Source organism: Chryseobacterium sp. X308, assembly GCF_020733145.1.
In the GTDB taxonomy this organism is placed as follows: domain Bacteria; phylum Bacteroidota; class Bacteroidia; order Flavobacteriales; family Weeksellaceae; genus Chryseobacterium; species Chryseobacterium cupriresistens.
Window position 1 is genome coordinate 173,015 of the sequence record NZ_JAJFZH010000006.1, and the last position, 82,030, is coordinate 255,044.

The window sequence follows — 82,030 nt, forward strand, 5'->3', positions numbered from 1 at the left end:
AATGGTTCAGAACGGGCAGGTTAATCTTGCAGATGAGAAGTTCCTTACTTTCGAACATACAGACGGGCTTAATTATGAAAACTTAGGTCTTGAGAAATACAAAAATCTTGTTCATAAGAAAAATATAGATTTAGTATGGTCTTATGGAGCCGGAATAGGATTTATGTTTCCGAAAAGTAATGTAAAACTTTTTGGTAATGAAAGAAGTGACCGCTTCCACGTTGCTGGTATGGGAACCGATATCAGATCCAGTCTTAACCTTGTATTCTGGAAAAACTGGATGCTGAGATTAGAAGGAAAAGCCGGTTATATCAATATGTGGGATATTAAAACTACATTAAATAATAAACCGGACAAAGCACGCCAGGATTTTGTTTTCGGACAGGTCCTTGGAGGAATTGGATATACATTTAATACAAAGAAATATAAATAACAAAGCCTATTGCTTAACGCATAAAGCTTAAAGCATATCATATGAGCGAAGAAGTTAAAAAATTCAAAATAACTATAGACGGACAAACTACCGAAGTTTTGCCTGGTACTTCTATTCTGGAAGCTGCAAGACAAATTGGTGGTAAATCTGTACCTCCTGCAATGTGCTACTACAGCAAGTTGGAAACCAGTGGAGGGAGATGTAGAACTTGTCTTGTAGAAGTTTCTAAAGGATCTGAAGCAGATCCTCGTCCTATGCCAAAATTAGTAGCAAGCTGCAGAACTAATGTAATGGACGGTATGGAAGTAAAAAATCTTACTTCTGAGAAAGCTCAGGAAGGAAGAAAAGCCGTTACCGAATTCCTACTGGTAAATCACCCGCTGGACTGCCCTATCTGTGACCAGGCAGGAGAATGTCATCTTCAGGACTTAGGATATGAGCATGGTGTTGAAAATACAAGAACAGAATTCGAAAGAAATACTTACGAAGCTGATGATCTTGGACCACACATCAAATTAAATATGAACCGTTGTATTCTTTGCGCAAGATGCGTACTGACAGCCAACCAGCTGACAGAAACAAGAGAACACGGTATCCTTTTCAGAGGAGATCACGCTGAAATTTCAACGTATTTAAATAAAGCTTTAGACAATGACTTCATCGGAAACGTTATCGATGTTTGTCCTGTAGGGGCATTAACAGACAGAACAGCCCGTTTTGCCAGCAGAGTTTGGTTTACAAAACCAATGAACGCTTCCTGTAAATGTGATAAGTGTTCAGGAAAAGCTGTAGTATGGATGAAAGGTGACGAAATTGTAAGAGTTACTGCCAGAAAAGACCAGTGGGGTGAAGTAGAAGAATTCATCTGCGATACATGCCGTTTCGAAAGAAAATCTTTATCAGACTGGAATATAGAAGGTCCTAGACATATCGACAGACATTCTGTAATTTCATTGAACCACTACGAAAAGCCAAAAGACGAACTAAGAGTTTTAGACAATCCGATGGCTAAAGAAATCAGTGAAAAAGACGAAAAATAATTAATAAGACATCAGATTTCAGATACCAGACTTCAGATAGCAAATTAAATCTGACAACTAGCATCTGACATCTTAATATCTAAATAAAAATGGATTTACTTACATTTAAACTTATACTTGTACTAGCACTTTTTCTGCTGTCACTTACGATTGCAGCCTACTCTACCTGGGCAGAAAGAAAAGTTGCCTCTATTATGCAGGATAGAATTGGTCCCAACAGAGCCGGACCTTTCGGATTGCTGCAGCCTCTTGCTGACGGTGGAAAGTTTTTCTTCAAAGAAGACTTTACGCCTGCTAATGCAGAAAAATTCCTTTTCGTATTAGGACCAGCGCTGGTAATGTTTATTTCATTGATTACAGGAGCTGTTATTCCTTGGGGTAAAAGTTTAAATATTGCAGGTACTTCTTTTGATCTTCAGGTAGCAAACATCGATGTTGGTGTGCTTTTCATCATCGGTATGGCTTCCATTGGGGTTTACGGAATTATGATCGGAGGTTGGGCTTCGAACAACAAATATTCATTACTAGGTGCTATCCGTGCTTCTTCTCAGATGATTTCTTATGAATTGGCGATGGGATTAGCACTTCTTTCTATCATTATGATGTCTGGAAGTTTGGATTTAAAAGAAATCACTGAAAGTCAGACTACCGGAAAATTATGGGGTGTTATTCCATGGGTTTCAGGATTGAACTGGAACATTTTCTACCAGCCGATTGCATTCCTTGTTTTCTTTGTAGCTGCTTTGGCAGAGACCAACAGACACCCGTTCGATTTACCTGAGTGTGAATCTGAATTGGTAACAGGATACTCTACAGAATACTCTTCCATGAAGTTGGGATTATATATGTTCGGAGAATACGTGAACATGTTTATTTCCAATGCATTCATGGTAGTTCTTTTCTTCGGAGGTTATAACTATCCGGGGATTGAATGGGTAACTCAGAACTGGGGTGAAAACACTGCAGGAATTTTGAGTATCGTAGCATTCCTTACAAAAACAGTAATCGGAATTCTGATCTTCATGTGGATCAGATGGACACTTCCAAGATTCAGATATGACCAGTTAATGCACTTGGGATGGAAAACATTAATCCCGATGGCATTGGTAAACCTATTAATTACAGGTGCTGTAATTTTAGCGTTCCAGTAAATTTGAGATTTGATGTTTGAAATTTGAGATTCAACGAATTGACTTTAAATTAGTAATTTTAAGAGTAATAATTTCAAATATCAAATACATGGCAACGATAAATAATTTTGAAGATTTAGAAATATGGCAGCAGTCAAGAAGTCTTTGCCAATTGATTCAAAAAGAATGTTTGTTGAATCCAAAATTTCTAAACCACGATAAAAACCAGATTGACAGGTCATCTGCATCAATTATGGATAATATAGCTGAAGGTTTTGAAAGAGAGAAGGTAATAAAGAATTTATAAACTTTCTTACCATGTCTAAAGGTTCTGCTGGAGAAGTTCGTTCTCAATTAATCAGAGCTTTTGACCGAAATTATTTAGATAAAGAAGTTTTTAATTTTTTAAAAAGCCAAACAATATCTTTGTCTAAACAGCTGTCAGGATTTATAAATTATTTGAAGATGACAGACCACAACGGAAATAAATTTAAAAGAAATAATAATTAATAATTAAAGGTTTGAGAGATAAAATCTTACTACTAAATTTCAAATCTCAAACTTCAAATTTCAAATTATATAATGAAATTAACTAACAGATCAAAAGTTGTTTCCAATAAGGAAATGACCCTTGCTGAAAAAATCTACCTTCCTGCCATCTTTACAGGGATGGGGATTACATTTAAGCATGCTGTAAGAACCGTGATAAAGGGTGCTCCCGCAGTATATTCGTATCCGGAAGTACAGAAGCCAAGAACCACCATCTGGAGAGGCCAGCACGTTCTGAAAAGAGACGAGGAAGGCAGAGAAAGATGTACAGCTTGCGGACTTTGTGCGGTAGCTTGTCCTGCAGAAGCCATTACGATGACTGCTGCTGAAAGAACTAAAGAGGAAAAACATCTTTACAGAGAAGAAAAATACGCTTCAGTATATGAAATCAATATGCTGAGATGTATTTTCTGTGGTATGTGTGAAGAAGCTTGTCCTAAATCTGCCATCTATCTTACTGACAGATTGGTAGACGTAGAAACCAACAGAGGTTCTTTCATTTACGGAAAAGATAAATTAGTTGAAAAAATAAATGAAAGGATTGATATCACGACAAGACAATCCGAGAAACAAAAAAATGCGGTAAAATAATGGATCAGTTTTTATTTTTCTTGGTGGCGTTTTTAGCTGTGGCAAGTGCAGTTTATTTTGTATTTGCAAGAAATCCTCTATATGCTATTTTGTCATTAATTGTTACGATGTTTTCAATTGCCGGAATGTACATTCTTCTCAATGCACAGTTCCTTGCAATTATCCAGATTATTGTTTACGCAGGTGCCATCATGGTGCTTTTCCTTTACATCTTAATGATGCTTAACCTTAATAAACAAGACGAAAGTAAGAAGAACAATACTTTAAAATTTGTTGGAGTTTTTACAGCATGTCTTTTATTAATTGGAGTTTTAGGGGTATTCAGAGGAATTCAGGACCACCACATTGTTGTTGAAAATGTAGACAGAGGAGTTGGTCTTACCAAAAATCTGGGTAGACTTTTGTTTAATGAATATGTTTTACCGTTTGAGCTTGCTTCCATCCTAATTCTGGCAGGTATTGTAGGCGCGGTATTAATCGGTAAAAAAGATTTATAAAATTATGGGAGAAGTAAATACATTTATACAAAGCATCCCTTTGGACTACTTCATCATTCTTTCATCAGTATTATTCTGTCTGGGAGTAATGGGAGTATTGCTTAGAAAAAATGCTATTGTGATTCTGGGCTGTGTAGAGCTTATGCTGAATTCTGTAAACCTTTTATTGGCAGCTTTTTCAGCGTATAAAGGCAACGGCGACGGACAACTTTTAGTTTTCTTCATTATGGTGGTAGCAGCGGCTGAAGTAGCAGTAGGTCTGGCAATTATTGCGATGCTATATAGAAACACCCGTTCTGTAGATGTGAGTATATTTAATAAATTAAGAGGATAAGAATGGAGAATCTAGTATATGCAATAGTACTTTTACCACTTTTAGGGTTTCTTATTAACGGGCTGTTCGGAAAAAATCTTCCAAAAATATTGGTAGGATCTCTGGCTACTGCTGTAGTTTTCGGATCTTTCTGTATTGCAGTAAGCCTTTTCATGAATTTTAATTCTGAAAGCCAGCCTGTCATTGTAAAAGCTTTTGAATGGTTTAGAGTAAACGGAGTTCAGATTAATTTTGGATTCCAGATCGATCAGCTTTCTTTAATGATGGTAATGATCATCACGGGTATCGGTTCACTGATCCACTTATACTCTATCGGATATATGAGTCATGATAAAGGATTCTACAAGTTCTTTACTTACCTGAATCTTTTCATCTTCTCGATGTTACTTTTAGTAATGGGAAGCAACTACCTTATCCTGTTTATCGGATGGGAAGGTGTAGGTCTTTGTTCTTACCTGTTGATCGGATTCTGGTATACCAACGAAGAATATGGTAAAGCAGCAAGAAAAGCTTTCATCATGAACAGAATTGGTGACCTTGCGTTATTGATCGGTATCTTCATGATCGCTTCTCAAACGAATGCTGTAGATTATCTTTCTGTAGCAGAAAACGCTTCAAAATTTGAATTAGACGGAACAGTGATCATCTTTATCACAGCGAGTTTATTCATCGGTGCTACCGGTAAATCGGCTCAGGTTCCATTATATACATGGTTACCGGATGCGATGGCCGGACCAACTCCGGTTTCTGCGTTAATTCACGCAGCAACGATGGTAACAGCGGGTATCTATTTAGTAGTAAGATCCAACTTCTTATTTACTTTAGCACCAACTGTACAGGGAGGAATTTTATTCATCGGATTCTTAACCGCTGCTTTGGCAGGGTTCTATGCACTACGTCAAAACGATATCAAAAAAGTGTTGGCTTATTCTACAGTTTCACAGCTTGGATTTATGTTCATCGCTTTAGGTCTTGGTGCCTATACAACAGCAATGTTCCACGTAATGACACACGCATTCTTTAAAGCGTTGTTATTCTTAGGTGCAGGTTCTGTAATCCACGCGATGAGCAACGAACAGGATATGCGTTTCATGGGAGGTCTTAAAAAATATATTCCTCTTACGCACGCTACATTCCTTATCGGAACATTAGCCATCTCAGGTTTCCCTTTATTATCGGGGATGATCTCTAAAGACGAAATTTTAGTAGCAGCTTTCGCTAAAAACCCTGTTTACTGGGTAATCTTATTTGTTTTAGCGGCAATGACTGCAACGTATATGTTCAGATTATACTACCTGACATTCCACGGAGAATTCAGAGGTACAGAAGAACAAAAACACCACTTACATGAAAGCCCGTCTAATATGACATTACCATTGATCGTATTGGCTATTCTTTCTGTAATCGGAGGTTTTATCAACCTGCCACACTTTATCGGTCACGGGCATTATGCCAAACTGATGGAATGGTTAAAGCCGGTTCTTACGGAACAAAGCTACAGCCAGATGGAAGCTACTCTTTCAGGAGTACCTTTCAATACTGAAATGATCTTATTAGCAGCTACAGTCTTGATGTTCTTCACTGTATGGTTCATCGTTAGAAATACTTATGTAAGTAAGAAAAAGATGGCTGTTGCAGAAGAAAGTTACACTGGATGGGAAAAGCTTTCTGCTAAGAAATTATACGTTGACGAACTTTACAACGCATTGATTGTAAAAACTGTTGAAGGATTAGGACGCGGAGGAAAAATGTTTGATAAGGGTATCTTAGACCGTTTTGTAAACTTTGTAGGTGATGGTGCTGAAGACAGCGGAAAAGCTATGAAGCGTGTACAGAACGGAAATGTAGAGACATATATCCTTATCATGTCTTTAGCGGTGGGAATTATATTAATTGTTAACTTTTTATTACAATAATAATGTCTTGTTTGTTATTAACATTATTACTATTACCTCTAGTAGGTTCGGGATTAGTTTTTGCCTGGAAGAATAATTCCAGCAAATATTTGGCGCTTGGAATTGCATTGGTACAAATGCTCCTTACGTTCTACGTACTTTCGGATTTTGATTTTACTCCGACAGTAGACAGCGTATTGCAGCACGAGATCAATTATCCATGGTCACAATTTATGAAGAGCTCTCTTCACTTCGGTATCGATGGAATGAGCATGCTTCTTTTATTACTGACCAATATTCTGGCTCCAATCATTATTTTATCATCTTTCAATGAAAATGTAAACTACAGAAATACATTCTACGGACTGATTCTGTTGATGCAGTTTGGTCTTGTAGGAGTGTTCACTTCTTTAGACGGATTGTTATTCTACATTTTCTGGGAAGTAACTTTGATTCCAATTTGGTTCATTGCCGGACTTTGGGGACAAGAGAATAAAAGGTTTGAATTCACTACGAAATTCTTCGTATATACATTCGTTGGATCATTATTTATGTTAGCCGGATTGATCTATGTGTACAACCACTCTGCATCATTCGCTTTAACAGATCTATATAATGCACAGCTTAACGAAGTACAGCAGACTGTGGTATTCTGGTTTATTTTCTTTGCTTTTGCAGTGAAATTACCGGTATTCCCTTTCCATACATGGCAACCTGATACCTATACCTACTCTCCTACTCAGGGATCCATGTTATTATCAGGGATCATGCTGAAGATGGCAGTATACGGTGTAATGCGTTACTTACTTCCAATCACTCCGCTTCCGATTGCCGGAATTTCAGGACAAATCGTAATTATTCTTGCTATTGTGGGAATTGTTCACGGAGCTTTGATCGCTATTATCCAGACGGATATGAAGAGAATCATAGCGTATTCATCTTTCTCTCACGTAGGATTGATGGTAGCAGGGATCTTCGCTTCTGCAGTAGTTACTTTAAGAGGAACTTTCAATGTAGAAGGAGCTGAAGGAGCTTTGGTACAGACATTTGCTCACGGTATCAACGTAGTAGGATTATTCTACTGTTGTGATATTTTATATAAGAGATTTAAATCAAGAGACATCAGACAAATGGGAGGTTTAGCTAAAGTAGCACCTAAGTTTGCGGTATTGTTCCTGATCATTATACTAGGTTCAATGGGAGTTCCATTGACCAATGGATTCATCGGGGAATTTATTTTGTTGAAATCAGTTTATGATTTTAACGGAACGGCAGCAGTAATTGCTGGTCTTACGGTAATTCTTTGTGCGGTGTATTTATTAAGATTCTACGGAAAAGCAATGTTTGGAGAAGGAGATGAAGCCGTTTTAAGTACAGCAAAAGATTTATCAGGCGTAGAATTTTCTGTATTGGCAAGTTTAGCGGTTTTTGTGATTTTACTAGGTATTTTCCCACAACCGGTAATCGACATGGTGAGTAGTTCGGTGAAGTTTATCTACCAATCAATGGTAAGTTAATTTGATATTTTAAGAAATGAGTGTTTTAATTATTGTTTTCCTAACGGCAGTTATTGCGTTATTTTCAGGAGTTTTTGAACAAGGAAAATTCGCAAGATACATTGGGATTTTGGGATTAATCATCGCATTGTACGTAAGTTTTATGCCGGAATGTTCGTTCTTCGACCATTACAAGCATATGTATGAGTACAGTGACAATACCGCATTATTCACTAAAATATCAATCGTAACAACTTTATTGTTATTCTTCCTGGGCGGTTTTGCTTTCAGCAACCACAGAAGCCACCAGTCAGAATTATATGCATTGATGCTATTCGCATTATGTGGAGGGATCATCCTTTTCGGATACCAGAACCTGGTGACGATGTTCTTAGGAGTTGAGATCCTTTCTATTCCATTATATGTAATGGCTGGAGCTAATAAAACTGATCTGAGATCCAACGAAGCTTCTATTAAATATTTCCTTATGGGTGCATTCGCAACAGGTTTCTTACTGTTCGGGATTGCGTTCATCTATGGAAGTACAGGAAGTTTTGATCTGTACAAAATCCACGACTTTGGAGTAGCAAATGCAGGAAATGTAATGTTCATCTTAGGAGTATTACTGATTCTTTGTGCATTGGCATTCAAAGTAGCTTTAGCACCTTTCCACATGTGGAGCCCTGATGTATATGCAGGTTCTCCTTCATTAATCACAGCTTTCATGGCGAGCGTGGTAAAAATCTCAGGATTCTTTGCCCTGTTCAGATTGATGACGCTTGGTTTCGCTGGGGTAACTCACGAGTGGATTAATGTTTTAGGAGTATTCTTAATCATTACATTACTTTTGGCAAACGTTATGGGTCTTGCTCAAACGAACGCAAAAAGAATGCTGGCATACTCTTCAGTATCTCACGCAGGATATATCGGATTGGTATTCTTCGGAATGACAAGCCTTTCTACTTATAACCTTGCCTTCTATCTGTTTGCTTATTCTTTATCTACAGTAGGAGTTTTCATGTGTCTGATCTGGGTAGAGAAATTAAAAAGAGAAACTTCTTTCGGAGCTTTCAAAGGATTGGCAAAAACTGAACCTTTATTGGCAACAGCCGCAACGATCTCTATGCTTTCAATGGCAGGAGTTCCGTTAACAGCTGGTTTCATGGGGAAATTTGCTTTATTCTCCCAGGCTATGAACGGTGCAGCTTTCTTAGTATTGGTAGCTGTGTTAGGTTCTGCCCTATCCATTGCTTACTATCTAAGACTGATCATTGCAATGTTCTTCTTTAAAGAATCAACATTCAAATCATCAGAAAAAGTAACTCTTACATACAATATCATTGCAGTAATTGTTATTGCTCTGATCATCATCCTAGGAGTTTTCCCGGATTTATTTGCAAGAATGTTCGGATTGTAAAATCTGAATTTTAAAATATAAAAAGCACAACTCGTTGGTTGTGCTTTTTTATTATCCTTCAAATAATGAACATCTCATCCCAAAAACTTTAATTTTTATTTATCAATAAATCTATATTCTGTCTATATAAAAAACAGTAAGGAATTATAAAATACCTTGCAGAATTTCCCAAAGCACCTGCAAATTATGTACAATAAAATAAAAATTCCACACGATCAATATTCTCCTTTTTTCATAACTTTACTTTAAATTTTTCAGCTCTTGGCTAATCTCTATAAAAAAGACTCTCCCTTTCAGGTTTATATATCATTCAAAAAATATTTGGATGTTCTGGAACATATCCGGTATAATGACAGACTGGAATACAGGGTCAATTATGCAGAGTCCCTACTAGAGAGCACCCGAAATTTTAAAGACCTTAGAGAAGGCTTCCAGGATACAGCCCTTCTTGAAAAATACGAAGACCTCATCAGACTGCTTCTTGCAGACCTTTTCCCGACAGGCCTCACCAGAAACGAAATAAAAGCGGCAAGCATTCCGCTTTCCAATATTACCTTCAACTATACCGAAAGGTTTAAAGATATTCTGAAAGATGCCGGAAAAGACTTTGAAATAGAACTCAGGAATATTTCAGATAACGAATTCTATGTATTTTGCTGCTGTTTGATTCTTCAGAGCTATTTCAAAAAAGATATTAAAAGTACACTTCCGTTTTATTATGACATCCCGAATAAGCAGGGAATCATGAAGCATTATAAAATTACGGTCAATTCAGATTTTACGGAAATTACTCCTACAGAAGATGCTAAAATTCCATCTGATGATATTCTGGATATGCTTTTGGAAAATCTTGATGATTTTAAACTCTGGAAAAAGTATTTCCCTTCACAATCGTGGATACTGAAAGGATTTACCATTATTTCACTGGTAGACTGTACCTCTGAAGTGGCCCTTTCCGATCTGAAATCAAGCATGATTGAAATTGATCCGGAAAATATGAATCCCAACGAAAATCTGACTGAAATTTTTAAATCCTATTTTGATGTTTCGGAACTCAACTTCGGGTTGATGACGTTCAACAAAAAGGAACAGAAACTGGATAAACTTCCGATTTACGAAAGTCTTCTCACCAATCACATTCTTGATTTCTGGATCAATGCATTTGATGAAGAAACCCGTAAGAGTACCTTCAATAATTTAAATCATAATTCAAAGCCTGTAGTTGTTTCCAATGTAAACAATCTGGACGAGAATGTCAAGCTGCTTCCTTCCTTCAGTATTTTAAAGGATAATAATGTGAACAGCTTCATGGTAATTCCTATCATGAAAGACGGCGAACTCCTTGCGATCATGGAATTCACCTCTCCGATTGCCGGAAGTTTCAATGGCTTAAAACTTAAAAAACTGGAATTTTTTACCGATATGGTTCTCTTCTCTCTGAACAGGTTTTACTTTGAGAAAAACTATCAGATAGAAGCCATTATTCAGCGTGAGTATACCACGATCCACGACAGTGTGGTCTGGAAGTTCAGAAATGAAGCTGAGAAATATTTTACGGCATCACTCGGAAAAAAAATATATACTTTAAAACAGATTGCATTCAAAAATCTTACCCCGTTGTTTGGGGTTTCGGATATCCGTTCTTCTTCTGAAAAGCGTTTTAATCTGATGCTGCAGGATCTCAACCAGCAGATTGAATGGCTGAATGAAATTCTGACACTCACCAACTCGGATTCCGAAAAATTTATACTGGCACTGGATGTTTTTGAAAATGAGATCAACAATGAGATCAAAGCGGATACGGAACAGCGTTTTCAGAGATTGTTAAGAGAAGAAATTCATCCTTTTTTACAAGGAAAACTGGAAATTAAAACGTCCAGGGAAATAAAGGCAAAGATCAAAGACTATTTCTCCCACATCTTTACTTCTACGGATCTGTTTTATCATCACAGAAAAAACCTTGATGATTCTATCACGCTTGTTAACCGGAAACTGGCAGATATGCTGGATGAAAGCCAGGTAAAAGCACAGGAAATTTTTCCACATTATTATGAAAGGTTTAAATCTGACGGTGTGGAACATAATCTGTATATTGGTTCTACCATCGCTCCCGAGCTGCATTATACCTCAAAAGTAGTCCACAAACTGAGATACTGGCAGCTGAAAACCATCTGTAAAATGGAACTTGAATTTCAGTCGTTCAAAAAATATCTTCCGGTACCACTTGATATTGCTTCACTGATTTTCGTCTATAATGAAAAAATAGACATCCGTTTCAGAATGGATGAAAAACGTTTTGATGTAGACGGAGCCTATAATTCCTATTACGAGATTATTAAAAAGCGTCTGGATAAGGCCCATGTGAAAGATTCTTCCGAACGTATCACCGCTCCCGGAAAAATCACCATTGTCTATTTCGGAATGGAAAATCAGAAGGAATATTTAGATTATATTTCCAAACTCCAGAAAAAAGGGGTTTTGCAGCATGACGTAGAATTTTTAAGAGTAGAAGATCTGCAAGGAATCACGGGATTGCTGGCGTTAAGGGTTTCCTTTACACTTCCACAAGAATAAAATGATGCTTCTTTAATCCACAAAATAAGTATCCGGCTTCTTCAGTTCGCCCTGAGGAATTCCTGCCTGTTCAAAAATTGAAAACTCAATAGTACGGCAGATGCTGTTTAAAGCAAGATCATTTTCCTCTTCACCAAAAGGCTCTCCAATCTCCTGAATAATAGCATCAAGAGCAATAAAGGTATAGCTGATCAGCAGAACGATCAAAGGCATCATCCATCCCAAAGAATCTACCAGTCCGAAAGGAAGCCAGAAACAATATAAATAAACAGTACGATGCAGCAAAACACTGTAAGCAAAGGGTAATGGTGTATTGTAAATCCTCTCACATCCGCCGGAAATATTAGAAAACTGGTTCAGCTGATGATCCATGGAAGTCATAACAATGGTATCAATGTTTCCTTTTTTATTCTGTTCGCTAAGCCAGTCTGCAATAAAACCAAGAATACTGTTGGGAATGAATTTTTTGTTCTTTACTTTTTCCAATTGTTCTGATGAAAGCAGTCTCTCAAGATGTTCTGTACCAGATTTATCTCTCAGCTGAAAGTTCAGTGACCATGCAAATGCAGAGATCAGCTTGATGATTTTCTCTTTTTCCTCTTTAGCTTCAGGCGAAGAATCGTTTACCAGCGATAGGATCTGTCTTGTAAGGGATCTGGTTTCAATGACCAGTAATCCCCAGAGTTTCCGGCCTTCCCAGAAACGGTCATAGCTTGCAGAATTACAGAATCCCATAAAAATGGCAAGAGCCAGTCCTATTAATGTAAAAATAGTAGGATTGAGATGTACTTTATAATCAAAAATTTTTCCTTTGAAAAAATAGATAGCCAATGAAAACAGCGTGATAATGGTAAGCTGAATAACAATTTTCTTCAATACGGATCCTCTCCATATAAATAACATTTTCAGCCAGTTCGTACGCTGTCGGACTATCATTTGGATATGTTTATTAATTAAAGACTAAGAAAAGCCGCCCCGAAAGATAAAACGGAAATAATAATTCCAGCCATAAAAATCTTGTAGGTAATGGATAAAAGCCTGTACTTCCTGTTAAGAACTTTCCCAAGATAATACAGATCCTTCACCATAGAATCATAGATATAATCTCGGTCTTTAATAAGGTCTTTCATCGCATTATTATAATCGTCAAACAACATCTGCTGAAAGTTTCCAAAGAACAGCAGGTTTACTTTTCTGTTGGCAATATCCTGAGAAGTAAATGTTGATTTTGTTACATTCGGTTTCGTAGACAAAATCGCAAATATGATCGTCAGTACACTTGACAGCAGTAATATGAAACTTGGAAGAATCAGATGTGAATTTTTAGGAGCATCAAGCTTCGGAACCAGTACGGAAAGACATACTGAAATAATAATGGCATTTACAGATAAAAGAATATTGGCTTTACTATCTGCAATGTCACTTAATCTTGTATGATTGTTCAGTGTAACTCTGAATAAGGTATCGACACTTCTGTCAGATTTTTCCTTTTCTTTTTTACCTTCTGAAACCTCCTTTTTACTTTCTTTCTTCTCTTCTTCTTTTTCCAGCTTCTTTTCGATTTTTTTGATATTTTTCTTTTTCAGAGGCTCCCAGTTTTCTTTGGCATAATCCGTGTAAAAAGTATGCTTGTTCTTCAGCATATCCAGATTTCCGGCATTCCATTCTTCATTGGAAAAACATCTTACATTCGTCAGCTCCCATTCTTTTCTCAAGGCATCAGAAATATCACTGTAATCATGACCTGCAAAATGGCTGAAATCGGCATCCTTTACGATTTTTTCCAGTAAATTCTGAGGTTCATAATGAATTTTCGTAGCCAGAATCAGTTTTTCAACGTCTGCAATATAGTTTTCAGGATAATTTTCCTGACGTAAAAAGGCTTTCATCACCTCCACACTCCTTTCCTCATGGTTGAGGGCACATTCTATATACCCTGTATCATGAAACCATAATGCAACAAGTACCTTCTCCTGATCTTCCTCAGAAACAGGGGTATTTTTCATGATTTCCTCAGCCTTATTCACTGTATAGGCAGTATGGATAAAATTATGATAAAAATATACTGAAGATAACTTATCTTTGAATAAGATTTCAACATAATTTTTAGCTTTTTGTAGAATGCTCATTCCTGAATTTTTGTTAATGTAAATTTATGAATTTATCCTTTAAAACTCATCTAAAAAATACTTCTATTGTTCTTCGAACGGTAATGTCCGCAGGAGCTCTTTATTCCTGTGCTACCTATAACGTACAAAAGGGCAAAAACTTATTTGAAGTAAAAGATTCCGAAATAAAATCTGAAAGTGATTTTAAACTTTTTCTGATTGGAGATGCAGGAAATGCAGATGAACCACAGGCACAAAAAACACTGAATTTACTGAAAAGTAAGCTGGATTCTGCCGACAGCAATTCTATGCTGATCTTTTTGGGCGATAATATCTACCCTAATGGTATGCCCAAAGAAACAGATAAAGATTATGCCCTGGCAAAACAAAAACTGGAAAATCAGCTAGCTATCACCAAAAATTTCAAGGGAAAAACATTAGTAATTCCCGGGAATCATGATTGGTACAATGGACTGGAAGGATTGAATACCCAGGAAGCACTGGTTAAAAAATATCTTGATGATAAAAAAGCTTTTCTTCCCAAAAACGGCTGCCCAATTGATGATATCAATGTTTCTAAAGATATCAAGCTCATTGCCATCGATACAGAATGGGTGATATCGAACTGGGATAATTATCCTGGAATCAACAAAAACTGCAACATCAAAACCCGTGAAGATTTTTTCACCGAGTTTAAAGATCTTATCATTAAAAACCAGGGTAAAAAAATAATTGTTGCTTTACACCATCCTGTCATCAGCAGCGGAACACATGCAGGTTTTAATTCTGCAAGATCCCATCTTTTTCCTTTAAAGAGTAAAGTTCCTGTTCCTGTAGTAGCAAGTGTCATCAATATCTTAAGAAGTTCCTCAGGAGCCAGTCCTGAAGATATTAATAATCAACATTATGCAGACTTATCCAACAGACTTAAAAGTATTGTTCAGGATAAGGAAAATATTATTTTCGTGTCCGGACATGATCATAACCTGCAATATCACGAAGATGGAAACCTGAGACAGATTATCAGTGGAGCAGGCTCTAAAACAGATCCGTCTACCATTGTAGAAAAAACAGACTTTTCTTACGGAGGAAGTGGTTTTGCGGTTTTAAATTTCAGAAAAGATGAAAGTACAGATGTTGAGTATTTTTCAACCAAAGATGCCCGGCTTCAAAAGCTTACTCATATTTCCGTGATTTCCAAACCGGATGTATTCGTTAATAATTTCCCTAATTCTTTTCCTGCCACATTTTCTTCCACCATTTACCCGGTAGCGCTTACTGAAAAAAGAAAGTTTTACCGCTGGCTTTGGGGAGATCATTACAGAAGATATTATGGAATTCCTATTGAGGCTCCAACCGCTAATCTTTCAGAATTGAACGGAGGATATATTCCTTTCCGGGAAGGTGGAGGAAACCAATCCAACAGTTTACGACTGAAGTCTGCAGACGGACAGGAATTTGTAATGCGTGGAGTGAAGAAAAGTGCCATCCGCTTTCTTAACAATATGGCTTTCCAGAAAAGCACATTAGGGGAAGAACTTGCAGATACATTTCCTGAAAAATTTTTACTTGATTTTTATACGACCAATCATCCGTTTACTCCATTTACAATTGGAAACATGTCAGAAAAACTGGGTATTTTCCACAGTAATCCGAAACTGTATTACATTCCCAAGCAGCAGGCATTGGGAAGATATAACGAAAACTACGGGGATGAAATGTATATGATTGAAGAGCGTTTTTCTTCCGATCCTAAAACATTGGCTTATCTGGATCATGCCAAAGATATCGTTTCTACAGATGATGTACTGAAAAACCTTAACAAAAGCGATAAATATTCTGTTGACAGAGAATCTTATATCAGAGCAAGGTTGTTTGATATGCTTATCGGTGACTGGGACAGACATTCCGACCAGTGGAAATGGGCAGAATATGAAGCAGGTGATAAAGTAATCTATAAACCTATTCCTAAAGACAGAGACCAGGCATTCAGCAAATATGACGGGGCAGCCTTTAAAATTATTATGAATGTTCCTGCCATCCGCCATATGAAAACCTTTACAGAAGATATCAGCAGTGTAAAATGGCTTGCCATGGAACCTTATCCGATGGATCTTGTATTCTTAAAAGGTGCAGACCAGAAGGAATGGGAAACCCAGGCAAAATATATTCAGGAGCATCTTACGGATGCGGATATTGATGAAGCTTTCCACAATCTTCCGAAAGAAGTGCAGGATGATACCATTGCTGAAATTCAGAGAAAACTTAAAATAAGAAAGACGAAACTTCAGAGCTATGCCACTCAGTATTATGATGTACTGCAGAAAAAAGTTCCTTTGGCAGGAACCGTAAACCCTGATAAGTTTGTTATCACCAAAAATGGACATTCAGTCCTTGTACAGCAATATAAGCTGGGTAAGAATAAAGACCAGAATGAGCTGGTTTTTGAAAAAACCTATCATGATTCAAAAACAAAGGAATTATGGATCTACGGACTGGAAGATGATGATACCTATATAGTAACCGGAAGCGGAAATCCTAAAATGACGATCCGGCTGATTGGTGGATATAATCATGATACCTATAACGTTGCTGATGGAAGAAAAGTGAAGATTTATGATTTTAAATCTCAGAAAAACACTTACAATTCAGGAAATGCAACGAGGAATATTACAGATGATTATGATATCAACAGCTATAATTATAAGCATCCTAAATATAATTCCGTTGCAGGATATCCAAACCTGGATTACAACCCGGATGACGGTGTGATCGTAGGCGTTCTGGCCAATTATACCGTGAATAATTTTATCCGCGATCCATTTACTCAGAGGCACAGTTTAAAAGCTAATTTTTATACGGCTACAGCAGGATTTAGCCTTACCTACAAAGGAGTATTTAAAAAAGCCATCTCAGGCTGGGATATTAACCTTGATGCATTTTATACGACTCCAAGGTTCTCTCAAAATTTCTTTGGACTTTCCAATGAAAGTGAGTATGATAAGGAAGAAACAGAAAGAGAATATAACAGAGCCAGAATTTCCAAGTTCAACTTTGCTCCATCCATCTCTCAAAAGAGCTGGATGAATCTCAGCCACCAGTTTCAATTGACTTTTGAAGATAATAAAGTACAAAGAAAAGCCGGCCGTTTCATCAACCAGTCTCCGGATGTGAGACCTGGAGTATTCAACAGCCAGCAGTTTGTTGGAGCCAATTATACCTTTGGTTATAAAAATGCTGATAATGCGGCCTTCCCTACTCTTGGACTGGAATTTATGCTGAATGCAGACTGGAAAGCAACTCTTTCTGATTTCAATAAGAATTTCGTAACGGTAAAAGGAAAACTGGCCATTGACCACAGGATTGATAAAAAGGGGAAATTTGTATTCGCCAATTCCAGCAATGTAATGTGGATCAATAACAATAATTTTGAATTTTATCAGGCAGCGGCTATCGGAGGTAATAATGGAATGAGAGCCTTCAGAAACGAAAGATTCTCAGGAAGATCCTATTTTACCAATAACTCAGAAATCCGATGGGATTTTGGAAGGGTAAGAAATAATATTGCTCCTGCCAACATGGGGATTCTTATCGGATATGATATCGGCCGTGTATGGAATGACCATGAAAATTCCAGAAAATGGCATCAGTCTGCCGGAGCTGGAGTATGGCTGAGTATTGTAGAAATGATGTCTGCCAGATTAAATTATTTCTATGGTTCAGATGGTGGAAGAATTTCTGCCGGGGTGGGAATGAAATTTTAAGTTTTCCACATGAAATAATTAATGATGAGCTTTATAATCTCAAATCAATTTTAATAAAATTTAATAATTCAAATTTTCAATTCATATTCTTTACCGATAAAAACAAATATGGCTTTTCAATAAAAGCCATATTTTCATTTATATAAGTACTATTTACATTTCTTATTATCCTAAAAACTTCATACTGATACATTAAATAATAAGAGTTTCTAGGTAATACAATTTGATGATTTTAACATTGATTAAAAAAAGGAATAGACAGCAATCTGTTCATAATTACAAATCGGGTAGATAAATATCTACAAAAAAACATAAAAATCACAAAATAGTGATATTTAAAAAAAATAATTAAGCTGCATAATTATTTCAAGCCTTTTTGATACATGTGAATCATCCTATCACTCAATTCTATTCACTTTTTTACAAATCACGGATTATAAAAAAAAAAATAATTTTGTTATCTATAATCACAAAATATACATCCGATGATCAAAAGATTATTTCTTACATTGTTTCTAATCGTAGCATTTTCAGCCGATGCACAGATCGGGATATTGACCTCTACTCCACAGAGAACACTGCATGTCAACGGTTCGTTACAACTGGTAAAAGAATTAAATGTAGGAGGTTCTGAAAACGTACAGGGTACTGCAGGAAAGGAGGGAGAGTTTTTAAGTTCCAACGGAGCTGGTACATCACCTACCTGGCGAACGATAGAATCTCAAAGTTTTTTAAAGATTGTTTTTACGGGGCAAAAAACAAATGTCTCACCCGGTACCGGAAGTTATACAGGAAGCAGCAGTGCACCAGACTATGAGACACCTTCTAAGAACTATATCTATAATATCGTCAATAAAATAGATAATAATTATATATCGTATGATGCCAATACAGGGATATTTACTGTTAGCAGAGCCGGATATTATAACATTTCAACTTATATATCATATAACCTAAGTTTAAACGGAACCAATCAGACAGAAGGAACAGCAATATCCGCACTTGTGAGAAGTTCAGATACGAGTGATTATATTTCAGCAATGTCGACAGGACACGGAGAAAGAACAGAAAGTATATATCATCAGCTGACAGGTATAAAGTTTCTTAATTCCGGAGAAACCTTTTCCCTGAAATGTGTTTATACCCAGAACTTCAGATTAACATCAGGAAATATCAGCATTTCTTATCTGCTGCCTTAAAATTGAAAATACAAATATTTCGCACCATCAACAACAAATACTCAATCCAATGAAAAAAAATTTATTACTGACATTGTTTTTAGTCATGTCATTTTTAGCCAACGCACAAGTTGGGATATTAACACCAACTCCCCAGAGAACACTGCATGTCAATGGCTCACTGCAGCTTGTAAAAGAATTGAACGTAGGAGGCTCTGAAAATATACAGGGTACCGCAGGTAGAGAAGGCGAATTTTTAAGTTCCAATGGGGCAGGAACAGCTCCTACCTGGCGAACTATAGAATCTCAAAATTTTTTAAAAGTAGTCTTTGTAGCCAATAAGGACAATATATCACCAAATACCGGCAGCTATACAGGAAGCCATTTAACCGGAACTTTTGAAAACTTGGCTCAAAATTTTATTTATAATATTGTTAACAAAATAGATAATAATTTTATTTCCTACGATGCAAACACCGGGATATTTACTGTCAATAAAGCAGGTTTCTATAATGTAGCAACCTATTTTACCTATGATTTAAACCTCAACGGAACTAATCAGACAGCAGGAACTGCAACGTCACAACTTCAGAGAGAAGCTGATACCCAAAACTTACTTTCAGCGGTATCAACAGGACATGGAGAGAGGACAACACAAGTATTTCATCAGCTTACGGGCATACAGCCTTTTGCTGCCGGAGAAACTTTCAGGCTAAGATGTATTTATACCCAGGATTTCAGATTATCAAAAGGTAATATCAGTATCTCCTATCTTACTCAGTAAACAATAGAACATCAATTACTTCCATAACATTCATTTATTTTAAAAACCCTACGGATTTCTCTGTAGGGTTTTACTTGGTATGTTATGGAAACGGAAAGTATAGTAATACCTGGCCATTCTGATCATAATTGTAAGTCCATTTTGATTTGGATATTCCCGACTGCGGAGGTATACCGTTACCAGAATAATCAGCGTATTCTGTCACTGATTCCTTAGCTCTAAAATTATTTTTTGATAAACTCTTTTCATAAAAATCATCATTGATCAGAAATAATTTCTTAAATGGATTTTTAGCATTGTCAAAATCTGAATACACAGTAGTTGTGAACTGTTTATCCTTACCAGTGGCCTTTTCTAATGTTTCACTTTTAGAAAGATTACTATTTCCATCAAAATAATAGGTTGTAAAAAACTCCTGATAACCACGCTTAGTATATACACTTATTGTATTGGATCCATACGTATAGGTCCTTGTCATCTCCAGTTCGGAAAAAGTTCCATTCTTATAATACTTTTCAGCCTTAACAGGTCTGTTATTTTCCATCACATAAGAAGTTGTTCTATATCCGGAAGTCGTTTCCGATTCAAGATAATCTACCTGTATCTTATTGTTTGTATAAGTTAACAGAGTAACTACATCGGGATAAAAAACTTGGGTATTTGCTGTTACAAAATAGTTCCTTCCGCGCATTTCCTGTAAACGTCCGTTTTCATAGAAAAACTGATAATATTTTTCCGGACTGCGTAGTGTTGTGTGCTGATCCATCTCAAAAATGTATCCTTTATCAGGCTGTAAATCTTCAGTTTGATTTTCATTTACAGTTATAGATTCATCATTAGTATTACTGCAAGAGGAAAAACCAAGTACCAATAGGATATACAATATTTTTTTCATAGTTATTTAATCGGCTGTAAAGATAAGGCTTATAATGAAAAACTGTACACATTTCCTCCTTCATCTTTGCCTTTCTCATCTGCGATCATTAATGTTTTATCATCAAAGAATACAATAGCTTCCTTCTGGGAATTATGGTTCAAAGGAATTTTTTGAATTTTAGCAGAATTAAAATCGTTAGCAGTAAATCCGGTAAGAACGTGAACATTTTTATGGGTAAGCAAAACAATTTTATCTTTTGTACTGTTGATACTCGCAGAGGTAATAGCTGCATCATTATATCCTCCATCAAGCTTTAATTTTCCTATTAGCTTTGCTTCAAAATCACCCTCTTTGTTAGGAACCTGGAATACAAGAAAGGTTCCGTCAAAACCTTTGCTTCTGTTTTTGGTGAATAAGTAAAAATTCCCGTCCATTTCAACAAAACCTTCACAGTCGTACAACAGGTTCGACTTTTTCGGAGGAAATTCTGTCTGTCCCTGATAATGAAATTTTGTAGTCTGAACAACTTTGGTAACAATTTGTTTGCTGTCTTTCAAATCTGTTTTTAAGATCGCCAGATCCTGCCTGTTATTATCATTATTACCAAAATCTCCGATATAAATATTTCCCTGAGAATCGGATATGATGTCTTCCCAGTCTGTATTTTCAGCATTTTCCACCGGTATTTTTGCCAGCATGTCACCTTTATCACTCAGACCATATATTGCATTTTTATTTCCTTTGTCTTCTATTGCCCAGATGGTTTTCTTATCTTTTGACAAAGTAATTCCGGAAACTTCCTTCAACTTTTTAGGTAAGGTAAACTGGACTTTCAGTTCATCCTCCTTAGTAGGGGAATTCTGAGCTTTTGGATTGCAGCTCAATAAAAGCAAAGCAGGTAAAATAAGAAAACGTAACATATTTATTTTTTATTTTTTAATTGAATGTAAGAAGCATTAATTGTTTCAATCGGGGACTATGAAAGTTTTTTTGCTTTTTCCCAGAGAACATCCATTTCTTCCAGCGACATGTCTGCCAGTTTCAGTTCCTGTTCTTCGGCAAGCCCTTCCATCTTTTGAAATCTTGAAATAAACTTCAGATTGGTTCTTTCCAACGCAGAATCCGGATTGATTCCTGAAATTCTGGCATAGTTGATCAGAGAGAAGAAAACATCACCCAACTCTTGTTCTTTCTTATCCAAATCCGTTTCAGCATGGAACTCCTGAATCTCCTCATCTACTTTTTTCCATGCATCTTCTGCATCATGAAATTCAAAACCGATTCCTTTTACCTTATCCTGAATTCTGTAGGCTTTTACCAAACTCGGCAGACTTTTCGGAACTCCACCCAGGATAGATTTATTTCCTTCTTTTAATTTTAATTTTTCCCAGTTCTGCTTCACCTCTTCTTCATCCTTCACTTCAGTATCTCCATAAATATGAGGATGACGGAAGATCAACTTTTCATTCAGGGAATTGATAACATCTGCAATGTCAAAACTTCCTTTTTCAGAACCTATTTTAGCATAAAAAACAAGGTGAAGCAGGACATCGCCCAGCTCTTTCTTTATTTCCTGTAAATCATTTTGCAAAATAGCATCTGAAAGTTCATACGTCTCTTCAAGGGTAAGATGACGAAGGGATTCTAACGTCTGTTTCTGATCCCATGGACATTTTTCACGCAAATCATCCATAATATCCAGTAATCTTCCGAAGGCCTCCAGTTTCTCTTGTTTCGTATTCATAAATAATGGGAAATTCAATCTTATACAAATGTAAGGGTTATTCGGGCATCATTACAAACGTTGGGAACAAAAGTTGCAGAGTGCAGAATTCCGGATAGATTTGATATGTAAACCTAACAGGTTTCGAAAACCTGTTAGGTTTGGAATATTACCCCCCAATTATTTACTGCCAGAAAACAAAAAACCTTGTCCGGAATTTCCAGACAAGGTTTTATATTTTAATTCAAATGAATTATCCTTGTTTTCTGTGGGTGCTCTTTGGAGCTGATTTTGCTGCTGAAGTCGCTTTAACTTTCGGAGCAGCAGGTTTCTCTGCTTTTGGAGCTTTTTTAGCTTCTTTTTCAATGCTTACTTCTTCAGCAGGTTCTCCGTCTAAAGTTTCAGGTTCTGCTTTTACAAAGCTCTCAGGCGTAATATATCCTGCTTTTTGAAGGATGTTGTACCACTGAGCCAATTTCTTGATATCAGAAGAATATACTCTTTCTGTGTCATAGTTTGGAAGAGAAGCCAGCATAAAATCTTTCAGATCTGCATCAGAAGATTTGTGAGAGATAGTTTCCTTATAGTCGTTGTTTTTAGCAATATTTTCAAATACTTCAAACAAAGGAACTTCTTTCTCAAATGTAAACATGGCGATATTGTCCAATAAACTTACCTGGCTTGAGTTTCCAATGCTTACTTTTTTCTTTGAGGTAACATCTTCAATGATAAATCCGTTTCTTAATTGAGAAACTAATTTGAAAAGTCCTGGTTTTCCAGAAATTGAAATTATTTTTTCTAACAGCATAATTTTATTTTTTGTAAATTCTGCAATCAGCACTAGCTTTTTGCTTTTTATTATTTCTTTTTAATCCTTGTTTAATTATTTTGGAAATCTCATTTTGTAACCGATGTTTACGTCACCCTGAGAGATTTTCGTCAGCTTACCTTTTACCAGTTTCTTCTTCAGAGCACTCAGGTGGTCGGTAAATAAAATCCCTTCAATGTGGTCATATTCATGCTGAATTACGCGGGCTCTAATATCGGAAAAAGTTTCTGTATGTTTCACAAAATTTTCGTCATAATATTCAATAACGATTGTCCCTTTTCTTTTCACATCTTCTCTTACATCCGGAATAGAAAGGCAGCCCTCATTGAACTTCCATTCTTCACCTGATTCTTCAAGAATCTGAGCATTGATAAATACTTTTTTGAACTCTGCCAACTCATCTTTAATATCTTCATAATCCTCATCTTCTGCAAGAGGCGTCACATCTATTACAAACAGACGGATGTCCAAACCAATCTGTGGCGCTGCAAGACCTATGCCATTTGCGCTGTACATGGTTTCGAACATGTTATCTATCAGTTCCTGTAATTCGGGATAGTCTTTGTCTATATCTTTTCCTACTTTTCTCAAAACAGGATCCCCAAAAGCTCTTATCGGTAATATCATCTTAATCTTTGTTCTAAAAAATTCTGCAATATAATTGTTGCGCTTACTTTATCTATTAATCCTTTTTCCTGCCTCTTTTTCTTGTTTTTTCCACTTTGGGAAATAAAAAAAGAAGCCATTTTGGATGTAAATCTTTCATCGAAACGGTGAACTGCAATATCCGAAAATTCTTTTTTAAACTCTTCTATAAATTTTAAAATATCGGTTTCCACTTCCGAAACATTTCCTTTCAAATCTATGGGAAGTCCAATCACTACTTCATCTACCTTATTTTCACTGAAATATTTTTTCAAAAATTCCATTAAAAAGCGGTTCTCCACAGTCTCCAGCCCACTGGCTATAATCTGCATATCATCGGTTGCAGCGATACCACAACGAGCCTTTCCGTAGTCTATTGCAAGGATTTGTCCCATAAGTCTGCAAATTTAGTAAAATTTACTGATTTTATTCATAACGCAGTTTTTTTATATAAATCATGTTTTATTCCATTATTTTTTTTATAATTTTAATCTTCCAAAAAACAATTATATGAAGAAACTCATCCTCGTAAGACATGCGAAAAGCGACTGGCCGGAGGAAACGGAGGACTTTGACAGACCTTTGGCAGACAAAGGTTTGGAGGATGCTATGCACATGTCCAGATTCCTGAAAAGCAATAACATTTCTATTGATCATTTTGTGTCCAGCCCTGCGGTACGTGCACTGAATACCTGTAAAATTTTCAATCAGGCCTATCAACTGAACTGTGCTACTGATGAAAAATTGTATAATCCTTCTGAAAGAAGCTTTGAATCTGTAATTTATGATCTGGATGACAACCTTAATTCGGTTGCATTCTTCTCTCACAATAATGGAATTTCCAATTTTGCCAATTCTATTTCTGAGGATATTTTCCATTTTCCCACCTGCGGAGTGGCGGGTTTTGAGGTAGACTGTGATTCCTGGTCAGAGTTCGACGGTGCCAAAAAGAAACTGCTATTCTTTTATGAGCCCGGGAAAATATAACTTTACTTCTTTACTTTTTTATGTCTCAATATTGATCCTTCTTTTCTCATGTCAGAAACAGAAGAAAACCTACTATGAATCTATTGCACTGAATGATATAAAACTTTCCTCTTCTCCAAAACCCGGAAGCTGGCGGTATAATCATGAGGAACATTTCCAGACATTTGCAGATTTTCAGAAATTAAAAAAGATAAAACCTGCACCTGGAAAGAACACCATTTATCTTCAGCCCATCGGGAAGTTTGATGAACTTCAGAAAAAAGAAATAGCACTTACCCAACACTATTTAAAAACCTATTTTCAGCTGGAAACAAAGGTTCTTCCTGTTTTGCCCAATACTATTTTCCCTGAAAAAGTTAAAAGAATTTCAAAGGAAGGACAGGAACAGGTTCTTGCAGGATATGTACTGGATAGTATTCTGATCAAAAGAAAACCTAAAGATGCTATTGTATTAATGGGTATTACGGAGAAAGACCTTTTTCCATTACCGGAATGGAATTATGTATTCGGACTGGCTTCATATGAGGATGGCGTGGGAGTAACCTCTATATACCGATTTGCAGACGGACAATTAACAGATTCTAATTTTAACAAAAGTCTTTTAAGATTAATAAAAATCAGTTCGCACGAGATCGGGCATATGTTTGGGATCAGCCATTGTCTGAATGCCAACTGTGTGATGAACGGAACCAATTCATTATCGGAAACGGATTATCATCTTGCCAGAGCATGCTCACTCTGCCAGAGAAAACTCAATTCAAGTATCCATTATGACAATAAGAAAAGACTTTTTGAGCTGAAAGATTTCTTTGAAAAGCAACATCTTAACACAGAACTTACGTTAGCAAATCAGGATCTGAATCTTGTACAATAAACCAACATTCCTATTACCGACTGCCTATTCCCATCCTCCAGAGGGGTGGCGAAAATTCAAAGAATTTTTGACGGGGTGGTCTTTCGGCTAAAGCCATTATCGTTGTATGAAAAAACGGGCTTGCTTCTTGAACTGGTGTTCGTAACCTTTCAGCTTATGCTCAGGATGATAGCCCGTTCCTATTGAACCATTTCAGTTCTCATTTTCAATAATCATTAAAATGAGTGCTATCTGTGAATAAATTAGTGGCATTCGTGGTTAACAAACAAAAAGAGAACGGACCCAGGCCCGTTCTCCATAGAATATTTTATAATCTCTATTTTATTTCTTCTTCAAATCCAGATCATCAAAGTCAAAACTGAAATCTGTTACATCAGAAATCGCCTTCAATTTTGCAGATTCTGCTTTTCCGTTTTCGTCATAGCTGAAAATGATATAGGCATCTGCATCATAGCTTCTGTCGTCCCATTTGATGATAAAAGAATTATTGGAATAAGGAAGCAGCTCTCCTTTTAACCTTGGAGAGTTTTTGCACGAAATTCTGTAGGTATTTCCCTGTTGTGTAATTTCTACATCACCAAACCATATATCATTGTAAGTTCCTGTAAACTGTTCTGCTTTTGGCTGTAGAGATTTTTCTTTTTTGAAGGCTTCGGATTTTGCAAAAGCGTCTTTCTTTTGTTTGCTGAATTCGGCTTCCATTTTAGACATTCTTTCGCTATAGGTTTTCAGCCAGTTTCTGTCTGCTACCCCAAGATAAGAATCTTTCACGGTATTGGTAATTGTGTTGAAAGCTGCTCCGGACTGTTGGTTCGTCAATACTACAATTCCCAGTTTCATATCCGGAATTAATGTAAACTGTGTTACCGTTCCGATCAATCCACCTGTATGCTGTACCTGTTTATGTCCTTTCACATCACTCAGAAACCATCCTAAACCGTATCCGTAGAAACTTGTATCATAAGGATTTTTCGCAGCCACCCTATCTGGAATCTGCAAGCTCCATAACTGTTGTACATTCTTATCAGAAACCAGTTTTTTTCCGTCTTTTGTGGTGAAATTATTTAGGAGACATTCCGCCCACGTGGTCATGTCTTTAATGTTACTCATAATTCCGCCTGCAGCATTGCCCGTTTCGTTCCAGTCGTGGGGAACAGCAATTGCTTTTCCGTCTACCGGAGCGTGTGCATCAATTTTATTGGCAACAGCTTTTGCTCTGCTGTAGCTTCCGAAACTTGAAGTCATTCCTACAGGTTTCATAATTCGCTGTTCAATAAATTCTGCCCAGCTTAATCCGGAAATTCTGTGGATAACTTCTCCGGCTACAATAAACATGATATTGTTATAATCCAGTTTTGTTCTGAAAGGATTTTCCGGTTTCAGATATCTCACATTATGCACAATATCATTAACGGTTAAATTTCCTCCTTCCGGAAAAAACATAAGATCTCCCTGTCCAAGTCCTAATCCGGCTCTATGGGTAACAAGATCCTTGATCGTAACATTTTGAGAAACATAAGGATCATACATTTGAAATTCAGGAATATACTTTGAAACTTTATCATCCCAGTTCAGTTTTCCTTCATCTGCTAAGATGGCTAATGCTGTACAGGTAAAGCCTTTTGAGTTGGAAGCAATCCCTACCAGCGTATTGTCATCCATTGGCTGCTTTGTTGTAAGAGAACGTACTCCAAAGCCTTTGGAATAGATCATTTTACCATCTTTCACAATTCCTACCGACATTCCCGGTACATCAAAGGTTTTCAGGGTATTTTGGATCAGTTCATCCAGTTTTTTTTCTTCAACCTGCGCATTGGCTAATCCTACGGTTAAAAGAAAAATGAAAAAAGAAAGTTTCTGTTTCATTGTTTATTTTAATTTTCCCAAATTTACTAAATATTAAACGATGCTCATTTTAGCCCATGCTAAAACTTTACGATAAATCAGTTGTATTCATGAAAAAGCCTATTTGTATCTGTATTTTCTTTCTTTTCGCAGTCAGCGGTATCAAAGCCCAGGACAGAACTGCCAATCCTTTGCTTTTGCAGACCTGGAATCTCAGTAAAATGGACACTTATATTTATACTTATGAAAAACAGGATGGTTTTGAATCGAGAAGAGAAGGAATCAGATTTCAGAAGAACGGAAAAATTACCGGGAATCTGATTAAATCAACCTTAAGATATGATACCCTGGAAGAGCCTGTTACCAAAAAAAATGAAAAGCCGGACCGTTATATCGGGAGCTGGAAAAAAGCTTCAGACTCTACAGTAACGTTAGTATTTCCTTCCAATACCAATATGACCGGCACTTTTGTTATTTCAAAGCTTACAGAGAATCAACTGAAACTGAAAAAGGTTTTCAGCGCAGATATTGAAAAGAAACTGGATTCTATCAGAAAAACAAAAAATATCACTGACTAAGATCCGAATAAGTTGATGGAGCTTCTTTATATTTGCAGTCTTAAAAAATAATAAAATGGTACCAAACAGGTTATTGGCTTTCTTCTTACTGATGATAAGCTGTAATTTATATTTTTCTCAGGATATAACCATCAAAGATGATAAAGTTTTATTGGATGGAAAGCAGATTTTGAAAGCTGAAAAGATCAATGCAGCACAGTATTCGTTTTTCTCCATGAAAGATGATGAGGAAGTTCTTCTTTACCGCTATATGGATAATGAAACCCCAAGATATGTAAATGATGATTATTTTATTCTGAATTTTCTGACCGAAAAAACAAAAATCGAATCGACTGATATGACCAAAATATCCAATTTTATGAATTCAAAAAAAGGAATGGAAAAACTGGTAAAATGGCTGTTGAAAGAAAGAGTAATCAATCATGACGGCGAGCTTAATCCTGACCGCGTGGCTGTTTTTAAAGATAAATATCACGAAAATATCACTGAAAGAACCCTTAGATAATGACAAAAGTTCTTCTTCTTTCCGATTCCCATTCTTATATTGATGACCGTATCCTGGAATATGCTTCTCAGGCTGACGAAGTATGGCATTGCGGAGATTTCGGAAGTCTGGATGTCATTGAACAGCTGGAAAAAATAAAACCTCTGAAGGGCGTTTACGGAAACATTGATAATGCCAAAATCCAGGCTGAATTTCCGGAAGTGAACCGTTTCTTTTGTGAAAAACTGGAAGTTCTGATGATTCACATCGGAGGGTATCCGGGAAAATATACACCACTTACTAAAAAAGAAATGGCAGAAAAGGCTCCGAAATTGTTTATTTCAGGCCACTCTCATATTTTAAAAGCGATGTATGATGAGAAAAACAATCTCCTCCATCTGAATCCCGGAGCCTGTGGTAAACAGGGCTGGCATAAAGTGAGAACAATGATGCGCTTTGTGGTGGATGGTGAAGAAATCAGAGATCTTGAAGTAATTGAACTGGGACCTAGAGTCTGAAGAGTGAGAGGGTTGGAGAGTTTTAGGGTTGGAGAGTGTGAGCGTTTTGAGAATTTAGGGGGATTGGGAGTAAGGAGTTTGTGTTCATCCATTTTACTTTCTACCTTTGCACAAATATTGGTTCATACAAACCTTTAAAAATTATGAAGATCGGCGATAAGGTTTCGGTAGTAGATGAGGATTTAAGCGGGGTAATTACTTCCGTGAAGGGAAATATTGTTGTTTTTAAAGATGAATATGGATTTACCCATCAATATCCCAAAGAAAAACTGGTTCCAAAAGATGCTGATCTCTATGAAAATATCAGAGTTGTAAGAAAAGCAGAACCTAAAAAAATCATTTCCAAGAAACATCAGAAAAATCATTTGGTTTTAGACCTGCATTTTCATAATTTGGTAAAGAATCCCAATGACTATGACAGCTTTGAAAGATTGTTTATACAAAAGGAAAAACTGATTGAAGTGATTGAGTTTTGCAGAAAAAACAACCTGAAGAGACTGGAAATTGTTCACGGTATTGGTGACGGTACTTTACAGAGGATGGTTCGGGACGTATTGGAAAGCCAGGTCAATATTGATTTTTATAATAAGGAAATACTTCACCATCAATCGGGTGCGGTAATGGTAGAATTTCACTAAATTTGCAGGAATTGAAATATGAACGTACTTAATTTACTTTTTACCAAAGACGGATTGATCTGCCAGATTGTTAAAAACAAAAACATTCTGGAGGAAAAGTCTTATTTCGTTACTGAAGAGACACCAGCCAATCTTATTGACCAAAAGCTGGACGAAGTTCTTATTAAGCAGCGCTACGACGAGATCCATGTGATTTCAGCATTGAATCATTTTACCCTGATGCCGGAAGGTTTTTCTGAGCATGAAGCAGGATTTGATCTGATTGCTTTCAACGCTCCGACTGACAGAGAAAAAGAAGAGCTGATGCTTTCGATCAACAAAAAATTCAATATTCAGTTTTATTATACTTTCCCGAAAAACTATTATAAGAAAATAAAAGAGCTGGCCTTACCGGTTCATTTTAACTTCTCCGGGGAAAAGTTTCTAAGTTCGATCAATAATAAAACCAGTAAGGAAATTCATATTAATCTGTACCATAACCAGTGTGAATTTTTTGCGATCGATAATAAGAAAATCATTCTTTATAATAACCTGGATGTCAACTCAGAAGTTGATTTTCTTTACTTTATTATGTTTACATTAAGCAAGATCGGTTTCGGAATCAATGAAACCAGCTTTTATGCTTATGGAGAAACTACGGAAAATGAAACGTTCATTTCCGAACTTCAGAAATTTGTTAAAAACCTGAAAATTGTTTTTGACAATATTCCTAACAAAAATTTTATACTTAATTAGGTTGCAGGCTGCAGGTAACAGCCATTAAAACACATTCACCTGCCTCCTATAATCTACTACCTAAACCCTAACAACAATATGTTCAGAATCATATCAGGCAAATGGAAAGCCAAGAAAATTGCCGCTCCGAAAAACTTTGAAGTAAGACCCACTACCGATTTTGCGAAAGAGGCTTTATTCAGCATTCTGGAAAACAAATACGATATGCAGTCGATTTCCGTGCTTGATCTTTTTGCAGGAATTGGCTCTATTACCCTGGAATTTGCTTCCAGAGGATGCCAGAATATAACTTCCGTGGAAATGAACCCAAAGCATACGGCATTTATCAACAGTACGGCTTCTGAGCTTGATATGGCACTTCAGATCAATGTACAGAGAGGAGATGTCTTCGACTGGCTTAAGAAATTCAGAAATAAAAAATCATTTGAGATTGTTTTTTCTGATGCTCCTTTTGAAATGGAAGAAAAAAAGTATCACGAACTGATTTCTTTAGTTTTAAACAATAAATACCTGAAAGAAAACGGAGTCCTTATTGTAGAACACCAAAGCCGTATGAAATTTGACCATCCGAATTTAACAGATACCCGAAAATACGGAAACGTAAGTTTCAGTTTTTTTGAACCGAATAAAGAAGATAATCAGGAACTTTAATTCCTGATTATTTTTTTTGAGATGACAGGAGACTCTTCACCCCATTTTGTTATCGCTTCCAGAACAGGCAATAAAGTTCTTCCAAAGTCTGTTAATTCATATTCCACCACTAAAGGAGGTTTTTCCGTAAAAACTTTCCTGTCCACAATTCCGTCTTCTTCAAGCTGTTTTAGCTGCAAACTCAATGTTCTTTCCGTAATGGTAGGAATAGACTTTCTTATCTCGTTATAACGCTTAGCACCGCCAATAAGGTGATGTAAAATTACTGCTTTCCATTTCCCTCCTATAAATTTCATTGTGACGCTGGTACAGCAGGGATACGATTTATTATCTATTGTATACATTTTTATACTATCATTTTTTACCGTTATTGCAAAGTTAGGAAACTTAAATTAATTTTGTAACTATAAAAATGATAGTATAAAATTATGAACTTTTTAGACCAAATGAAAAACAGGTATACTGTAAAAAAGTATAACCCACAGGGAAAAATCAGTGAAGAGCAAATTGCAGCACTTCAGGAGATTTTAAATTTAAGCCCGTCATCTATTAACAGCCAGCCATGGAATTTTATTTTCGTAAATGATCCTGAACTGAAGAAGCAATTGGGGGACAAATCTTATTTTAATAAAGAAAAAGTGTTGGACAGCAGCCACATCATTGTATTTCAGGTGATAAAAAATATAGAAAACTTTGAAAAACAAATAGAGGAAAACCTTCCGGAAGGCCCTGTTAATTATTACCGAACGATGGTAAAACCTAAAGGAGAAGAGGCTATAAAATCATGGCTTGGACATCAGGTATATTTATCATTAGGAGTTCTTTTATCTGCCTGTGCAGCGATGGGAATAGATTCCACTCCGATGGAAGGAATTGAAACTGAAGGTTATGATGCGATCCTGAACAATGAAAAATACGAAACTCTATTTGCTGTAGCCATCGGGGAAAGAGATGAAGCAGATGCAAACCAGCCTAAATTTAATCCTAAGAAAAGACTGACCGCTGAAAAAGTAATTGTGGAAGCGTAATTTTAAACACAAATTTCACTAATTATTCCACAAAGAATACAAATTAAAAAGTCTGCTTCAATATGAGGCAGACTTTTTAATTATAATACTTTCAATTCTAAGTCAATGGATTTTCCGAAGAACTTCTTTGAAATTTTCTCAAAATTCTTGGTAATATCCGAAAGATAGAAATGATAATTAGGCTTTGAGTTATGATCATGTAAAAGATTATACTTATCAAGAATGATCTTCAGATGATTGGCTACAATATTCGGAGAGTCAATGACACGGACTCTGTTTCCATAATACTGTTTAATCTCATCAATTAAAAGAGGATAATGCGTACAGCCAAGAATCAGAGTTTCAATATTTTTTAATTTATTATTACTTAAATAATTATAAATAATAGCATGGGTGATGGGATGGTTTTTAAACCCTTCTTCAATAGCAGGAACCAATAATGGTGTTGCCAGTTCGTCTACTTTGATCCATTTATTATGCTTTCGGATACTCTTTTTGTAGAGTCCTGAATTTACGGTTGCTTTGGTAGCAATTACGCCTACATTATTATGGATTTCGTATGACACTTTTTCGGCCACAGGATTAATAACGTCTATGACAGGAACTTTTCCTGCAACGGACTGCATCACTTCATTCAAAGCATTAGCCGTTGCCGTATTACAGGCAATTACAATCGCTTTACAGTTCTGCTCAAGCAGGAAATTGGTGATCTTTGTAGAATATTCAATAATCGCATCTTTGGATTTTTCTCCGTAAGGAAGGTGCTTTGTATCTCCAAAATAGATCAGATCTTCATTAGGAAGAAGTCTTTTGATTTCTTTGGCAACGGTAAGACCTCCTACTCCGCTGTCGAAAATTCCGATAGGCTGGTTGGGTGAAAGATGTGAATAATCTTGTTTTTTCGTTTTCAAATGAGTTGAAATTTTATACAAAAATAGTGAATTTTATGGCATGCTGTATACATACAAACATTATACAATAAACAAATCTGAAGCAATTCCGTCTGCCATAAACCAATGTTTTTCAGGAATTTTTAAATGTTCATTCTCAATGATTAAAATACCTTCCTCCATTTTAGCTTTGATTTCTCTATGAAAATGTTCCAATAATCTCTCTGAAAATTTATTTTTTAAACTTTCAAGATCTACTCCCCAGATAGTTCGTAAACCAATCATAATCATTTCATTAAACTGATCTTCCTGGGAAAGAATTTCTTCTTCTTTGGCAAGAAGTTTATCATTCAGTTTTTTAATGTACTGCTGATTATTAGCCACATTCCAGCTTCGGACATCGAATCCGTTATACGAATGTGCTGAAGGTCCTATTCCAAGATATTCATTGTATTTCCAGTAAGCAGAATTGTGCCGTGAGTAAAAACCAGGTTTGGCAAAATTGGAAACTTCATAATGTTCAAAACCATGATCTTTTAAAAAGTCAGATAGATAATAGAATTCCCTGTTTTGCTCTTCTTCCCGGGGACTTTTTACTTTCCCTTTGGAGATCCAGTTTTCTAAAGCTGTTTTGGGCTCAACAGTTAATGCATAAGATGAAATATGAGGAACTTCTAAAGCAATTGTCTTATTCAGGTTTTCTTTCCAGATTTCAAGATTGGATGTGGGCGAACCATAGATCAGATCAATACTCAGATTTTCAAAACCGGAATCCTGAGCCCGTTTGATAGAGCTTTCTGCTTCTGAAGCACTGTGAGCCCTGTTCATCAGTTTCAGATCTTCTTCAAAAAAGCTTTGTGTGCCAATGGACAATCTGTTTACAGGCGTTCCGGCAAGCTGTTTTAAAAAATTTTTATCTAAATCATCGGGATTGGATTCCAGAGTAACTTCTATATCTTTTTCAAAACTGAAATACCGTAATACTTCGTCTATTAAAGAATTAATTTCATCCACAGAAAGAATAGAAGGAGTCCCTCCTCCGAAATACAGGGATTTCAGGTTTTTGTTCTGCAATTCATCTTTTCTCAGCAGTATTTCAGTTTTCATGGCACGAAGCATTTCATCCTTGAAATTCAGGGATGTTGAAAAGTGAAAGTTGCAGTAACTGCATTTTTGTTTACAGAACGGGATGTGAATATATATCATAAAAAAAAGCTCTGAAAAATTTCAGAGCTCAAATTTATTTAAATTAAATTAATTAGTATCTAAATCCTCTAGCATTAATAAAGTTGTCGAAGTTATATCCAAGACCGATCATGAAGCTGTTTCCACCATAGCTCTGGATATCAGATAATCCAAGGTTATAAGTAGCTCCGATCATGAATTTGTTGAATCTTACTTTTACAATTGGAGAGATACTCAGGTCCTGATTGTCAAATCTGTTCTGAACCGTTCTGTAGCTTACCCCGAAAGAGAATGCGTTGATATCGTTAGAGAATGTCGCCATCAGGTTCCAGTCGATCATTCTTGTTGAATTTGTGTTAAGGTTGATCAATGCTGACGGTGCAATGGTAATATTATCAGCAATGTTCCAGTTGTATCCTAAATTTAAGAAGAATTTAATTGGAGAAGGCTCGTAGTTGTTTACGATAGAGGCATCATTACTCAATGCGATATCATTTACGGAAACACCCCCGAATAATCCTCTGTAGGTAGCGGCCAAACCGAAGTTGGCATACACCATAAAGATGTTGCTTTCTTCACCTCTCAATAATGGGTCTCCTCCTTCTTCAGTATTGATTTTTGAATAATCAAAATTCATGTTATAGAAGTTAACACTTGTACCGAAAGAGAACTGGTCTTTTCTGTCTCCTTCACTACTTAGCGGAATAAAATATGAAGCACCAGCCGTGATACCACCTGCAGAGATCGGTCCGTTACTGTCTCTGAACACGGAAATACCAGCACCTACTCTATCAAAGATATTCGCATTGATCCCGATTGACTGTACATTCGGAGAATTACTGAATTTTGAAAATTGTTGTTGATAATTGGCGTTGAGCTGTACGTAATCTGTTTTTCCGTATTGAGCTGGGTTGAACAGGAACTCACCATCCAAAAGATATTGCTGATAGTATGGTAGTGATTCTTGTGCTTTGTATGCATTTGACAAAAGAGCTAAACATACGATAGCATATAGTTTTCTCATAACAAATCTTGATTTCAATTCAACAAATATAAAAAAAATCTCAATATATTTTTAGTTTTCCAAATAATTTCTCCATTTTTTTACAGCATCCGCCATATCTTTGGGCATTGGGCTCTCAAAATATAATTCCTTCTTTGTCGTTGGGTGTATAAATCCAAGGGTATGGGCATGAAGGGCATGTCTTGGCAAAATTTCAAAAACATTTTTAATAAATTGCTTGTATTTGGGAAGATTTACCCCTCTCAAAGGTGTATGTCCTTCATATCTTTCATCATTAAACAAAGTATGGCCAATATGTCTGAAATGCGCTCTGATCTGATGGGTTCTACCCGTTTCCAGCTTACATTCTACCCAGGTCATATATTTGAATCTCTCAAGGACTTTATAATGGGTCACAGCGTGTTTCCCCTGACTGCCGTCTTCATAAACGGACATCTGCATTCTGTTTTTAGGATGTCTTCCGATGTGGCCTCTGATGGTTCCCTCATCATCCTGCATATTTCCCCACACAAAAGCCCAGTACAGTCTCTTTGTAGTTCTGTTAAAGAACTGTTTGGCAAGGAAACTCAATGCATATTCATTCTTGGCAATCACCAACAGTCCTGAGGTATCTTTATCAATCCTGTGTACAAGCCCTACTCTGTCAAGATCGGATTTTTCTCCGTTCTTTTCAAAATGGAAAGCAAGCGCATTCACCAATGTTCCGTCCCAGTTTCCGAATCCGGGGTGCACTACCATTCCTGCTTCTTTATCTACTACTACAAGATCATCATCTTCATAAACAATATTCACCGGAATATCCTGTGGAATAATGACATTTTCTCTTGGAGGGTGCGTAAGCAAAACTGAAATCTGATCTCCCGGTTTCACACGGTAATTCTGTTTCACCGCAGTTCCGTTCACGATAACATTTCCGGCTCTGCAGGTCTGTGAAATTTTATTCCTTGAAGAATTCTGTCTGTATATTAAAAGGAACTTATCAATTCTTAATGGTTCCTGTTTACTGTCAACAGTGATATTAAGATGTTCATATAAACCTTTATTTTCCTCATCAATATCGATGTTTTCGATACTGTTGGAATCTAATAATTCTTCATCTAAAAAATCTTCGTTATCTGACATTGTTTTATATTTTTTACACAAAAGGCCTCAACATTTTGCAGTTGAAGCCTGTATTTTTGATATTAATCTGATTTTATTCTACGACAACCTTCTTAGCTTTCGGCTTTTGTGAAGGCTGCTGAGTGGTTGTTGCAGCCGGCTTGGCTGTACTTCCTGCTGTGGAAGTAGTAGTAGAAGTCTTAGGCTTCTCTGTACTTTGGGCTGCAGGTTTAGAAGCGGTAGTCTGAGGTTTTGGAGTCTCAGTTTTCGGTACTTCAGCTTTTGGAGTTTCTCTTCTAGGAGCTGGTACTACCGGAGCTTCATAACTTGGCTCACTATGTACTTCTTCATATCGTACCGGAGGAAGTGAAGTATCTACTTTCATACGATAGATAGAATTCAGCTGCTCTACCTTAGCTCTTAATTCGGCAGGAGTCCTCTTACTTGCCCAAAGATCGATCTGCATTCCCTGATCACGAACATCACCGGAAGCAGGATCCTGATAATAGATAATATCAGACTCATCTTTACCTCCATCTTCATGCTCTACCAATCCTACTTCAAACATACTTTTGGTAATGACAGCTCTTGCTTCTTTTACTGTAAGTCCTACAACATTAGGAATCGAGATATTTCTCATCGGCCCGGATCCTACTACCACATCAATCGTAGAGAATCTTGGTAAACGGGTACCCGGATTTACCGCATTTCCTTTATATAATATTCTTAAAAGAGCATCTTTCTGAATACTAGGCTCATAAATCGTATCTCCGATTTTAAGGCCTACCTGATCCAATCTCTGGAATGCCAGTCCTGAATATTTATTGATCACATTCGGCACCGCAATAGGAGCCCATGTTCTCGGATTTACTTTTAGCGTTACCGTTCTTCCGTCTTTTACACGGGAACCTGGCGCAGGATATACCTGCAATACCTGGAATGGTCTGTATTTAGGATCATAATTGGCACTGTCTACTTCATATTCCAGCCCTGTATCATCTAATATTTTAACGGCATCATGCACCGATTTATTTACAATATTGGGAACAGGAATTTCCTGACCGTGATTAGTATGGTACTCCAACCAGCGAAATGTAAGCCATACAAGCCCCACGAAAACACCGATGGCTACTACTAAATTCAGTAAAACTTTCCAATTGAAAAGTGATTTAAGCATACTTAAAAATACTTTAATTATAACCGCAAATATAGCTAATAATTTTAGAATGGACTTTTTATTTAACACAATTCATTTTTGATTTTAAAATTTGCCGATTTCCCATATTGCATTGCATAAAATGATTAAATTTGCCTTAATTGATACTATATGGTTATGAATAAAAAAAGTGTTGCCGTAGTAATGGGAGGCTATTCCGATGAATATGTTGTTTCCTTAAAAAGCGGACAATTGATTTATGATTCTCTGGACAGAAATCTCTATGATGTATATAAGGTAGTAGTCCTTAAAGATGAATGGTATTTTTTAGGGGAAAATGACACAAAATATGCCATCAACAAAGGAGATTTTTCTGTGACTTTAGATAATGGTGAAAACTTAAAATTTGATGTTTGTTTCAATATCATCCACGGAACCCCGGGAGAAAACGGAATTCTTCAGGCATACTGGGATGCCATTGGGCAAAAATATACAGGCTGCGATTTTTATCAGAGTGCTCTTACTTTCAATAAAAAAGACACTCTTGCCGTATTATCAAAATACGGAATTCCTTCTGCTAAAAGTATTTATTTAAGAAAAGGGGAAGACATCAATGTGGATAAAATTGTAGCAGAATTGAATCTCCCACTATTCGTAAAACCTAACCAGTCAGGTTCTTCTCTGGGAATTTCAAAAGTAAAAGAAAAATCAGAACTTATTGCTGCCACTGAAATTGCATTCAAGGAAGATGACGAAATCCTGATCGAAAGTTTCCTGGATGGAATGGAAGTTTCCGTAGGCGTTATTGATTTTAAAGGAGAAACCATTGTTCTGGGAATCACAGAAATTGTTCCTACCAATGAATTCTTCGATTACGAGGCAAAATATGAAGGTGCTTCTGAAGAAATTACACCGGCAAGAATTGATGAGGAAACCACAAAAAGAGTGGAAGAAATTGCTAAAAAAGCTTATAATTCATTAGGAATGAGTGGTTTTTCGAGAAGTGAATACATTCTGATGAACGGAATTCCTTATATGCTTGAAATGAATACCAACCCAGGATTCTCTCCTGCAAGTATTCTTCCTCAACAGGCAAGGCATTATGGAATTTCCATCATGGATCTTTGTGGAAATGAAGTTGAAAAAGCACTTAATAAATAAATAGAAGTTAGAAATTAGAGGTTAGAAGTAGAGATTGAATACACTTTTAACAAATAATTCACTACTCAAAATCATAACTCGTACAACATGAAAATTGCTGTTTTCCCTGGGTCTTTTGACCCGATTACACTAGGACATTACGACATTATAGAAAGAGCGGCACCGCTATTTGATAAATTAATCATTGCTATAGGGCAAAATTCTCAGAAAAAATATATGTTCCCTCTTGAAAAAAGAATGGAATTTATCCAGAACTCTGTAGCAGAATTCCCCAATGTGGAAGTAGATTATTTTGAAGGACTTACCGTTGATTACTGTTTTGAAAAAAACGCACAATACATCATCAGAGGCCTGAGAAACCCGGCTGATTTCGAGTTTGAAAAAGCAATTGCCCATACCAACAGAACTTTAGCCCACAAAAAACTGGAAACCGTATTCTTACTAACTTCTTCAGGAAAATCTTTCATCAGCAGCAGTATAGTAAGAGAGATCCTTAACCATGGAGGGGAATACGAACTATTGGTTCCTGAATCCGTGAGAGTGGAGCGATAAAAAAATATAATTGATGAGCGATAAATGATAATTGATATAATGGCCAAGAATTTGCTTAAGCAGAAATCATTCATCAATTATCATTTATCAACAATCATTTATAATTATATATGCACGAACAGTTCAATTTTGCAATAGAAGTCCTGGGGACCATTGCCTTTTCCATGTCCGGAAGTTTTGCAGCAATGCAGAAACGGCTTGATCCGTTCGGGGTGCTTATTATTGCATTTGTAACCTCCGTAGGAGGAGGAACTGTAAGAGACCTGTTACTGGATATCCCTGTATTCTGGATGCATGATATTCTGATGTGTACCCTGATTCTGGTGACGAGTATTTTTTCAATGGTCTTCAAATCTCTTGAGAAAAACTTTAAAGTAACCTTATTTATTTTCGACAGCTTCGGACTTGGATTATTTACGATCATCGGAGTTCAGAAAGGACTGAATGCAGGAATTCATCCCATGATCTGTATTGCATTAGGAACCATCACCGGCTGTTTTGGAGGGATTATACGGGATATATTGCTCAACAGGATTCCATTGATTTTCAGAAAGGAAATTTATGCTACGGCATGTATCGTGGGAGGAGCAGCATTTTTACTGATGACCAGATACACTACACTTTCTTATACTTTCATACAGATCTTCACTATTTTACTGATCGTTGCCATTCGAACATTTGCTGTAAAATACCACTGGCAGATACCTAAATTTTACGGCTATGATCATAATAATTCAGAAATGTAATTTAAAGATCATTACTGTCCAATAAAAGTTTAAATATATTGACAATATCAATATTGATGGTATGAATTAACAGACCACCCCACCGGAGCTTTATTTTACGGAGGCTTCATTTTTTTCTGCTAACAGTAGATCGACAGAATCAAATCCAGCTCCAGTGGGAGCTAGCTGTTAATAGAACGTAATTATTTTAAAGTCATAGCTCCGGAGGAGCGACCTGTTAATTATTTTTAAATAAATCGGACAACAAGAAGGATAAAAACAAAAAGTCCTGAAAAACTCAGGACTTTTATAGTATATGTTAGGAGACTAGAAGAATTTTCCTCTGTTTCTCATATTCGGGTTATGCATATGCTTCTGCATGGTTGGCATTTTCAGCTGCTCTTTCATCATTTTAATCTGATCCGTCATCATTCCCGCGCTGTCCAGTCTTTTTGCTTCCTCAAGTAACTTCTGCCCTTCCTGCTTTCTTCCTTTAGAAATAGCTGCAGCAGCAAGATTTAAAGTAGCCATTGCTCTGTCGTGTTTCATATTCAAACCATATTCCAATGCTTTTTTCATGAAAGGCTCTACTTTCGCAGGGTGATCCTGAGCTTGTGTCAATCCTGATAAATAGTGGAAATATCCGTATTGAGTCTTATGAAGCTGAGTTTTATAATCTGTAATTTTAGATAACCATTCTCCGGCTTTCTCCATATTCTGCTTTCTTAATTGCCAGAATGCCAAAAGGATATATTCATTTTTAAAGAATAGCAAGATGGGAAATGCAGCCAAAAGAAAAACAACAATACCCCATCCCAGATTTCTTGTGAAAATCATCATATAAAGTCCTAACAGGATAAGAAGTGCTGCTACTGCAATTTTTATGTATTTATTCATTATTAAATTTTAGAAGTGCAAAGATAAATAAATTAGAGATTAGAAGCTAGAAGTTAGAGGTTAGAATTCCTATAACTATTCGCTCTTAATTTTTTCAAACGTCTGGAAACAGAAATCATAACCGTTCTTTTCATCTTTCTCATGGCAGATTTCGTTGGTCATTTTCCAGATTTTCGGATCTATTTTCGGAAAGAATGTATCAGCCTGAAGATCTGCTTTCACCAAAGTCACTTCTAGTCTGTCTACAACATTCATGGTCTGTTCGTAGATATTTCCGCCACCAATAACAAAAACTTCTTCATCAATCTTCTTAGCAAATTTCAATGCTTCTTTGATGCTTCCTACAATAAGAATTCCTTCTTCAAACCAGTCTTTCTTTCTTGACACAACAATGTTGGTACGGTTTGGAAGGGCTTTCCCAATACTTTCGTATGTTTTTCTTCCCATAATAACCGGATGCCCTGAAGTAATCTCTTTAAAATGTTTCAAATCTTTGGGAAGATGCCAAAGCAACTGGTTTTCAAAACCAATTTCATTTTTCTCTCCCATTGCCACCACTATTGTTGTCATTCAAATAATTTTTTACAAAATTAGCACATAATTTGTATATTTGGTTAGCACAAAAAATTTAAAAAAATAAACTATGAAAAATAAAGGATGTCTGGGCGCAGGAACCATTGGTATTGCCCTTCTTATTATTGTTGCAATTCTATTCTTCTGGGGAAAAAGCGGATATAACAGTTTTGTCAACAAAGAACAGACAGTAAATGCAAAATGGTCTAATGTAGAGACTGTCTATCAGAAAAGAGCCAACCTTATTCCTAACCTGGAAAGAACCGTAAAATCGTATTCAAAATTTGAGCAGGAAACTTTAACTCAAGTTGTGGAAGCCCGTTCCAAAGCGACTTCTATCAATATTGATCCTACGAATATGACCGAAGCTGATCTGGCTAAATTCCAGGCAGCACAAGGAGAATTATCGGGTGCATTAAGCAGATTGATGGCCGTGGTGGAATCTTATCCTAACCTGAAAGCAGACCAGCAGTATATCAACTTCCAGAGAGAATACACTGCTATTGAAAACAGTATCAGAACTGAAACGGTTTACTATAATGATGCTGCAAAGGATTATAATACTTCCATCAAGACTTTCCCGAATAATATTCTGGCGAATTTCACCAACTTCAAAGAAAAACCTTATTTCAAAGCTGACGCAGGCGCTCAGAAAGCCCCTGAAGTATTCAAATAATAATGGGTAATTTCCTTACAAATCAACAGATCGCTTCCCTTGTGGAAGCGATTCAGTCTGCGGAAGATCATTCTACGGGAGAGATCAGAGTGCATATTGATTCCAATACGGAAAACCGTGATGCCAAGACTGCATTTGAAGTTTTTAAAAAACTGGCTATGGATAAGACAGCCGACAGAAATGCGGTGCTTTTTCATGTCAACTTCGAACAAAAATATCTTACCATCATTGGAGATACCGGGATTCATGAAAAAGTAAAACAGTCTTACTGGGATCATCTTCACGATTATATCACTGCTGAATTTGCCAAAGGAAATTATTATCAGGCTCTGAAAAGTGCTATCCTGGAAACAGGACTTGAACTCAAAAAACATTTTCCTGTGGAAGGAGAAAACCCAAACCAACTTCCAAATGAAATTACGTTCTCTTAAAATAGTATTTTCATTTTTACTGCTCTGCTTTTACACTTTTGTATCAGCACAATACACCATTCCTGAAAAACCTGCGGTGCTGTATCCTGTTTTTGATGAAGCCGGATTGCTTTCCCAGCAGGAAAAAGATGCACTTAATCATAAACTGATCAAGTTTGCAGATTCTACCTCAACGGAAATTGAAGTGGTGATCATCCGCTCTACCAAAGGAGAAGATGTAAATTTTCTCGCCACCATGTTTGGTGAAAAATGGAAAATCGGAAAAAAAGGGGTAGACAACGGAGTGGTTTTCCTTATCGCAACAGAAGACAGAACGATGTCTATCCAACAGGGGCGTGCCGTAGAGCAATACCTTACCGCTTCTGTAGCTGGACAGATCTTAGATTACATCGTCACCCCAAATTTCAAAAAAGGACTTTGGTATGAAGGGATCAATGGTGGAACCTCAGCGATTATGGAGGCTGTTGAGGGAAAATTCAAACCTGTAGCCACAACAGCTCCTTCCGGTAATGGAAGTGCCTTTAAAGTTCTTATCATTGCTTTTATTATTTTCATCATCATTGCTATCCTGTTTGGTAACAGAGGTGGCGGACGTGGTGGAAATAATGACGACGATGATGATGTGATTATTACCAGAAGAGGACGCAGAAATTATCCCGGCGGATTCTTCCCGTTCCCGGGCAGCTTCGGAGGAGGTGGCTTTGGCGGTGGAAGTTCCGGCGGCGGAGGTGGATTCGGAGGCTTCGGTGGTGGCGGAAGCTTTGGTGGCGGAGGCGCATCCGGAGGTTGGTAAATATTTGTTTAAATGAAAAACAATAAAAACAATCATCCAAATGAAGCCTTAGGAGCATTTATATTCTTATTTCTAATTGTGTTTGTCATTAGAATTTTATTTGAATTTATATCTTCATTATTCTAATCTAAATAAAATATCTGGAATAAATTTCCACAAGGTTTGTCATTCCGTAGAATCTCGGCTTAAATATAATAGTTTAGATTCCTATGGAATGACAAACTTTATGCATATTAATCAATGGATAAAATCACAGCAGTACAATATCTTTGCTAAGTGAAACGCCTTTGCGAACGAAAAATATTCTCTATTATCTTAGAAAATCTTTGCGAAGTTTGCGTTTTAAATAATTCCAAAATTAGCGATATCAAATATTAAAGAAAACAAAATAAACCTCTTTTTTTAACTTTTATTAATGTTAAATTGATATTTAGCTGTTAAAAAGTTAATAAAACCTCATAAAAACCACCTTTTATTCAATATTTTTTCACTATATTTACTGAAAACAGGATTATGAAGAAGACGCTGGTAGTATTTGCACACCCTTATCTGGAGCACTCCAATTCGAATGTAGAGCTCATCAATTTCTACGTTCGCCACCAGCATTATACCCTGAGAGATCTTTACGAAGAATATCCTGACTTTCATATCGCAGCTTTCCGGGAAAGAAAACGCCTTAAAAACTATGAACGTTTTATCTTCCAGTTTCCCCTGATATGGTTCGGAATGCCTCCTCTTCTCAGATTATGGATTGATGAAGTTTTCGACAGAGACTGGCTGAAAGAGGGTGAACATAATCCACTCGAAGGAAAAGAAGTCTATATTCTGGTAACCACCGGTGGAAAAGAAAGATCTTTCAGCAAAACCGGAACTTATCAATATACCATAGATGAACTCATCAGCGGACTTATTGTTTCATTAAAAGTTTTCAAAGCAGATATCAAACATATCAAAATTGTATACGAAGCCAACAAGCTCTCTAAAAAAGAAATTATTTTACATAAAAAAGAATTTACAGAACTACTCAATCAATAGCATATGGAATCCAGCTTAGCGATGAACACATTAATTTTCCTGGGTGTAGCCATTATCATGGTTCCATTGGCAAGGAAATTAGGGTTGAGTTCTGTTATCGGTTATATTTTAGGAGGAATTATCATAGGCCCTTATGTTCTTAAACTTACAGGAAACAATGTCAACGATATTATGCATGCCAGCGAGTTTGGAGTGATCATGCTTTTATTTTTGGTAGGTCTGGAACTGGAGCCCCGGAAGTTCTGGGAAATGCGAAAGAAAATAATGGGTCTTGGACTTTCTCAGATGGCCCTTACCATTCTTCTGCTTTTCCTGGTATTCACAAGCGTAGGCTGGAGAGTAGACAAAGCGATTGCCATTGCTATGTGCTTTGCGCTGTCTTCTACAGCTATTGTTCTGCAGACTTTACAGGAAAAAAATAATCTCAAAACCACCGCGGGAGAGGCTTCATTTTCCACGCTTCTGTTTCAGGATATTTCAGTAATTCCTATTTTGGCGATATTACCTATTCTGGCTAATTATAAAGCCAAACATCATGACAATGAAATTCAGATTCTGATTCAAAAACTACCCGAATGGCTTCAGGCCGGAACGGTTATTTTCGGGGTAGCATTATTGATTTTACTCGGCAGATATGTATTTGTTCCTTTTCTGCGCTATGTTTCAAAATCGGGAATGTCAGAACTATTGACTGCTTCTTCGTTATTTCTGGTTATTGGAGTTTCGGAGCTGATGGTTGTGATTGGTCTTTCTCCGGCATTAGGAGCTTTCCTTGCAGGGGTAATGCTTGCCAACAGTGAATTCCGTCATGAGCTGGAAGCACAGATTGATCCGTTCAAAGGCTTGCTTTTAGCTGTTTTCTTTGTGAGTGTAGGGTCTACCATTAATTTTAATATTATCCAGCAAGATCCCTTATTTATCTTCAGTACTGTTTTTGCCGTGCTGGCTGTAAAATTCGTTGTTTTATACACCATTGGAAAATTCTTCAGGATAGATACTCCCCAAAGTCTTTTTTATGCATTTGCCCTTTCTCAGGTTGGAGAATTTGCATTTGTACTGCTTAATTATGCATCGGATCTTTATCTTTTAGGACCGGAGATGAATGCACAGATGATGGCTGTTACGGCAATTACCATGTGTATCACTCCTATTCTTCTCATCATCAATGATAAATTTATCACTCCGAAATTCATTAAAGAAATTCCCGAGGAAGAACATGATTATAATATTCTCGACAGCGATGTTGCTCAAAAGAAAATCATTATCGTAGGTTTCGGGCATTTTGGAAGTACCGTGGGACGTCTTTTAAAAGCCAATAAAATACCCGCTACCGTTCTGGATCGTGATTCTGACCGTGTGAAACTGCTTAGAAGCTATGGTTTTAAAGTGTATTATGGTGATGCAACGAGGATTCCTATTTTAAGAGCGGCAGGAATTGAAGATGCTGAGATTCTGGTTTTATGCCTTGATGATCCGGACGATAATAAGTTCATAGCAGAACTTGTCCGTGAACATTATCCTAACGTCAAAATTTTTGTAAGAGCTAAAAACAGGATTGATGCTTATGATTATCTGAACAGCGGAGTCAATCACATTTATCGTGAAACATTAGGAACGGCTGTGGATATGGCTGTGGATGTACTTCATGAAACGGGAATGAGAAAATATGCTGCAAGACGTCTTGGCCAAAGGTTTATGGCCATTGATAAAGCGTCAATCCGGAAGCTGGCAAAAATGAAGGAGAATAATGAAGATATCACTCTGTTTACCACAAAAGAAATCCTCCAGCGTGAGGAGGATTTATTGGCTTATGATAATCTTAATTTCGATAATAAAAACTGGGAAGGATCCTCATCCGCAGATGAAGAAGATGAGGAAGAGTCTCAGGATTAATTTACTGGATGTTTACGCTTCCACCGCTGCTTTCGTCTTTTATCACACTCTTAAGCTCTCCTTTTTTCGAGATATCCACACTTCCACCAGATGATGCCCCGGCATTTACACTGGAAACAGCACTTATATGAATACTTGCTCCACTGGAAGCATCTGCTTCAACGTCATCAGCAATAACATTTTTAGCAGAAACGCTGCTCCCTGAAGAAGCACTCACGTCTACTTTTTTTGCTTTACCGGAGAGATCAAGAGTTGATCCTGATGAGGATTCGATATCAAGGTTTACCGCCCATATTTTACCATCGAAACTGCTGCTGCTGCTTACATTGATATCCATATCATTAGCTTCAAGGTCTCCGGAAATACTTCCTGCACTTGATGCTTCAATATCTGTTTTCTCCTGGGTAAATTTATCTTTTACAATAATTCTTGCTGCTGAATCGGCAAGGAGTTTCTTAAAGTCTTTGGCATAAATCTTCGCTGTCACTTTGCTGATATTCATCACTCTGATCCCCGGCTTATAATGAATATGCAGTTTCCCGCCGTCATTTTCCACCAGAATTTCATCAATGATACTTTGAGGGGCTGAGATTTCAACTTTCTCAGTTTCAGATTTTATAATTTCTGCTTCAATGGCCTGTGAAACCTGAATTTCATCAAAATCACCATTAAATTCCTTATGCTGTATCGGGCCGCTTTCTTTGCTCACTACTTTCTCTACCCAATTACTTTTGTCTCCTTCCCTGTCTCTGTTTCTGTTCTCATGTTTATCATTACATGAGGCTAAAGCCACTAAGGCTGAAAAAATAAATAAAGTACTTGTTTTCATGCTTATTCCTTTTGTTAATTTTTTTATTGATTTCTTTATTTAAATAACAACTAATTTATAAAAAATATTACATTACATTTGAAAATACTGCAAATACCACAAAGGGCTTAAAGAAATACATCCGCCGAAATATGTTCTATGATACAAGTTTTTAATATCTTTATGCTTTAATAACAACTATATTTATGAAGAATATTTCATCGGTATTATTAATTTCTGCCTTGGCGTTCAATCAATCTTGTACTACAATGAAACAGACCGATATTCAACAGGAGCTTCCTGCACCTGATCCCTCTTTAGCTTCCAATCCTTTTATGAAGAAGAGCAAGCTTCAATACGAAGCTCCGGAGTTTGACAAAATCAAAAACGAACACTTCAAACCTGCTTTTAACTATGGTTTAAAGCAACATGAAGCTGAAATTATAAAAATTGCCAACAATCCGGCTGCCCCTACTTTTGAAAATACCATCGTTGCATTGGAAAAAAGTGGTGAAGTACTGAGAAGAGCACAAATTGTGTTTTCAAATCTTACCAGTGCTAATACCAACCCTACTTTACAGGCTTTGGATGAAGAATATGCCCCTATTTTTGCTGCACATTCCGATAAACTGTACCTGAATGAAAATCTTTTCAAAAGAATACAATCCATCAAAGAAGATGGTCTGGATTCTGAAAGCAAAAGACTTTTACAATATTATAAGCAGAATTTTGAAATCGCGGGAGCTAACCTTTCTGCAGCGGATAAAGAAAAATTAAAGCAGCTCAATCAGGAACTGGCTTCTCTTTCTACACAATATGCCAACAAATTACTGGAAGCAAGAAAGCAGGGTGGAGTTTTCTTCTCAGACGCCAAAGAACTGGACGGACTTTCTGCTGATGAAATTGCAGCGGCAGCAGCTGATGCCAAAACAGCAGGACAACCGGGAAAATATCTTCTGGCTCTACAAAATACAACACAGCAACCTCTTTTACAAAATTTAAAAAACAGAGCGACCAGAGAAAAGCTATTTAAAGCTTCATGGACAAGAGCTGAGAAAGGAGATGCTAATGATACAAGATCAACGATAGAGCAGCTTGCCAAACTAAGATTGAAGAAAGCACAGATCTTAGGAAAGAAAAACTTCGCTGAATGGAAACTTCAGGATCAGATGGCAAAAACACCTGAAGCAGCTACTAAACTGATGAACCAGATTGCTACTCCGGCAGTAGAAACGGCAAGACGTGAAGCAAAAGATATCCAGGATCTTATTGATCAGCAAAAAGGAGGTTTCAAAGTAGAACCCTGGGACTGGAATTTCTATGCTGAACAGGTAAGAAAAGCCAAATTTGATCTTGATGAAAGTGAAATTAAACCTTATTTTGAGATTACAACCGTTCTTGAAAAAGGAGTTTTCTTCGCTGCTGAAAAATTCTACGGGCTGACTTTCAAAAAGAGAACAGATCTTCCTGTTTATCATCCGGACGTAGTAACGTATGAAGTTTTCGATCATGATGGAAAATCTATTGCCATTTACTATCTGGATTTCTATACAAGGGATTCTAAAAACGGTGGTGCATGGATGAGTAATTTTGTTGAGCAGTCTTATTTGCTGGGAACAAAACCTGTAATCGTTAACTGCTACAATTATCAGAAACCGGCTCCGGGGAAACCTTCATTAATCAGTTATGATGATGTGTCAACCATCTTCCATGAATTTGGTCACTCTATTCACGGAATGTTTGCCAGTCAGAAATATCCTTCACTTTCAGGAACGAATGTACCGAGAGACTTCGTGGAATTCCCATCCCAGATTAATGAGCACTGGGCTTTAGATCCGGTTGTTCTGAAGAATTATGCTGTACATTATGAAACAAAGCAGCCTATTCCGCAGGCTTTGGTAGATAAAATCAAAAAGGCAGCTACATTCAATCAGGGTTATATGACTACAGAATTGGTTTCGGCTGCTGAACTTGATATGGATTGGCATACGGTAAGCAATGAAAATCAGTTCATTCCTGTTTTAGACTTTGAAAAGCAGTCTCTAGCCAGCCATGGATTTAATTTGGCAACGGTTCCGCCAAGATATCACACGCCTTATTTTGCACACATCTGGGGAGGTGGATATTCTGCAGGATACTATGCGTATTTGTGGTCTGAAACATTGGATAACGATGCTTGGGAATGGATCAGTAAGAACGGTGGTTTAACCAGAGAAAACGGTGACCGTTTCAGAAAATATATTCTTTCCGTAGGAAATTCTGTAGATCTGAATCAGGCATTCAGAGATTTCACAGGACACGATCCGGATATCAAACCTTTATTGAGAAACAGAGGGTTTATTAAATAAATCAAGGGAAGCATTCTTTAATTAGAGTGCTTCTTTTTTATACCTATCTGTGATAAATAAATTTTCTATGTTTCGGCTAAAGCCGGTGGATTTTTGTTTATTTATTTTGAACGGGCTAAAGCCCGTTTCTATTGAATATATAACAATTCAACATATTAATTCCATTATAAAATTCAAATAGGCAGAACTCCTTTCTAACGAGATTCATTACTTTTACATTCAAAATTTAAAATACAATATATGAACTGTCCATGCTGTTCAGGAAAATCATACGGAGAATGCTGCAAGCCTTATCATACCGGAGAAAAACATGCTCCTACCGCTGAAGCTCTGATGCGCTCAAGATTTTCTGCTTTTGCCATTCCGAATGGTGAATACCTGATGGAAACTACTCTTCCGGGAAAAAGAAAATACCACAATAAAAAAGATCTGCAGGAATGGGGAGAGATCAACCAATGGACGAAACTGGAAATCATCAGAACTCCGGCTTTAAACCATGTAGAATTTAAGGCTTATTATACCGATCAGGACGGGCATCCGCAAGTTCATCATGAGTTTTCTGTTTTTCAGAAGATGCACGAACGCTGGTATTATGTTTCCGGGGAGTTTTTGGATGAGGAAACGGATTGAGAAAATATAATGTAGTGATGCTTTGCGTATAGAACCACCCCGTTAAAAATTCTTTGAATTTTCGCCACCACTCCGATGGAGGGGAATGCCAAGCAACCAATACCTATTATAATCTTATCAATAAAAATGAGCCCCAGGATTATCTGTGGCTCATTTTCTTATCTGAAACATGTCCGAAAAAATCGGGCATTTATATTTTTAGTGAGCTTCGTTTCCGTCAATTCCGTGAGCATGACCATGCGCCAACTCTTCTTCTGTTGCAGGGCGAGTGCTTAAAACTTCCACGTCGAAATCTAATACTTTTCCAGCCATCGGGTGGTTAAGGTCTGCTACTACAACTTCCGGAGTAATTTCTACTACAAAAGCCTGGAAGTTATTCCCCTGATTATCTGATAAAGGTAAAATAGCTCCTACAGGCGGAAGTCCTGATTCTTTAAACATTTCCACTGGTAACTGTGCAATAGCATCCGGCTGTCTTTCACCGTAAGCTTCTTCAGGCTGAATTACAAAAGCCGCTTTATCTCCAGCTTTTAAACCTAAGATATTTTGTTCAAATTTTGGAATCATCATTCCCACACCATACAAAAATGTAAGTGGATTTTCTGTTGTTGTTTCTTCTACAAGAATCTTACTTCCATCTGGTTCGATCGTATGAAGTATATACTTTACAGCTACAACGTGATTGTTTTCGATTGTCATATTTTTTCTTTTTTTCGTGATTTTCTTTCACGATTAATCATACAAATATACTCTTTTTGAAATGATTCAGTGAGCCTGGAGGCTGGAGGTTGGAAGAAGGAAGCTATGAAAGGCATAAAGAAATGGAGATCTTCTTTTTACAGCCTTTATTTTTTTCTACTTTTCGTCTCTCTTTTTTTGTCTTAGCATAAAGAGATACAGGCTCTCGACTTTTGTTCTAGCCCACGGTGTTTTCCGCAGAAATTTAAGGGAAGAACTTATGCTGGGGTTATCTGTAAAACATTTAATATTGATCTGCTCGCCCAACCTTTCAAAACCTTGATAATATTCTACCAGTTCTTCCAGGATAGCATCAAGTCTTTTTCCGTGTAGAGGATCTTTGGACTGTTCCATCTTTTTTTTGCAAAATTAATTGATTATAAGTTTATATGGAAATCTACACCTCTTCTTCCCTTTTTGTTTCTTATTTTTGAAGAAGCTATTTCTTACCCATAAAAAAACATGAGCAAAAACAACGAAGCGAACAGGAAGAAAAATAAAAAGAAAATTGATCAGAAAAAACGTAAAATACAAAATGCAGAAGCTGAAAGAAAAGCAAGGTTAAAACAAATCCGGGAAGATTTCAAAGCAAGAGAAGCTGACAATAAGCTATAATTGTCTTGATCCGAAGTAAGGGAAACCTTAATTTTTAAAATGAAGTATTCTCTATCTTTACATTGTAATAACATCAAAATAATTCTCTGCGAAACAACTTGAAAATTACGCTGCATATATTCTTTTTAATTCTCAAATTTACATTATGAAAATCCTCCACACTGCCGACTGGCATTTGGGTAAGCGCCTCGACCGTTTTTCAAGACTTGAAGAACAGGTTTTGGTTATGAATGAAATTGTTAAGATGGCCGATGAGCAAAATGTTGATTTAGTTCTCATTGCCGGTGATCTTTTCGATAATTTTAATCCAGGTGTTGAGGCTGCTGAACTTTTTTATAAAACATTAAAACGTTTATCCCTGAACGGAAAACGTCCTGTAATTGCTATTTCCGGTAATCATGATTCTCCCAGCTTAATCAATGCTCCTGATCCTTTGGCAAAAGAATGCGGAATTATTTTAATCGGCCATCCCAAAGCGGAGATTGTGCCTTTCGGTACAGAATATTTCAACATTACCAACTCGAAAGAAGGTTTTATCGAGCTGAAAATTGATAGAATAGATTTTCCTGTAAGAATTCTTCATACTCCTTTTGCTAATGAGGTCCGGTTAAAGGAATACTTTGGAGAAAATAAAGAGGAAGAAATCAACAAAGTGCTTTCCCAGACCTGGAAAAACCTTGCTGATCAGTTTTGTGATGATTCCGGAGTGAACCTTCTGACAGCTCATTTATACATGAATAAAAGAGGTGCGGCAATTCTCGAGGAACCGGAAGGAGAAAAACCAATTAAGATAGGAAATGCAGATCTGATTTTTTCGGACAGTATTCCTGAGCAGATTCAATATACGGCATTGGGCCACCTTCATGGTTTTCAGAATATCGGAACGAAGGAAAAGCCTGTGATTTATTCATCCTCTCCTCTGTGCTACAGTTTCAGTGAAGCCGGACAAACGAAGTATGTTTCTATTATTGACGCAGAACCTGGAAAAACAGTTTCCTACGAGAAGAAACTCTTGAAGAGCGGGAGAGCTTTAGTCCGAAAAACATTTACCGCCATTGATGATGCTGTTCAGTGGCTGGGTGAAAATCCCAATACATTTATTGAACTTACACTGGAAAGTGAGACTTTTTTAACGGCAGACGAAAGAAGATTAATCTACCAGTCTCACAACGGAATTGTACACCTTATCCCCAAAATAAAAAATCTGGAATTGGCAGAAAATCAAAACCAGGAGATCAATTTAAGTCAGGATATTGATATTTTATTCAAGGATTATTTTAAATCCAAAAACGGCGGGCAGGAAGCCAATGAAGAACTGATGAATTTGTTTAACGAAATTTTAAATGCATAAGCCATGATCCCTGTTCAATTAACTATCGAAGGACTTTACTCGTACCGGGAACGCCAGACCATTGATTTCAGAAATCTCACTGAGGCGGGGCTGTTTGGGATTTTCGGGGCTGTAGGTTCCGGAAAATCATCAGTTCTTGAGGCCATTTCGTTTGCTTTATATGGTGAAACGGAACGTCTGAATATGCGCGATAAAAGGGCTTATAACATGATGAATTTAAAATCAAACAGTTCTTATATTGAATTTGATTTTATCAATTATGAGAATAAACTTTTCCGTGCTTCCCGTGATTTTAAGCGAAATTCAAAGAAATTTGAAGAGGTAAAACCTAATGCCGTTACTTTTTATGAGAACATCAATGGGAAATGGATTCCTTTGGATCACTCGAATGCAGAAGCTATTATTGGGTTAAGCTATTCCAACTTCAAAAGGACCATCATTATTCCGCAGGGACAGTTCAAAGAATTCCTTGAATTGGGCGCTGCAGAAAGAACGAACATGATGAAGGAAATTTTTAACCTTCAGAAATTCGACCTTCAGAACAATGTTTCTGCACTCAATGTAAAAAACAGATCTGAACTGGATCAGCTGGAAGGACAGTTAAAAGGTTTCGAAGAAATCAATGAAGAGAAAATCCGGATTCAAAAAGAGCAGCTTGCAGAGGAACAGAAAAAGCTCTCAGAATCCAATGAAAAACTGGAAAAGGTTTCCAAAGCCTATCAACAGTTAAAAAACTTAAAAAGTGACTTTGACAGTTTACAGCAAAACAAAGAAAAATTCAGTAAACTCTCAGAAGAAAAGCCTCAGATGGATGCTCTGGAAATACAGGCAGAATTATACGACAGGATTTTCAGAATTTTCAACCCTTTGATTATTGAGAAAAATAAACTCTCAAAAGAAATTGCTTCAAAACGAAACGAAAAGGAGCAGCAAATCAAAGACTGGCAGGAAACCGAAAGGGCTTTTAATACTGTAAAGGAACAGCTCATGGCTCTTGAACCACAGTTTAAAGCCTTAGAGCAATCCAGAATTCAGGAAAATGATTTGAACCTTATCATTCAGATCCTGAAATTTTCTGAAGAAATCAAGATCCTGAACGAAAGAACCCGGAAAGGTTCTGAAAAAGTAAAAGAAGTAGATCTTCATAAAGAAAAAATTCAAAAGACCATTGATGAGCTTTCCGTACAGATTAAAACCTTAAAAGAACAAAAAATTGATTCTGCCCTGCTTTCTGAAGTGGGCAACTGGTTTATTCAGCAAAAGAATTTTAAAAAATCACTTCAGGAACAAACCGAAAAGATTGAGAAACATCAAAAGCAAATCGGAGAAATTACAAAAGAATTAAAACCTTTTGCTTATACAGAAAATTATAAAGAAGATTTCAGAATCAGGAAGGAAGCCTTAGAAACCGGGAAAAAAGAACTTTCCCAAAGACTGGATCATCTCAAAATACAAAAAGAACTTTCCCGTTTTGCCAGTGAACTTCATGACGGTGAAAACTGCCCGCTCTGTGGTTCTAAAGAACATCCGCATATTGTGGAATTTCATGATGTGAATGCTGAACTGCAGGAAATTCAGGAGAAAATAGCATCGCTTGAACAGGAAGGAACAGGACTTCAAAAGCAGGAGGCTGAAATTGACAAGATTCTGGACCGTAAAAAGATCTTTGAGGAACAGCTTCTTTCAGAACAAAAAATAGTTCTTCAGATTCAAAAAGATATTGAAAATCATATTCTGAATTTTACGTGGAAAACATTTTCTCCTGATCAGGAAGAAGAGTTTGAGAAAAAACGTTCAGATTCGTTTACGCTGGAGAAAAAGATTGAAGAAACGGAACGGAATATAGCCGTTGAAAGGGAAAATATTGACAGGGAATCCAAAACGCTGGAAAAGTATAAGAGCGCTCTGGAAGCTTTCCGTCTGGAAGAAGTTTCGAAACAGGAGCAAATCAATATCAGCCGTTCCGGTCTTAAAATTCTCGAATGGGATCTGTATGCTCAAAAGGAAATAAAAGAAATTGAAGAATCATATCAAAAGCTTGCTTATTCTAATAAAGAGATTGAAGAAAATTACCTGAAAACTGTAGAACAGGAAAAAATTCTTTCTCCAAAACTGGCAGAGCAAAAGGCTATTGTAAGCCAATCTGAAAAACAGATTACAGAGCTGGAGAAGGAAATTTCAGGGAATGAAGAAGCTATTGTTAAAGCATTGGCTGATCAAAATTTCACAGAATTTAAAGACGTTGAGCATATTTTACTTCAGGAGATTAATGTTCAGCTGGTGAGAGCCAGAGTTCAGAATTTCAGGATTGAATTCGAAGCTTTAAAGAAATTCATCGGAGAGCTGGAGTTAAAGCTGAAAGGTCTTTTATTCAATAACGAACAGTTTTCTATCGCTGAACAGCAGTTCACCGAAGCACAAACCGAACAAAAGCTGATTAGTGATTCTGTAGTCACAAAAACGGCTGAAATAGACCGACTGGAAAAGGAATTTGTAAAAAAAGAGGAACTTCTGAAAGAACTTGCAAAGCTTCAGAAACGTTCCGAAAATTTAAAAATCATGATGAACCTCTTTAAAGGAGCAGGCTTTGTACAATATGTTTCATCTATTTATCTGAGACAGCTTTGTGATCATGCCAATGTGCGTTTTCACCGGATGACAAGAAACCAATTGAGTCTTCAGCTGAATGAAAATAACGATTTTGAAATCATCGATTACCTCAACGAAGGAAAAAGCAGAAGTGTAAAAACACTTTCCGGAGGACAGGCATTTCAGGTATCTTTAAGTCTGGCTCTGGCTCTTGCAGAAAGTGTTCAGGCCAATGCGCAGGCCGATAAAAATTTCTTCTTTATTGATGAAGGTTTCGGAACTCAGGATACGGAATCTGTGAATATCGTTTTTGAAACGCTCACCAATCTGATGAAAGAAAACAGGATTGTGGGAATTATTTCGCACGTGGAAGAACTGAAAGAGAAAATTCCTACAGCGCTCAACATTATTAAAGACGAAGAAAGAGGAAGTCTGATCGAGATTGTTTAATACTATATTTAAAACGACAAAAGCCACAAAAGAACGGATCTCTTGTGGCTTTTGCCCCTCTTAAACTTCCCTGTTACAGTCCTTTTATAACAGGCTTCACTTCATTACCAAACAATTCTATAGATTTCATCATCACATCATGAGCAGGATCTCCTACATCCATGTGTCCGATAAATCTTGTAATTCCGAAAATCTCTTTCATATAAGCAATCTTATCTGCTACTTCGGCCGGACTTCCGATAAATAATGCACCGTCTTTACTTCTTCCGCCATCATACTGTGCTTTTGTGTAAGGCGCCCAACCTCTGGAAGCTCCAATTCTGTCCATCTGAGATTTATAATTATGGAAATAACCATCTACTACTTTTTGATCATCACTTACAAAAGTATGGGAATGGATTGCGATCTGCATCTTTGAAACATCATGTCCCGCTTTTTGGTACTCCTGTTTATAAAACTCGATCAGATTTCTGAATTGGACAGGCATTCCTCCAATAATAGCTACCACTAAAGGCATTCCAAGCTGCGCTGCACTCAAAACAGACTGCGGAGTTCCTCCAACGGCTCTCCAGATGGAAAGTTTTCCGTCATTTTTTGCTCTTGGGTATACCGTTTGATTCTGCATCGGTGCACGAAGTTTTCCTGACCAGCTAACGTTTTCCTCAGAATTGATTTTCAATAATAATTCTAATTTTTCATCAAATAACTGCTCATAATCATTCAGTGAATAGCCATACAAAGGAAATGACTCGATGAAACTTCCACGTCCCACAAATATCTCTGCTCTTCCGTCTGAAATAAGATCCAATGTTGAAAAATCCTCATACACTTTTACCGGCTCCGAAGAACTCAAAACAGTAACGCCACTGGCCAGTTTTATATTTTTTGTAATGCTTGCTGCTGCTGCCAAAACAATCTCCGGAGAGGAAACAGCATAATCCGGACGGTGATGTTCTCCCATAGCAAAAACATCAATTCCTACCTCATCCATCAATTTTACCTGATCCAGTATTTCACGGATCTTAATTCCTGCATCTCTATATTTCCCGGTTGACTGGTCTAAAGCCAGATCTCCGAACATTCCTATTCCTAATTCCATATTGTTGATTTTAGTGATACAAAGTTACCACTATGGAAAACCAAAAACATTGATGTTTGTTAAGATCCATCCATGAGATTCTATAAGGTGAGGTAAAAGAAACTCTGGACAACAATATAATTAATCAACAAAATATAATGTTTTTAAAAAAATAATTTCATCTTTTTTAAAACATTTAAAATTAATTCATGCTAATCAATTTCAATAATGTAAATTATTAATTATCAGTAATTTAAAAATAAAACACATGGGATTTATTTGTACATTTGTCATGTAATTAAAAAAATCAAATAATGAAAAAGTACATTGTAATGGTATGCCTTTCTTTAGCAGGCATATTTAAAGCTCAAACAGCAAAAGAATTAGTAGGAAAATGGCAACTTGTAGAAACTGTAATTAATAACCAGCCGCAAGATATAAAATCCGTTTTTGGCAGTGACCAGATATTTCAGACGTTCAGTCAAGATTTTGGTTTTGAATCTACAGTTGGAAAAAGTACCAACAAAGGTAAATGGGAACTAACGAAGGACAATAATGAACAGATTCTTAACATAACCGTTGGAAAAAATACAACTCGTTTAAAAGTGGATTATTTTGATCAGAATAAAAGAACCATCTCATTTGTTAACAATGGAAACAAAATGTCACTGACATATAAGAAAATCTAAGAGAATTAATAACGAAAAACCAGCCTTTGGCTGGTTTTTTTTATTTCTTAAGATTCTGATCAAAATAATCCGTGATTTTCTGCATCAGGTGAACTCTGTCTTTTCCGATTACATTATGCGGATGTCCCGGATAAGTAAAGTAATCCAGCTGAACTCCGTTATCAACAGCAGATTTGATAAATTTAATAGAATGCTGCCATACGACTACATCATCCTGTGCACCGTGAATCATCAGTAATTTTCCTTTCAGGTTCTGAACTTTATCCAATAGATTTGCAGCCGCATAACCTTGTGGATTTTCCTGCGGAGTATCCATATATCTTTCTCCGTACATGATCTCGTACATGCTCCAGTCGATTACAGGTCCTCCTGCTACTCCTACTTTGAATACATCCGGCTTACGAAGCATGAAACTTGTTGTCATAAATCCTCCGAAGCTCCATCCGTGAATTCCCATTTTATCTCCGTCTACATAAGGAAGAGATTTTAAGTAGTCTACTCCTTTCATCTGGTCGTTCATTTCTGTCGTTCCCAGATTTCTGAATACCGCCTGCTCAAACTTCATTCCACGGTTAGAAGAACCTCTTCCGTCCATTGTGAAGATGATGTATCCGTTCTGAGCCATATATTCATACCAAAGATTTCCTGAAGCCGGAAAGCTGTTCGTGATCAGCTGTAGGTGTGGTCCGTTGTACAGATAAACAATAGTCGGATATTTTTTATTCGGGTCAAAATTGGTTGGGAGGATAATCTTTCCATACAAAGGAGTTCCGTCATCTGCCTTTAACACTACATTTTTAATTTCCGGTCTCTGATAATTCTTTAATGGATTCTCAGAAGTAAGGATATTGGTAGTTTTTAAATTAGCTGTATTGATAATGTTGGCAACTCTCGGTGAATTCGCATTACTGTAAGCGTCATACAGATAATTTCCGTCGCTGCTTAACGTTCCTATGTGCATCCCTTCCGCACTGTCCAGCCTTTGCATTTTAAAGTTGGTCCAGTTAATTTTATACAAATGTCTTTCCAAAGGAGTCTCTTTTGTTGAGGTGAAATAAATTTCCTTTTTCTTTTCATTGAATCCTAAAATATCTGTTACCAGCCAATCCCCTTTTGTGATTTGGGATATCAGTCCTTTTTCAAGGCTGTAGTGGAACAAGTGGTTGTATCCAGTTCTCTGGCTCTGCCAGATAAAGTCTGTATTAGAATTCGGGAAGAAAGTAAGCGGGTGCTGCGGCTCTACATATTTGCTGTCTGTTTCTTCAAATAATGTTTTTACCAATTCTCCTGTTACAGCATCATACTGATTCATTTTCATATGATTCTGGCCTCTGTTCAGAACCCCTACAAAGATATATTTTGAATCCGGGCTCCATGTAACCGCTGTCAGATACTGGTCTTTTTCTCCCTCCACCTTTAAGAAAGTGGTAGATTGGGTTTTAAGATTGAAAACACCTAATGTCACCTGATGAGAAGTCTGACCAGCCATCGGGTATTTGATATTGTGGTTTACAGCAGGTGTTACAGACCAATCGATGATCGGGTAATCTGCTACCATGCTCTGATCCATTTTATAGAAAGCTACACTCTCAGAATTCGGGGCAGGAAAAATTCCGGTATCAATTCCGAATTCATTTCTGTGAACGGCCTGTCCGCTAATGATATTTTCATTGGTCTCGTTGGTTACAGCAATGGTCTTTCCGTTTCTGTTGACAAATAAATTATTCTTTGCTGTGAAGGCAAAAGTATGGCCGTCACCAAACATTTTAACATTGGCAGCATCCTGATCAATAGCAGCTGTGCTTTTTATTTTCCAATCGTTTCCGGATTTTTCAATCCACGATATTTTGCCCTCTGTCGTAAAATATCCATTGGAATTCCCTGTAAATTTAATAGGAGGAACAGCTTTAAGCTTATCTTTGGAAAGATTTCTGTTCAGCTGACTCAAGGAGATCAGAGTATCCTGTTTGTTGGTTTTCAAATCTGTAATCAGATAACCGCCTTTTACGGCCTGAATGTATGATTTCCCGTCTGCAGACCACGAAAACTGGGATATATTTTTCACAGCAAGGTTGGTCCTCATTCCATTTACAGCCTCCGCCATGGTAAACTTCTGGGTCTGGGCAAATGCCGAACTGCCTACAACCAGCATCAATAAAGAAAATTTATGTAATTTCATTGTATAAAATTGAATCCTTCAAAAATAAGAAATAAAAACCATTCGTTAAGAAATGTTAAATTAAAACATTCATAAAATGGAGTTCATGCATTCAATGGAAATATTCCTTAACTTAAGAGTAGAATTTTTAAAAGGGATTAGGATAGGTGAATTGTGAATAGTCAATCCGCTGTGCTTGTCAATTGGATGTTGAAAGAAATTCACCATTCACTTGCGAAGCAAAATTGACAATTGACAAAAAAACTCATTTCTTATCCTATATCAATGACTTGTATAGGTACGCTGTCCTAAATTTGCATTATTAATAACAAACAAAAAATACGAAATACAATGGCAACAAAATGGATTTTAGACCCTACGCATAGTGAAATTACTTTCAAAGTAAAACACATGATGATCTCTAACGTAAAAGGAAGCTTCAGAACTTTCACTGCTGAAATTGACTCTGAAGATGAGTTTTTTGCAAATGCTAAAACTACTGCTACGATTCAGACGGATTCTGTATTCACCAACAATACAGACAGAGACAATCACTTAAAGTCGGCGGAGTTCTTCAATGCTGAAGTTCACCCTACGATCACATTTGAATCTCAGGCATTAAACAATACTGTTGTAGGTAATCTTACCATCAACGGAATTACAAAACCTGTAACGCTTGATGTAGACTTCGGAGGAATCAACGTAGACCCATGGGGAAATACAAAAGCAGGTTTCTCTTTTGAAGGAAAAATCAGCAGAAAAGACTTTGGATTAAACTGGAATGCTGCTCTTGAAGCAGGAGGTGTAATGGTAAGCGATGATGTAAAAGTAGCTGGTGAATTACAGTTTGTAAAGCAAGCATAGTTAATAACATATATTTTAAAAGGTTCAGGGATTTTTCTAAAAGCCTTGAACCTTTTATTTTTTTATAATCTTCAATATTTATGAACCTCAACGATCTTCAAAACATAAGCGACGGTTTTAAAAGCACACAGAGAATGCCTGTTTTATTTCTTGGACATGGTTCACCAATGAATGCCATTGAAGAGAATCAATTTGTACAGGGTTTCCGGAAAGCAGCCTCAGAAATTCCAAAGCCCAATGCAATTCTTTGTATTTCTGCCCACTGGTATACGGACGGAACTTTTGTAACGGCTATGGATATGCCGAAAACCATTCATGATTTTTACGGTTTTCCCAAAGCCCTTTTTGATGTACAGTATCCTGCTCCTGGAAGTCCTGAGCTGGCAAAGGAAACAGCGGAACTTCTTCTCCCTGTTGATGTAGAGGAAGATCATAGCTGGGGACTGGATCATGGGGCATGGTCTGTGATCAAACATATGTATCCTGATGCAGATATTCCGGTGATCCAGCTGAGTATTGATTATACCAAACTTCCTCAGTATCATTATAATCTGGCAAAAAGACTGAACAAACTTCGTGAAAAGGGTATCCTGATTATCGGAAGCGGAAATATTGTTCATAATCTTCGTCTTATCGACTGGAAAAACATCAATACAGTAGGAGCCGGCTGGGACTGGGCAGTGGAAGCCCGTGAAAAAACCAACAACTGGCTTCTGGATGGCAATTTTCAGAATATCATCGATTATCAGAAACAGGGAACTTTCTTACAATATGCTGTTCCAACTCCCGATCATTATCTTCCTTTATTGTATACTTTAGGATTAAAAGATCAGTCTGAACAGCTTAATTTATTTAATGATGAGCTTATCGGCGGATCATTGAGCATGACAAGTGTAAGGATCGGATAAACCTTCTATATAAAAACAAAAAGGAAATACCTCAGCTGAGATATTTCCTTTTTTTTATAGGGTTATTATTTATTGTACAGCTTTTAAAACATTGATATTTCCATAGCCATAGCTTGAATTAACATTTGGATAGTAGGTTGCAGACTGTCTCATTTTAGTAAGAACCTGATCTCTCGTCCATGATGGATTTTTAGCCCAAACGAGTGCCGCAATTCCCGCTGTTGCTGCTGTTGCCACAGAAGAACCACCCACATAATCTGCCTGGCCGTTGTAATAGCTCAGAACCGGAACAGTATTTCCTGAAGCTCTTTCCATCTGGAATGTAAAATCGATCTGGCTTCCTGAGTGGCATACATCACATTTTTGATTGGATGTATTCTCTTTTACACCGGTTATCGCCTGTGTTTCCGGCATTGATGCAGGGAAAATTACTCCCACGAAAGTAGTGAAGCTGGTAGAAGTTCCCCCCGCACAGAAAATCAGTTTTCCTTTAGAATAAGCATATTTAACACCGTCTTCAATCTTTCCAACGGAGAAGATGTGTCCCATCGACATAGAAATGATCTTCACAGTGGTATTGTTGCCCAATTCAGTGAAAGCTGTTTTTACAGCAGTTTGCTCACTGGAAGTTTCCAAAACAACATTTTCTGCGGCTCTATAGGCAATCAGATTGGCATTATAAGCAACTCCTACAGGTAATCCTGCATTATTTCTGGGAGCAGCCATTACGGAAGCCATTTTTGTTCCGTGCCCGCACTGATCTCCGGATCCGTCAGAATTATACACTCCGTACTTACTGATTGTTCTACCTGAAGAAGCACCATTATTAAAACTTCCTCCCAATAAAGTCTGTTCAGGAGAAACTCCGGTATCAATAAGTCCGATGGTCACACCAGCTCCTGTACTGTAGCTCCAGGCCTCAGGAATACTGTGTCTGGTGAAAGCCCAAGGTATTTTTGCACCTGGCGTTGTTGAAGTATAGTCTGCAGTACTTAATGTAGAAGACGAAAACCCACATCCTGACGAACCGCTTCCTGAAGATTTTGCAGCTACATTATATTGAGCTTCAAATTCAAAATAATGATAGTCTGCAGGTTCTACATATCGGATGTTTTTCATGTGTCGAAGAGCGGTAATGGTTTCCTCATTTTCAATCACAACATCCATCTGGTTAAGATACGGATCTGAAAGAAGAAGGAAATTTCTCTCCTCTTTCCCTTCATATTTTTTGATCACAGAAAGGATTTCCTTTTCCATGTCGCTGTTGTTTGGAGATTTACTTCTGTCGAAATCATCCTTAGAAGCTCCGAAACCGATCGAAACCATTTTATTTCCACGGAAAACAGCACTCCATACAAAATGATCGGACTCATTCTTCCAATTGAAAGTTCCGTCCGTTTTTATAGCCTGGTTGATCCTTTCGTTGATCTGTTTTGCAGTCAGGGGATCTTTCTGGGACATTTCGGTTTTTACATTTTCGTTCTGCAGTTCTTCTCTGGAACACGAGTTTAGGGCAAAAAATATTGCCAGTAGGAATACAGTTTTTTTCATATGTTATAATTTTGGTTGGAGCCACAATATAACACTTTAGCGGGAATTAAAAACTTAAAAAAAGTAAATTTAGCATTACAGGAATATTAAATTATAGTGCTTTTTCGTAACACACACTCTGCTCAACTCCAATATATTGCCCATAATTAGGTATTCTGTTAAACCCGCTTTTTTCGTATACTGAAATTGCATTTTTGAGATCCCGGGAGGTTTCCAGGACTGCTTTTTTAAAATTCAGTTCTGCAGCCCAGTTTTCAAGTTCTTTTACAATGGCAGAGCCTAATCCTTTTTTTCTGAATTCCGGATGGGTAAACATTCTTTTTATTTCTACGGTATCTTCTGAAAATGGTTTGAATGCTCCGCAAGCGGCAGGAATATCATCTATATAGACTACGATACAGTTTTTGATAGTATCTATTGTATTGAACTGAGCAAAGAAGTCATCATTTTCTCCATTATGTTCAGCTAAAGTGGCATCCAGGGATTTTACCAGATTTTGAAAATCTGTATTCGCAGAATCTGTTCTGAGTATATTCATATAGTTGATTTAAAGATTTAAAAATTGAAAGATTTAAAGGTCTGTGAAAACAAAAAGCTCCCTTCTGGAAGCTTTCGTATATTTAGGTTAGTTGACAACAAATTTTCTTTCGTTAATTAACTCAGCAATTGCAAGCATATCTTTACCGATCAGTCTGTCATCTTCAAGCTTGGCAACTTTAGAACGAAGAATTGCAAAGTTTTCTTCAATTACTTTAGAGCATTTAGACGGCCTTCTAAACTCAAGTCCCTGAGCGGCAAACATCAGCTCAACAGACAGAATATTCACAAGATTTCCCAGAACCTGATTGAATTTTCTTCCTGAAATACTTCCCATAGAAACATGGTCTTCCTGTCCTAAACTTGTAGGAATAGAGTCTGCCGACGCCGGGAAGCATAATGTTTTATTCTCTGTAACCAAGGCAGCTGAAGTGTACTGAGGGATCATAAATCCGGAATTTAAACCTGAGCTTTCCGTTAATAATCTTGGAAGTCCGTATTTTCCTTCCAATAGTAAATAACTTCTTCTATCTGAGATATTCCCCAATTCAGCAGCCGCTAATGTAGCGTAGTCTAAAGGCAATGCCATCAACTGTCCGTGGAAGTTTCCTCCTGAAATAGATTCTTCGGCACTTAGAACAATCGGGTTATCGGTAACGGAGTTCAATTCTGTTTCTGTCATTCCTCTAAGGTGCTCAAAAGCATTTCTGCTGGCTCCGTGAACCTGTGGTACACATCTCATAGAGTAAGGATCCTGAACTCTTTCACAGTCTTCGTGAGCTTTCAAATTTTCTGATCCCTTTAAGAATTTAAGCATTCTTGCCGCTACTTTTTTACTGCCTTCAAACGGCCTGATATCGTGAAGTTCTTTTTTGAAAGGACTTGCAGAACCTCTGTATGCTTCAATACTCATGGCTGCCGTCATGTCCGCCAGGTCCAGTAAGTATTCAAATTTTTCAAGTCCTTTGATGGCATGGGCAAGGATAAACTGCGTTCCGTTGATCAGCCCTAATCCTTCTTTCGGACCTAAAGCCAGTGGTTCAAGGTCATGCTTTTTCAACACTTCCATGGTATCGGAAACCTGATCTCCTTCCCAAACCTGTCCTAAGCCAAGTAAAGGCAGTACCAGATGGGCTAATGGAGCAAGGTCTCCGGAAGCCCCTACAGATCCCTGTTCAGGAACCACAGGAATGATATCTTTCTCAAGCATCAGAATCATTCTTTCAATTACTTCCAGGGAAACTCCTGAAAATCCTTTAGAAAGAGCATGTACTTTAGCAATCATCATGATCTTGGAAAGTTCTTTATCAATAGGTTTTCCTACACCTACCGCATGAGAAATGATCAGGTTATATTGTAACTGAGCGGTTTCATCCGCTGAAATTTTAGTATCACACAATGGTCCGAATCCTGTATTGATTCCATATACGCATCTATCTGACTCTACTATTTTCTGTACGTTTTTCTGAGATTTTAAAATTTGTTCTTTTGCAGCTTTGTTCAGCTTCGCTTTATTTGGTTTTTTACATATTTCCAGAACATCATGGAAAGTAAAAACATCTACCCCGTATATCATTTCTAAAAAATTTCCTTAAAATTACGCATTTAACAATAATTGGAAAAGCTAAATTTCAATCTTCTATATTTTTATAAAACAAGCGAATTAATTTACTACTTTTAGCCCCGAAAATCAAAAACAATAATACATGAGACTGAAAACTCTACTCCTTGCTTTATGTGTAGCAAGCACAGCTGCTTTCGCCCAGAAAGTAAAATATTCAAAAGAAGAAAGAAAAGAAATGAACCGCTATCTGTTTAATGAAGGTTTCAATACCGCAACAGATAAAAAAGTTTCCACCATTATTTTAAAGGATAATACGGAACATCAGGGTTACAGCAAATCCTGGGAAAAACAGAGGGGACAGATTCTTTCCATCACCATTGAGGATGTTGATACCAGAAAGCCAATAAAATTCGAGGCAGCCGATATTGCTGAAATGTATTTATATGCGACCGAGACTGAAAAGTCGATGAAAGCGGCAAAGTTTATTTCAAACATGAGAAATTACAGCACAAAAAAATACGGCAAATCTGTCACCGACGATGCCATTCCTTACGAAAACCAGATTGTTTCTTTAAAAAACAAGAAAGAGCCCAAAGCTTTTTTAATGCAGGTGATCAATCCTGAATTTAATGAGCTTATTACGGTTTATCATGATCCGTTTGCTTCAGAAACAGTGAGTACCGGATTTGCTGGTGCGCCTGCATTTGGCGGAGGTGTTATTAAATCCTATTATGTAAAGAAAGGCAATAAAGTAATGTGGCTTCACAAAGATGATTTTGAAGATAACTATGACTTTTTATTTGGTGACAATCCTGAATTCATGAAAAAATATCCAAAAAATTCTGTAGAGTGGAATTATTTAAGCTTTCTCATCTATCAGTATACGGAAATGAACCACGGATAGGATTCACTATCAAAATACCGGAACCTGTAGAATTATCTACAGGTTTTTTCTTTTTTTAAATAGGGAAAGTTTCCTTAATTTTGTTATATGAATCCTTCTTTAGAATTACAGCTCAAAACCTTACCATCCGAACCCGGCGTTTATCGTTATTATGATAAAAACGAACAGCTTTTGTATGTGGGAAAAGCTAAAAATCTGAAAAAGAGGGTACTCTCCTATTTCAATAAAAACCTTTCAGGATACAGGATCAAAATAATGGTCAGCAAAATCCAGCGATTGGAAACGACGATTGTAAACAGCGAGTATGATGCACTTTTATTGGAAAATAATCTGATTAAAGAGTACCAGCCGTTTTATAATGTTATGTTGAAGGATGACAAGACCTATCCATGGATCTGCATCAAAAATGAAGATTTTCCAAGAATTTTTCTGACCAGAAATATGATTAAAGACGGATCCGAATATTATGGTCCGTATGCAAAAGTACGTCCTGCAAAGATATTGCTGGATACTATAAAACATATTTATAAGCTTAGAACCTGTAATCTGAATCTTTCCCCATCCAAAATTACGGAAGGCAAATATAAAGTCTGCCTGGAATATCATATCAAAAACTGCGAAGGGCCCTGTGAAGATCTTGAAAGCAAGGAAGATTATGATGAAAAAATAGATGCCATCCGCGGAATTATTAAAGGAGATTTCCGTAAGGCAAAGGATTATCTGGTGAATCAGATGATGAAGCTGGCTTCCAATCTTAAATTTGAAGAAGCTCAGATCATTAAGGAAAGACTGGATATTCTTGAGGATTATCAGGCTAAAAACACCGTTGTAAATCCGAATATTGATGATGTAGATGTTTTCGGGATGACCAGTGATGAAACCGCTGCTTATGTCAATTTCTTTAAAATCAGAAACGGAAATATCATCCAGAGTTTTACCACCGAGATTAAAAAGATTCTTGAGGAGACTGATGAGGATATTATGGAAGAAGCTTTGATTGAGATCCGTCAGAAGTTTTCTTCCGATTCTAAAGAAGTTCTTTTACCGTTTCATCTTTCAGTAGAAATCCCAAATGTAAAACTGATTGTTCCTAAAGTAGGAGACAAAAAAAGAATTGTAGAGCTTTCTGAAAAGAATGCTAAAGAATACCGTCTGGAAAAGCTGAAACAGGTTCAGATTGTAGATCCTGAAAGACATACCAACAGAATCATGGCAGAAATGCAGAAATTGTTGAGAATGCCTGTTGAACCAAGACATATTGAAGGTTTTGATAACTCAAACATTCAGGGAACCAATCCTGTGTCTGCATGTGTTGTTTTTAAAGATGGAAAACCGAGCAAAGCAGATTACAGAATTTTCCATCCTAAAACGGTAGAAGGACCTAACGATTTTGCCACGATGGAAGAAGTAATCTACCGCCGCTATAAAAGAATGCTTGATGAGGGAGAAAGTCTTCCCCAACTGATTCTGATAGATGGAGGAAAAGGACAGCTTTCTTCTGCTGTAAAAAGTCTCAGGTTATTGGGACTTTATGGAAAAATTACCATTGTAGGAATCGCCAAGAGGCTGGAAGAAATATTCTTTCCGGAAGATCCTATTCCTTTATATCTGGACAAAAAATCTGAAACGTTGAAAATCCTTCAGCGTGTTCGTGATGAAGCCCACCGATTTGGGGTAAAACATCACAGAACGAGAAGAAAAAATTCTACGATAAAATCTGAGCTGGAAGAAATTCCTGGAGTTGGAGAAAAAACAATCGAATTGCTTTTGTCTAAACTGAAGTCTGTAAAACGAATCAAAGAAGCCAATTTTGAAACTCTTGAAGAAATTCTGGGGAAAAGTAAAGCTAAAGTGATTTGGGAATTTTTTAATGCTAATTGATAAACTAATGCAGTACAGCAGCTAATTTGTCACAAACAAAATGAAGTTTTAATGCAAAAACTCATATACTTTTTTCATTTACTCAATAAGAGACAAAAACCAACAATCCCCAGCACAAAAAGGAAATTTATCAATAAAAAACACAAACAAATAAATATTTTATTAAATATTAGTATTATTTATATTTTTTCCATAAATTAGTAATATCAACTAATGACAATAATGCTATGAAAATTCTTCTCTTTTTATAAATCTATTCACATTTTCATTTGCTATTTGATACCCCAATTGCTTTCATATCTATAGGGCTCTGTCTAAAATGCTAAAAGAATGAAAAACACATCAACATATATATTATAAAAGGCTCTTTTTAAGAGCCTTTTACATGTATTATTTTTTTATAACTTTACCCATATATTCCCCTTTATTTGTTTTTAACTTAACAAAATATATTCCTGATGGAAGTTCTGCTACATCAATATTTTTATTATTGTAGATAATATTCTTCACAAGTTTTCCGGAGGCATCAAAAATTTTCACGATTTCTATTTTAGAATTTTCGTTCAGTCTTATTGAAAAATATTCTGAAACAGGATTAGGATAAATCTGCAGATCTGAATTTCCTTTTTTACTTTCTGCGCCTGATATTTCATGGGTTGCCAGATAAACAGGCAGTGGATCAGTCACTACATACAATTCACTTCCATGTTCTTTGGTATTAATGGTCAGAAATAATTTCTCACCATCTGTTCCCATTTTCTGAATATTTTCATTAACCAACAGCTGATTATCGTCGTTTGTCACAAAAATATCCATCGGAGAGGTTGAAACACCGTCACTTTTCCATACCTTTTGAGAATCCCCATTAAGAAAGTAAAGATAATTGTTGGCACACGTCATATCTTTCACTGAAGAAAAATTTTGGGATAAATCAGATGTGCCATTCGCTGTTCCATCTGTTTTCCACAACTGTGTACTATTGTTATTGGTAAAAAATAACTGATTTCCACATTTTTTAAATTTTACATCACCAAAAAAGTTTCCCGCTAGTATCTGTTCTGTCCCTGCCACTGTTCCATCTGTAGAATGCAGCGCTGGAGAAGGATAACCTGAAGTGACATAAAAAAGCTTATTATTAAATATTATTGTTTCTCTCGCAATACTTGAAGAACCATAAGGAGCAGCGTAAGATTTCAGTAATGTAGCAGATGCCTGATCGCCGTTTGAAATCCAAAGCTCGTTTTGCCCGGAGCTGTAATTCGCAGGAGTATTTTCCTGTTGTTTTGTAAAGAATAATTTATTATTAAAAGCATTCAGTACCTTAATATCTCCATTTGTCCCATCCTGATAGGAAAACTGTATTACCTTTTGGGTATTGGCTTCAGTAGCATCTGTTTTCCAGATCCCAAGTTTTCCATTATCTTTTGCCACAAAATAAGCAAAACCATTCAGTATTGCAGTTTTTGAATCTACGGAATAAAGACTTCCCATATTATCCTGGGAAATATCTTTGACCATGCTAACAGTATTGGATGTATTATCAATCTTCCAAAGTTCAGTTCCTACCACATTATTGTATCCGGCAAAAAGTAATGTATTATCGTTCAAGCTGGTATACGGTACCCTGCTGGTAATATTAGGGGATGATATTGACAAAGTATTGGCTTCCGTACCATCTGTTCTGTAAGCTGCTTCTGGAGTGTAAAGATAGTTTCCTACTTTAATGAAATTGTCATTAAAGTCACTGCCCATACCTATAAACGAATTTCCTCCAAAGCTGGATATTCTCTCAATCTGCTGTGTATTTTTATTTCTCTTATAAATCTGGCTGTTATACTGTCTGTCTGTCGCAATGAAAATAAGATCATCATTCAGTACCTGAAATGCATGAGGCAAAGAACTTTCAAATCTACTGATGTCCGAAGCTATTGCAGTCTGATGGGTCACCGGATTTAGTGAAAATAGTTCAGTGCCATATTTGGGGGTATTTCCGGTAAGATAAATTTTAGAATTCAGGTCTACAAAACTATTATTATTTGGCATTCCAAGGCCTGTAATCTCAAAACTCTGTGAAGAATTTCCATTCACTATCCAATATCTGTTTCCATAATTAGCCATCGTAAGAATCAAATGATTATTATCTGAGCTGTTCCCATAAATCAAAGCTCCTGCGTGCGTATTGAAGAGAACAGTTCCGGCTTCTGTACCATCTGTTTCCCAGATATAATTACCATACACAGAGTTAACACCGTTGGCACTACTTTCAAAGAATATTTTGTTATTATATTTTACAAATTTTTTCATTGCCATAGAACTTGTAGCTCCAGGCATTAGATTTTTCAACAGATAAGTTCCTGCCGTTGTCCCATCAGAAACCCATGGTTCATAGCCATTTGCTGCATCAAAGCCTGTAAAAACAAAATAATTATCAGTGGCAGCTCCTTCCAGCTGCGGATAACCTACAGATTTTATGGATACTGTTCCCGCTTCTGTTCCATCTGTTGAATATAATTCATATCCCGCTGTTCCTGTTCCAAGATTAACCACGAAGTATAGTTTATTTTTAAAAATCAGTGCTTTAAAATCGCCATTAATACTTCCACCCGCATTGGGAACGATATCCTTTAATAAAGATGTTCCGGCAACGGTTCCATCTGATTTCCATATCTCTTTTCCATGTGTGCCATCATCTGCTGCCAGGAACAAAGTATTATTCATGGTATACATTTTTACATCACCGGAATATTGAAATGTTTTTAATAGCTGCAGACTATCTGTAACGGTATTGTAAGACCAAAGTTCATTGTGATGGTAGAAAAAGATATTATTTCCGACCGCAGCAGTTGCAGCCACCGAAAACTCAAAATTCAGATCTTTTACCTTGGATGTTCCTACCGTGGTTCCGTCTGTGACCCAAAGCTGATTATTGGACGAACTATTGCTTTGTACAGCAATAAAGTAAATTTTATTATTGAGCCTCATAAAAGACGGATCTCCAGTCATCCCAATGCTGTACCCCGGAAAAACATTCTTCAGCAGAATTGATTTTTGAGTACCCGGATCAAAACTCCACAGTTCCCTTCCTTCCTCTGTAGACTTGGTGGCTGTGAAAAGAATATGATTATTGAATTTTATAAAATTATCAGGATCACTGGAAGCCCCAAAATTAATTTCGTTTAACTGGGTATTAAATACACTTTGTGCACTCGAAAATACTGACAGTATTGCCAATATAGAAATGTAAACTTTTTTCATATCTATTAGTTAAAACAAATCCTTAATTCTAAAAAGTTATGAATTAAGGATGATATTTTCTTATTATTGATGTAAATTATTTTGCTGTAAAGACTTCTTTGGAGAATCTTCCGTCAATCTGTGGAATATCTATTACAATATTCCCTTTTTCAAAATATCCGATGGTAGTATTTCCATCAGCCATTTTTACAAGGAAAACAGCGCTCTTAGAAGTCGTTTTGAAAACAGCAAATGGTACGGAACTTCCGGATTTTGCCAAAATAAACTGATTAGAGTCAATCTGTATTTTCTGAAGATCAAGTTTCCCGTTCGAGTAATTATTTGCTTCCGGAGTTCCTGCAGATACAACGGTTTCAGAAACTGTATTCTGTACGTTTTCAGCAGCATCTGATATTTTAGCAGGCTTCATTTCTACCGGGCTGGAATGTGGAACATGTGTCAGAGCCTGCTTTAAAGCATCAGGAAACCCTTCTTCAAATTCCTTTATATCTGAGCGCCCTTTGGATTCTAAAATGACCTTTTTATTGCAGTCTTTGAACTGCAAAATCACTTTATTTGTAAATAAGCTCTTATCATTCAGTACTTCAGCATTAATTACATTACAGGAATTATTTCTAGCCTCAGATGGCCACTTGTCCATTGCCTCAGTTAAAATTTCATACTTTTTTCCCTGTAGCCCTTTAGCCAGATAAGCTTCCAATCCAAAACTGCTGTTTTTAAAGGTTTTAAATTTTTCCGGAATTACTACATATTTATAATCTGAAACCTTCTGCGTAAAAGCCATTGTTGAGCTTATTACCAACATCAGCATTAATAACTTTTTCATTTTTATAATTTTAATCGTTTCTAAATGCTCCCATATCCAGTTTTAAGGAGAAGAAATTGGAATAAAAATTAGATCCGCCAATCCCTGAATTTGTAATGGCATAATCCAGTGTAAGCCCTCTGTATCTTATTCCAAGACCTGCACTTGGCTGGAAAGAAACTTTTCTTTTAAGATCTTCTATATCTGTAATAGACTGGAATCTGTTGATCCCCAATCTCACAAAAATCATTTTCTGGTATCCCAGCTCAGCTCCTGCGTAAGGACTGATACTGGCAAAGTCTGTAGAAATTAAGGATGCTGTTTTAGCAAAATCCACATTTATACCTGCTTCCGGCAATACATATACGCTGCTGTTGATTTCAAATAATTTGCTGGCTCCTACATTCAGTTTAGGCATTGTAAGTTCCAGTTTATCTTTGGGAGCAGGGTTAAATTCTTCCCCGTTTACAACAGTAGAAAGTTCTTTCTGATTGACCGTCCAGAAGTTGACGGTAGTTGTAATATCTCTCACCATCCCCCCGAACTTCCATCCGTTATCTGCTTTATAAATCGCCCCAACATCGAAACCAAAACCATAACCATTAGCAAATTTACCCACATTTCTATATACAATCTTAGCATTGATCCCGACATCTAATTTTGGATTTCCTCCTGGTCTGAAAGCATAAGAAAGAATTGCAGCATAATCGGATTGGGAGAACTTTGTGATTTTGTCATAATCAATATTCCCTTCAGAATCGATCATCTGGGTTGTATTTAAAATATTATCTACTCCAAGTCTTACTACGGAAACCCCAAAAACACCTTCCTCGAGTACTTTTGCATAAGCCAGATAGTCATATTTTGCAATAGACTCAAAATATTCTGCGTGCATTGCTGCTCCCTGCCAGTCTCTTTCAATGGACATCAAACCTGCGGGATTCCACATAGGAGAATATACATCATCCTGGTTGGTAATTACCGCTCCTCCCATTGCAAGTCCTCTTGCTCCGGCTCCGATATTTAAAAATTCATTGGAATATTTTCTGATAATCTGAGATTGAGAAAGCCCAAACAACAGTGAAAATGCAAGTAAAAAATATTTTTTCATCATATAAATTTGATGCTTAGTTTAAGTTTTTAGTTTTTCTGGCTTTTATTAATCCGTTTGCAATGATTGCCAGTATCATAACACCTGAAGCGATATAAAATACAGGGCTCATATGTTCTGATTCCCCAAAGATAAAAAAAGCTAGTATAATTCCGTAGACAGGTTCTAAATTAACTGTTAAAATTAAAGTAAAAGGTGATATATATTTCATTAAATTCACAGATTCAAGCATGGGAAAAGCAGTAAAAACACTGGCTAACAAGCATATTAACGCCAGATCCCTGTAGTTTATTTCATTCATCTGAAAAATTTGCCCCGAAAGCAGATAAAATATCATTAAAATGAACCAACCACAGAAGATTTCATAAAAAATAATGTTTCCCGAACTTGTTTTCCCAAACATCTTACCATTAAAAACAGAAAAAACAGTCCCGAATATAGCACACAGAATTCCATAAATAATACCTTCTTTAAAATGAAATTCTGTTTTAAAAATCAATAATATACAGGCCACAATAACAGTTCCCATTACCACTTCAGATATATCAATTTTCCTTTTGAAAATAATGGGTTCCAGAATCGAGGCAAAAAGCGTCGATAAGGAAAGGCAGCTTAAGGCAATTGAAACATTGGAAACTTTAATGGAATAAAAAAAACAATACCAGTGAAGTGCCATTGCAAAGCCTATAGCAGCCAGCTGAAAGAATATTTTCCTGGACACCTTAATGCTTTCCTTTTTAAAGAATCTGATAAATACATACAAAAAGATTGAGGCAAACAACATTCTGTAAAACACAAGAATCTGAGCATTGGCCTGAATCAGTTTTCCTAAAATTGCGGTGAATCCCCATAAAAAAACTATTAAATGTAACCTGAAAAGCGCCAATTTATGCATAACCTATCCCCTTTTGATTTTAACGTGCAAATTTACAAATACGCTTTTATAAATCTTACAAAAAAACATAAATTTATATTAATAAAAAGATGATAAATAAAGTTTTTAATAGTTTTTACTCTTAATTCAGGACGTTTTCTAATAATTTAGTAAAAATCAAAACCAATATAATATTAAGTCCGGAGATTGAAATCAACAACATGGTCTCTTAAATATCATATAGAAAGTATTACTGACAAACGCATATAGATATAAAAAAACCCTGAAAATTTGTTAAACTTTCAGGGCCTTCAAATAATAAACTATTAAAAAAATAAACTAGGAACTTAGAGTATTTTGCAGAGAATATCACCTCTGTTACTCTAGTGTAAAGTTAGAAAAAATATAAATTATTTAAAAATATTTTTTAGTTAAAAATTTCACAATTTACTAGAAACCAAATAATTAAACATCTGTTTTACTTCCAATTTATATTCCTCATAAAAATAGTATCTTTAAGCGTAAAAAATTGAAAATTTTATGGACATCGAATTCAATAAACGAGAGGATCAGAACAGATTAAAATTATCTGAAATAAATCGCTTACTCACTGAGATTAAAAAAGGAGGTGGTGAGAAAAGGCTTCAAAAGCTTCGTGATGAAGGAAAAATGACAGCAAGAGAAAGAATAGATTATCTTCTCGATAAAGATTCAGATTCCATAGAAATTGGAGCATTTGCAGGATATGAAATGTATCAGGAGCATGGAGGATGCCCTAGCGGAGGTGTTGTAGTTGTTATTGGCTACGTTTCCGGAAGACAATGTATTATTGTCGCTAACGATGCATCTGTAAAAGCCGGTGCGTGGTTTCCTATCACAGGAAAGAAAAACCTGAGAGCACAGGAGATTGCTATGGAAAACAAGCTTCCCATCATTTATTTAGTAGATTCTGCAGGTGTTTATCTTCCTATGCAGGATGAAATCTTCCCGGATAAGGAACATTTTGGACGAATTTTCAGAAATAATGCTAAAATGAGTTCTATGGGAATCATCCAGATTTCTGCCGTTATGGGGAGTTGTGTAGCTGGAGGAGCTTACTTACCCATCATGAGTGATGAAGCTATGATTGTAGATAAAACAGGCTCTATTTTCCTTGCAGGAAGTTATCTGGTAAAAGCAGCTATCGGAGAAAGTATTGATAATGAAACATTGGGTGGAGCAACCACTCACTGCTCTATTTCAGGAGTAACGGATTATAAAGCTAAAGATGATAAAGATGCTCTGAACAGAATCAAAAACATCATGAAATCTGTCGGAACGACTGAAAAAGCGGGCTTTGACAGAATAGAAAGTTTCCCGCCAAAAGAAAATCCTGAGAATATTTTCGGAATTATGCCGGTCTCAAGAGCTGAACAATACGATACCTACGAAATTATCAAATGTATTGTGGATAACTCCGAATATGAAGAATACAAACCAGACTATGGTAAAAGTATTATCTGTGCAACAGCAAGAGTTGACGGCTGGTCCGTAGGGATTGTAGCCAATCAGAGAAAGCTGGTTAAAAGCGGTAAAGGAGAAATGCAGTTCGGAGGAGTGATCTACTCTGATTCTGCAGATAAAGCAACCCGATTTATTGCCAACTGTAATCAAAGGAAAATTCCTTTAATTTTCTTACAGGATGTCACCGGATTCATGGTGGGTTCAAAATCAGAACATGGCGGAATTATTAAAGATGGTGCTAAAATGGTAAATGCGGTTTCCAATTCCGTAGTTCCTAAATTTACTATTATAACAGGAAATTCTTATGGAGCAGGAAATTATGCGATGTGTGGAAAAGCTTATGATCCCAGATTAATTGTTGCATGGCCTTGGGCAGATTTAGCGGTAATGGGTGGCGCACAGGCAGCAAAAGTACTGGCTCAGATTCAGGAATCTACTTTAAAGAAGCAAGGAAAAAATATCTCTGAAGAAGAGCATAACGAAATTCTGGATACCATCTCAAAGAAATATCAGAAACAAACTGAATCTACCTATGCAGCAGCAAGATTATGGACAGATGCCATCATCAATCCTGCCGATACCAGAAAATGGATTTCTATGGGAATTGAAGCAGCAAACCATTCTCCTATCACGGAGAAGTTCAATCTTGGAGTAATACAGGTCTAACATTATTGTTATCCTTTTCAATAAATTAATCCCTTATCACATTGGTAAGGGATTTTTCATACCCATTCTAGAAATTGACAATAAAAGTGCTTTATAACTCTTTATTTAACAGGCAAAAAGCTTATATCATATAAAAAAAAGTAAAAAAAATAAAATTCACAGATAAGTAATATATGATCATTTTTTATATTTTCAATATTGTTCATTACAGAATATTATACATTAAAATTAACATTAAACAATAAAAACACAAACCACTAAACATTGATAACCAATACGTTATATTTGAATTTATAGTATTCGTGCCATATTTTTTTTAATATTGCAGTAATAAGCAAATGATGAACAAAATGAAACAATTAAGTACAAGACTTCCCTTGGCTGTTGGTGTTTTTTGTTTTCTATTGGGTACAAACCACCTAAGTGGTCAAAATTCAAAGAAGGATTCTATAAAGAATAAACAAATTGATGAAGTGGTTGTTACTGCACTTGGGATAAAAAGAGATCAGAGAAAACTAGGCTATGCCATTACCAAAGTTGAGACCAAAGACATTACCCAGGCTGGGGTCGTTAACCCCATGGAGGCTCTTCAGGGAAAACTGCCGGGGGTAGAAATAACGGCAGGATCCGGAGGCCCGCAGTCCAGTGCAAGGATCCAAATCCGTGGAAACACATCATTAGGCAATAATAACCAGCCGCTGGTAGTAGTTGATGGAGTAATTATTGACAATGGAGTAACCGGTGCGGATTCCTGGGGTTCCGGTTATGATTTCGGTAATGAAATGAAAAACCTTAACTCAGATGTTTTTGAATCCGTTTCCATATTAAGAGGTGCTGCAGCATCTGCACTTTATGGTTCACGGGCTGCTAACGGGGTTATTGTTATTACAACCAAGAAAGGAAAAGGTATGAATGGATTGGGTGTCAGGATAAACTCTTCTCTTACTACACAGCATGTCTATAGCAGTCCCAGGTTTCAGAATGAATTTGGTGCCGGTATTGGACCCAGTTTTTCAACAGATGCTAACGGAGACCGTTTTATAGATCCCAACTATTTTTTTTACAGCTATGGACCAAAATTTGACGGAAAACCAGTACAGGATATTGATGGCAGAACAATTCTGTGGAACCCTCAGCCTGATAATTATAAGGATATTTATCAGGTAGGATTTGATCGTAAAAACTCATTTGAACTCTCCGGAGGAAATGATAAATCTACTATCTTATTGAGTTATACCAATCAGGAAGCTGAAGGTATTCTTCCCCGCAACAAGTTTATCAAAAACGCCTACTTTATCCGTGCAACCCATCAGTTTAGTAAATATTTGCAGGTAGATGCAAGTTTCAACTACAACCGGTCTTTCGGGCAGAACCCCGTACCTCAGGGAGGAAATGAAAGTCCGCTCTTCAGTTTTATATATGGCACTCCCAGAAGTTTTGATGCTGTTTATTGGAAAAACAATTATCTGGATCCTCTAAATGGGGGAAGAAGACAAGACAGTGCGGATCCTTATGGTATGGCATCTACTTATTTTAATATTTTTCAGAACACAAGAACCCAGAAAGAAAACAATTATATAGGCAGGCTTGAGCTCAAATCTCAGTTAACAGACTGGTTAAACTTAATGATATCAGGCAACTTCAATAATTTTGATTTTCTGAATGAATCTAAAATACTTGGAGAAAACCCCGGATTCAATGGCGGTGGGTATAGCATTTTGGAAGGGAGAAAGGAGCAGTATACAACGAAATTTCTACTGAATGCCAACTTTAAATTAACAGAAAATCTTACCCTTAACGCCTCTTTTGGTGGAGAAGATTTCAGATCCAAATATAAAGCCACAAGGCAATGGACTAATGGAGGACTTAATTCTCCGGGCGTTTTCCAGATCCAGAACTCAATAGATCCGGCAGGAAGCGAGGCCTATTATACCGATGGTAATCAGTCCCCGAAAAGAATTCAGGGGTTGTATGCTTTTGCTAATTTCGCCTGGAAAGATCAGCTATTCATTGACATTACAGGTCGCAACGACTGGTCTTCCACATTGGCATACCCTGATGGACATGGAAGTATAAGCTACTTCTATCCTTCATTTGTTGGAAACTGGATATTTTCTAATTCTTTTAAGCTTCCAAAATGGATCAATTCCGGAAGTTTGAGAGGAAGTCTGGCATGGGTGGGAAGAGATACTTCGCCATACAACACAAGCTCCGGCCTCTATTACAGACACGACCCTTCTGCTTATAATTCCCCTGATGGCGTGCGCATTCCATTAGTGGGCTTTAATAGTAATTCGCTTGCGAATTTAAATTTAAAAAATGAATTGAGCAGATCCATAGAATTTGGATTAAATATGGCCTTTTTCAATAACCGGCTGGATTTTGATGTTTCTTTTTATAGAACCAATACTACCAATCAGCTGTTAACACTTCCTTTACCACAAGAATCAGGACTCAGCCAGCAGCAGATTAATGCCGGAAATCTGCAAAATCAAGGTATAGAAGTAATTGTCAACGCCATTCCGGTAAAACTACCTAACTTCAAATGGAATACCACAGTTACATTTTCCCAAAACAGGGATAAACTTATTGAGCTCTATCCAGGAGTTACAGAATATGTCCTGAACTGGGCCATGGGCACTGACGTAAAAAGTATAGCAATACCCGGCCAGCAATACGGTTTGATACAGACCAAATATGCCTATGCAAGATATCAGGCATTGGATGCGAATGGCAATAAAATTGATGACCCCAGAAACGGAATGAAAGTTCTGAAAGCTGATGGCTCCTATCTGAGATCAGATTCTTACCAAAACCAGGGATATACTACAGTAGGAAAGTTAACTCCTGATTTTTTAGCCAGTTTCAGAAACACTTTCAGGTATAAAAATTTATCTTTAAGTCTACTGATTGATGCAAGAGTAGGAGGCGATATTCTTTCTGCCACATACAATTATGGTGTTCAGTTTGGCAACCTTTCATCCACATTAAAATACAGGGATGAAGAAAGAGGTGGTATCAAATATATAGATTCTCAGGGCAACACTCAATACGGGGTCATTCCCGATGGAGTATTTGGTCAGAATTCTATCATAAAGGATAAACAAGGGGTCACCAGAGATGTAAGCGGTATGACTTATCAGGAAGCTTATGAAAAAGGGTGGATCAACCCCGTAAAAACATCTTCCTACTACAACAGATTAGCCTCATGGGGAAATGGTATCCGGGAGCAGGCTGTGTTTGAAAATACATGGGTCTCCCTACGTGAAGCCCGCCTGACCTATTCCTTTAAACCGGAAATGATAAAATCTCTTGGAGTCAGTACTCTCAACCTCTCTCTTATCGGCAGAAACTTATTCTATATCTACAATAAATTACCGGATGGGATAAATCCTGAGGGAAAATATTCCAACAGCGCAGGCAGCTTTGCGGAGTACGGAGGTGCACCTATGTCAAGGTATATAGGATTTAACCTGGATTTCTCATTCTAGCTATTTATTATTCTAAAAATTAACAAAAATGAAAAAAATACTTATACTGGCTCTGTCAATTTCCCTTTTTACATCATGCACCAGCGATTTTGCAGAAATTAACACCAATCCGGTAGATCAGATAAAAGCTACACCAGAAGAACTTCTGCCTTTAGCAATGATGAAAGGATTTGATGGCAGCTTTGAATATTATTATGATTACTACCGCAGAATTATGCCCTGGACTCAGACGTTGGTTCCCAGCACAGGCAATTCATCCCAGTTTATGGATGACGGCTCCAATATGAATCAAAGAAAAGATATCTTTTATGGAGATCATGGTGCTTTACTTACAGACATCATCTACAAAATTGATCATATGCCGGCTGAAGATCAAAAAAAATACGTGAACATTAAAAGCATTGCCACGATTTTAAAAGTTTATTACGCATGGTATGTAACAGATGTGAATGGAAGTATAGCTTATACAGAAGCTTTCCAGGCCCGCTATGGGGGAACACAAACTCCTAAATATGAAACACAGGAACAATTGTATGATATTTTTGACAAGCAGTTAGACAATATATATACTGCAATTCAAAGTGCTGATCAATCTGTACAGGTAAATCCGGGAGATAAAGACTTATTCTTTAAGGGTGATATAAGCAAATGGAAACGGGTAGCTAATTCACTCAGATTAAAAATTGCGTCAAGACTCATGAAAAGGAATCCTGCCAAACTGACTGCCATTGCTTCACAGGTTTTATCAAGGGATGAGATTAGCAGTACGGCAGAGAGCTTCATGTTACGGACTAAAAGGCTGACGGAGCATGGTAATTTCAATCCTGTAGGCATGTCTGCTGCAAAACCTATGGTTGACTTTATGAATGAAAGCAAAGATCCCAGAATATCGATATTTTTCCAGCAAAATGATTATTCCCAGGAAAATATAGATAAGCTGGTAGCAGCCGGTAAAATGAAAAAAGCTACGGAAAGCCAGCGTTATGTTGGTGGTTTTGTCAGCCCTAACATGGTTTCAGCGGATATGAGCCGTTACTATACTTCAGCAAAAAGATTATTAAATGGAGTGAATTATGATACCATTTCAAGATTACAGTATAGAATATGGAGGCCGGAAAATATTTCAAAAGGTATTATTGGGACAGGAAATGCTATATTCCCAATTCTTACCTATGCTGATTATTCACTGTTGAAAGCAGAACTGGCTGCAAGAAATCTTATTCCTGGCAATGTAAAAGATCTTTATGAACAAGGAATCAGAGCTTCTATTGAAACCTATAATTATATTGCCAAAGAAGCATTGGTAGATGATTATAAAACAGCCTATGATACCGATATTTTAGCTTATCTAAACCAGCCTCAAATCAAATTTGATCCATCATTAGCCCTGGAACAGATTATCATTCAGGAATATTTAAACTATTTCAAGCAACCCAATGAAGTATGGGCATTGATTAAAAGAACAGGATTGCCTAATGTATCGACTGCGCTTAAGCTGGAAAATCCATTCAGTGAATCTGGAATTCTGTTGATAATGCCAAGAAGAATTGTTCTTCCCACTCCTTCAAAAGATAATCTGAATTATCAAAATCAAAAGGAAGCACTGGACCAAATGAAGCAGGATCCTGAATTTGGAGCCAGTGAAAGTGATATACAAGGTCGAATTTGGTGGGATAAAAAATAATTCCATCAATATTATCCACTTTTATTTTTTTATACGGAAAAGTGCAGCAGAACATCATCATAGCTATTCAGTTAATTGAAAGATTATTCAAACAGATAAAATTTATCTATTAGCAATAGAATTTTTACAATTTTTAAGTCATCCTTAGGGTCCAAGCGTCATACTTTACAATCTTCATTATTTTTAGGCTCTTGGATCTAGAGGATGATAATTTGAATTATGGAGATTAACAAAATAAATGAAAGATGCTATCAGGAGCTGTTTCCCGCTATCCATTCATACTCCTCGCACCCGCGCACCTAGCGTTGTCACCCTGAGCGAAGCCGAAGGGTCTTCCCACACTCTAACCCATTCACCCTCCAACCCAAGCTGCGGGGTAACCATTCCTATCGGGGCTAGATGGTGAATGAACGATCAATGATACATTATAAATGATGTGACGTATTCGGGATACGGGTTCCGTGGTTATCTTTTCCAATGGAGTAATTGATTCCAATGGCGTCTTTCTCTTTCATTTGTGCCGCTTATTTCCACTGTGTCATTCCGCAGGAATCCAACCTCCTTTATTAGAGTCATAAGAGTTCAAAAAAGCAAATGTAATACTGCTGAGTTGTTTGATAATACTTTGTTGAGACTCCTGCGGAGTGACAGATGGGTGGGATAACCGATAGTAGTGAAAGCAAA

72 protein-coding genes and 1 pseudogene (1 of these 73 only partly in view) are annotated in these 82,030 nt (G+C 36.8%); 44 read left to right on the plus strand and 29 right to left on the minus strand.

Annotated elements, in window-relative coordinates:
* From LIV57_RS09250 to LIV57_RS09300, 11 genes and pseudogenes are all read left to right on the plus strand, one after another.
* Window positions 1-433, plus strand: partial view of a hypothetical protein gene (locus LIV57_RS09250; RefSeq protein WP_137905480.1) — the 3' portion only. The gene continues 479 nt to the left of window position 1, outside the view; the window shows 433 of its 912 coding nt (coding positions 480-912); its start codon lies beyond the left edge, outside the window; it ends in the stop codon at window positions 431-433.
* Window positions 434-474: 41 nt separating this feature from the next.
* Window positions 475-1,473, plus strand: coding sequence for a 2Fe-2S iron-sulfur cluster-binding protein (locus tag LIV57_RS09255; RefSeq protein ID WP_227942371.1), 999 nt, complete (start codon window positions 475-477; stop codon window positions 1,471-1,473).
* 89 nt (window positions 1,474-1,562) lie between these two features.
* Window positions 1,563-2,624: an NADH-quinone oxidoreductase subunit NuoH gene (gene nuoH, locus LIV57_RS09260; RefSeq protein WP_227942372.1), complete on the plus strand. Its 1,062-nt coding sequence runs from the start codon at window positions 1,563-1,565 to the stop codon at window positions 2,622-2,624.
* Window positions 2,625-2,712: 88 nt separating this feature from the next.
* Window positions 2,713-3,113 (plus strand): annotated as a pseudogene (locus LIV57_RS09265) (four helix bundle protein).
* A gap of 72 nt (window positions 3,114-3,185) precedes the next feature.
* Window positions 3,186-3,743, plus strand: coding sequence for a NuoI/complex I 23 kDa subunit family protein (locus tag LIV57_RS09270; protein WP_002983553.1), 558 nt, complete (start codon window positions 3,186-3,188; stop codon window positions 3,741-3,743).
* Window positions 3,743-4,240: an NADH-quinone oxidoreductase subunit J gene (locus tag LIV57_RS09275; RefSeq protein WP_202843683.1), complete on the plus strand. Its 498-nt coding sequence runs from the start codon at window positions 3,743-3,745 to the stop codon at window positions 4,238-4,240. Before LIV57_RS09270 ends, LIV57_RS09275 begins: the two co-directional genes overlap by 1 nt.
* Before the next feature lie 4 nt (window positions 4,241-4,244).
* On the plus strand, window positions 4,245-4,574 hold the full coding sequence (gene nuoK, locus LIV57_RS09280; RefSeq protein WP_002983557.1) for an NADH-quinone oxidoreductase subunit NuoK: 330 nt from the start codon (window positions 4,245-4,247) through the stop codon (window positions 4,572-4,574).
* A 2-nt stretch (window positions 4,575-4,576) separates the two neighbouring features.
* Window positions 4,577-6,490: an NADH-quinone oxidoreductase subunit L gene (nuoL, locus tag LIV57_RS09285; RefSeq protein ID WP_227942373.1), complete on the plus strand. Its 1,914-nt coding sequence runs from the start codon at window positions 4,577-4,579 to the stop codon at window positions 6,488-6,490.
* A 2-nt stretch (window positions 6,491-6,492) separates the two neighbouring features.
* Window positions 6,493-7,986 (plus strand): NuoM family protein, encoded by a 1,494-nt coding sequence (locus LIV57_RS09290; RefSeq protein WP_062675590.1) that lies wholly within the window; start codon window positions 6,493-6,495, stop codon window positions 7,984-7,986.
* A 16-nt stretch (window positions 7,987-8,002) separates the two neighbouring features.
* Window positions 8,003-9,382 carry an NADH-quinone oxidoreductase subunit N gene (locus LIV57_RS09295; RefSeq protein ID WP_227942374.1) on the plus strand — a complete coding sequence of 460 codons (1,380 nt, stop codon included), beginning with the start codon at window positions 8,003-8,005 and terminating at the stop codon, window positions 9,380-9,382.
* A 261-nt stretch (window positions 9,383-9,643) separates the two neighbouring features.
* The gene (locus LIV57_RS09300) at window positions 9,644-11,956 is read left to right on the plus strand and encodes a GAF domain-containing protein (RefSeq protein ID WP_227942375.1); all 2,313 of its coding nucleotides are present in this window, start codon (window positions 9,644-9,646) and stop codon (window positions 11,954-11,956) included.
* Window positions 11,957-11,968: 12 nt separating this feature from the next.
* On the opposite strand, the gene LIV57_RS09305 is transcribed toward LIV57_RS09300, so the two are convergent.
* Both LIV57_RS09305 and LIV57_RS09310 read right to left on the minus strand, forming a co-directional pair.
* The gene (locus LIV57_RS09305; protein WP_227942376.1) at window positions 11,969-12,892 is read right to left on the minus strand and encodes a bestrophin family protein; all 924 of its coding nucleotides are present in this window, start codon (window positions 12,890-12,892) and stop codon (window positions 11,969-11,971) included.
* A 17-nt stretch (window positions 12,893-12,909) separates the two neighbouring features.
* Window positions 12,910-14,085 (minus strand): Pycsar system effector family protein, encoded by a 1,176-nt coding sequence (locus LIV57_RS09310; protein ID WP_227942377.1) that lies wholly within the window; start codon window positions 14,083-14,085, stop codon window positions 12,910-12,912.
* A 26-nt stretch (window positions 14,086-14,111) separates the two neighbouring features.
* Here LIV57_RS09310 and LIV57_RS09315 point away from each other — a divergent pair, with 26 nt between their 5' ends.
* From LIV57_RS09315 to LIV57_RS09325, 3 genes are all read left to right on the plus strand, one after another.
* Window positions 14,112-17,828, plus strand: coding sequence for a metallophosphoesterase (locus tag LIV57_RS09315; protein WP_227942378.1), 3,717 nt, complete (start codon window positions 14,112-14,114; stop codon window positions 17,826-17,828).
* A 485-nt stretch (window positions 17,829-18,313) separates the two neighbouring features.
* The gene (locus LIV57_RS09320) at window positions 18,314-19,027 is read left to right on the plus strand and encodes a hypothetical protein (protein ID WP_227942379.1); all 714 of its coding nucleotides are present in this window, start codon (window positions 18,314-18,316) and stop codon (window positions 19,025-19,027) included.
* A 49-nt stretch (window positions 19,028-19,076) separates the two neighbouring features.
* On the plus strand, window positions 19,077-19,790 hold the full coding sequence (locus LIV57_RS09325; RefSeq protein WP_227942380.1) for a hypothetical protein: 714 nt from the start codon (window positions 19,077-19,079) through the stop codon (window positions 19,788-19,790).
* Window positions 19,791-19,872: 82 nt separating this feature from the next.
* On the opposite strand, the gene LIV57_RS09330 is transcribed toward LIV57_RS09325, so the two are convergent.
* From LIV57_RS09330 to ruvX, 6 genes are all read right to left on the minus strand, one after another.
* On the minus strand, window positions 19,873-20,685 hold the full coding sequence (locus LIV57_RS09330) for a hypothetical protein (RefSeq protein WP_227942381.1): 813 nt from the start codon (window positions 20,683-20,685) through the stop codon (window positions 19,873-19,875).
* Between the two features lie 29 nt (window positions 20,686-20,714).
* Entirely contained in the window at window positions 20,715-21,587 is an 873-nt protein-coding gene (locus tag LIV57_RS09335; protein WP_227942382.1) for an SdiA-regulated domain-containing protein, read from the minus strand.
* Window positions 21,588-21,643: 56 nt separating this feature from the next.
* Window positions 21,644-22,411, minus strand: a complete 768-nt coding sequence (gene mazG / locus LIV57_RS09340) for a nucleoside triphosphate pyrophosphohydrolase (RefSeq protein ID WP_227942383.1) — start codon at window positions 22,409-22,411, stop codon at window positions 21,644-21,646.
* Between the two features lie 232 nt (window positions 22,412-22,643).
* The gene (locus LIV57_RS09345; RefSeq protein WP_202843709.1) at window positions 22,644-23,198 is read right to left on the minus strand and encodes a DUF5606 domain-containing protein; all 555 of its coding nucleotides are present in this window, start codon (window positions 23,196-23,198) and stop codon (window positions 22,644-22,646) included.
* A gap of 75 nt (window positions 23,199-23,273) precedes the next feature.
* The gene (gene def, locus LIV57_RS09350; RefSeq protein ID WP_110009647.1) at window positions 23,274-23,846 is read right to left on the minus strand and encodes a peptide deformylase; all 573 of its coding nucleotides are present in this window, start codon (window positions 23,844-23,846) and stop codon (window positions 23,274-23,276) included.
* Window positions 23,843-24,259: a Holliday junction resolvase RuvX gene (gene ruvX, locus LIV57_RS09355; protein ID WP_202843711.1), complete on the minus strand. Its 417-nt coding sequence runs from the start codon at window positions 24,257-24,259 to the stop codon at window positions 23,843-23,845. The genes def and ruvX overlap by 4 nt, the downstream gene beginning before the upstream one ends.
* Before the next feature lie 115 nt (window positions 24,260-24,374).
* Here ruvX and LIV57_RS09360 point away from each other — a divergent pair, with 115 nt between their 5' ends.
* The gene (locus LIV57_RS09360; protein ID WP_110009649.1) at window positions 24,375-24,851 is read left to right on the plus strand and encodes a SixA phosphatase family protein; all 477 of its coding nucleotides are present in this window, start codon (window positions 24,375-24,377) and stop codon (window positions 24,849-24,851) included.
* Window positions 24,832-25,725: an archaemetzincin gene (locus LIV57_RS09365; protein WP_227942384.1), complete on the plus strand. Its 894-nt coding sequence runs from the start codon at window positions 24,832-24,834 to the stop codon at window positions 25,723-25,725. Before LIV57_RS09360 ends, LIV57_RS09365 begins: the two co-directional genes overlap by 20 nt.
* Window positions 25,726-26,046: 321 nt before the next feature.
* On the opposite strand, the gene LIV57_RS09370 is transcribed toward LIV57_RS09365, so the two are convergent.
* Window positions 26,047-27,591 (minus strand): serine hydrolase, encoded by a 1,545-nt coding sequence (locus LIV57_RS09370; protein ID WP_227942385.1) that lies wholly within the window; start codon window positions 27,589-27,591, stop codon window positions 26,047-26,049.
* 89 nt (window positions 27,592-27,680) lie between these two features.
* Here LIV57_RS09370 and LIV57_RS09375 point away from each other — a divergent pair, with 89 nt between their 5' ends.
* The 6 genes from LIV57_RS09375 to LIV57_RS09400 all read left to right on the plus strand — a co-directional run bounded on the left by LIV57_RS09375 (window position 27,681) and on the right by LIV57_RS09400 (window position 31,174).
* Window positions 27,681-28,148, plus strand: coding sequence for a hypothetical protein (locus LIV57_RS09375; RefSeq protein WP_227942386.1), 468 nt, complete (start codon window positions 27,681-27,683; stop codon window positions 28,146-28,148).
* A gap of 55 nt (window positions 28,149-28,203) precedes the next feature.
* On the plus strand, window positions 28,204-28,653 hold the full coding sequence (locus LIV57_RS09380) for a hypothetical protein (RefSeq protein ID WP_227942387.1): 450 nt from the start codon (window positions 28,204-28,206) through the stop codon (window positions 28,651-28,653).
* On the plus strand, window positions 28,653-29,150 hold the full coding sequence (locus LIV57_RS09385) for a metallophosphoesterase family protein (RefSeq protein ID WP_227942388.1): 498 nt from the start codon (window positions 28,653-28,655) through the stop codon (window positions 29,148-29,150). Before LIV57_RS09380 ends, LIV57_RS09385 begins: the two co-directional genes overlap by 1 nt.
* A gap of 143 nt (window positions 29,151-29,293) precedes the next feature.
* Window positions 29,294-29,788 carry a Smr/MutS family protein gene (locus LIV57_RS09390; protein WP_114820933.1) on the plus strand — a complete coding sequence of 165 codons (495 nt, stop codon included), beginning with the start codon at window positions 29,294-29,296 and terminating at the stop codon, window positions 29,786-29,788.
* Between the two features lie 18 nt (window positions 29,789-29,806).
* Window positions 29,807-30,523, plus strand: coding sequence for a DUF3822 family protein (locus tag LIV57_RS09395; protein ID WP_110011729.1), 717 nt, complete (start codon window positions 29,807-29,809; stop codon window positions 30,521-30,523).
* Window positions 30,524-30,601: 78 nt separating this feature from the next.
* Window positions 30,602-31,174: an RsmD family RNA methyltransferase gene (locus LIV57_RS09400; RefSeq protein ID WP_227942389.1), complete on the plus strand. Its 573-nt coding sequence runs from the start codon at window positions 30,602-30,604 to the stop codon at window positions 31,172-31,174.
* Here LIV57_RS09400 and LIV57_RS09405 read toward each other — a convergent pair.
* A complete protein-coding gene (locus tag LIV57_RS09405; protein ID WP_136521048.1) occupies window positions 31,171-31,518 on the minus strand; it encodes a winged helix-turn-helix transcriptional regulator in 348 nt (115 codons plus the stop codon). The two genes, LIV57_RS09400 and LIV57_RS09405, sit on opposite strands and share 4 nt — an antisense overlap.
* Window positions 31,519-31,602: 84 nt before the next feature.
* Here LIV57_RS09405 and LIV57_RS09410 point away from each other — a divergent pair, with 84 nt between their 5' ends.
* The gene (locus tag LIV57_RS09410; protein ID WP_227942390.1) at window positions 31,603-32,202 is read left to right on the plus strand and encodes a nitroreductase family protein; all 600 of its coding nucleotides are present in this window, start codon (window positions 31,603-31,605) and stop codon (window positions 32,200-32,202) included.
* Between the two features lie 80 nt (window positions 32,203-32,282).
* On the opposite strand, the gene murI is transcribed toward LIV57_RS09410, so the two are convergent.
* The 5 genes from murI to LIV57_RS09435 all read right to left on the minus strand — a co-directional run bounded on the left by murI (window position 32,283) and on the right by LIV57_RS09435 (window position 37,579).
* Window positions 32,283-33,113 (minus strand): glutamate racemase, encoded by an 831-nt coding sequence (murI, locus tag LIV57_RS09415; RefSeq protein WP_110011736.1) that lies wholly within the window; start codon window positions 33,111-33,113, stop codon window positions 32,283-32,285.
* Window positions 33,114-33,173: 60 nt separating this feature from the next.
* Entirely contained in the window at window positions 33,174-34,298 is a 1,125-nt protein-coding gene (gene hemW, locus LIV57_RS09420) for a radical SAM family heme chaperone HemW (RefSeq protein ID WP_227942391.1), read from the minus strand.
* 52 nt (window positions 34,299-34,350) lie between these two features.
* On the minus strand, window positions 34,351-35,301 hold the full coding sequence (locus LIV57_RS09425; protein ID WP_110011724.1) for a PorP/SprF family type IX secretion system membrane protein: 951 nt from the start codon (window positions 35,299-35,301) through the stop codon (window positions 34,351-34,353).
* Window positions 35,302-35,352: 51 nt separating this feature from the next.
* Window positions 35,353-36,423, minus strand: a complete 1,071-nt coding sequence (locus tag LIV57_RS09430) for an RluA family pseudouridine synthase (protein ID WP_227942392.1) — start codon at window positions 36,421-36,423, stop codon at window positions 35,353-35,355.
* Window positions 36,424-36,496: 73 nt separating this feature from the next.
* A complete protein-coding gene (locus LIV57_RS09435; protein ID WP_227942393.1) occupies window positions 36,497-37,579 on the minus strand; it encodes a PASTA domain-containing protein in 1,083 nt (360 codons plus the stop codon).
* A 156-nt stretch (window positions 37,580-37,735) separates the two neighbouring features.
* On the opposite strand from LIV57_RS09435, the gene LIV57_RS09440 reads away from it, so the two are divergent.
* From LIV57_RS09440 to LIV57_RS09450, 3 genes are all read left to right on the plus strand, one after another.
* Window positions 37,736-38,719 (plus strand): D-alanine--D-alanine ligase, encoded by a 984-nt coding sequence (locus tag LIV57_RS09440; protein WP_227942394.1) that lies wholly within the window; start codon window positions 37,736-37,738, stop codon window positions 38,717-38,719.
* Between the two features lie 87 nt (window positions 38,720-38,806).
* Complete coding sequence (coaD, locus tag LIV57_RS09445; protein WP_047428484.1) at window positions 38,807-39,271, plus strand: pantetheine-phosphate adenylyltransferase; 465 nt, start codon at window positions 38,807-38,809, stop codon at window positions 39,269-39,271.
* A gap of 110 nt (window positions 39,272-39,381) precedes the next feature.
* Window positions 39,382-40,017: a trimeric intracellular cation channel family protein gene (locus tag LIV57_RS09450; protein ID WP_227942395.1), complete on the plus strand. Its 636-nt coding sequence runs from the start codon at window positions 39,382-39,384 to the stop codon at window positions 40,015-40,017.
* Window positions 40,018-40,323: 306 nt separating this feature from the next.
* Here LIV57_RS09450 and LIV57_RS09455 read toward each other — a convergent pair whose 3' ends face one another.
* Together LIV57_RS09455 and LIV57_RS09460 are read right to left on the minus strand one after the other, a co-directional pair.
* On the minus strand, window positions 40,324-40,893 hold the full coding sequence (locus LIV57_RS09455; RefSeq protein WP_110011721.1) for a hypothetical protein: 570 nt from the start codon (window positions 40,891-40,893) through the stop codon (window positions 40,324-40,326).
* Window positions 40,894-40,968: 75 nt separating this feature from the next.
* A complete protein-coding gene (locus LIV57_RS09460) occupies window positions 40,969-41,463 on the minus strand; it encodes a dihydrofolate reductase (protein WP_227942396.1) in 495 nt (164 codons plus the stop codon).
* Window positions 41,464-41,536: 73 nt separating this feature from the next.
* On the opposite strand from LIV57_RS09460, the gene LIV57_RS09465 reads away from it, so the two are divergent.
* From LIV57_RS09465 to LIV57_RS09485, 5 genes are all read left to right on the plus strand, one after another.
* The gene (locus LIV57_RS09465; protein WP_034693337.1) at window positions 41,537-42,142 is read left to right on the plus strand and encodes a LemA family protein; all 606 of its coding nucleotides are present in this window, start codon (window positions 41,537-41,539) and stop codon (window positions 42,140-42,142) included.
* Window positions 42,143-42,144: 2 nt separating this feature from the next.
* Entirely contained in the window at window positions 42,145-42,573 is a 429-nt protein-coding gene (locus tag LIV57_RS09470) for a TPM domain-containing protein (protein ID WP_227942397.1), read from the plus strand.
* Window positions 42,554-43,366, plus strand: a complete 813-nt coding sequence (locus LIV57_RS09475) for a TPM domain-containing protein (protein ID WP_062675618.1) — start codon at window positions 42,554-42,556, stop codon at window positions 43,364-43,366. The genes LIV57_RS09470 and LIV57_RS09475 overlap by 20 nt, the downstream gene beginning before the upstream one ends.
* A 513-nt stretch (window positions 43,367-43,879) precedes the next feature.
* A complete protein-coding gene (locus tag LIV57_RS09480) occupies window positions 43,880-44,401 on the plus strand; it encodes an NAD(P)H-dependent oxidoreductase (protein ID WP_110011719.1) in 522 nt (173 codons plus the stop codon).
* A gap of 3 nt (window positions 44,402-44,404) precedes the next feature.
* Entirely contained in the window at window positions 44,405-46,294 is a 1,890-nt protein-coding gene (locus LIV57_RS09485) for a monovalent cation:proton antiporter-2 (CPA2) family protein (protein WP_227942398.1), read from the plus strand.
* Between the two features lies 1 nt (window position 46,295).
* Here the strand turns inward: LIV57_RS09485 and LIV57_RS09490 are convergent, their stop codons facing one another.
* Window positions 46,296-47,123: a GIN domain-containing protein gene (locus tag LIV57_RS09490; RefSeq protein ID WP_227942399.1), complete on the minus strand. Its 828-nt coding sequence runs from the start codon at window positions 47,121-47,123 to the stop codon at window positions 46,296-46,298.
* Window positions 47,124-47,308: 185 nt separating this feature from the next.
* Between LIV57_RS09490 and LIV57_RS09495 the strand changes: the two genes are divergently transcribed.
* Together LIV57_RS09495 and LIV57_RS09500 are read left to right on the plus strand one after the other, a co-directional pair.
* Window positions 47,309-49,450 carry a M3 family metallopeptidase gene (locus tag LIV57_RS09495; RefSeq protein ID WP_227942400.1) on the plus strand — a complete coding sequence of 714 codons (2,142 nt, stop codon included), beginning with the start codon at window positions 47,309-47,311 and terminating at the stop codon, window positions 49,448-49,450.
* A gap of 240 nt (window positions 49,451-49,690) precedes the next feature.
* Window positions 49,691-50,080: a YchJ family protein gene (locus tag LIV57_RS09500; protein ID WP_227942401.1), complete on the plus strand. Its 390-nt coding sequence runs from the start codon at window positions 49,691-49,693 to the stop codon at window positions 50,078-50,080.
* A gap of 198 nt (window positions 50,081-50,278) precedes the next feature.
* On the opposite strand, the gene LIV57_RS09505 is transcribed toward LIV57_RS09500, so the two are convergent.
* Window positions 50,279-50,779, minus strand: a complete 501-nt coding sequence (locus LIV57_RS09505; protein ID WP_062675624.1) for a peptidylprolyl isomerase — start codon at window positions 50,777-50,779, stop codon at window positions 50,279-50,281.
* A 156-nt stretch (window positions 50,780-50,935) separates the two neighbouring features.
* A complete protein-coding gene (locus LIV57_RS09510) occupies window positions 50,936-51,172 on the minus strand; it encodes a VF530 family DNA-binding protein (protein ID WP_227942402.1) in 237 nt (78 codons plus the stop codon).
* A 108-nt stretch (window positions 51,173-51,280) separates the two neighbouring features.
* On the opposite strand from LIV57_RS09510, the gene LIV57_RS09515 reads away from it, so the two are divergent.
* The 3 genes from LIV57_RS09515 to LIV57_RS09525 all read left to right on the plus strand — a co-directional run bounded on the left by LIV57_RS09515 (window position 51,281) and on the right by LIV57_RS09525 (window position 55,823).
* On the plus strand, window positions 51,281-51,433 hold the full coding sequence (locus tag LIV57_RS09515) for a hypothetical protein (RefSeq protein ID WP_171006328.1): 153 nt from the start codon (window positions 51,281-51,283) through the stop codon (window positions 51,431-51,433).
* A 145-nt stretch (window positions 51,434-51,578) separates the two neighbouring features.
* Window positions 51,579-52,784, plus strand: a complete 1,206-nt coding sequence (locus LIV57_RS09520; RefSeq protein ID WP_227942403.1) for an exonuclease SbcCD subunit D — start codon at window positions 51,579-51,581, stop codon at window positions 52,782-52,784.
* Window positions 52,785-52,787: 3 nt separating this feature from the next.
* Window positions 52,788-55,823, plus strand: coding sequence for an AAA family ATPase (locus LIV57_RS09525; RefSeq protein WP_227942404.1), 3,036 nt, complete (start codon window positions 52,788-52,790; stop codon window positions 55,821-55,823).
* Window positions 55,824-55,896: 73 nt separating this feature from the next.
* Here the strand turns inward: LIV57_RS09525 and LIV57_RS09530 are convergent, their stop codons facing one another.
* Window positions 55,897-56,922, minus strand: coding sequence for an LLM class flavin-dependent oxidoreductase (locus LIV57_RS09530; RefSeq protein ID WP_227942405.1), 1,026 nt, complete (start codon window positions 56,920-56,922; stop codon window positions 55,897-55,899).
* A 293-nt stretch (window positions 56,923-57,215) separates the two neighbouring features.
* On the opposite strand from LIV57_RS09530, the gene LIV57_RS09535 reads away from it, so the two are divergent.
* Window positions 57,216-57,590 (plus strand): hypothetical protein, encoded by a 375-nt coding sequence (locus LIV57_RS09535; protein WP_227942406.1) that lies wholly within the window; start codon window positions 57,216-57,218, stop codon window positions 57,588-57,590.
* 40 nt (window positions 57,591-57,630) lie between these two features.
* Here LIV57_RS09535 and LIV57_RS09540 read toward each other — a convergent pair whose 3' ends face one another.
* A complete protein-coding gene (locus LIV57_RS09540; protein ID WP_227942407.1) occupies window positions 57,631-59,769 on the minus strand; it encodes a S9 family peptidase in 2,139 nt (712 codons plus the stop codon).
* Between the two features lie 330 nt (window positions 59,770-60,099).
* On the opposite strand from LIV57_RS09540, the gene LIV57_RS09545 reads away from it, so the two are divergent.
* Window positions 60,100-60,612, plus strand: coding sequence for a YceI family protein (locus LIV57_RS09545; RefSeq protein ID WP_002983653.1), 513 nt, complete (start codon window positions 60,100-60,102; stop codon window positions 60,610-60,612).
* 80 nt (window positions 60,613-60,692) lie between these two features.
* Window positions 60,693-61,520 carry a 4,5-DOPA dioxygenase extradiol gene (ygiD, locus tag LIV57_RS09550; RefSeq protein ID WP_227942408.1) on the plus strand — a complete coding sequence of 276 codons (828 nt, stop codon included), beginning with the start codon at window positions 60,693-60,695 and terminating at the stop codon, window positions 61,518-61,520.
* A gap of 69 nt (window positions 61,521-61,589) precedes the next feature.
* Here the strand turns inward: ygiD and LIV57_RS09555 are convergent, their stop codons facing one another.
* The 3 genes from LIV57_RS09555 to hutH form a co-directional block, all read right to left on the minus strand.
* A complete protein-coding gene (locus LIV57_RS09555; protein WP_227942409.1) occupies window positions 61,590-63,071 on the minus strand; it encodes a S8 family peptidase in 1,482 nt (493 codons plus the stop codon).
* A gap of 91 nt (window positions 63,072-63,162) precedes the next feature.
* A complete protein-coding gene (locus LIV57_RS09560; RefSeq protein WP_227942410.1) occupies window positions 63,163-63,609 on the minus strand; it encodes a GNAT family N-acetyltransferase in 447 nt (148 codons plus the stop codon).
* Window positions 63,610-63,696: 87 nt separating this feature from the next.
* On the minus strand, window positions 63,697-65,184 hold the full coding sequence (gene hutH / locus LIV57_RS09565) for a histidine ammonia-lyase (RefSeq protein WP_227942411.1): 1,488 nt from the start codon (window positions 65,182-65,184) through the stop codon (window positions 63,697-63,699).
* Window positions 65,185-65,314: 130 nt separating this feature from the next.
* Here hutH and LIV57_RS09570 point away from each other — a divergent pair, with 130 nt between their 5' ends.
* Together LIV57_RS09570 and uvrC are read left to right on the plus strand one after the other, a co-directional pair.
* Window positions 65,315-66,076 (plus strand): hypothetical protein, encoded by a 762-nt coding sequence (locus LIV57_RS09570; RefSeq protein ID WP_227942412.1) that lies wholly within the window; start codon window positions 65,315-65,317, stop codon window positions 66,074-66,076.
* 87 nt (window positions 66,077-66,163) lie between these two features.
* Window positions 66,164-67,957 carry an excinuclease ABC subunit UvrC gene (gene uvrC, locus LIV57_RS09575; protein WP_227942413.1) on the plus strand — a complete coding sequence of 598 codons (1,794 nt, stop codon included), beginning with the start codon at window positions 66,164-66,166 and terminating at the stop codon, window positions 67,955-67,957.
* Window positions 67,958-68,347: 390 nt separating this feature from the next.
* Here uvrC and LIV57_RS09580 read toward each other — a convergent pair whose 3' ends face one another.
* From LIV57_RS09580 to LIV57_RS09595, 4 genes are all read right to left on the minus strand, one after another.
* The gene (locus LIV57_RS09580) at window positions 68,348-71,212 is read right to left on the minus strand and encodes a T9SS type A sorting domain-containing protein (protein ID WP_227942414.1); all 2,865 of its coding nucleotides are present in this window, start codon (window positions 71,210-71,212) and stop codon (window positions 68,348-68,350) included.
* A 76-nt stretch (window positions 71,213-71,288) separates the two neighbouring features.
* The gene (locus tag LIV57_RS09585; RefSeq protein WP_227942415.1) at window positions 71,289-72,038 is read right to left on the minus strand and encodes a hypothetical protein; all 750 of its coding nucleotides are present in this window, start codon (window positions 72,036-72,038) and stop codon (window positions 71,289-71,291) included.
* 10 nt (window positions 72,039-72,048) lie between these two features.
* Window positions 72,049-73,131 (minus strand): PorV/PorQ family protein, encoded by a 1,083-nt coding sequence (locus tag LIV57_RS09590; RefSeq protein WP_110011810.1) that lies wholly within the window; start codon window positions 73,129-73,131, stop codon window positions 72,049-72,051.
* A 13-nt stretch (window positions 73,132-73,144) separates the two neighbouring features.
* On the minus strand, window positions 73,145-74,023 hold the full coding sequence (locus LIV57_RS09595; RefSeq protein ID WP_227942416.1) for a DMT family transporter: 879 nt from the start codon (window positions 74,021-74,023) through the stop codon (window positions 73,145-73,147).
* A 519-nt stretch (window positions 74,024-74,542) separates the two neighbouring features.
* On the opposite strand from LIV57_RS09595, the gene LIV57_RS09600 reads away from it, so the two are divergent.
* The 3 genes from LIV57_RS09600 (at window position 74,543) to LIV57_RS09610 (ending at window position 81,346) form a co-directional block, all read left to right on the plus strand.
* Window positions 74,543-76,171 (plus strand): acyl-CoA carboxylase subunit beta, encoded by a 1,629-nt coding sequence (locus LIV57_RS09600; RefSeq protein WP_110011812.1) that lies wholly within the window; start codon window positions 74,543-74,545, stop codon window positions 76,169-76,171.
* Window positions 76,172-76,521: 350 nt separating this feature from the next.
* Window positions 76,522-79,662 (plus strand): SusC/RagA family TonB-linked outer membrane protein, encoded by a 3,141-nt coding sequence (locus LIV57_RS09605; RefSeq protein ID WP_227942417.1) that lies wholly within the window; start codon window positions 76,522-76,524, stop codon window positions 79,660-79,662.
* Window positions 79,663-79,690: 28 nt separating this feature from the next.
* Complete coding sequence (locus tag LIV57_RS09610; protein WP_227942418.1) at window positions 79,691-81,346, plus strand: SusD/RagB family nutrient-binding outer membrane lipoprotein; 1,656 nt, start codon at window positions 79,691-79,693, stop codon at window positions 81,344-81,346.
* Window positions 81,347-82,030 lie beyond the last annotated feature (684 nt).

What these genes read in the sequence shown, in the direction of transcription:
- LIV57_RS09255 (WP_227942371.1), top strand. Translation starts at nt 475, where the DNA reads ATGAGCGAAGAAGTTAAAAAATTCAAAATAACTATAGACGGACAAACT.
- nuoH (WP_227942372.1), top strand. Translation starts at nt 1,563, where the DNA reads ATGGATTTACTTACATTTAAACTTATACTTGTACTAGCACTTTTTCTG.
- LIV57_RS09270 (WP_002983553.1), top strand. Translation starts at nt 3,186, where the DNA reads ATGAAATTAACTAACAGATCAAAAGTTGTTTCCAATAAGGAAATGACC.
- LIV57_RS09275 (WP_202843683.1), top strand. Translation starts at nt 3,743, where the DNA reads ATGGATCAGTTTTTATTTTTCTTGGTGGCGTTTTTAGCTGTGGCAAGT.
- nuoK (WP_002983557.1), top strand. Translation starts at nt 4,245, where the DNA reads ATGGGAGAAGTAAATACATTTATACAAAGCATCCCTTTGGACTACTTC.
- nuoL (WP_227942373.1), top strand. Translation starts at nt 4,577, where the DNA reads ATGGAGAATCTAGTATATGCAATAGTACTTTTACCACTTTTAGGGTTT.
- LIV57_RS09290 (WP_062675590.1), top strand. Translation starts at nt 6,493, where the DNA reads ATGTCTTGTTTGTTATTAACATTATTACTATTACCTCTAGTAGGTTCG.
- LIV57_RS09295 (WP_227942374.1), top strand. Translation starts at nt 8,003, where the DNA reads ATGAGTGTTTTAATTATTGTTTTCCTAACGGCAGTTATTGCGTTATTT.
- LIV57_RS09305 (WP_227942376.1), bottom strand. Translation starts at nt 12,892, where the DNA reads ATGATAGTCCGACAGCGTACGAACTGGCTGAAAATGTTATTTATATGG.
- LIV57_RS09310 (WP_227942377.1), bottom strand. Translation starts at nt 14,085, where the DNA reads ATGAGCATTCTACAAAAAGCTAAAAATTATGTTGAAATCTTATTCAAA.
- LIV57_RS09315 (WP_227942378.1), top strand. Translation starts at nt 14,112, where the DNA reads ATGAATTTATCCTTTAAAACTCATCTAAAAAATACTTCTATTGTTCTT.
- LIV57_RS09320 (WP_227942379.1), top strand. Translation starts at nt 18,314, where the DNA reads ATGATCAAAAGATTATTTCTTACATTGTTTCTAATCGTAGCATTTTCA.
- LIV57_RS09325 (WP_227942380.1), top strand. Translation starts at nt 19,077, where the DNA reads ATGAAAAAAAATTTATTACTGACATTGTTTTTAGTCATGTCATTTTTA.
- LIV57_RS09330 (WP_227942381.1), bottom strand. Translation starts at nt 20,685, where the DNA reads ATGAAAAAAATATTGTATATCCTATTGGTACTTGGTTTTTCCTCTTGC.
- LIV57_RS09335 (WP_227942382.1), bottom strand. Translation starts at nt 21,587, where the DNA reads ATGTTACGTTTTCTTATTTTACCTGCTTTGCTTTTATTGAGCTGCAAT.
- mazG (WP_227942383.1), bottom strand. Translation starts at nt 22,411, where the DNA reads ATGAATACGAAACAAGAGAAACTGGAGGCCTTCGGAAGATTACTGGAT.
- LIV57_RS09345 (WP_202843709.1), bottom strand. Translation starts at nt 23,198, where the DNA reads ATGCTGTTAGAAAAAATAATTTCAATTTCTGGAAAACCAGGACTTTTC.
- def (WP_110009647.1), bottom strand. Translation starts at nt 23,846, where the DNA reads ATGATATTACCGATAAGAGCTTTTGGGGATCCTGTTTTGAGAAAAGTA.
- ruvX (WP_202843711.1), bottom strand. Translation starts at nt 24,259, where the DNA reads ATGGGACAAATCCTTGCAATAGACTACGGAAAGGCTCGTTGTGGTATC.
- LIV57_RS09360 (WP_110009649.1), top strand. Translation starts at nt 24,375, where the DNA reads ATGAAGAAACTCATCCTCGTAAGACATGCGAAAAGCGACTGGCCGGAG.
- LIV57_RS09365 (WP_227942384.1), top strand. Translation starts at nt 24,832, where the DNA reads ATGAGCCCGGGAAAATATAACTTTACTTCTTTACTTTTTTATGTCTCA.
- LIV57_RS09370 (WP_227942385.1), bottom strand. Translation starts at nt 27,591, where the DNA reads ATGAAACAGAAACTTTCTTTTTTCATTTTTCTTTTAACCGTAGGATTA.
- LIV57_RS09375 (WP_227942386.1), top strand. Translation starts at nt 27,681, where the DNA reads ATGAAAAAGCCTATTTGTATCTGTATTTTCTTTCTTTTCGCAGTCAGC.
- LIV57_RS09380 (WP_227942387.1), top strand. Translation starts at nt 28,204, where the DNA reads ATGGTACCAAACAGGTTATTGGCTTTCTTCTTACTGATGATAAGCTGT.
- LIV57_RS09385 (WP_227942388.1), top strand. Translation starts at nt 28,653, where the DNA reads ATGACAAAAGTTCTTCTTCTTTCCGATTCCCATTCTTATATTGATGAC.
- LIV57_RS09390 (WP_114820933.1), top strand. Translation starts at nt 29,294, where the DNA reads ATGAAGATCGGCGATAAGGTTTCGGTAGTAGATGAGGATTTAAGCGGG.
- LIV57_RS09395 (WP_110011729.1), top strand. Translation starts at nt 29,807, where the DNA reads ATGAACGTACTTAATTTACTTTTTACCAAAGACGGATTGATCTGCCAG.
- LIV57_RS09400 (WP_227942389.1), top strand. Translation starts at nt 30,602, where the DNA reads ATGTTCAGAATCATATCAGGCAAATGGAAAGCCAAGAAAATTGCCGCT.
- LIV57_RS09405 (WP_136521048.1), bottom strand. Translation starts at nt 31,518, where the DNA reads ATGTATACAATAGATAATAAATCGTATCCCTGCTGTACCAGCGTCACA.
- LIV57_RS09410 (WP_227942390.1), top strand. Translation starts at nt 31,603, where the DNA reads ATGAACTTTTTAGACCAAATGAAAAACAGGTATACTGTAAAAAAGTAT.
- hemW (WP_227942391.1), bottom strand. Translation starts at nt 34,298, where the DNA reads ATGATATATATTCACATCCCGTTCTGTAAACAAAAATGCAGTTACTGC.
- LIV57_RS09425 (WP_110011724.1), bottom strand. Translation starts at nt 35,301, where the DNA reads ATGAGAAAACTATATGCTATCGTATGTTTAGCTCTTTTGTCAAATGCA.
- LIV57_RS09430 (WP_227942392.1), bottom strand. Translation starts at nt 36,423, where the DNA reads ATGTCAGATAACGAAGATTTTTTAGATGAAGAATTATTAGATTCCAAC.
- LIV57_RS09435 (WP_227942393.1), bottom strand. Translation starts at nt 37,579, where the DNA reads ATGCTTAAATCACTTTTCAATTGGAAAGTTTTACTGAATTTAGTAGTA.
- LIV57_RS09440 (WP_227942394.1), top strand. Translation starts at nt 37,736, where the DNA reads ATGAATAAAAAAAGTGTTGCCGTAGTAATGGGAGGCTATTCCGATGAA.
- coaD (WP_047428484.1), top strand. Translation starts at nt 38,807, where the DNA reads ATGAAAATTGCTGTTTTCCCTGGGTCTTTTGACCCGATTACACTAGGA.
- LIV57_RS09450 (WP_227942395.1), top strand. Translation starts at nt 39,382, where the DNA reads ATGCACGAACAGTTCAATTTTGCAATAGAAGTCCTGGGGACCATTGCC.
- LIV57_RS09455 (WP_110011721.1), bottom strand. Translation starts at nt 40,893, where the DNA reads ATGAATAAATACATAAAAATTGCAGTAGCAGCACTTCTTATCCTGTTA.
- LIV57_RS09460 (WP_227942396.1), bottom strand. Translation starts at nt 41,463, where the DNA reads ATGACAACAATAGTGGTGGCAATGGGAGAGAAAAATGAAATTGGTTTT.
- LIV57_RS09465 (WP_034693337.1), top strand. Translation starts at nt 41,537, where the DNA reads ATGAAAAATAAAGGATGTCTGGGCGCAGGAACCATTGGTATTGCCCTT.
- LIV57_RS09470 (WP_227942397.1), top strand. Translation starts at nt 42,145, where the DNA reads ATGGGTAATTTCCTTACAAATCAACAGATCGCTTCCCTTGTGGAAGCG.
- LIV57_RS09475 (WP_062675618.1), top strand. Translation starts at nt 42,554, where the DNA reads ATGAAATTACGTTCTCTTAAAATAGTATTTTCATTTTTACTGCTCTGC.
- LIV57_RS09480 (WP_110011719.1), top strand. Translation starts at nt 43,880, where the DNA reads ATGAAGAAGACGCTGGTAGTATTTGCACACCCTTATCTGGAGCACTCC.
- LIV57_RS09485 (WP_227942398.1), top strand. Translation starts at nt 44,405, where the DNA reads ATGGAATCCAGCTTAGCGATGAACACATTAATTTTCCTGGGTGTAGCC.
- LIV57_RS09490 (WP_227942399.1), bottom strand. Translation starts at nt 47,123, where the DNA reads ATGAAAACAAGTACTTTATTTATTTTTTCAGCCTTAGTGGCTTTAGCC.
- LIV57_RS09495 (WP_227942400.1), top strand. Translation starts at nt 47,309, where the DNA reads ATGAAGAATATTTCATCGGTATTATTAATTTCTGCCTTGGCGTTCAAT.
- LIV57_RS09500 (WP_227942401.1), top strand. Translation starts at nt 49,691, where the DNA reads ATGAACTGTCCATGCTGTTCAGGAAAATCATACGGAGAATGCTGCAAG.
- LIV57_RS09505 (WP_062675624.1), bottom strand. Translation starts at nt 50,779, where the DNA reads ATGACAATCGAAAACAATCACGTTGTAGCTGTAAAGTATATACTTCAT.
- LIV57_RS09510 (WP_227942402.1), bottom strand. Translation starts at nt 51,172, where the DNA reads ATGGAACAGTCCAAAGATCCTCTACACGGAAAAAGACTTGATGCTATC.
- LIV57_RS09515 (WP_171006328.1), top strand. Translation starts at nt 51,281, where the DNA reads ATGAGCAAAAACAACGAAGCGAACAGGAAGAAAAATAAAAAGAAAATT.
- LIV57_RS09520 (WP_227942403.1), top strand. Translation starts at nt 51,579, where the DNA reads ATGAAAATCCTCCACACTGCCGACTGGCATTTGGGTAAGCGCCTCGAC.
- LIV57_RS09525 (WP_227942404.1), top strand. Translation starts at nt 52,788, where the DNA reads ATGATCCCTGTTCAATTAACTATCGAAGGACTTTACTCGTACCGGGAA.
- LIV57_RS09530 (WP_227942405.1), bottom strand. Translation starts at nt 56,922, where the DNA reads ATGGAATTAGGAATAGGAATGTTCGGAGATCTGGCTTTAGACCAGTCA.
- LIV57_RS09535 (WP_227942406.1), top strand. Translation starts at nt 57,216, where the DNA reads ATGAAAAAGTACATTGTAATGGTATGCCTTTCTTTAGCAGGCATATTT.
- LIV57_RS09540 (WP_227942407.1), bottom strand. Translation starts at nt 59,769, where the DNA reads ATGAAATTACATAAATTTTCTTTATTGATGCTGGTTGTAGGCAGTTCG.
- LIV57_RS09545 (WP_002983653.1), top strand. Translation starts at nt 60,100, where the DNA reads ATGGCAACAAAATGGATTTTAGACCCTACGCATAGTGAAATTACTTTC.
- ygiD (WP_227942408.1), top strand. Translation starts at nt 60,693, where the DNA reads ATGAACCTCAACGATCTTCAAAACATAAGCGACGGTTTTAAAAGCACA.
- LIV57_RS09555 (WP_227942409.1), bottom strand. Translation starts at nt 63,071, where the DNA reads ATGAAAAAAACTGTATTCCTACTGGCAATATTTTTTGCCCTAAACTCG.
- LIV57_RS09560 (WP_227942410.1), bottom strand. Translation starts at nt 63,609, where the DNA reads ATGAATATACTCAGAACAGATTCTGCGAATACAGATTTTCAAAATCTG.
- hutH (WP_227942411.1), bottom strand. Translation starts at nt 65,184, where the DNA reads ATGATATACGGGGTAGATGTTTTTACTTTCCATGATGTTCTGGAAATA.
- LIV57_RS09570 (WP_227942412.1), top strand. Translation starts at nt 65,315, where the DNA reads ATGAGACTGAAAACTCTACTCCTTGCTTTATGTGTAGCAAGCACAGCT.
- uvrC (WP_227942413.1), top strand. Translation starts at nt 66,164, where the DNA reads ATGAATCCTTCTTTAGAATTACAGCTCAAAACCTTACCATCCGAACCC.
- LIV57_RS09580 (WP_227942414.1), bottom strand. Translation starts at nt 71,212, where the DNA reads ATGAAAAAAGTTTACATTTCTATATTGGCAATACTGTCAGTATTTTCG.
- LIV57_RS09585 (WP_227942415.1), bottom strand. Translation starts at nt 72,038, where the DNA reads ATGAAAAAGTTATTAATGCTGATGTTGGTAATAAGCTCAACAATGGCT.
- LIV57_RS09590 (WP_110011810.1), bottom strand. Translation starts at nt 73,131, where the DNA reads ATGATGAAAAAATATTTTTTACTTGCATTTTCACTGTTGTTTGGGCTT.
- LIV57_RS09595 (WP_227942416.1), bottom strand. Translation starts at nt 74,023, where the DNA reads ATGCATAAATTGGCGCTTTTCAGGTTACATTTAATAGTTTTTTTATGG.
- LIV57_RS09600 (WP_110011812.1), top strand. Translation starts at nt 74,543, where the DNA reads ATGGACATCGAATTCAATAAACGAGAGGATCAGAACAGATTAAAATTA.
- LIV57_RS09605 (WP_227942417.1), top strand. Translation starts at nt 76,522, where the DNA reads ATGAAACAATTAAGTACAAGACTTCCCTTGGCTGTTGGTGTTTTTTGT.
- LIV57_RS09610 (WP_227942418.1), top strand. Translation starts at nt 79,691, where the DNA reads ATGAAAAAAATACTTATACTGGCTCTGTCAATTTCCCTTTTTACATCA.